At 65.4% G+C, this 115,343-nt stretch carries 101 protein-coding genes and 1 pseudogene (1 of these 102 running past the window's edge); 45 read left to right on the top strand and 57 right to left on the bottom strand.

Annotated elements, in window-relative coordinates:
• The 3 genes from IPM18_15760 to IPM18_15750 all read right to left on the bottom strand — a co-directional run.
• Positions 1 to 711, bottom strand: the 5' portion of a protein-coding gene (locus IPM18_15760; protein MBK9121037.1) for an RHS repeat-associated core domain-containing protein. It extends 441 nt beyond the left edge of the window; only the first 711 of its 1,152 coding nucleotides appear in the window; it begins with the start codon at positions 709 to 711; the stop codon falls past the left edge of the window.
• Between the two features lie 28 nt (positions 712 to 739).
• A complete protein-coding gene (locus IPM18_15755) occupies positions 740 to 1,276 on the bottom strand; it encodes a hypothetical protein (protein MBK9121036.1) in 537 nt (178 codons plus the stop codon).
• 240 nt (positions 1,277 to 1,516) lie between these two features.
• A complete protein-coding gene (locus IPM18_15750; GenBank protein MBK9121035.1) occupies positions 1,517 to 2,992 on the bottom strand; it encodes an alpha/beta hydrolase in 1,476 nt (491 codons plus the stop codon).
• A 346-nt stretch (positions 2,993 to 3,338) separates the two neighbouring features.
• Between IPM18_15750 and IPM18_15745 the strand changes: the two genes are divergently transcribed.
• Positions 3,339 to 4,142: a cytochrome c gene (locus IPM18_15745; protein MBK9121034.1), complete on the top strand. Its 804-nt coding sequence runs from the start codon at positions 3,339 to 3,341 to the stop codon at positions 4,140 to 4,142.
• 76 nt (positions 4,143 to 4,218) lie between these two features.
• Here IPM18_15745 and IPM18_15740 read toward each other — a convergent pair whose 3' ends face one another.
• Positions 4,219 to 4,770 (bottom strand): gamma carbonic anhydrase family protein, encoded by a 552-nt coding sequence (locus tag IPM18_15740; protein ID MBK9121033.1) that lies wholly within the window; start codon positions 4,768 to 4,770, stop codon positions 4,219 to 4,221.
• Positions 4,771 to 4,949: 179 nt separating this feature from the next.
• Between IPM18_15740 and IPM18_15735 the strand changes: the two genes are divergently transcribed.
• The 4 genes from IPM18_15735 (at position 4,950) to IPM18_15720 (ending at position 8,037) form a co-directional block, all read left to right on the top strand.
• Positions 4,950 to 5,924, top strand: a complete 975-nt coding sequence (locus IPM18_15735; GenBank protein MBK9121032.1) for a carboxypeptidase regulatory-like domain-containing protein — start codon at positions 4,950 to 4,952, stop codon at positions 5,922 to 5,924.
• Between the two features lie 36 nt (positions 5,925 to 5,960).
• On the top strand, positions 5,961 to 6,488 hold the full coding sequence (locus IPM18_15730) for a TlpA family protein disulfide reductase (GenBank protein ID MBK9121031.1): 528 nt from the start codon (positions 5,961 to 5,963) through the stop codon (positions 6,486 to 6,488).
• Positions 6,489 to 6,651: 163 nt separating this feature from the next.
• Complete coding sequence (locus IPM18_15725) at positions 6,652 to 7,152, top strand: hypothetical protein (GenBank protein MBK9121030.1); 501 nt, start codon at positions 6,652 to 6,654, stop codon at positions 7,150 to 7,152.
• Positions 7,153 to 7,272: 120 nt separating this feature from the next.
• Positions 7,273 to 8,037, top strand: a complete 765-nt coding sequence (locus IPM18_15720; GenBank protein ID MBK9121029.1) for a hypothetical protein — start codon at positions 7,273 to 7,275, stop codon at positions 8,035 to 8,037.
• Positions 8,038 to 8,340: 303 nt separating this feature from the next.
• Here the strand turns inward: IPM18_15720 and IPM18_15715 are convergent, their stop codons facing one another.
• On the bottom strand, positions 8,341 to 8,529 hold the full coding sequence (locus IPM18_15715; GenBank protein MBK9121028.1) for a hypothetical protein: 189 nt from the start codon (positions 8,527 to 8,529) through the stop codon (positions 8,341 to 8,343).
• A gap of 47 nt (positions 8,530 to 8,576) precedes the next feature.
• The gene (gene smc, locus IPM18_15710) at positions 8,577 to 12,146 is read right to left on the bottom strand and encodes a chromosome segregation protein SMC (protein MBK9121027.1); all 3,570 of its coding nucleotides are present in this window, start codon (positions 12,144 to 12,146) and stop codon (positions 8,577 to 8,579) included.
• Positions 12,147 to 12,673: 527 nt separating this feature from the next.
• On the opposite strand from smc, the gene IPM18_15705 reads away from it, so the two are divergent.
• Positions 12,674 to 13,420 (top strand): PEP-CTERM sorting domain-containing protein, encoded by a 747-nt coding sequence (locus IPM18_15705; protein MBK9121026.1) that lies wholly within the window; start codon positions 12,674 to 12,676, stop codon positions 13,418 to 13,420.
• A gap of 174 nt (positions 13,421 to 13,594) precedes the next feature.
• Here IPM18_15705 and ribF read toward each other — a convergent pair whose 3' ends face one another.
• The 3 genes from ribF to IPM18_15690 all read right to left on the bottom strand — a co-directional run bounded on the left by ribF (position 13,595) and on the right by IPM18_15690 (position 16,699).
• Positions 13,595 to 14,587, bottom strand: coding sequence for a riboflavin biosynthesis protein RibF (gene ribF / locus IPM18_15700; protein ID MBK9121025.1), 993 nt, complete (start codon positions 14,585 to 14,587; stop codon positions 13,595 to 13,597).
• 128 nt (positions 14,588 to 14,715) lie between these two features.
• Positions 14,716 to 15,993, bottom strand: a complete 1,278-nt coding sequence (lysA, locus tag IPM18_15695) for a diaminopimelate decarboxylase (GenBank protein MBK9121024.1) — start codon at positions 15,991 to 15,993, stop codon at positions 14,716 to 14,718.
• Positions 15,994 to 16,180: 187 nt separating this feature from the next.
• Positions 16,181 to 16,699 carry a hypothetical protein gene (locus tag IPM18_15690; protein MBK9121023.1) on the bottom strand — a complete coding sequence of 173 codons (519 nt, stop codon included), beginning with the start codon at positions 16,697 to 16,699 and terminating at the stop codon, positions 16,181 to 16,183.
• 254 nt (positions 16,700 to 16,953) lie between these two features.
• Between IPM18_15690 and IPM18_15685 the strand changes: the two genes are divergently transcribed.
• The 11 genes from IPM18_15685 to IPM18_15635 all read left to right on the top strand — a co-directional run bounded on the left by IPM18_15685 (position 16,954) and on the right by IPM18_15635 (position 24,097).
• Positions 16,954 to 18,246, top strand: coding sequence for a DUF935 family protein (locus tag IPM18_15685; GenBank protein MBK9121022.1), 1,293 nt, complete (start codon positions 16,954 to 16,956; stop codon positions 18,244 to 18,246).
• On the top strand, positions 18,243 to 18,743 hold the full coding sequence (locus IPM18_15680) for a GNAT family N-acetyltransferase (GenBank protein MBK9121021.1): 501 nt from the start codon (positions 18,243 to 18,245) through the stop codon (positions 18,741 to 18,743). Before IPM18_15685 ends, IPM18_15680 begins: the two co-directional genes overlap by 4 nt.
• 16 nt (positions 18,744 to 18,759) lie before the next feature.
• A complete protein-coding gene (locus tag IPM18_15675) occupies positions 18,760 to 19,926 on the top strand; it encodes a hypothetical protein (GenBank protein MBK9121020.1) in 1,167 nt (388 codons plus the stop codon).
• Positions 19,927 to 19,984: 58 nt separating this feature from the next.
• Positions 19,985 to 20,722 (top strand): hypothetical protein, encoded by a 738-nt coding sequence (locus tag IPM18_15670; protein MBK9121019.1) that lies wholly within the window; start codon positions 19,985 to 19,987, stop codon positions 20,720 to 20,722.
• Positions 20,723 to 20,773: 51 nt separating this feature from the next.
• A complete protein-coding gene (locus IPM18_15665; GenBank protein MBK9121018.1) occupies positions 20,774 to 21,703 on the top strand; it encodes a Mu-like prophage major head subunit gpT family protein in 930 nt (309 codons plus the stop codon).
• 32 nt (positions 21,704 to 21,735) lie between these two features.
• The gene (locus tag IPM18_15660) at positions 21,736 to 22,188 is read left to right on the top strand and encodes a DUF1320 family protein (GenBank protein MBK9121017.1); all 453 of its coding nucleotides are present in this window, start codon (positions 21,736 to 21,738) and stop codon (positions 22,186 to 22,188) included.
• 25 nt (positions 22,189 to 22,213) lie between these two features.
• Complete coding sequence (locus IPM18_15655) at positions 22,214 to 22,537, top strand: hypothetical protein (protein ID MBK9121016.1); 324 nt, start codon at positions 22,214 to 22,216, stop codon at positions 22,535 to 22,537.
• Positions 22,534 to 22,824 carry a hypothetical protein gene (locus IPM18_15650; GenBank protein MBK9121015.1) on the top strand — a complete coding sequence of 97 codons (291 nt, stop codon included), beginning with the start codon at positions 22,534 to 22,536 and terminating at the stop codon, positions 22,822 to 22,824. The genes IPM18_15655 and IPM18_15650 overlap by 4 nt, the downstream gene beginning before the upstream one ends.
• 115 nt (positions 22,825 to 22,939) lie before the next feature.
• A complete protein-coding gene (locus IPM18_15645) occupies positions 22,940 to 23,245 on the top strand; it encodes a hypothetical protein (GenBank protein ID MBK9121014.1) in 306 nt (101 codons plus the stop codon).
• A 178-nt stretch (positions 23,246 to 23,423) separates the two neighbouring features.
• On the top strand, positions 23,424 to 23,897 hold the full coding sequence (locus IPM18_15640) for a hypothetical protein (protein MBK9121013.1): 474 nt from the start codon (positions 23,424 to 23,426) through the stop codon (positions 23,895 to 23,897).
• Positions 23,894 to 24,097 carry a hypothetical protein gene (locus IPM18_15635; GenBank protein ID MBK9121012.1) on the top strand — a complete coding sequence of 68 codons (204 nt, stop codon included), beginning with the start codon at positions 23,894 to 23,896 and terminating at the stop codon, positions 24,095 to 24,097. Before IPM18_15640 ends, IPM18_15635 begins: the two co-directional genes overlap by 4 nt.
• Positions 24,098 to 24,297: 200 nt before the next feature.
• Here IPM18_15635 and IPM18_15630 read toward each other — a convergent pair whose 3' ends face one another.
• The 10 genes from IPM18_15630 to msrA form a co-directional block, all read right to left on the bottom strand.
• Positions 24,298 to 25,239 (bottom strand): DUF4365 domain-containing protein, encoded by a 942-nt coding sequence (locus tag IPM18_15630; GenBank protein MBK9121011.1) that lies wholly within the window; start codon positions 25,237 to 25,239, stop codon positions 24,298 to 24,300.
• Positions 25,240 to 25,511: 272 nt separating this feature from the next.
• Complete coding sequence (locus IPM18_15625) at positions 25,512 to 26,876, bottom strand: ABC transporter permease (protein ID MBK9121010.1); 1,365 nt, start codon at positions 26,874 to 26,876, stop codon at positions 25,512 to 25,514.
• Positions 26,873 to 27,766 (bottom strand): ABC transporter ATP-binding protein, encoded by an 894-nt coding sequence (locus IPM18_15620; GenBank protein MBK9121009.1) that lies wholly within the window; start codon positions 27,764 to 27,766, stop codon positions 26,873 to 26,875. The genes IPM18_15625 and IPM18_15620 overlap by 4 nt, the downstream gene beginning before the upstream one ends.
• A gap of 198 nt (positions 27,767 to 27,964) precedes the next feature.
• The gene (locus IPM18_15615; protein ID MBK9121008.1) at positions 27,965 to 28,366 is read right to left on the bottom strand and encodes a zinc ribbon domain-containing protein; all 402 of its coding nucleotides are present in this window, start codon (positions 28,364 to 28,366) and stop codon (positions 27,965 to 27,967) included.
• Positions 28,367 to 28,382: 16 nt separating this feature from the next.
• Entirely contained in the window at positions 28,383 to 28,991 is a 609-nt protein-coding gene (locus tag IPM18_15610) for a nucleotide exchange factor GrpE (protein ID MBK9121007.1), read from the bottom strand.
• Positions 28,988 to 30,136 (bottom strand): molecular chaperone DnaJ, encoded by a 1,149-nt coding sequence (gene dnaJ, locus IPM18_15605; GenBank protein MBK9121006.1) that lies wholly within the window; start codon positions 30,134 to 30,136, stop codon positions 28,988 to 28,990. The genes IPM18_15610 and dnaJ overlap by 4 nt, the downstream gene beginning before the upstream one ends.
• 254 nt (positions 30,137 to 30,390) lie before the next feature.
• Positions 30,391 to 32,007 (bottom strand): chaperonin GroEL, encoded by a 1,617-nt coding sequence (gene groL / locus IPM18_15600; GenBank protein MBK9121005.1) that lies wholly within the window; start codon positions 32,005 to 32,007, stop codon positions 30,391 to 30,393.
• Positions 32,008 to 32,097: 90 nt separating this feature from the next.
• Complete coding sequence (gene groES, locus IPM18_15595) at positions 32,098 to 32,412, bottom strand: co-chaperone GroES (GenBank protein MBK9121004.1); 315 nt, start codon at positions 32,410 to 32,412, stop codon at positions 32,098 to 32,100.
• 115 nt (positions 32,413 to 32,527) lie between these two features.
• A complete protein-coding gene (gene groL, locus IPM18_15590) occupies positions 32,528 to 34,249 on the bottom strand; it encodes a chaperonin GroEL (protein ID MBK9121003.1) in 1,722 nt (573 codons plus the stop codon).
• 363 nt (positions 34,250 to 34,612) lie between these two features.
• Positions 34,613 to 35,101: a peptide-methionine (S)-S-oxide reductase MsrA gene (msrA, locus tag IPM18_15585; protein ID MBK9121002.1), complete on the bottom strand. Its 489-nt coding sequence runs from the start codon at positions 35,099 to 35,101 to the stop codon at positions 34,613 to 34,615.
• 339 nt (positions 35,102 to 35,440) lie between these two features.
• Between msrA and cls the strand changes: the two genes are divergently transcribed.
• Entirely contained in the window at positions 35,441 to 36,898 is a 1,458-nt protein-coding gene (cls, locus tag IPM18_15580) for a cardiolipin synthase (GenBank protein ID MBK9121001.1), read from the top strand.
• Between the two features lie 11 nt (positions 36,899 to 36,909).
• Here cls and IPM18_15575 read toward each other — a convergent pair whose 3' ends face one another.
• Together IPM18_15575 and IPM18_15570 are read right to left on the bottom strand one after the other, a co-directional pair.
• The gene (locus tag IPM18_15575) at positions 36,910 to 37,710 is read right to left on the bottom strand and encodes a DUF2817 domain-containing protein (protein ID MBK9121000.1); all 801 of its coding nucleotides are present in this window, start codon (positions 37,708 to 37,710) and stop codon (positions 36,910 to 36,912) included.
• Positions 37,711 to 37,806: 96 nt separating this feature from the next.
• The gene (locus IPM18_15570) at positions 37,807 to 39,477 is read right to left on the bottom strand and encodes a diguanylate cyclase (protein ID MBK9120999.1); all 1,671 of its coding nucleotides are present in this window, start codon (positions 39,475 to 39,477) and stop codon (positions 37,807 to 37,809) included.
• 408 nt (positions 39,478 to 39,885) lie between these two features.
• Here IPM18_15570 and panB point away from each other — a divergent pair, with 408 nt between their 5' ends.
• Together panB and IPM18_15560 are read left to right on the top strand one after the other, a co-directional pair.
• Positions 39,886 to 40,734 carry a 3-methyl-2-oxobutanoate hydroxymethyltransferase gene (gene panB / locus IPM18_15565; protein ID MBK9120998.1) on the top strand — a complete coding sequence of 283 codons (849 nt, stop codon included), beginning with the start codon at positions 39,886 to 39,888 and terminating at the stop codon, positions 40,732 to 40,734.
• Between the two features lie 2 nt (positions 40,735 to 40,736).
• Positions 40,737 to 41,630 (top strand): class I SAM-dependent methyltransferase, encoded by an 894-nt coding sequence (locus IPM18_15560; GenBank protein ID MBK9120997.1) that lies wholly within the window; start codon positions 40,737 to 40,739, stop codon positions 41,628 to 41,630.
• Positions 41,631 to 41,667: 37 nt separating this feature from the next.
• Here IPM18_15560 and IPM18_15555 read toward each other — a convergent pair whose 3' ends face one another.
• The gene (locus IPM18_15555; GenBank protein MBK9120996.1) at positions 41,668 to 43,152 is read right to left on the bottom strand and encodes a hypothetical protein; all 1,485 of its coding nucleotides are present in this window, start codon (positions 43,150 to 43,152) and stop codon (positions 41,668 to 41,670) included.
• A 79-nt stretch (positions 43,153 to 43,231) separates the two neighbouring features.
• On the opposite strand from IPM18_15555, the gene IPM18_15550 reads away from it, so the two are divergent.
• Together IPM18_15550 and lexA are read left to right on the top strand one after the other, a co-directional pair.
• A complete protein-coding gene (locus IPM18_15550; GenBank protein MBK9120995.1) occupies positions 43,232 to 44,422 on the top strand; it encodes a glycosyltransferase in 1,191 nt (396 codons plus the stop codon).
• A gap of 714 nt (positions 44,423 to 45,136) precedes the next feature.
• Positions 45,137 to 45,763 (top strand): transcriptional repressor LexA, encoded by a 627-nt coding sequence (lexA, locus tag IPM18_15545; GenBank protein MBK9120994.1) that lies wholly within the window; start codon positions 45,137 to 45,139, stop codon positions 45,761 to 45,763.
• Positions 45,764 to 45,962: 199 nt separating this feature from the next.
• Here the strand turns inward: lexA and IPM18_15540 are convergent, their stop codons facing one another.
• Positions 45,963 to 46,610 (bottom strand): suppressor of fused domain protein, encoded by a 648-nt coding sequence (locus IPM18_15540; protein MBK9120993.1) that lies wholly within the window; start codon positions 46,608 to 46,610, stop codon positions 45,963 to 45,965.
• 215 nt (positions 46,611 to 46,825) lie between these two features.
• Here IPM18_15540 and IPM18_15535 point away from each other — a divergent pair, with 215 nt between their 5' ends.
• Both IPM18_15535 and IPM18_15530 read left to right on the top strand, forming a co-directional pair.
• Positions 46,826 to 51,133 carry a discoidin domain-containing protein gene (locus IPM18_15535; protein ID MBK9120992.1) on the top strand — a complete coding sequence of 1,436 codons (4,308 nt, stop codon included), beginning with the start codon at positions 46,826 to 46,828 and terminating at the stop codon, positions 51,131 to 51,133.
• A 264-nt stretch (positions 51,134 to 51,397) separates the two neighbouring features.
• On the top strand, positions 51,398 to 52,858 hold the full coding sequence (locus tag IPM18_15530) for a HAMP domain-containing histidine kinase (GenBank protein ID MBK9120991.1): 1,461 nt from the start codon (positions 51,398 to 51,400) through the stop codon (positions 52,856 to 52,858).
• Positions 52,859 to 52,873: 15 nt separating this feature from the next.
• Here the strand turns inward: IPM18_15530 and atpD are convergent, their stop codons facing one another.
• The 9 genes from atpD to IPM18_15485 form a co-directional block, all read right to left on the bottom strand.
• A complete protein-coding gene (atpD, locus tag IPM18_15525; protein ID MBK9120990.1) occupies positions 52,874 to 54,331 on the bottom strand; it encodes a F0F1 ATP synthase subunit beta in 1,458 nt (485 codons plus the stop codon).
• Between the two features lie 329 nt (positions 54,332 to 54,660).
• Complete coding sequence (atpG, locus tag IPM18_15520) at positions 54,661 to 55,533, bottom strand: ATP synthase F1 subunit gamma (GenBank protein MBK9120989.1); 873 nt, start codon at positions 55,531 to 55,533, stop codon at positions 54,661 to 54,663.
• Between the two features lie 110 nt (positions 55,534 to 55,643).
• Entirely contained in the window at positions 55,644 to 57,317 is a 1,674-nt protein-coding gene (locus tag IPM18_15515) for a F0F1 ATP synthase subunit alpha (GenBank protein ID MBK9120988.1), read from the bottom strand.
• Between the two features lie 119 nt (positions 57,318 to 57,436).
• Positions 57,437 to 58,024 carry an ATP synthase F1 subunit delta gene (atpH, locus tag IPM18_15510; protein ID MBK9120987.1) on the bottom strand — a complete coding sequence of 196 codons (588 nt, stop codon included), beginning with the start codon at positions 58,022 to 58,024 and terminating at the stop codon, positions 57,437 to 57,439.
• Positions 58,025 to 58,057: 33 nt separating this feature from the next.
• Positions 58,058 to 58,645, bottom strand: coding sequence for a F0F1 ATP synthase subunit B (gene atpF, locus IPM18_15505; protein MBK9120986.1), 588 nt, complete (start codon positions 58,643 to 58,645; stop codon positions 58,058 to 58,060).
• A 77-nt stretch (positions 58,646 to 58,722) separates the two neighbouring features.
• On the bottom strand, positions 58,723 to 58,941 hold the full coding sequence (locus tag IPM18_15500) for an ATP synthase F0 subunit C (GenBank protein ID MBK9120985.1): 219 nt from the start codon (positions 58,939 to 58,941) through the stop codon (positions 58,723 to 58,725).
• Positions 58,942 to 59,224: 283 nt separating this feature from the next.
• A complete protein-coding gene (gene atpB / locus IPM18_15495) occupies positions 59,225 to 60,151 on the bottom strand; it encodes a F0F1 ATP synthase subunit A (GenBank protein MBK9120984.1) in 927 nt (308 codons plus the stop codon).
• A gap of 2 nt (positions 60,152 to 60,153) precedes the next feature.
• On the bottom strand, positions 60,154 to 60,603 hold the full coding sequence (locus IPM18_15490) for a hypothetical protein (protein MBK9120983.1): 450 nt from the start codon (positions 60,601 to 60,603) through the stop codon (positions 60,154 to 60,156).
• Positions 60,557 to 61,099 carry an AtpZ/AtpI family protein gene (locus IPM18_15485; protein ID MBK9120982.1) on the bottom strand — a complete coding sequence of 181 codons (543 nt, stop codon included), beginning with the start codon at positions 61,097 to 61,099 and terminating at the stop codon, positions 60,557 to 60,559. The genes IPM18_15490 and IPM18_15485 overlap by 47 nt, the downstream gene beginning before the upstream one ends.
• A 120-nt stretch (positions 61,100 to 61,219) precedes the next feature.
• Between IPM18_15485 and IPM18_15480 the strand changes: the two genes are divergently transcribed.
• A complete protein-coding gene (locus IPM18_15480; GenBank protein MBK9120981.1) occupies positions 61,220 to 62,893 on the top strand; it encodes a response regulator in 1,674 nt (557 codons plus the stop codon).
• A 19-nt stretch (positions 62,894 to 62,912) separates the two neighbouring features.
• Positions 62,913 to 65,048 carry a glycogen debranching enzyme family protein gene (locus IPM18_15475; GenBank protein MBK9120980.1) on the top strand — a complete coding sequence of 712 codons (2,136 nt, stop codon included), beginning with the start codon at positions 62,913 to 62,915 and terminating at the stop codon, positions 65,046 to 65,048.
• On the opposite strand, the gene IPM18_15470 is transcribed toward IPM18_15475, so the two are convergent.
• Positions 65,008 to 65,613, bottom strand: a complete 606-nt coding sequence (locus tag IPM18_15470) for a PAS domain-containing protein (protein MBK9120979.1) — start codon at positions 65,611 to 65,613, stop codon at positions 65,008 to 65,010. The genes IPM18_15475 and IPM18_15470 overlap by 41 nt on opposite strands.
• 168 nt (positions 65,614 to 65,781) lie before the next feature.
• Here IPM18_15470 and IPM18_15465 point away from each other — a divergent pair, with 168 nt between their 5' ends.
• The gene (locus IPM18_15465) at positions 65,782 to 67,713 is read left to right on the top strand and encodes a thioredoxin domain-containing protein (protein ID MBK9120978.1); all 1,932 of its coding nucleotides are present in this window, start codon (positions 65,782 to 65,784) and stop codon (positions 67,711 to 67,713) included.
• A gap of 66 nt (positions 67,714 to 67,779) precedes the next feature.
• Here the strand turns inward: IPM18_15465 and IPM18_15460 are convergent, their stop codons facing one another.
• Together IPM18_15460 and IPM18_15455 are read right to left on the bottom strand one after the other, a co-directional pair.
• Entirely contained in the window at positions 67,780 to 68,004 is a 225-nt protein-coding gene (locus IPM18_15460; GenBank protein MBK9120977.1) for a hypothetical protein, read from the bottom strand.
• An 83-nt stretch (positions 68,005 to 68,087) separates the two neighbouring features.
• Positions 68,088 to 68,741: a phosphoribosylanthranilate isomerase gene (locus IPM18_15455; protein ID MBK9120976.1), complete on the bottom strand. Its 654-nt coding sequence runs from the start codon at positions 68,739 to 68,741 to the stop codon at positions 68,088 to 68,090.
• 51 nt (positions 68,742 to 68,792) lie between these two features.
• Here IPM18_15455 and IPM18_15450 point away from each other — a divergent pair, with 51 nt between their 5' ends.
• The 3 genes from IPM18_15450 (at position 68,793) to IPM18_15440 (ending at position 71,867) form a co-directional block, all read left to right on the top strand.
• Complete coding sequence (locus IPM18_15450) at positions 68,793 to 70,310, top strand: M48 family metalloprotease (protein ID MBK9120975.1); 1,518 nt, start codon at positions 68,793 to 68,795, stop codon at positions 70,308 to 70,310.
• 196 nt (positions 70,311 to 70,506) lie between these two features.
• Positions 70,507 to 71,253, top strand: a complete 747-nt coding sequence (locus IPM18_15445; GenBank protein ID MBK9120974.1) for a hypothetical protein — start codon at positions 70,507 to 70,509, stop codon at positions 71,251 to 71,253.
• 38 nt (positions 71,254 to 71,291) lie between these two features.
• Positions 71,292 to 71,867: a hypothetical protein gene (locus tag IPM18_15440; GenBank protein MBK9120973.1), complete on the top strand. Its 576-nt coding sequence runs from the start codon at positions 71,292 to 71,294 to the stop codon at positions 71,865 to 71,867.
• 14 nt (positions 71,868 to 71,881) lie between these two features.
• Here the strand turns inward: IPM18_15440 and IPM18_15435 are convergent, their stop codons facing one another.
• Positions 71,882 to 73,663, bottom strand: a complete 1,782-nt coding sequence (locus IPM18_15435; protein MBK9120972.1) for a hypothetical protein — start codon at positions 73,661 to 73,663, stop codon at positions 71,882 to 71,884.
• A gap of 264 nt (positions 73,664 to 73,927) precedes the next feature.
• On the opposite strand from IPM18_15435, the gene IPM18_15430 reads away from it, so the two are divergent.
• Positions 73,928 to 74,587, top strand: a complete 660-nt coding sequence (locus tag IPM18_15430) for a hypothetical protein (GenBank protein MBK9120971.1) — start codon at positions 73,928 to 73,930, stop codon at positions 74,585 to 74,587.
• A 26-nt stretch (positions 74,588 to 74,613) separates the two neighbouring features.
• On the opposite strand, the gene IPM18_15425 is transcribed toward IPM18_15430, so the two are convergent.
• Positions 74,614 to 75,294, bottom strand: coding sequence for an LON peptidase substrate-binding domain-containing protein (locus tag IPM18_15425; protein ID MBK9120970.1), 681 nt, complete (start codon positions 75,292 to 75,294; stop codon positions 74,614 to 74,616).
• A 54-nt stretch (positions 75,295 to 75,348) separates the two neighbouring features.
• On the bottom strand, positions 75,349 to 76,086 hold the full coding sequence (recO, locus tag IPM18_15420; GenBank protein MBK9120969.1) for a DNA repair protein RecO: 738 nt from the start codon (positions 76,084 to 76,086) through the stop codon (positions 75,349 to 75,351).
• Positions 76,087 to 76,202: 116 nt separating this feature from the next.
• Between recO and IPM18_15415 the strand changes: the two genes are divergently transcribed.
• The 5 genes from IPM18_15415 to IPM18_15395 all read left to right on the top strand — a co-directional run bounded on the left by IPM18_15415 (position 76,203) and on the right by IPM18_15395 (position 84,499).
• Positions 76,203 to 76,517, top strand: coding sequence for a hypothetical protein (locus IPM18_15415; GenBank protein MBK9120968.1), 315 nt, complete (start codon positions 76,203 to 76,205; stop codon positions 76,515 to 76,517).
• A complete protein-coding gene (locus tag IPM18_15410; GenBank protein MBK9120967.1) occupies positions 76,514 to 77,536 on the top strand; it encodes a dipeptide epimerase in 1,023 nt (340 codons plus the stop codon). Before IPM18_15415 ends, IPM18_15410 begins: the two co-directional genes overlap by 4 nt.
• Before the next feature lie 132 nt (positions 77,537 to 77,668).
• Positions 77,669 to 78,769: a metallophosphoesterase gene (locus IPM18_15405; protein ID MBK9120966.1), complete on the top strand. Its 1,101-nt coding sequence runs from the start codon at positions 77,669 to 77,671 to the stop codon at positions 78,767 to 78,769.
• 360 nt (positions 78,770 to 79,129) lie between these two features.
• Entirely contained in the window at positions 79,130 to 79,882 is a 753-nt protein-coding gene (locus IPM18_15400; protein ID MBK9120965.1) for a PEP-CTERM sorting domain-containing protein, read from the top strand.
• 300 nt (positions 79,883 to 80,182) lie between these two features.
• Positions 80,183 to 84,499, top strand: a complete 4,317-nt coding sequence (locus IPM18_15395; protein MBK9120964.1) for a dockerin type I repeat-containing protein — start codon at positions 80,183 to 80,185, stop codon at positions 84,497 to 84,499.
• A 180-nt stretch (positions 84,500 to 84,679) separates the two neighbouring features.
• Here IPM18_15395 and IPM18_15390 read toward each other — a convergent pair whose 3' ends face one another.
• A complete protein-coding gene (locus IPM18_15390; GenBank protein ID MBK9120963.1) occupies positions 84,680 to 86,386 on the bottom strand; it encodes an AbgT family transporter in 1,707 nt (568 codons plus the stop codon).
• Positions 86,387 to 86,626: 240 nt separating this feature from the next.
• On the opposite strand from IPM18_15390, the gene glgP (IPM18_15385) reads away from it, so the two are divergent.
• On the top strand, positions 86,627 to 87,712 hold the full coding sequence (glgP, locus tag IPM18_15385) for an alpha-glucan family phosphorylase (GenBank protein MBK9120962.1): 1,086 nt from the start codon (positions 86,627 to 86,629) through the stop codon (positions 87,710 to 87,712).
• Positions 87,616 to 88,752 carry an alpha-glucan family phosphorylase gene (glgP, locus tag IPM18_15380; GenBank protein MBK9120961.1) on the top strand — a complete coding sequence of 379 codons (1,137 nt, stop codon included), beginning with the start codon at positions 87,616 to 87,618 and terminating at the stop codon, positions 88,750 to 88,752. The genes glgP (IPM18_15385) and glgP (IPM18_15380) overlap by 97 nt, the downstream gene beginning before the upstream one ends.
• A 168-nt stretch (positions 88,753 to 88,920) precedes the next feature.
• On the opposite strand, the gene IPM18_15375 is transcribed toward glgP (IPM18_15380), so the two are convergent.
• The 4 genes from IPM18_15375 to IPM18_15360 form a co-directional block, all read right to left on the bottom strand.
• Complete coding sequence (locus IPM18_15375) at positions 88,921 to 89,358, bottom strand: CBS domain-containing protein (GenBank protein MBK9120960.1); 438 nt, start codon at positions 89,356 to 89,358, stop codon at positions 88,921 to 88,923.
• 165 nt (positions 89,359 to 89,523) lie between these two features.
• Positions 89,524 to 90,384, bottom strand: coding sequence for an Mrp/NBP35 family ATP-binding protein (locus IPM18_15370; protein ID MBK9120959.1), 861 nt, complete (start codon positions 90,382 to 90,384; stop codon positions 89,524 to 89,526).
• A 199-nt stretch (positions 90,385 to 90,583) separates the two neighbouring features.
• On the bottom strand, positions 90,584 to 90,832 hold the full coding sequence (locus tag IPM18_15365) for a hypothetical protein (GenBank protein ID MBK9120958.1): 249 nt from the start codon (positions 90,830 to 90,832) through the stop codon (positions 90,584 to 90,586).
• Between the two features lie 111 nt (positions 90,833 to 90,943).
• On the bottom strand, positions 90,944 to 92,071 hold the full coding sequence (locus IPM18_15360; GenBank protein ID MBK9120957.1) for an aminotransferase class V-fold PLP-dependent enzyme: 1,128 nt from the start codon (positions 92,069 to 92,071) through the stop codon (positions 90,944 to 90,946).
• Between the two features lie 185 nt (positions 92,072 to 92,256).
• Between IPM18_15360 and hslU the strand changes: the two genes are divergently transcribed.
• The gene (hslU, locus tag IPM18_15355; GenBank protein MBK9120956.1) at positions 92,257 to 93,597 is read left to right on the top strand and encodes an ATP-dependent protease ATPase subunit HslU; all 1,341 of its coding nucleotides are present in this window, start codon (positions 92,257 to 92,259) and stop codon (positions 93,595 to 93,597) included.
• A 30-nt stretch (positions 93,598 to 93,627) separates the two neighbouring features.
• Here hslU and IPM18_15350 read toward each other — a convergent pair whose 3' ends face one another.
• Together IPM18_15350 and IPM18_15345 are read right to left on the bottom strand one after the other, a co-directional pair.
• Positions 93,628 to 94,626, bottom strand: a complete 999-nt coding sequence (locus IPM18_15350) for a M50 family metallopeptidase (GenBank protein ID MBK9120955.1) — start codon at positions 94,624 to 94,626, stop codon at positions 93,628 to 93,630.
• Between the two features lie 2 nt (positions 94,627 to 94,628).
• On the bottom strand, positions 94,629 to 95,156 hold the full coding sequence (locus tag IPM18_15345) for an NUDIX hydrolase (GenBank protein ID MBK9120954.1): 528 nt from the start codon (positions 95,154 to 95,156) through the stop codon (positions 94,629 to 94,631).
• A gap of 213 nt (positions 95,157 to 95,369) precedes the next feature.
• Between IPM18_15345 and IPM18_15340 the strand changes: the two genes are divergently transcribed.
• Together IPM18_15340 and IPM18_15335 are read left to right on the top strand one after the other, a co-directional pair.
• Positions 95,370 to 97,124: a glutamine--tRNA ligase/YqeY domain fusion protein gene (locus IPM18_15340; protein ID MBK9120953.1), complete on the top strand. Its 1,755-nt coding sequence runs from the start codon at positions 95,370 to 95,372 to the stop codon at positions 97,122 to 97,124.
• A 334-nt stretch (positions 97,125 to 97,458) separates the two neighbouring features.
• A complete protein-coding gene (locus IPM18_15335) occupies positions 97,459 to 98,139 on the top strand; it encodes a hypothetical protein (protein ID MBK9120952.1) in 681 nt (226 codons plus the stop codon).
• A gap of 184 nt (positions 98,140 to 98,323) precedes the next feature.
• Here the strand turns inward: IPM18_15335 and IPM18_15330 are convergent, their stop codons facing one another.
• On the bottom strand, positions 98,324 to 98,761 hold the full coding sequence (locus tag IPM18_15330; protein ID MBK9120951.1) for a DUF202 domain-containing protein: 438 nt from the start codon (positions 98,759 to 98,761) through the stop codon (positions 98,324 to 98,326).
• A 117-nt stretch (positions 98,762 to 98,878) separates the two neighbouring features.
• Between IPM18_15330 and IPM18_15325 the strand changes: the two genes are divergently transcribed.
• Entirely contained in the window at positions 98,879 to 100,663 is a 1,785-nt protein-coding gene (locus IPM18_15325) for an SLC13 family permease (protein ID MBK9120950.1), read from the top strand.
• Positions 100,664 to 100,796: 133 nt separating this feature from the next.
• Positions 100,797 to 101,897 (top strand): DUF444 family protein, encoded by a 1,101-nt coding sequence (locus IPM18_15320; protein MBK9120949.1) that lies wholly within the window; start codon positions 100,797 to 100,799, stop codon positions 101,895 to 101,897.
• Positions 101,898 to 101,972: 75 nt separating this feature from the next.
• On the opposite strand, the pseudogene IPM18_15315 reads toward IPM18_15320, so the two are convergent.
• The 7 genes and pseudogenes from IPM18_15315 to IPM18_15285 all read right to left on the bottom strand — a co-directional run bounded on the left by IPM18_15315 (position 101,973) and on the right by IPM18_15285 (position 109,809).
• Positions 101,973 to 103,025 (bottom strand): annotated as a pseudogene (locus tag IPM18_15315) (protein arginine kinase).
• Positions 103,022 to 103,522, bottom strand: a complete 501-nt coding sequence (locus IPM18_15310) for a UvrB/UvrC motif-containing protein (protein ID MBK9120948.1) — start codon at positions 103,520 to 103,522, stop codon at positions 103,022 to 103,024. The pseudogene IPM18_15315 and the gene IPM18_15310 overlap by 4 nt, the downstream one beginning before the upstream one ends.
• 226 nt (positions 103,523 to 103,748) lie before the next feature.
• Positions 103,749 to 106,295, bottom strand: a complete 2,547-nt coding sequence (gene gyrA, locus IPM18_15305; GenBank protein MBK9120947.1) for a DNA gyrase subunit A — start codon at positions 106,293 to 106,295, stop codon at positions 103,749 to 103,751.
• A gap of 142 nt (positions 106,296 to 106,437) precedes the next feature.
• Positions 106,438 to 106,980, bottom strand: a complete 543-nt coding sequence (locus tag IPM18_15300) for a DinB family protein (protein ID MBK9120946.1) — start codon at positions 106,978 to 106,980, stop codon at positions 106,438 to 106,440.
• Positions 106,977 to 107,615, bottom strand: a complete 639-nt coding sequence (locus IPM18_15295; GenBank protein ID MBK9120945.1) for a DNA-3-methyladenine glycosylase I — start codon at positions 107,613 to 107,615, stop codon at positions 106,977 to 106,979. The genes IPM18_15300 and IPM18_15295 overlap by 4 nt, the downstream gene beginning before the upstream one ends.
• Positions 107,616 to 107,811: 196 nt before the next feature.
• Positions 107,812 to 108,438 carry a hypothetical protein gene (locus IPM18_15290; protein MBK9120944.1) on the bottom strand — a complete coding sequence of 209 codons (627 nt, stop codon included), beginning with the start codon at positions 108,436 to 108,438 and terminating at the stop codon, positions 107,812 to 107,814.
• Between the two features lie 393 nt (positions 108,439 to 108,831).
• The gene (locus IPM18_15285) at positions 108,832 to 109,809 is read right to left on the bottom strand and encodes an alpha/beta hydrolase (GenBank protein MBK9120943.1); all 978 of its coding nucleotides are present in this window, start codon (positions 109,807 to 109,809) and stop codon (positions 108,832 to 108,834) included.
• Between the two features lie 223 nt (positions 109,810 to 110,032).
• Here IPM18_15285 and IPM18_15280 point away from each other — a divergent pair, with 223 nt between their 5' ends.
• On the top strand, positions 110,033 to 110,821 hold the full coding sequence (locus IPM18_15280) for a phytanoyl-CoA dioxygenase family protein (protein ID MBK9120942.1): 789 nt from the start codon (positions 110,033 to 110,035) through the stop codon (positions 110,819 to 110,821).
• Positions 110,822 to 110,836: 15 nt separating this feature from the next.
• Here the strand turns inward: IPM18_15280 and IPM18_15275 are convergent, their stop codons facing one another.
• Entirely contained in the window at positions 110,837 to 112,108 is a 1,272-nt protein-coding gene (locus IPM18_15275) for an imidazolonepropionase (protein ID MBK9120941.1), read from the bottom strand.
• Positions 112,109 to 112,272: 164 nt separating this feature from the next.
• Between IPM18_15275 and IPM18_15270 the strand changes: the two genes are divergently transcribed.
• Positions 112,273 to 112,791: a hypothetical protein gene (locus IPM18_15270; protein ID MBK9120940.1), complete on the top strand. Its 519-nt coding sequence runs from the start codon at positions 112,273 to 112,275 to the stop codon at positions 112,789 to 112,791.
• 39 nt (positions 112,792 to 112,830) lie between these two features.
• Here IPM18_15270 and metG read toward each other — a convergent pair whose 3' ends face one another.
• The 3 genes from metG to IPM18_15255 are packed head-to-tail and all read right to left on the bottom strand — an operon-like array spanning position 112,831 to position 115,191.
• The gene (metG, locus tag IPM18_15265) at positions 112,831 to 113,175 is read right to left on the bottom strand and encodes a methionine--tRNA ligase subunit beta (GenBank protein MBK9120939.1); all 345 of its coding nucleotides are present in this window, start codon (positions 113,173 to 113,175) and stop codon (positions 112,831 to 112,833) included.
• 31 nt (positions 113,176 to 113,206) lie between these two features.
• A complete protein-coding gene (locus IPM18_15260) occupies positions 113,207 to 114,187 on the bottom strand; it encodes a hypothetical protein (GenBank protein MBK9120938.1) in 981 nt (326 codons plus the stop codon).
• Positions 114,187 to 115,191 carry a phosphoribosylformylglycinamidine cyclo-ligase gene (locus IPM18_15255; protein ID MBK9120937.1) on the bottom strand — a complete coding sequence of 335 codons (1,005 nt, stop codon included), beginning with the start codon at positions 115,189 to 115,191 and terminating at the stop codon, positions 114,187 to 114,189. Before IPM18_15255 ends, IPM18_15260 begins: the two co-directional genes overlap by 1 nt.
• Between the last annotated feature and the right edge of the window lie 152 nt (positions 115,192 to 115,343).

Genomic DNA, 115,343 nt, shown 5'->3' with positions numbered 1-115,343 from the left:
AAACGCACGCACGTTAGCAAGACCCTGTTCGAGTCGATCGACGATCGGGGCGATTGCCGAAGAGTAGTAGCAGGTGTTGCGATGCCGGCTCCGTATGCGCGCTAGCCTCGCCTGAAACTCTTGCCGTCTGCTCACCCGACTGTCTACCCCCCCGGAGGGCCCGCCAGTTGTGTCGTAGAGCGATCCTAAGCCCTTCGTACCGAGCACGCGAGCGCCGTCACGGCGATCAGTGAGCCCTATCGCAACTACATAATCCAGAGGAGCGTTTCGCGCGAACGCGTAGAGGTTCAATCCGCCTCGTTCCCCAATTGGGTCCCACGACATCCACCTCCCAATCAAGCCGTCGTAGTACCGCTTCCCCCACCACCCCAGCCCGGTCTCGTCGTCCCACTGCTTCGTGCTGAAGCGCCAGGCGTTGTGGGCCGCGTAGTCGCCGTCGGCCTTCGTCACGCCGCCGTAGGGGTCGTACTCGTAGCGGGCGGCGAGAGCGGCGCCGGGCTGCTGGGCATCGTGCGACCAGTCCACCACCTGGCCGACGTTGCCCAGCGCGTCATACAGGTAGACGTAATCCACCGGGTCGTCGGGCTCGGGAGCGCCGCTCACGTCGCACACGCGCACGGCCAGCAGCCCGCCGATCGTCCCGGCCTGCTCGAAGAGCGCAGCCGATACCCGGCACCCCCCGCATGTCGAACTTCGGCGCAGCCAGCCCATCTCCACAAAGCACCCTAACCCATCTCACTCAGTGGTCGCCCGCCGTATCCGCCGGTTTCCCTGCCGCTGCAGGTAGATCGACAAAGCGAAGAAACTCGCGGAGCACAAATCCCGAGCCTGCATCGCTCAGGATAACACGCGCGCCAATGATGAACACGCGCCCACGGTACGAGCCAGACTCAATTCTCAACTTCACGCGGTAGCCCTCCCCCCAAAATTCCGATGAATGTCGCTCGAGTGCCATGATCCGAAATCGCTCGTCGGGTGCCAATGCGGCAACCACTGAGAATGGCCACCTTCCGGGATCTGCGTTGTACTTTTCCAAAAACTCACCTGCGTCAGCATACGTCAGGCCGAACCACACCAGCTCCGATCCCTCTTCATCGATGATGAATGCTGGGCAGGCAGCAACGATGTCGCGTCCTAGGAGGTGCACAACCCTATACGTGTGATCCTCGACAACTGTCCTCTGGACGTACCATGTACCATACATGAGAAGCGCGGCGCATACAGCCAACCCGATCGTACCGATGATCAGCAGCCTTGAGTCTGGATGATATGACATTGCGTACGCTCTCAACCAGTGTTGCTATCCCGCATGAATACAAGTACGACGCATCACGACTGCACCGATGCACGGCCGTACCGCCTAGCCGCAGCTACCGGGTCGCTCACGCTCACTGTCGGGCATTAGTGGAGCACCCGATTACAGAAACGGGTGCACCGCCGCTCTCTGACGCGCACTTCGATCTGAAATCCCATTCCTGCTTCAGTAGTAAATCTCCTTCCATTACCGCAGGCAGCGTTATTTGATTCGGGGCGCGACGTGGCGCCAAAAATGGGCATTCTGCGGCGATTTGTAAACCCCGCCGTGGTGAGTTTGCCATTCCCTCGTGACGTCGAACTCAGCCAGCCTGCTTGCATGCGGGACGCGATCGGCAGCCCTTACACTCGTCTGTCCGAGTGCAGCATGAAGTTGGCTGAGTTGATAAGGGGTGCGGAGCACCTCGTCCATCCTGTTGAACGCGATGATGGTCTTATTGGCACTCAGCGGCGCGTCTTCGAACTCGCCGCCACTCTCGAACACGGAATTCGATACCGCGGCGGATGTGAGAATGACTTGGTCAATTCCCGACACGCCGTCCTGAAGCGCTCCCAACACCACTCTCGCTCCTAGGCTGTGGGACGCGATGTGAAGTCGCGTACTAGGGCAGGCATTCTGCAGATCCTTGATGAATCTCGCAAAGGCGCCAGTGGCGGTGATGTCGGCGGACCGCATGGAGCGCCTAAACTGAATTGGCGAGAAATCCCCGCGCCACGCAAACCCATATACCTTGCATTTGCCGCGAGCGCCCTGATAGGCGGACTCGGCACTTGCAAAACTATCTCGCGCCTGCTCAAGATTGGTATTATACCCATGCACCCAAACGAGGACGCAGTCGCAGCACTCGAAGCTCTCTACTAAATCCTCTCCATCGCTCATCGAGTAGTCATCATTGGCATGGGCAACCCATGACACGTGTACCCACTCAAGATCTAGGGAGACAACCTTCACCGAGTCACGCGCATTGACGAGAATATACAGACCCAGGCCATCGATATAGGCGCTGGGGTTGCCCGCGCCATACAGATAGAAATTCAGTCCTCCGCGTTCGCCGATCGGATCCCTCGACATCCACCTCCCGATCACGGCGTCGTAGTACCGGAATCCCCAGTACCCCAGTCCCGTCTCGTCGTCCCACTGCTTCGTGCTGAAGCGCCAGGCGTTGTCGGCGGCGTAGTCGCCCTGGGCCTTGGTCACGCCGCCGTAGGGGTCGTACTCGTAGTGGGCCACGATGGCGCCTTCCGGGTCGGATGGCGTATGCGACCAGTCCACCACCTGCCCGACGTTGCCCAGCGAGTCGTACAGGTAGACGTAATCGGCCGGATCGTCGGGCTGGGGCGCGCCGCTCACGTCGTACTCCCGCACGGCCAGCAGCCCGCCGATCGTCCCCGCCGATTCGAGCGAGTTCACGGCGCCATTCAGGCCCGCGAGGTCCAGGCCCCAGGTGAACTTGCGAATCACGTCTTCCGGCCCGCCGGCCGGCATGTCGAACTCCAGCAGCATGCGCCACCCCGACCAGAGGAACCGGCGATCCAGCGACGGGGCACCCGCCCAGCCGCTCGCCTGTTCGTCCCACGGCGTCACGGTCTTCCGCACCCGCCGCCAACCCGAATCATACCCGAAATCCACCCGGCTCATCCCGGCCGCCTCGGTCCCCGCGACCGGCCGCACCGTCACCAGGCGTTTCGCAGAATGTGCCGGCAGGACGCCGCCGCTCCCCAACCACGGCCGACCCGCGGGAACTGGACTGGGCCGGGAAAGGAGCTTCCCCGGGCGCTATCGTGTTACACTCCGCAAACGTAGCGCGGTTAGCGCGGGATGAGAGAGGTCTGTCATGTCCATGCGATACCCAAGAAACCCCGCTCTATTCTGGTTTGTACCGCTTTCCCCTTGCATCCTCACGCTTACGCTCTTGCTCACGGCATGCAGTGACGGAGCGCGTGCCCCGGTTGCCTCAGCCAGTCACACCCCATCACGGGAGCCCGTACCCACGCCGGTCACGGGGCCCGCGGCCGAAGGCCCGGTGCATAATCTGTTCGTCGTCACGCCGGTTCTCTACAGCGGCAGCGGGCCGACCGGCGACGCCGCCTTTGACCAACTTGCGCAACTTGGTATTCGCACGATCATTTCCGTAGACGGCGCGGTGCCCGACATCGAACGCGCCACCGCCCACGGCATGCGCTACGTGCATGTACCGGTCGGCTACAACGGTCTTGCTCCCGAGCAGCAGCGAACCCTTGCGCGGGCTTTACGCGATCTGCCCGGGCCGGTCTTTGTGCATTGTCACCACGGCGTACACCGCGGTCCGACGGCGGCGGCCGTGGCCTCGGTACTGCTCGGCACGCTTGACAACGAGACGGCCACCGCGTTCCTGCGAGCCGCGGGTACGGCCCCGAGCTACACCGGTCTCTACGCATGCGTGGCAGAAGCACGGCCTGCGCCGCCTGAGGTACTGGATGCTGCGCCAGCGGACTTTCCGGCCATCGCGATTGTCTCGGGCATGGTGCGCACGATGGTGGCGATCGATCTCGCCTATGACCACCTCAAGACGATCCGCGCGGCGGGTTGGCGTGTGCCCGCGGACCACCCGGACCTGGTCCCCGTCGCCGAAGCGGGCCGGCTCGCGGACCTGCTGAGGGTCTTTCTCGACGACCCCGATGCGAAGGGACAGTCAACCGAGTTTCTGGAGATGCTGCGCGCTTCCGCCGCGGCTGCGACCACACTCGAACGGGAATTGCTGGGAAACGCCCAAGTGGACGTGCTGAATGCTGCCTTCACCCGGGTCGCCGACTCGTGCAGGAATTGTCACGCGGTTTATCGAGACTAGCCCATGGCACAGCACCGGTCGTGAGCAGGTACCTTCCTCAAAGCGGCCGGTGGTTCGAGGAACCGGCGCCCGAGTACTAATCCGATGGGGGCTCCGAGCTACCTTCGCGCCGTTCGTACGCCGCGAACTCCCCGGCCGCGTGTCGACCGGCAAGATCGAGGTATCGCGCGGTTACGAATTGAAGATACTCCCGCTCCGCCGCGCTCAGCTCGCGCCGCACACGTCCGGGCATGCCGACCACGAGCACACCGGACGGCACCCGCGTACCGGGTGGAACGAGCGCCCCGGCCGCAATGATGCTCCCGGGGCCGATCTCCGCATCGTCGAGTACGATCGCGCCGATGCCGATCAGGGTTCCGGCTCCGACGCGGCGGCAGTGGACCACAGCGCGATGACCGATGGAGACATCATCCTCGATTTCGAGCGGGACACCGGTCTTGGTATGGATGACGGTGCCGTCCTGGATGTTGACGCGTTGCCCGATCCGGATGGGCGCGACGTCGCCGCGAATCGTGACGTGGTGCCAGACGGAAGATGCGGCCCCGATCGTGACGTTACCGCCGACCCACGCCGTGGGCGCGATGAACACGTCGGGAGCTACGCAGGGCCGGGAAGCTTCAGGCGTCATACGCGCATTGTAGGGTCAGTCTTCACGGGCGCCGCGCCCGGTGCAAAGGTGGATTCCAGCCGTCGACACGGAAAATTACTTGCGGTCGGGCGCCGGAGCTACGTAGGATCTCGGGACACGCGTGGCGCCGCGCGGGCGCTCGCAGCGTGTGCACCGCCCCACAATCGGAGGTCGGGGTTATGCCGTTCGTCGCGTACGTGCTCGCCACTTTCTACGCGCTGCTGCCGAGCGCAGGCGGAGCTACCCCTGAAGTACCCCCTGCCGCCGACGCTGCGATGGAGCGCGGTACAGTGGTCGGGATCGTCATCGACGCGGAGAGTGGCCACCCCGTGCCACACGCCCGCATCGGCATTGCCGGCGGTGAAGGGCTGCTCAACCTCGGTCCCGACGGACGACTCACGGTTCCCGGTGGCGGCCTCCTGCGTGCCGATGATGTGAAGCCGCTGGGCCGCACCGCGATTGCCACCCGCACCGACCGCAACGGACGCTTTCGCCTGGAGGACCTCGCGCACCCAGAAGAGCAGCATGTATTGATCGCGCTTGGGCGTTCGCAATACGCGGCTCTGTACACGGATGTCGTGCCGACGCGGTTGGGCTCCGAGACGTTGCGGGTCGAACTGCGCCCGAGCGCGGCGTTGCGCGTGAAGCTGCCGCGTACACTGGCTCCACCAGAGTGGCGACCCGGCGGCACGCTGCGCCTGGGCTTGGGCACGGCTGAATCGGTGGTTGCGGACTCCGCCGCACCCCGAGCCGGGGGCAGCATCTGGTTCGAGCAGGTGGACGATGACCGCTGGTTCGAATACCCGCTCGTTCCGGCCGGACAGACCTACCGGTTTGTCGGGCGCGGCACCCCACCGGAATTCTCGTACGCGCCACTGCTGTATGCGGAGCTTCTGACGCCGCAACCGGGCGAGAAGATCGAGCGGCTCTTCCCGGATGGGGTTACTGGCACGAAGCTTTCCGGCCGGGTACTCGGCACCGACGGTATGGGCATGGCGCAGGTGAATGTGACGGTGACGATCGACGGCGAGCAGGGCACGACGACCTACGGCACTTTGACGGATCGTGAAGGTCGCTACACATTCGCGGGTCTGCCCGCCGGCAGGCACCGCGTGGAATTGCGGCGGCATCGGGCGCGCACTGCGCCGGGGTGAGGCCCCGGGCCCAAGGATGTCTCCTGGTCAGGAGACGTGGAGCTGGTTACGGGTGAGCCGCAGGTACACGACATTCGGGCCGTGAAGATCCAGGGCTTCTACGTCGGGATGGAGGTGCCGGACTTCGAGTTTACACGCAGCGACGGAACGTCCGGCCACCTGTCCGACTTTCGCGGCCAGGTTGTGCTGCTGGATTTCTGGGCCACATGGTGCGCACCGTGCCTCGCGGCGATGCCGAAGCTGGCGGAGGCGCAGGAGCGCTATGAGGCCGAAGGGTTTGTGCTGTTGCTCGCGAGCGTGGATGCGCAGGCGGAGACGCTGGAGCGATTTCTCAAGCAGCGCAGCGTCCCCGGGACGGTGTTCCACGCGCCCGGGGGCTTGCAGGGGGAACTTGCGCGGCTCTTCAACGTGGAAGGCGTGCCGACGAATTTCCTGATCGGCCGCGATGGGAAGGTGCGGGCTAACGATCTCGATCCGCGAGCGCTCGATTCCGCGATCCGGCAGGCCCTGCGCGACGTACCGGCCGACGGAGGCGATCCTCCGATCGTGGCGCAGCGAGGGTGAACGGGCCGTCGGCCGCTGCACGGGTCGGGCCCACACAGGCGGAAATCCTGCGGGCGTGTTTTCGTACCCCTCCCGTTCCCGCGTGCTAATGTCTTCGGCCGCAGTGGACCGCCGGACAGTGGCGCGCGATACTGCGTATTGCGCCACGGCTCGAGGAAGTTTGATGGACCAGGCCCAAACCCACCCGTTGCCCCCGGACGTAGTCCGCGCGAACCTCGTGCGTACCGCCCTCTTCCTGACCTCGTACCAGTTGCTGCGCAACGCGGTCGTCGACGGCGTGCGCAACTGCTTTCTGCAAGTGGACTGGAACTACCCGGAGTACGATCAACAGGTCCTGACGCTCGCGCGCAGCCGCTTTCAGGCCTCACTGCGCTGGCTGGTAGCACAGGGCGTGCTGGAGCCCCTGCACGTCGACGAAATCTACGAGATCCGCCGCCACCGCAACAAAATTGCCTACGACCTGCCGCGACTGCTTATCGAGCCACACGTCACCTTCGACACGAAGCTCCTTGACCGCATCGGGTTCTACCTGCAACGACTCGAGGCCTTTTTCGCCACGCTGAATACCTCGGCACCCGCCCCCCCGATAGCGGTCGGTCCCACGATCACCACGGCCAGCAGCCGGCTCCTGGAACAACTTCGCACTACGCTGGTGGCGGAATAGTCGAGGGGCGGGGGCTGCCGATTGGATTCCCGCGCAGCCGCGGTCATAATTACGCCACGGGACGATGGGCGGCCAGGGACGGCCAGCCCCCCGCACCGGCCGCTGAGCGAGGTGGAACGGATGGATCTTTATGCGGCGCTGACCTTCTGGCTGCTGGTCATCGTGTTTACTGCGTGGGGGGTGCATCATCTCTGGAGCGGGCTGATCAAGCCGCGGGTGGTCAACTCGGTGCTGTTGCCGGGCACGCTGGTGGCGCAATTGGGCTATGTGTTGGGTTTGCTACTCAGCGGCAATTCCGTCCAGAACGCAAAACTCATGGGTGACGACGAGCGCGGCGCGCCCGAGGCGGATACCCCCGAGCAGCCGCGGCTACCGATCATCGGGCCGATCCTGGTGGGCCTATTGCCGCTCGTAGCGTGCGCGGGCTGCCTCTACCTGGTAGCACATTTCTGGGGCGCGGGCGTGCTCGGCCCGCGTGGACCACAGGATCCCTTGCTGAGTGTCACCCAGACACTGCCCATGTCGGGCCCGGGGTTCTGGAATCTGCTGCGGCACTCGATCACGCTGGTGGAAGGCGTAGTGACCGCGATCCTGCAAAGCGATCTGCCGAACTGGCCGACGGCGCTGTTTTTGTATCTCGCGGTCTGCCTGACGGTGCGGATGGCGCCCTTTGCCGACAATCGCCGTGGCACGATCGGGGCCATCTTCCTTGCAGCACTGATCATCGCGATTGTCGCGTCGCTCGTGCCAGCGGCGCGCGACGTGGTGCTCTCGAGCTGGCCGATCCTGAGCTTCGCAGTCGGTATGCTGCTCTTCCTGCTGCTCGTGAGTCTGGTGGTAGCCGGCACGGTCGGGTTGATCCGGATTCTGGCAACGAATCGGTAAACCGCGCCTGACGGGCCGGCCGTGCCCGCGATGGGGGCTGGAACGGGTTCCCCCCAACCAGGACCTGCCAAGTGCAACGGTGTGGAATTCCCGCGACCACCTGCCCCGGGGAAAATGCACGAAGCGTACGCCGAACCTGACACGGGGTCGCCCGATTTCACGATCGGGTCAACCGCCGGTCGCGGTCCAGCGTACGCTCCGAGAAAGCCGGGCGGGCTTGAGAACTGCGCGGATCAGGCGGCCGGGCGTGATTTCGCTCCCGGCCGCGAGGTCCACTGCGCGAGCCCGCCAGCCGTGAAGGCCCTACAGCCCGAGCGGGGCAGCCGCCTTCTTCACTGTGCGCTTCTTGGCGGTCTTCTTGGCGGCCTTCTTCTTGGCCGTCTTCTTGGCGGCCTTCTTCTTCGCCGTCTTCTTTACGGCCTTCTTCTTCGCGGTCTTCTTGGCGGCCTTCTTCTTGGCCACCTTCTTCTTGGCTGCTTTCTTCTTTGCCATGGCGCTTTTCCTCACAAAAGAAGAAACAGGAACGGAAACAGTAACACTCACGCCACCGAGGGCGCTCGTACGCGATCTTCAAACCGGACGCTCACGCGCTTGCTGACGCCCGGCTCTTCCATCGTAACTCCGTACAGCACATCCGCACTGGCCATCGTCTGCTTGCTGTGCGTGATGATGACGAACTGCGAGTACGACAGGAACTCCTGCAAGATCCCATTGAAGCGTTCTGTGTTCGCTTCATCAAGGGCTGCGTCCACTTCATCCAGAATTGCGAACGGCGACGGCCGGCTGCGAAAGACGGCCATGACCAATGCGACGGCCGTCATCGTCTTCTCGCCACCACTCAGCAGCGAGATCGTCTGCGACGTCTTGCCCGGTGGTCGTGCAACGATCTCGATACCGCACTCCAGGGGCTGCGTCGGATCCTCGAGAATGATATCGGCTTTTCCGCCGCCGAAAAGTTTGCGGAACATCTCTTCGAAGTGCGTTCGGATCTCCTCAAAGGTCGTCGTGAAGCGCGTCCGCGATTCGTCGTCGAGATCCGTGATGAGCTGCTCGAGCTGCGCGATGGAATACGTGAGATCGTCACGCTGAGCGACGAGCTGCTCGTAACGCGGCGTGAGTTCCTCCAGCTCGGTCAGCGCGTCGAGGTTCACGTTGCCCAGCCGTGCGATCTTCCCCCGCAAATCGTCGATTTCCGCCTTGATCGCGGCCCAATCGTGCTCGGTGTGCTCGTAGCCCTCATACTGCTTCGCGAGGTCGATCTCGAGCTCCTCCCGGATGCGCGTGGTCAGGGCCTCCTTCCGCACCTCGCACTCACGCAACTGCACGCGCTCGCCACCGAGCGCCGCGTCCAGTTCCTCCACCCGCGCATAGCGCCCGCGCACTGCGGTCACCTGGGACTCGAGCGCCAGTCGAATCGTCTCACGCTCGGACCGTAGCGCCCCGACCCGTTCGGACCGCACGACACATTCCGCTTCCTGCTTCTGGTGGGCCGCCTGCGTCGTTTCTCGCTCGGATTCTGCCGCGCTGATCTGCCAAGCCGCTTCATCGGCCTCGCGCCGGGCCGCCCCCTGCGCCTGCACCAGGTTGTCCGCCTGCGCCTCCAATTCGGCCAGCGCTTCGGCCGCAGCCGACCGCTTTTCCCCGGCCCGGCCGCGCGCCACCAGCGCTTCGGTACACTGTTGTTGCAGGCCGGCTACCTCCCCCTCCAAGGTCTGTACAGCGGCCAGCAGTTCCGCCGTGCGGGCTTCGTGCTGCTGCTGGGCCTTGGCGGTCGTCGCGGTTTCCGCGGCGAGCTCGGTGAGGCGCTGCCGCAATTCCTGCGCCGAGCGCTGCACCCCGCCCATCTCATCCGCCAGCAGCCGGGCCTCCCGCTCATGGCGCTCGCGGGCCTCGTGGACCCGGCCCAGCGCGCCCCGCGACTCGGCGTGCTCACGTTGCAGCCGCGCGATTTGTTCAAGCCGCTCACTCTTGCGCAGTTGCAGGTCCGAGACGGCCGCGTCGAGTTCCATGCGACGCCGGGTTTGGTGTACGAGGCGCGTTTCGAGTGACTCGAGCTCCTCCTGCAGTTGGCGAATCTCGGCCTTGCGGCTGATCAGCCCCAGCGTACCACGGGAGGTGCCGAAGCTCAGCCGACCATCGGCTCCCACGGTCTCGCCGGCGAGGGTAACGAAGATGCTGCCGACCGGCGCTTCCGGCGCCAGCCGCAGCGCGTCTTCGGGTGTTTCCACGACAAAGACACGCCCCAGCAGCCGCTCCGCCAGCGGGCGATACAACGCTTCGCAGTCCACCCAATCAGCGGCTCGTCCGATGTAGCCGGGGGCGTGGTCGTAGGCGATGCGCGCGGGTTCCCGGCCCAGTCGATCCAGCGCGACGACACGCACCGGACCCGGGGCCCCCCCGTGCCGCTCCAGCGCGGCCAGAAACGCGGCGGTCTCCCGCACGACAATGTGGTTCTCGATCGTCGCAAGGACCGCCTGCAAGGCGCCGACGCGCGGGCCATCGATACGCAGGACGTCCGCGACGAGCCCGGCCACGGTGCCGTTGTGATCCACATGCCCGCGCCAGCCGAGGACAGCGCGTGTGCCCTGATCGACGCCTTCCAGCCGCCGCTCCATGTCTTCCAACAGTTTCAGCCGAGACAGGGTGGCACTCCGCCCCTCTTTCAGACTGGTGATCTCCTCGTCGAGCTGCTCGGCTTCGGCATGCAGTGCGGCGAGCTCACCCTCCTCGCTGTTGAGCACACGCCGCACCCCGTCGATTTCGGTGTCGAGTCGCGCCGTGCGCTCCTCCAGCTCGGCCAGGCGCCCGGCCAGTACACCGCGCTCCTGCTCGATATCCCGGGCGCGCGCCCCCAAGCGTTCGAGTTGTGCTTCGAAACGCGCCCGCTGCTGCGTTGCGTTGACCTGCTCATTTTGCAGCAGCGCGCCGCGCCGCGCCGCTTCGAACGCAGCTTCACGCTCCTGCTCATATTCACTGCGCCGCTCCCCCGCCCGCCGTTCAGCCGCCGCCCGCTCTCCCTGGAGCGCAGTGACGCGCGCGGACGCCTGTTCCTCGACCACCTCGAGTTGACGAAAGTTCGCCTGCTCTGTCGCGATGCGCTCGCGCTGCTGGGCGAGACGCGCGGCCGCATCCTCGGCCTGTCTTTGCCGGCGTTCCCTCAGGGTCGCCAGTTCCGGCAACCGCTTCTCGATCTGCGCCAGTCGCTCCGCGAGCGTGCTGAGCGCGTTCTGAGCCGCGCGCAAGTCGGCTTCTTCCGCTTCGATCCGATGTGTAAGGGCATCGCGCTCGGACTCGACGCGCACCACGGCGGCCTCTTCGGCCACAAGCGCCGCGCGTTCGGAGTGCAACTCCTGCGCGCGGGTCGCAACGGTATCCGCTAGTTGCGCGCGGGCCTGCTCCAGCTCATGGAACTCGGCCAGCGCGTACGACGACCGGAGTTCCCGCAGTTGCCGATCGTATTCCTGGAAGTTACGCGCTTTGCCGGCGGCGAGACGCACACTGCGCAACCGCTTCTCAAGCTCCTCGACGATGTCCTGCAGCCGCAGCAGGTTGTTCTGGGTGCGTTCCAGCTTGCGCTGCGCCTCGACCCGGCGGACCTTGTAACGGCTGATGCCAGCGGCCTCTTCGAAGATTTCGCGCCGCTCGACAGGATTGGACTGGAGCAGCAGGTCCACTTTGCCCTGGGCAATCACGCTATAAGCATCGACCCCCACACCCGTATCCAGCAGCAGTTCCCGGACATCACGCAGGCGCGCGCCCTTGCCGTTGATGCGATACTCGCTCTCGCCGCTACGGTAGAGCGTGCGCGCCACCGCCACTTCTTCCGCGTCGTGGCGAAGGATGTGGCCACGGTTGTCGAAGACGAGTTCAACCTCGGCAAAGTTAGCCGGCTTGCGGGAGCGTGAACCGCTGAAGATGATGTCCTGCATCTTGCCGCCGCGGAGGGTCCGGGCGGACTGCTCGCCGAGCCCCCAGCGGACGGCATCGAGCACGTTACTCTTACCGCAGCCGTTCGGGCCTACAACCGCGGTAATCCCCTCGCCGAACTCGAACTCGGTTCGGTCTGCGAAGCTTTTGAAGCCGTTCAGGACAATTCGCTTCAGAAACACCGGCACTACCTGTCGGTCCTACCGCACGCCAACCGTCCGAAGGGTCGGTCAGCGACCACTATATATTGCGGCTGATCGGCGACTATACGCCAACCACTGGGACGCTGCAAGCTTTTCTCGTAGCATACTGCGGACCTGCCGAGGGTTAAGAGGATGCGTATAGCTCGCGCTCCGCAGAAGCGCGTTTCCGGACTGACGCTGTGAACATGAATGAGATGCAGCTTGATTAGCGGCCACTCCTGAAGTCGGCGCGCTTGGACGCTCCGTACACCGGTCGCAATCTTGAGTTGGCCCAAAGTCGGATAATGCGTGCCCTATCGAGCGTAAACCATGCACTGAAAGAGGTTTGCAGGCCACCGAAGGTCCGAGTCGTAGCGCAAAATTCGCAATGCTGAAGCTTGCAATCGGATATGGGCCGGGGTATAACTAACAGCGTGAGAGGAAAGGGTGAAGCCCACCCACGTCACCATCTGGATCTCGGAGGCTGGAAAGAAACCTCCACTGGCACTTTTTGGGAGAATGGGATTATGAAGAAGGTACTTGGACTTATTGCAGTGCTCGGCATCGTGACTGCCGCAACGGCGCAGCCGAGCGTGTCGTTCTACGCCACCAGCAGCGCGCAGCCCTACGGTCTGTCCGACGCGACGAACGCCGCTCTTCCGACCCAGGGCGAGCAGACCGACAGTCTTTACTACTCGGTCTCGGATTGGGCGCATGGCCCGATCGCCGGCGACATCGTGAACCAGGGCGAGTGGGCGTACATCTGGGCGAAGGTAACGGGTATTGTCCCCGCGGCCTTTAAGATTCAGGGTCTGGGCGTTTCGGTCCGTCTCAATGGCGGCACCGACGGCATCACCGGCATCTGGTACGCCGGCGACGATCTGGCCGAGTCCGGCACGATCCGCTGGGACTATGACGTCAACCAGCCCTTCCCGACCAACGACTTCGTCACGCACGACTTCGTCGGCGTCGGTGTCGAAGGTGCGGGCCTCAGTGGTGGTGCGACCGCTGCCGCCGCCCCGTCGATGCGTCAGCGCGTCGGTGCCGCGAATGCCGGCGCCGCCCGTGAGTTCTACTTCCTGCTCGGCGCCGTGACGTTCGACTTCGGTCGCAGTGTCGGTGGCGAGCTGAGCGTCGGCCCGTTCCAGGATGGCGCCGCGTTCAACATCGACGTCCCGGGCCTCGTGGTTTCGGGCGCGACGCTGGAAGTGGTTCCTGAGCCGGCCAGCTTCCTGCTGATCGCCCTCGGTGCCCTGGCCCTGCGTCGTCGCTAAGCGACAACTCCGCTAGCAGGTGACACCAGCCTTTTCATGAGGAGTCGGTCGCAAGACCGGCTCCTCTTTCATTATTCCCTAAGACTCACCCCTTCCTTGACAGTCACCCCGCAGGCAGTGTGCCCGAGTGCCGGGGGTATCCGCCCCGGTGCATACCGACAGCACCCGCTCAGCTCAATCCATTGGCAGTCCGGTCACCAGCAGCCCCTGCCGGATCACAGGAATATCCAGCACCTGCCCCGCAGCCGCCGCTGTTTCCGCCACATCCTGCTCGATCTGTGCTACCAGCTCCTTGGTGCCCGCGAACTTCTGCTGACCACGCAGACGTCGCAGGAAATGCAGCGCGACCCGTTGACCACGCAGGTCGCCGTTGTAGTCAAGCAGGTGGGCCTCCACGCGCAGCGCCGGCTGGTCAAAGGTGGGCTGTGGCCCGACATTGACCGCCGCCGCGCTGCACAGCCCGTCCGCCAGTTCCGCAATGCAGGCATACACGGCCTCCTGCGGCAGCATCTGTGGAATCGCGCTGAGATTGGCCGTGGCGAAACCTAGGTGACGGCCGCGACCGGCCCCACCTACCGTTTCGCCGACTACGCGATGAAAACGGCCCAGCAGCGCGGTGGCGTCTTCGATCCGCCCCTCCCAAAGCGCTTGTCGCACGGCCGAGCTGTGAATACGCGGTTGTGTCGGCAGTTGCTCGCAATGTACCGGCGGGAGCACCTCCACTCGGTAGCCCCAGCGTGCCGCACAGGCCTTCAGGGTCGCCACGCTTCCGCCGCGACCACGGCCGAAACTGAAATCGGGGCCCTCCACGAAAACCCGCGGACGGGCCCGGGCAACCAGCCCAGCGAGGAAGTCCTCGGCGGAAAGAGCGAGCAGGTCGGGCTCGGCACGAAGGATGAGCACATCGGCGACGTCATTGCGCGCCAGCAGGGCGAGCTTGTCGGACAGCGTGGTCAACGTCGGTGGCACGCGCTCCGGCGACAGCACTGCCAGGGGGTGGCGGTCGAATGTCACCACGAGCGGCTGCGCGCCCGTGTCCGCCCCCAGTCGCTGTGCGGCTGCGAGCAGGGCCGCGTGGCCGCGATGCACACCGTCGAAATTACCAATCGTGAGGACGGTTCCCACCGCCGGGGCGCTGAACAGTTCGAGGCCGTCGTGGATGGTCATGGGTCAGGTCCGCGACAACAGGAGTTCGCGCTCCGAGTGATCAAGCTGGACGTGCACAGGCGACGAGAATCCCGCACTTCTGCCCGCATCCATTCAGGCCCGCAGACCCCGCCTATAGTCGAACCCTTCTACACCAACTCTGGCGCAATCAGGTCCTCGTACGTCTCACGCCGGCGAATCAGCCGCGCTTCGGTTCCATCCACAAGCACCTCGGGGGCACGCGGGCGCGTGTTGTACTGGCTCGCCATGGTCATTGCATAGGCACCGGCAGTGAAGACCGCGAGCAGGTCGCCACGTCGCACGGGCGGCAGAGCGCGGTCCTTCGCGAGGAAGTCGCCGCTCTCGCAGACCGGTCCAACCACGTCGCACACCGTGAGTCCCTCAAACGGCTGTTCGGGCGCGTAGTTTGCCGGGACGTGCTCGCCGACGGCCACGGGCCAGATGAAATGGTAGGCACCGTAGAGCGCCGGCCGGATCAACTCGGTCATGGATGCATCGGTGATCACGAAGCGGCGGCTGCCGGTGTCTTTCACGTGCAGCACGCGCGTCACAACGATCCCGGCGTTGGCCGCAATCGCACGCCCGGGCTCCAGGACGACCTTCAACCCGGATCCCTGCAACAACGGGAGGATGGCCGCCGCATAAGCAGCAGCATCGGGCGACTCGCCGCCCTTGTACTCGGCGCCGTAGCCGCCACCGATATCGAGGGTGTCCACAGCATGCCCGGCCCGCGCGAGTGCGTCGCGTAGCGCGAGGGTGCGCTCGATCGCGGCCACGTAGGATTGCGGATCGTAAACCGGGGAGCCGATGTGGATGTGCAGACCACAGAGCGTGAGCTGCCGATGGCGGCCGAAACGCTCGAAAAGCGTCCGCGTCTCCTCGATGGTAACGCCGAACTTGTTCTGCCGCGTACCGGTGGTCGTGTAGGAATGGGTCTTGGCATCGACCTCGGGAACGATCCGGATCGCGACGCGGAGCGGCAGTCCGAGGCGGGTCGCGACGTCGGCCAGTTGTTCAAGCTCTGAGGCCGACTCGACATTGAGCATGCCGACCCCGGCGCGCAGGGCCTCCTCGAGCTCGTCGGTACTCTTACCAACGCCGGCGAACACGATCTTCTCCGCAGGCGCACCTGCGCGGAGGGCCCGGAACAGCTCGCCGCCGCTGACCACATCAAAGCCGCTGCCGCAGGCGGCGAGCAGCTTCAGAATGTGCAGGTTCGAGCAGCACTTCACCGAGTAACAGATCAATGGTTCGAGCGGACGAAACGCCGTCGCGAGGCGCTCGTAATGAGTCCGTAGCGTTCCCGCCGAGTACAGGTATGCCGGCGTTCCAAAACGGACCGCCAAGTCCGCTACGGGCAGGCCCTCCACCTGCAGGTTCCCACCGCGGTAGGTAAACAAGTTCATCAGGGCTAGCTCCCACGCCGCCGCCATCTCCGGTCAGGCGTCGTGCTGGTTGTCGAGTCGCTTCGGTGCGGGTACGGCCCGCGGCCGGTGCCGGTCAGGGCCGGCAACTGCGTCATTGTTGGGGCGGACCGACGCCGTGGCAACGTCCGAAGGAGAGTAGAGTCGGGTCGGCGGCAGACCAGTAGGATCAGGGGTTCGCGGCCACTTCGAACCCGAACGTGCTCCCGCGTTCACGAAATTCGCTCTCGCTCAGGGTCACGATCCGATACGTTCGGGAGCGGCTCTCATAAATGAGGACGTGCCGCAAGGAGGGTCCGAAGAGCCCGATGTGGCCATTGCAGGCCGCCGCCCAGGATGTGCCCGCGGAGATCGCCTGGCTGTCGTAGCGCCAGTTCCCCACAATCTCGCGGGCCCACCAGTTGAGGTAATCCTCGCCCAGTACGCCCAGGTCCGACGGCTCAGCCAGCGGGCGGTCAGGCAGCGCCGCAATCTCGGCATAGATCTGCTGGGCTTCACGCAACCGGCTCTCGCAGGTGACAATCGCTTCCTGCTCGCGATTGATCAGCGCCATGGTGAGCATCGCCGCCGAAAGCACGCAGAACACCAGCACTCCGCGCACCACGCGCCACCGGCGCCTTGATAACTGCTGCTGGACAACGCGTTCGCGCGTCTCGCGTTGCCGCTCATCCATGGGAACGGTGCTCATGGCTGCACTCTACCGCCTGGGTTGGATGCCACGCACGTCTGTCGGTATCGACATCATACCCCTTTCATCGGCGTTTCGGCGGGCAGGGCTGGGGCCGAACGCGGCCGGGACAGAATCCGTCCGTGAACGGGCGTAGCCGCTCCGTACCACCCACCCGCCGCCACGCAGGCGACTTTCTAGCATACCTAACAAATTACGAATATTCTTACTGTGGGTACGCGGCCCCGAACGCCGGACCCCCAGGAGAATTTCGCGTGTCGCCTGCACCGCCCACCTCCCGCGTCGCCGCCGTCCTCCGCTCCCTCGGGTCCCTCCTCCCCGAGGTCCGGCGGCGGCGCGTCTCAACTTCCGGCCGGCCACTGCGGGCCGACTTCAACCGCCAGTATCCCACGATCGGCCTGGCGCCCGCACAACTTCGGGCCATCCTCCAGGGTGCCGACGCCGGCCAGCCCCGGGCCCAGTTTGAGCTCTTCGCCGAAATGCTTCAGAAGTGGCCCCGGCTCGCAGCGGTAGAACGTACACGACGTCTCGCCCTGACCGGGCTCGACTGGGACATGGCCCCGGATGAGGACGCCACCCCGGTACGTAACCGGTCGCAGGCCACCGCCGCCGCGGACTACTGTCGCACGGTACTGCGACAGCTCACCAACCTGCCAGCGGTCCTGGACCACCTGGCAACCGCGACGGGCTACGGCCTCGCACTGGCGGAACTGGTGTGGGAGCGTGGTCGGCTCATGGACATCGTTCCCGTACCCGCCACGCGACTACTGTCGGATCACGCCGCGCCGTGGCGTCTGCGCGTTCTCACGGACGAACATCCGCTGGACGGTGTGGCTCTCGACCGTCACCCGTCGAAATGGATCGTTCATCAGCCGCAGCAGATGCCCGGACGGCGCTTCGACAATGGCTTGTTGCGGGTGTCGGCGCTGCTGTTCCTGGCGCAGAATCTCAGCTTCAAGGACTGGCTGATCTACTCGCAGATCGCCGGCATGCCGGTGCGCATCGCACAGTTCGACCAGGGTACGTCGGAAGCAGAACAGCAGCGCCTGCTCCAGATGCTCCAGGCCCTCAACAGCGACGCGGTCGCCGTGGTCAACAAGGGGGTCGAACTCAAGTTTGTTGAAGCCGCCCGCGGCGCGGATCGACCCTACGCCCCATTGCAGGAATACTGCAACACCGAGGTCACAATCCTGTGGCTTGGGCAGCACCTCACCACCGATCTGCGCGCTATCGGTTCACGAGCGACCGCCGAAGTGCATGACCGTGTGCGCGAGGATCTGCTCGCGGCCGACCTGGCAGACGAAGCGGCCACGTTGCGGCGTGACTTGCTGGCACCCCTGGTGCGGGCACGCTTCGGTGATGGCACGCCGGTTCCACACTTCCGCCGGGCGCTGGTACAGACGATCGACACGCGCCAATTGTGCGAAACGCTTGCAACAGCCGTCGAACGGCTTGGTCTGCCGGTACCGCAGCGCTGGGCCTACCAGGCGCTGGGCATTCCGGCACCGCAAGTCGGTGAAGCCACCATCCCGGGGAGAGAACCATGAAACGCAACTTGCCATCCACGGCGCGCTACCCGGCATCGCCGTACACCACCCCCGAGGCGGAACGGGAGCTGCGTATCCGCTCCGCCACACCCCGCGACGCCGAGGCACTTGGCTTCTTCTTCGATACGCTGCTGCGCCGCGACTACTTCCTGCGCCGCGGACAACTCCGCGACATGCTGTGCAGTCGGCGGCACACCCTCCTCCTCGCCACTTTGGCCGACGTGCTGGTCGGGGTCGCCATCCTGACGCGCGGTTCGCGCCTCGTGAACGCCCTGGTGCACCCGGCGTATCGTGGGCTCGGTATCGGGCGGGCGCTGGTCAACGGCAGCGGCGCAGCCGAAGCCCGCGCGAAGCTCGATATCTCCAGCGGCGATCCCAGCGGCTTCTATCGGCGGCTTGGGTTCCACCCGACCGGCGAACGCAACCGCAAAGGCAACATCGTCATTTTCCGGCGGCCGCAGGCCACAGGCATACCTTTCCACACACAAACCCATTGATTCAGGGAGGACCCCGATGAAGGTGCCACGCCCCCCCCATCACGATTCCGCACCACTTCCGCTCGGTCCTTACGTGGAAGCCCGGATCATCGACCAGCTACGCCAGGCGCTGGCGCTCGCGAGCGCGAACCTCGCCGGCCGGCTCGACCGCCTGCGCGATCTCCTGCAAGACGTGACAACCCGCCTCGACGCGGTGATGCTCGTCCGTGCTGCGCTGCCGCCCCGCTCGCGCCTGGTCGCGACGGCGCTCGCAACCGCCGGCGGCGAACCGGCCCGCGAGTTCCTGCTGATCCCCTTTGGCGAAGTGACGGTCGAGCGCCCCATCGCCGGGGAGAGCTTCGTCTTCACCCCCAACCATGCCGCGAGCGCACACCGCTGGTTCGAACGCATGGGTCGCAAGCTCGCCATCGACTACGAGCACCAGACCTTCGACCGCTGCAATACCCGGTCGGATGGGCTGCGACCCGCGGCGGGCTGGATCGGCGGGCTCGAGGTGCGGGCTGATGGACTGTGGGCCGTGGAGGTCACATGGACAGCACGCGCCGGCGAATTACTCCGTAGCGGTGAGTACCGCTACTACTCACCTGTCATATTCTGGACGGATGAAGACCACACCGATGTCGCGGCACTGGGACCGGTCGCGCTGACCAACGACCCGGCGATGCACGGCGTGCAGCCACTGGCGGCGGGCAGCGCCGCGGCTCTCCGCACACACACCGACGAGAGTTCCCCGGACAGACACACCGACACGGCACCCACTGAGGAGGCGCTGCCCCTGGAGCCAACAACCACTCCGGAAGCAGTGGCCCCCAGTGCGCTTACCGCAGTGGAACTCAACGCCGCGCAGTCCGAAATTCAGCGCCTGCAGGCACAACTCGCCGCCCAGGAAGCCGACACTTTCGTCGAGCGAGGCCTGCGCCTGGGCAAGATCACGGAAGGTACGAGCATGGACTGGCGGGCCGACTTCCTGCGTGATCCTGCCGATACCGAGGCGCGCCTGTCGCGTGCCCCGGTGATCCTGCCGCCCGGCCGGGTTCTGGCCGTGGACGAACACGGACGGGTCACGCCGCGCGTGCCACAGGCCGAAGCCCGGATTGGGAATTTCCACGACCTGACCGACGAAGACCTCGCCGCCTTTGAGCGCGCCGCTGCCGCGGGCCGGGTAGCCGGTTCCGCATTCTGATCTGCGCCCGTCGAACTGGCATCGTGGTGCCCAGGTCGACCCAGTTGGAGAAATCGTTATGCCACTTACCGCGAATCGTGACGTGCCAAGTTACGCCTCACAGGAACTTCCGGAGTTACCCGTCGCCGACAACGTACACATTCACAAGGGCGCCTTCGTCGGCCGTACCGGCGAGACCGGACTGGCGCGCCCGCTGGTCGCGGGCGACATCTTCGTCGGAATCGCTTACGCGGAAGTCGACAACACGGGCCCAGGGCACGCCGCCGGGGCGCTGCGCGTCCGGCTGCACCAGGCGATCGACATCGTGCACGCGCTCGCCGGAGCCGTCGCCACCCATGTCGGCAGCACCGTCTACGCGAGTGCCGATGACACGCTGACCCTCACACCAACGGGCCATTCACGCATCGGACGCATCGTCGCATACGAAGGGGGTGATCTCCTGCGGGTGCGTTGCCAGCCCCACGCCCTGCTCGGAGGCCTCTTTGAAAACGCACCCGTGGTCGCGATTGGCGATGAACACGCCACCCTCACGCGCGATCACCTCAACCGCACCCTGCTCGTGAGCAATACGACCGCCCGCACGCTCACGCTGCCGCCGGTCGCCACCGCCCTGCCCGGTGCGTGGATCCGCGTGGTGAAGCTCACGGCGAACGCAAACGCCGTGACACTCGACGGGCACCTGTCGGAAACCATCAACGGCGCTGCGACCTTTGCCGGCGTGGATGCCGCCCATGACGCGGTCGTTCTGATGTGTACTGGGACGGGCTGGTCCATCATCGGTCGCGACCTGTCGTAGTGCGCTGCCAGCGCGCGGCGTACGCAGACTCGCTACTCAAGGAGTATTTGCATGAGTGTTTTGAATTCCACCGGTCTCACCTCCCGCGCCGTCGTCGGACGGTTCTATCGTCGACTCGAGGAGTTCGCCACCAGCGCCTGGTGGACGAAACTGGCCCTGCACTTCGCCAGCAACCAGGCCAGCGAGACCTACCGCTGGCTCGGTATGGTACCGCAGGTCCGCGAATGGGTCGGCGGCCGGCAGGTGCGCCCGCTGCGCAGTCGCGGCGTCACCATCGTCAACAAGACTTGGGAAGCGACGATTCGCGTCGACGCCGATGAGCTGCGCCGCGACAAGACCGGCCAACTGCTCATCCGCATCAACGATCTCGCACGGCGCGTCGCCACGCACCCCAACCGCCTGCTCACGCAACTCATCGCCGAGGGGACCGGGGCAGCGGGTTACGACGGCCGGCCGTTCTTCGACGGCCAGCACGCCGAGGGCGACTCGGGCAACCAGAGCAACCTGCTCACCGCGCAGGCCACCGCACCGACGGCCCCCACCGACCAGGAGTTGTACGAAGCGATCGTGGCAGGCATCGCCCGGATTCTGAGCTTCCGCGATGACCAGGGTGAACCGCTGCACGACGGCGCACGCGAATTCCTCGTCATGGTGCCGATGCCGTTCCTCTCGCCGACACTCGTCGCGTTGTCGGGCCGGACCGTCGCCGCAACCAGCAATCCACTCGCCCAGGGGGAACCGTTCCGTGTCACCTGGGTGGCGAACCCGCGGCTCACCTGGACCGACCGTTTCGTCATTTTCCGCACGGATGGTTCTTCACGTCCGTTCATCTTCCAGGAAGAACTGCCCGTGCAGGTGCAGGTGCTGGCCGAGGGCAGCGAACTCGAAGTCAACGAAAACCAGCACCAGTACGGCGTGAAGGCCATTCACGCGGCGGGCTATGGCTTCTGGCAGGACGCGTGCCTCGTCACGTTCGCCTGACCCTCTTACCCGGCGTACAGGTGAGGTCCACCATGAGCTACATCACCACTGACCAGCTTGCTGGACGTCTTGGCTCCACGCTCTACGCCCGGCTGACGGATCGCGTCAACGGTGCCGTTCCGGATCACGGCGTAGCCGCCGCAATCATCGCCGGCGCCGCCGCGGTCGCCGACGGTTATTTTGCACAGCGCTACGCTGTGCCGCTCCCCCTGGCCACGAGTCCGGAGCTAGCGTTCATCGTCACCACGCGCGTGCTCGACCTTGCAGAGTACCACGCGTGGCAGTCCTCCCCTTTCGTCAGCAGTCCGCCCCAACGCATCACGGCTAACTACGCGGCCGCGATACGCTGGTTCGAAGACATCGCCAGTGGACGCTTGCCCCTGCCGGCGGCAAGCACCACGGCCCCACCCGCCGCAAATCGGACGGCGCCCCGACACCACGCGCCGCCGCGCACGCTGACCGCCGAGGAATTGTCCGGCCTGTAGATGGGCTCCGCATGCGAGAATCACCATGAAGACTGTCCATGCTACCTTTGCCACCACCGACGATCACTTCGAGCTGGCACCACCGCAGCCCGGCCGCGCCGTGCGGGCGCTGGGCCTGCTGGTTTCCACCCACGACCAGGCCAGCGTGCAGTTGCTTGCAGATCCCGGCGGTGAACCCCGGGTACTGATGCCCGCCGTGTACGTCGACGGGATGCGCAGCTTCTTACTGACACTCGGCCGCCGGCACGCTTTCGTCACCGGTCCGGGGGAGGCACTGGTCGCGCGCGTCGTTTCCGGCGGACCCACGCTGCAGTTGTCACTGCTGGTCTGGTACGAGTACGCATCATGATCCCGGCCGACCTGCTCGCGCAGCTCCCCTCGCTCGGGATTGCCGGCTTGCTGTTCATCATGTGGTGGCTGGAGCGGCAGGACCGGGTCCGTACGGTTGACGGCCTCCACGATGCACTGCAATACGCCCGGCAACTCGCCGACCTCAACCGCAACCTGCTCGACATCGTGCAGACCAATACAGCCGCCCTCACGACGCTGCGCGACGAGTTACAGGCCCACCGCACGATTGAACGCGAATGGTGGGAACGCATCGCCCGCGAGTTGGGCGAATTGCAGGTGGATTGAAGCCGTAGCGCCGGCCCATCCTCCCCCAACCCCTCCCTGAAAGGGCGGGGAGTGTGGGCATCCCACCCGCATGACCCGTCCCGCTGGCCACCTCTTTCCCCCCAAGGAGAATCCCATGAATCTCGCCTCGCTCCTGCCGCAGATCGACGCGCAGTCTGCCCGCGCGTTCGTGTCGGCGGCCCGCCACATCATCGACGCCCTGCTGATCGAGGCCGAGCGTGTCGAAGCCACGCAAACACCGGCGCCACGCGATTACACCGCGGCAGCCCTCGACCGCACCGCGCCGGCCGGCGGCTGGATCGGCATCGGCGAACTGCGCGCCACCAGCCGGCAGTTGAACGAAGCGATCGCTGCGGAGAAATGGACCGACGGCCTGCTGTGCGCGCTCAAGCTGATGGCCTTGCTGGGAGGTGGACTGTGATGCAAACACTGAAAGCAGCCGTCCCCCCGCTCACCACCACCGTCCCCCCGCGCACCACGACCGTCCCCCGCGCACCACCACCGTCCCCCCGCGCACCACGACCGTCCCCCCGCGCACCACCACCGTCCCCCCGCGCACCACCACCGTCCCCCCTCACAGGGGGGACCACAGGGGGGTCTTGGCCCATCAGCAACTCACCGCCCTGGCCGCCGTCCTCGGCCTCCTCGCCACGCTCCCCGCCTGTACACGCGAGTCGGTGCGCATCGCGCTCGACACGCAGCGCCGCGCGGATGACATCCAGCACGCCGTCTTCGAGCGCCAGCACGACGGGCTGCGCATCCTGCTGTTCCGCGACCTCGCGCGGCGGCTCGAAGCGGGCGGGGAGCGGCTCTCGCCCGAGCAGTTCGCGGCGCTGAATGACGCCTGGAACGAGCGCGACCTCGTCGAGTTCTGGGCGCTTCAGCACGAGCGGGCCCAGGCGCTGCGCATCGCCGGTGTCGACGCTCAGCTCGCCGCGCAGCAATCCATCGTCGACCTCCTGTGGAAGAACCTGATGGCCAAGGTCGACCGCGCCCGCGCCGCCGCCGCGGCGTACGCCGGCCGGTCACTCGTCACGGCCCCCGACGCTGAGAACGAAAGGATCATGCCATGAACACGCAGACTCCGACCGGTTGGCGCCGCTGGCTCTGGCCGCTGCAAAGCCGCAAGGTGCAGGTCGCGGTGGCGACGGTGGTCGTCGCCTACGCGATGCAGGCGGGGCTCATCCTGAGCGAGGAGACGATCACGACCGTACTCGGTGTGGGGGTGGCGCTGATCCTGGGGATCGCGCACGAAGATGCGGGACGGAAATAGCGCCAGATTTGTGCGAATTGGTGCGGGCATCGTGCCAACGTTGCGTCGGCCCCCCGTGGTCGACGCAGGTCGCCGGGCGACCCCGCGCTCCCCGAGACTCTTCCGAAACAGCACGGGGGAGTGCGAGCGTCCCCGCCCGCGCGACCGCTACGTGTGCACAATGCGGGACTCAACTCGAACTGCCTGTCCACAGGGCTGCTTTACCGGCCGCCGCGCTGCTGGTCCGCCGCATTATTGAGCGAGATGGTAAGATCGTCATGGGCTCGCGCGGACTCCTCCAGGCGTTGAATCCACGACACCTCGTCCTTCCAATCCGGATTGTCGCGGACGGCGTCATCCTCGTTGATGTGACGCCGTGCCTCGCTGTAGTAACGCTCCGCATTGCAGTAGTCTGTTTCGACGTGAGCTGCCAAGCCGAGTGCCAGGGAGTTCTCGTAATGCGGATCGTCGCTGAACTGCTCGACAATCCCAGCCAATCGCCGGACAAAGTTCTTCTCTTCATCGCCGATGTTGTTGGATAGAAGCGCGAATCGTATGGAAAGTGCCGCAGTAACACGCAACTGATCGATGATTTGGTTATTGAATCGCAAGACCGGAACATGGGGCGCCTCTCGAACATACTGCCGAGCCAAGGTTGGAACGTGCGCTACGACACCTTGTTTGCAGTGCAGGCGCGCCGTGGCCGCGGGAACGTCTGCCTGCAGAAACTCTCGCACCTGCGCACTGTTACCTGGATCCCAGACTTTGTGCGTCTTCAAGGTTGCTGAATTCGTGGGAAGCTCATTCAGTAACAACCATTCGCCAACATCAACGATGCCGATGATGGGTTCGTCCTCAACTGGCCACTTGGTCGCCATGAGCGCAGCGAATACCGGAACGGGCTGTCGGTTCCAGTATTCGAGGTTATCTCGCTTGAATTTACAGCAGAGCGTCCCGTTCTTGGAATTGCATTGTCCACCAGTTTTCACCTGAACCCAAAAGTGAAGGAACGGACGCTGCGTATCGACCGTCTCGCAGTACAAGTCCACGCCCACATCCGTGCCGCTTGCCACCGGACGAACAAGGCAGTGCGCACTGAGGCGTGTTGCGACGAGCGACTCTCCGTAGTTTCCCTTCAGGTGGTCTTCTTTAACGATCGGCATCGTCACCTACTCTCCCAACTCGCACACGGTATGAGCCGCAGTCGAGTCATGTGTATAGAATGCCCAGGGACGGCCGGAGCGTCAATGCATGTGCTGGAGCATCGACATGCTGTCGCGTGCGCTGCTCCTGGATTCCCGCCTGCGCGGGAATGACGGACGGGGGCGCGATGATGAGGTGTGCGCGGCGGACGCGGGTTGGTGTGCTACGTCGGCCACGGGGGGCCGACGCTACGGGGCCACGGGCCGAGCCCGCCTTGCGACAGGGGCCGACGCTAGGCGCGGGAGAGGCGCCGGTTGAAGATCGCCGTGCCGATCAGCAGGCCGGCCGCGCCGATCGCGAGTAGTACGCCGCAGATCGGCAGCATCTCCGCGAGTGTCGAGCCGCGCCAGATCGCCCCCTCGAGCGCGAGAATTCCCCACTTCACCGGGCTGAGGTTGCTCAGTGTCTGCAGAAACGCCGGCATGAAGAGCAGCGGGATCATGCCGCCGCCGAACATCGCCATCACCACGTTCGCCCCCCACGCCGCACCGCCCACCGCCTCCTCGCTCGTGCCCAGCACCGCCATCAGCATCATGATGCCCACGAAACAGAACGCCACGCACACCATCGCCAGCACAAGCAGCGCGTAGTTGCCCGGCCGCAACCCCAGCAGCAGGCCCAGCACCAGCATGAACACGTTCACCGCCAGCACCGCGAGCAGGCACGCCAGCCCTTTGCCCGCGACAATCTGGGCGCGGGACACGGGCGAAAGTTGCAGCCGCAGCAGCGTCCCCTGTGTCCGCTCACGCACCAGCGTCACCGCAAACCCGGCCGCACAAGCCAAGGCCCCCCACAGCATCGCCGAGGGGAAGCTCAGGTCCCAGGCCGATGCGCCGGGTCGCTGCACGAGGCGATCGAGCGTTTCGTTGCCGGTCGGCGACGCCGTCACGTCGATACGCTCGATGCGCGCGAACTGCATGGCTGGACCGCGGTCGGCGGGCGCATCCGCGAGGACTTCCGCTTCGCCGGCCTGCGTCGTGGCCGCATCGTCCGCATCGACTTCTTCGAGCGCGCCCATGAAGCGATCGAGGTCGCCCAGGAAACCGCCGAGAATAGCGCGTACCGCCGGCGGCATCGCTTCGTCGCTCAGCATACGCTCGCGCGACTGGTCGAGCAGCGGACGCAGCGCGGCCGGGTCGCGGAAGCGGGCAAACGTCAGCTCGCCCATCGCCTGCATGATGAGGCCCTCGATCATGCCGGCCTCGGCCCGGCGGGTCGGGTCGACACCGACCTCGAGAGCGGGCCCCTCCTCCCAGAACATGCCGGCCGTCCGGCCGAAGCCCGCAGGCACGATGATGACCCCGGCGAACCGGCCGCGGCGCACGCTGCGGAGCGCAGCTTCGCGCGCGAGGTCGGTGGACAGATCGACGCTTCCGCCGTCGCGAAGGTTCTGGACAAACTGCGCGGAGGCGGCCGAGCCGTCCTCGTCGCACACCGCCAGGCGAATGGGGCCGGAGCCACCACCGCTCATGGAGACGCCGATCAGCCCGAACAGCACGCCCATCAGCACCGGCATGCCGACGATGAAGAACATGCCCATCGTGTCGCGCGACATGAGGCGCAGGTCTTTCGCGGCGAGGTTCAGCAGCACGTTCATGCGTCGCGTAAGCTCCGGCCGGTGAGGTTCAGAAACACCGATTCGAGGTCCGGACGCGTCACGTTCAGCGTGCGCAGCGCCGCCCCGCCGCCGGCGAGCCGGCCGACGTCCTCGAGTGGCCGCTCGCTCTCCATGCGCCAGTGCAGCCCGTCGAGCCGGCCGGGCAGCGTGCCGAGGTCAGTCGGCGGGCGCTCGAACTCGGCGAGGATCAGCGAGCGGCCGCCGTGCGCGGTGATCAGGCCGTCGACCGTGTCGATCGCGAGCAGCTTGCCGTGGTCGATGATCGCGACGCGATCACACAGCCGCTGGGCCTCTTCCATGTAGTGGGTGGTGTAGAGGATGGTGCGGCCTTCGGCACGGAGCTGCTCGATGCGCTGGAAGAGGTGGTTGCGCGACTGCGGATCGACACCGACGGTGGGCTCGTCGAGCAGAATCACGCGCGGGTCGTGGACGAGGGCACAGGCGAGGTTCAACCGGCGCTTCATGCCGCCGGAGAAGGTGCGCACGCGGCTGCGGCGGCGGTCGGTCAACTCGACGAATTCGAGGGCGTGGTCGACGCGCTGCCGCAGCGTGGCCCCGGCGAGGCCGTAGAGCCGGCCGAAGAAGCGCAGGTTCTCTTCGGCGGTGAGCTGGTCGTAGAGCGAGAGCGACTGCGGAGCGATGCCGATGCGGGCACGGACGTCGGAGCGGGTGGGGTCGGATTGGCCGGCGACGGTGATGGTGCCGGCGTCGGGCCGCAGCAGGCCGCAGAGCATGTGGATCGTGGTGGACTTGCCAGCGCCGTTGGGTCCGAGCAGGCCGAAGATCTCGCCGGCGTGGACGTCGAAGGAAACGTCGGCGACGGCGACGAGCTGACCAAAGGACTTCCGCAGGCCCGCGGCGTGGATCATGGGGGTGAAGTGTAACGCGGGTTTGGGGCGGTGCCAGTTGTCGGCTGCTGGGAACGTGGCCGCAGGGTCACGACACGGCCGACAGGCCGGTGATTTCAGCGCCGCAGGATTCGCACGAGCGCCACGACATCCATCGTGCTGATCCTCGCTTGCTGAGTTCCCCGTGAGCGAAGCACAAATCACGGCATTCCGCTAGCGCTAGGCGCTTTTCGCCGGCCGCTGCTCGGACGCACCCTTGCCCTTCGTCGCACCTCGACTCGCCTTCTCCGCGACGGGCTTGCTCGACGCTTCGGCGGCGGTGGAGCTGCCCTGCGGGGCCGGTTCGGACTTCGCCGGCGTCTCGGACTTCGGCGTCTCAGACTTTGCCGGGGCGTCGGTCTTGGGCTTCTCCGCCTCAGCGGCCTTACGGTAGGACTCGCTGCGGTAATCGGTCTGGTAGAAGCCGTTACCCTTGAAGAGCACGCCGGCCCCGGTGCCGATCAGCCGGACGAGCGCACCCTTTCCGCAGGCGGGGCACTTTTTCAGCGCCTTGGCCGTGATCGACTGGAACTGTTCGAACTCGTGTCGGCACGTGCCGCAACGGTATTCGTAGGTGGGCACAAGAGGTCCTCGCTGGTCAGGATTCCTTGTCAGCGGCCGCGTCGCGGGGAGCGGTTGCACCCGCCTCCGCCGCCGGTCCGCTCGAGACAATCACGCGGCTCGGGCGCAGCACCCGCTCGTGCATGGTGTAGCCGCGGGCTAGCTCCTGCAGCACGCTGCCCGCGGGGTGGTCCGCGCTCGGTTGTTGCAGCAGGGCCTCATGAATCGACGGGTCGAACGGCTGCCCGGCAGCTTCAATCGGCTGGATCCCGAACTGCCGCAGGACTTTCAGAAAATGCTCGTGCACGATGCGCACGCCATCGGCTACCGCGGCCACGGCGACGGCGTTCTGCGCCGCCTCCTGCGTCCGCTCCAGATCGTCGAGGATGATCAGCAGTTCCCGGGCAAACTCCGCCTCTGCGTAACGCAACGCCTCCTGCTTCTCGCGCTGGGCGCGCTTCTGCTGATTCTGCTGTTCCGCGACGAGCCGCAGGTTGCGGTCGCGCAGCGCGGCCACTTCCGCGCGCAATTGCGTCAGCTCATCCACCACGGGCTGGGCAGCGGGCGCGGTGCTCTGCTCCTCCGCGTCGAGGACGCCTTCCGTATCCGTACTCGCGCTCTTCGGCTGATCTTGATCGGTCATCATTCGCGCTTCTCACCAAACTCGCGCCGCAGGTAGGCGGCGACGCGATCAAAGAATCCCTTGGACTGCGGCAGCACGCTCTGATCCTCGGTCGCTGCGAATTTCCGCAGGAGGTCCTCCTGCTCGCGGCTGAGCTTCTGCGGAATCTCAACCAACACCTGCACGATCTGGTTGCCACGCCGGCTGGTCCGCAGATCCGGCAGGCCTTTGCCGGCGAGCTGGAACACCGCCCCGTGCTGCGTGCCCGGTGGTATGCGCAGCGGGGCCGAACCGGTCAGCGTCGGCACGTCGATCTGGGCACCGAGCGCCGCTTGTGTGAAGCCAATCGGCAGCATGCAGATCAGGTGGTCTTCTTCCCGGCGGAAGAACTCGTGTTCGCGTACACGGATCACGCAGCGCAGATCACCGCGCTGGCCGCTCCGCCCCGGCTCACCCTCTCCCCGGACGCGGATGCTCTGTCCGTCGTGTACACCGGCCGGAATCTTGACCTTGATCTCAACCTCGCGCTCCGCCCGGCCGCTGCCCTGGCAGGTGCGGCAGGGCTTCTCCGGGTGCGAGCCGCGCCCCCGGCAGGCGGGGCACTCCACCACGGTGCGCGTCGTGAAGAATCCCATCGAAGTCTGGCGTTCAACCTGGCCGTAGCCGCCGCAGGTGGGGCAGTTGCGCCGCCGGGTACCGGGTTCGCAGCCGTCGCCTTGACAGCGTTCGCAGTGATCTGCCCGCTCGAATCGCAGCGTCTTCTCAACACCGGTCAACACTTCCGGCAGGCCGATTTCAATGACCGTGCGGATGTCCACACCACGGTCAACCGTCCCCCTTCCAAAACCACCGAAGCCGCCCCCACCACCGCCGCCGAAGAGGTCGGAGAAAATGCTGAAAATGTCATCAACGGCCATGCCCTGGAAGTCGTGCATGCCGACGCCCTGGAGACCGGCGTGGCCGTAGCGGTCATAGCGCTCACGCTTGGTCTCATCGGCGAGCACCTCGTACGCCTCGGCGGCTTCCTTGAAGCGCTCCTCCGCACCGGGCTCGCGATTACGGTCGGGATGGTACTTCAGCGCAGCTTGGCGGTACGCCTTCTTGATCTCGTCGGGCGTCGCTGTGCGACTGATACCGAGAATTTCGTAGTAATCTCGCTTGGTCGCCACCATGACGCCTCAACCGCGGCCACCGTCGCCACGGCCCGAGCCGGGTTACCGATCACCGCGTCGCCCGGCTGGGCGGTAACTCCGGCCTGGTCCAAACACACCGCAGGGGCGGCCGCACTGCTGGCGAACGCCCCTGCGGCGTAGTTTACGTGCGCGGGTGGCGCGGCGCCACCCGCCATGTCGCGCGCATCCTGTTTAGTCCAAACTAAATCGCCGTATGTGGTGCCGCGGCGCCACCTGCCGGATCGCACGCATCAGTGCGTCGCACCCACGGTCTGCGCGTGCTTCTCTTCCTTGAACTCGGTGCAGAGCACGTCGGTCGTCAGCATCAGGCCGGCGACGCTGGCCGCATTCTGCAGCGCCACGCGCGCCACCTTGGCCGGATCGATGATGCCCGCTTCGATCATGTCGACATACTCGCCGCGAGCCGCGTCGAAGCCGAAGTTCTTGCCGCGGGTGAGGACCTCGTCGACCACGACGCCGCCGTCCTCGCCCGCATTCTCGGCGATCTGGCGAGCGGGGGCTTCGAGTGCCTTGGCGATAATTTCGTAGCCGATGGCCTCGTCGCCCGTGACCTTCTTGGCCGCCTCGCGAACGGGCTTGATGGCCCGCAGGAAAGACACCCCGCCACCGGGGACAACGCCCTCTTCCGCAGCCGCCTTGGTCGCGTGGAAGGCATCATCGACGAGGTCCTTGCGCTCCTTGACCTCGATTTCGGTCGCTCCGCCGACCGACAGCACCGCGACACCGCCGGTGAGCTTCGCCAGGCGCTCCTGGAGCTTCTCCCGGTCGTAATCACTGGTGGTCTTTTCGATCTGGGCGCGGATCTGGGCGATGCGGGCCTCGATGTCCTTCTTCTTGCCGACACCTTCGACGATCGTCGTCTCGTCCTTGGTGATCGTGACGCGCTTGGCGCGACCGAGCATGCTCAGCTCAACGTTCTCGAGCTTCAGGCCGCGATCCTCACTGATGAACTCACCGCCGGTGAGCGTCGCAATGTCGCCCAGCAGGGCCTTGCGGCGGTCGCCGAAGCCGGGGGCCTTCACCGCGGCCACGTTGAGCGTTCCGCGAAGCTTGTTCACGACCAGGGCTGCGAGGGCTTCGCCCTCCACATCCTCGGCGATGATCAGCAGCGGCTTGCTGACGTTGAGAATCTTCTCGAGCAGTGGGATCAGGTCCCGGATGGAGCTGATCTTCTTCTCGTAGATCAGGATGTAGGGGTCGTCGAGCAGGGCCTCGAGCGCAGTCGGGTTGGTGATGAAGTAGGGTGAGACAAAGCCCTTGTCGAACTGCATGCCTTCGACGTGCTCCCACGTCGTCTCCATGCCCTTGCCTTCCTCGATCTCCACCACGCCGTCCTTGCCGACCTTGTCGAAGGCGTCGGAAAGGATCTTGCCGATCGCGCGATCGCCGTTCGCGCTGATCGTCGCGACCTTGGCGATATCATCCTTGCCACCAACCTTCGCGGCCTGCTTGCGGATGGCTTCCACCGCGACCTGCACGGCACCGTCGATCCCGCGTTTCAGCAGCATCGGATTTGCGCCGGCCGTTACATTCTTGAGCCCCTCGGCGAAGATCGCCTCGGCCAGCACCGTGGCGGTGGTCGTTCCATCGCCTGCGAGGTCACTGGTCTTGGAAGCCACCTCGTTCACGAGCTTGGCGCCCATGTTCTGGAACGGCTCCGACAGCTCGATTTCCTTGCTGACGGTCACACCGTCCTTGGTGATGCGCGGGGCACCCCAGGACTTCTGCAGCAGCACGTTGTGACCGACCGGGCCCAGGGTCGACTTGACCGCCCGGGCGAGGCGCCGCACACCCGCCAGCATCTCGCTGCGGGCCAATTCGGCGTACATCAGTTGCTTGGCAGGCATATGCGAAATCTCCGAAGAATCAGAATGTTGAAGTCAGAAGCCGGGAGCACCACACCTCGTGTCACGGTTGCCGAGTAAGCTACCCGGCGGCTACTCCTGAACCGCCAGGACGTCCGACTCGCGCAGGATCACGTAGGTGTCGCCGTCGATCTCGACCTCGGTGCCCGAGTACTTTCCGTAGAACACCGTGTCGCCCACCTTCAATGACATCTTGCCGCGCTCGCCGCTCTTCTCCAGCAGCTTGCCGGGACCCGTCGCGATCACCCGCCCCGTCTGGGGCTTCTCACGGGCGCTGTCGGGCAGCACGATCCCGCCGGCGGTACGTTCCTCGGCCTCAAACCGCTCCACCACCACACGGTCATCGAGCGGACGAATCTTCAGCTTCTTCGCAGTTGCCGTTGCCATATTGCATCTCCAAAGCAAGTCAGAGCTTGTTCGATTCCTAACTCACCAACTCCATCACACCCCGGCCCGGCGTCTGCCCACGGGCACTGCGAACAGGGGCGGATGCACCAGTGACTTACATCATTCCCATGCCGCCCATGCCGCCCATGCCACCCATCCCGCCCATGCCGCCCATGCCGCCCATGTCGTCGTCATCCATACCGCCATGGTCGTGACCGTGGCCATGACCACCCTTGCCCTTCTTCTTCGGGGCTTCGGCGATCAGGCAGACACTGGAAAGCAAGATCCGGGCAACACTGCTGCCGTTTTCGAGCGACGAACGCACGACCTTCACAGGGTCAATCACGCCCGCCTTCATAAGATCCTGGTACTCGCCGGTAAGGGCATTGAAGCCGAAGTTGGCGTTGCTGTTCGTTTCAACCTTCTTCTGTACGACTGCCGCTTCGTAACCGGCATTCCGCGCGATCTGGCGAATCGGGGCCGTCATTACGTCGCGGATGATCCGCACGCCGACCTTCTCGTCGTCACCCTTGACGCGCACGTTGTCCAGTGCGGTCCGCACCCGCAGCAGCGCTACGCCGCCACCGGGCACGACACCCTCCTCGATGGCCGCGCGGGTCGCGTGCAGGGCGTCTTCGACGCGGGCCTTCTTCTCCTTCAGCTCCGCCTCGGACGCGGCGCCGACGTTGATCTGCGCCACACCGCCGGCGAGCTTGGCCAGCCGCTCCTGGAGCTTCTCACGGTCATAGTCGCTGGTGGTCTGCTCGATCTCGCGACGAATCTGGGCGATGCGGCCCTGGATCGCGCCGCTCTGGCCGGCCCCCTCGATGACCGTCGTATTGTCATTGTCGATGCGGATCTTCTTCGCCTGTCCAAGGTCGGCGATCTCGACATGATCCAACTCGATCCCCAGATCCTTGAAGATCGGCTTGGCGCCCGTCAGAATCGCAATGTCCTCGAGCATCGCCTTGCGGCGGTCGCCGTAGCCCGGCGCCTTCACCGCGGCAATCTGGAGAATCCCGCGCAGCTTGTTCACCACGAGCGTCGCGAGCGCCTCGCCCTCGACATCCTCGGCGATGATCAGCAGCGGCTTCTTGGCTTTCGCCACCTTCTCCAGCAAGGGGACCAGCTTGGTCACGCTACTGATCTTGTCTTCGTAAACCAGTACAAACGCCTTGTCGAGATGAACCTCCATCTCGTCCGGGTGCGTGATGAAGTGCGGACTCAGGTAGCCGCGGTCGAACTGCATACCCTCGACCACGTCCACGGTCGTTTCGAGACTCTTACCTTCCTCGACCGTAATCACCCCGTCCTTCCCCACCTTCGAGAAGCAATCGGCCAGGATCTCGCCGATCGTACGGTCGTTATTCGCCGAGATCGACGCGATATTGATCACGTCTGCGTTGTCCTTCGAGTCGAGCTTCACCGGCCGGGCCAGCTTCTTCAACTCCTCCACCACGGCCCGCACGGCCTTCTCAATGCCGCGATTGATCCCGTTCGAGTCGTAGCCGGCGGTCACCGCCCGCAATCCCTCCCGGTAAATCGCCTCCGCCAGTACGGTGGCCGCCGTCGTGCCATCCCCGGCTACATCGCTCGTTTTGCTGGCCGCCTCTTTCACGAGCTGGGCGCCCATGTTCTCAAACTTGTTGTGCAGCTCGATCTCTTCGGCCACCGTGACGCCATCCTTCGTCACCGTCGGGCCACCCCACCCCTTGTCGAGCACGGCATTGCGGCCACGGGGGCCATACGTGCTCTTGACCGCCGAGGCGAGCTTCTCCACACCAGCCAGAATGGCCTTGTGTGCCTCCTGCTCGAACGCGAGTGTCTTGACCGCCATGCGGACGTCTCCTTCTTCCTGCGAGCGCCTTGCCAAGGTGGCAGGGGGTATTGCTTCTCCGAACCTTCGAGGCGCGGGAGGACCGCGACCCCACCATGAATCAATATGCAATCGCGGTGCCAGAGCATCGCCGCTGACCAAGGAATTGTAACCAATTGCTATTCAAGTGGTTTACGAACTCCACTGGGCCTTTCGGTACCGAGCCGCCCCCGGTTCGGCTGTCGTGCTGGCAGTGTCAACTTGGCAGCCGCCTACCCCGCCCGGGACCGGGCCCGAACTCGAACCGACACCAACCCCCGTGAATTCCGCCCGCTCGCCGCTTCCCGGGGTGGCGGAACAGCTCCCCCGTTTGACTTCAGCGCCTCAGTGCCCACCAGACGACGGACAGGCCGCCACGCCGCGCTTCTCAAGGTATTGCTGGTGGTAGTCCTCGGCCGGGTAAAAGTTCGCCGTCGGTACCAACTCGGTCACGATCGGGCGGCTGAACCGGCCGGACCCGGCCAGCCGCTCCTTGGCCTCCATTGCTGCCGCCTGCTGGGCGGGCGAATGATAGAACACAGCCGAACGGTACTGGGAACCGATGTCGGGCCCCTGCCGATTGCGCTGGGTTGGATCGTGCAGCGTGAAGAAGAGGTCCACCAATTCGGCGTAAGTTACCTTTCCGGGATCGAATACGATCTCCACGGCCTCGGCGTGGCCGGTGGTATCACTGCAAACCTGCTTGTACGTTGGGTTCTCGACGTGGCCGCCGATATACCCCACCCGTGTGGCAAGAACGCCCGGAACCTGTCGGAAGCGGTGCTCAACCCCCCAGAAGCACCCCGCTGCAAATGTCGCCGTTTCCGTCTGCATGTCAGATTCCCTGGATGGTTCGGTCGCTGAGCGGGTCGTCGTGGCAGCGCCGGCGACGCGACCAGCGCCTGTGGTCACGGTACTGTTGTCCGATGGCTGGCCCGGCTCACGCGGGGTACACCCGGACAGCAGGCATGCTCCAGCCAGCAGACAACCCACTCGGGCCGCACGGATGATTCTCACGACAGCGGTCCTCCGACGCGGGCCAGTCGCGGCGTGGGCCCGTCCGTCGCCTCCGGCTCACCTTGGCCGCGAAGGGGGCCCGTCGATTGTAGCGTCAGGCACACAACCCTCCGGTGGCCGCGGAAATTCCCGGCGATTGCTATACTGCGGCCCACCATGGGGACATTCGGCTGGCTGACCGAATTCACGTTCCTGACGCACTGGGCGCTGGTGCTGATCCTGACGGTCCGCATTGTCGCGAAGCGTCACCCCGTTAGCGTCTCGCTGGCGTGGTTCCTGATCCTCTTCTTCGTTCCCTACATCGGTGCCATCGCCTATCTCGTCATCGGCGAACACCGCCTGGGCGCCCGCCGCGCGGCCCGGGCCCAGGCACTCGCCGAACGGTCTTCCGAGCGGATCCGGCACCTCGACGATGCCGCCCCGCTCGATCCGGCCACGCTCGGCCCCACCCAGGCCGCTTTACAGAACCAGGGGCGCATCGCCGTCGGGTTCCCGGCTGTGGGGGGGAACGCGCTGGAATTGATCGGCGATTGCGAGAAGACGCTGCACAGCATCATCGCCGACATCGATGCCGCCCGGCACACCTGTCACATCGTGATGTACATCTGGAGCGAGGGCGGTCTGGCCGATGACGTGGCTGAAGCGCTGCTGCGCGCCGCGACCCGGGGAGTGGCCTGCCGCCTTCTGCTCGACGACGTTGGCAGCAACGCATTTCTGAACAGCGCCCGAGCCGACCGACTGCGCGCCGGCGGGGTGCAGATCGTCGCCGCACTACCCGTAGGCGTCATCCGCGCACTCTTCGTCCGGGTCGACCTGCGGGTGCACCGCAAGATCATCGTGATCGACGGCCGTGTCGCCTACACCGGCAGCATGAACATCGCCGACGCTCGTTTTTTCAAGGTGCATGCGGGTGTCGGACCCTGGGTCGACGCCATGGTCCGCATCGAGGGGCCCGCGGTCATGGCGCTCGGACTGGCTTTCCTGCTCGACTGGGAACTGGAAACCGGCGAGAGCGTTGAGACCCTGGTCGCACAGGGTGTCATGCCGACGTGCACACCCTGCGGTTCTTCCATCGTGCAGGTCGTCCCCTCAGGCCCCGGACCCGCGCCGGACGCAATCCATGAAATGCTCATGACTACCCTCTACGCCGCACGCCGTGAGCTGGTCATGACCACCCCCTATTTCGTACCCGACGAGTCCACCCTCACCGCGATGGCCTCCGCCGCCCACCGTGGTGTCGAAGTCACGATCGTCGTTCCCGCGCGCATCGACAGCCGACTTGCGCAATACGCCGGCTGTTCACACTACGACACACTGCTCTCCGCAGGCGTGCGGATCTGCCAGTATCGCAGCGGCCTGTTGCACGCGAAGACCATCTCGGTCGACGGCGAGATCGGCCTGATCGGCTCCATGAACCTGGATATGCGCAGTCTCTGGCTCGACTTTGAGGTCACGCTCTTCGTCTACGACCATGACTTCACGACCCGGTTGCGGCTGCTGCAGGCCCAGTACATCGCGGAAGGCGATCCGCTGGACCTCGCGGCCTGGCGCCGCCGCCTGCTCCGTCAGAAATGCGCCGAAAACGTCGCCCGCCTCGCCAGCCCGCTCCTCTGACCCCCCCGGGGCTACGCCTCCTCCTCTTCGCCCCGGATGAACGCGATCAACGCATCACGGTTCGCCGGCCACACCTCCTCGTGCGTAGCCGCGCGCGGCAGTTCGAGCGTCACCGTGGGAATCCCGCGATCGACGCCCGCCCACGTCCCGAAGCTCCCGGGAGTCGGATAGCCGATGCTCGCTGCCGGCGGATAGCCATTCAGGCGACTCATGCGCCGCGCCAGACCCACCGCCGGTCCGTCGTAGTTATTGCACTCACGACCACCCACGATCGAGTGCAGGGAGACGATGCGCTGCGGCTCCAGGCGCGCGACCGCCGCAAGAACGGCCTGCGTCTCCGGCTCCGAGCCCGGGGTGCCGCCGGCGCGTTCCCCGCGACCCACCCGCCAGTTGCGGGCCGGAAAGTTGCGGTTGAGATCGACGCCTCGAGCATTCCACCGCGAACGCCGCGCCAGACCGTCGGGATTCGCTTCGGCCAGGATGCCCACCGTCGCGACTTCCCACAGGTCAGGCCTATGCCGGAGGTGTTCCGCCAGCGCTACCGCAACGGTCGCGCTCGTCGGTTCGTTGCCATGAATACCACCCAAAATCAAGATCCGCGCGGGGCCATCCCCGATGATCTCCAGTACGATCGGCGTGCCCGCGTGCGAACGGCCGACCTCAACAACCGAGTTGGGCGGGGCCACCACCGTCGGCGGGCGGGTTGGCGCCACGGGTGGAGGGCGACGCTCAGCCGGCTGGGGCGTCACGCAGCCCGGCAGGACAACCAGCCATGACAAAAGCACGAGTGGTGCGTGGCACCGGACCTTCAAGCGAACCTGCAACGAATACGAGCACATGCCCGCCTTGGTAGCCCCCCAGCGTCCGACTGGCAACCCCCCCGCCATCCCTCCGCCTCACCGCACCGGTCAGTTCCAGTCGTGCGTCCGCCGCGCGGCCGCAGCGCTGTGCGTGTCCAATACCGGCTGGAATTCCCCCTGGACGGCACTCAGGGCAACGCGTGCCTGCTCGATGCGCTCGCGCCAGGACTCGTGATGGTCCGCGAGCACCTGCGCCAACAGGGTGGTGTACTCGGGGTCGAACTGCCGCCCGGCTTCGGCCTGGATGACCCGCAGCGCGGCGCGCATGCTGCGGCTCGGCCGGTGGGCCCGCGCGCTGGTGAGGGCATCGAAAGTCTCGGCCACAGCGAGCAGCCGTGACCCGATCGGGATCGCACGACCGGCCAGCCCGTTCGGATAACCACTGCCATCGAATCGCTCACGGAGATGGCGCACAATCACCGTCTCCGTCTCGAAGACCCGCAGCGGCTCGATGATGCGGCACGTGAGTTGCGGGACCTGGCGGATGATCGTGGTCTGGGCCTCGGTCAGCGGCGCCACACTCTGGAGAATCTGGTCGGGGACCCCGATCTTGCCGAGATCGTGCAGCATCGCGGCGTTCGCGATCGCCTCCTGCATGTTCTTCGAAAGCCCGGCCGCCACGGCCATGTCCTGAGCGTACGCCATCGTGTTGCGTGAGTGCCACGCCGTGAACGGGTCACGGGCCTCAAGCGCCTGCACCAGGGCCCAGATGCTCTGCAAGCACAACTCCTTCGCCTGCATGCTCAGACTGTGAATCTGCTTGCGAAGCCGATCGACTTCATTGCAGTCCACCACCTCCGCGGCGGGTGTTTCCTTCAACTCATCACACCGTACGACCCGGTTGCGCCCGCCATGCTTGCCGACGTACAGCGCGCTATCCGCGAGGTTGATCAGGTCCGTGACCGTCTGTGCCTGTGGGTCCGTCGTGGCGGCCACGCCAATGGAGGCCGTGAGCCGGAGCTGCTCGCACCCCCGTACGCGCACCTGGTCCGGCAGCGTCACGCGGATGCGTTCAGCCAGTTGGCTCGCGTCCTCGAGCGACGTCGCGGGGCAGACCACCGCGAATTCCTCCCCACCGTAGCGTGCGACGATGTCGGTCTCGCGCACCATCTGCCGCAGGTGCCGAGCCGTGGCTTCGATGACACGATTCCCCACCTCGTGACCGAAGCTGTCATTCACCGACTTGAACAAGTCGAGATCCAGCATCAGCAACGAGGCCGCCCCGCCATACCGGCGCGTACGCGAGAATTCGCGGTCCAGCAATTCACGAAACTGGGCGTGGTTCCAGAGTCCTGTCAAGGCATCCGTCAGTGCGGCCCGCCGGAGTCGCTCCTGCAGGTGGCTGATGCGCAGTCCGTTCCGCAGCCGCGCCAGCAACTCGCTCGGATCGTACGGCTTGAGCAGGTAGTCATCGGCCCCCGCGTTGAGCGCCTCGTGCTTCGCATCGACAATCTCGCACATGGTCAGCACGATGATGTAGGTGCCGTCAAGTGCCGGGTCCGACCGGACCTCCCGGCACAGCCCGGTGCCGCTCATCCCCGGCAGCAGCAGGTCACAGAGCACGACCCGCGGGTGATGCTGGCGAATCTGCCGCAACCCGGACTCGGCGTCTTCCGCCTCGACGACGCTGAACTGCTGTTCGATCAGCCGCCGAAACAGCAGCGCGCGCTGCGCTGTGTCGTCTTCGATGATGCAGACATCAGCAGGATTCGCGCGCATGCCGGTTCCCTTCTATGCGGCCCTTCGCACCACCTGCACCGTTACGGAGACCCGGTCCGCTGGTGTCGGATACAGGTTCATGGCACCTAGCTCCATTCCGGCGCGCCCTGGGGCTGCGCGCGGTCTCACCCTGTCGTGCTGCGCTGGGCGTACACGGAAGCCCGGCAACCCGGCTGTGTCCGGCGAGTACGGACTTGCAGCAACGCACACGACCTGGGTCGCCTGCGCTCAGGAAAAGCATGTCAATGATTTGACGTGCCGGGCAACTCGTGCGGGGAAAACAGGGCGAGGGGTGCATCCCGGCTACCGGCCTTATAATGCCGTGGCGCTCTCGGCGATCGGTGTGGCGTCCCCCGGTCGCAGTTGCTGCGCTCGTCGGTCCTCATTCAAAGTCCGAAAACGCCCCGCATGAATACCGCTCTCACAAACCGCACACCGATCACCCTCGCGACACTGCGGGCCCGCAAGGCCGCAGGCGAGAAGTTCGCCATGCTCACCGCGTACGACTATCCCACAGCGGTACTGGCGGAGCGGGCGGGCGTGGATAGTTTGCTCGTCGGGGACTCGCTGGCCACCGTCCTGCTCGGTGAACCCAACACGCGGGCTGCTCCGCTCGCGTTGATGGTGCCGCTGGCGGCGGCCGTGCGTCGTGGCGCCCCCCACGTCTTCCTCGTCGGGGATTTGCCTTATGAGACTCTCGCGGGCTCCATGGAGGTAACCTGTGACGCCGCTCGCGACTTCGTGGCGGTGGGCTGCGACGCCGTGAAGCTCGAGGCCGGACCCGACGACACGAATCGCGTCGCGGCACTCGCCACGGCCGGTATTGCAACCATTGCGCACCTGGGCCTCAGGCCCCAGCAGGTGCTGACACCTGATGGATACCGCGCGCAGGCGCGCGATGCCCCCGGCATCGCCGCACTCGTCGCCGCAGCACAGCGTATGGTTACAGCAGGAGCCACCATGATTCTGTTGGAAGCGGTGCCGGACGAAGCGGCGGCCGCTGTCGTCGCCGGCGTACCGGTGCCCGTGATCGGCTGCGGTGCCGGTGCGGCCTGCGACGGGCACGTGGTCGTCACCCAGGACCTGCTCGGGCTGAGTCTCGCTCGCCCACCCCGCTTCGTACCGGTGCTCGCACAGCTCGCCGACACGATCGAGCAGGCCCTGCGACAATATGTAGGTGACATCGCCGCCGGGCGTTACCCCGGACCGCAACACATGTACTCGCTGAGACGCGACGGCGCGCGGGGCACCCAGTGAGCATGTTGCCAGCTCCCCCGGAACGCTGCCTCGCCTGCGACCTGCCCCCGGTCGGCCGCTATACCCTGCGCAACGGTGCGCTGCTGCTGCAATGCCCCGCGTGCGGGCTGGCGTGGTGGCAATGGCCGTCTTTTGATCCGGTCGCCTTTTACGATGAGGACTACTTCCAATGCGCCACTGCGGAGCGCGGCTACAACGACTACGCCGCCCTTGAGGTCGGGGTACGGCGCACGGCGCGGGTGCGCCTGCGGCGCATCATGCGGCTCACCACCGGCCGGCGGCTCTTCGAGTTCGGCGCCGGCACGGGCGTGTTCCTCGATGAAGCCCGTCGGCATGGTTGGAACGTGGCCGGAGCCGAGATCAGCACTTACGCCGCCGGAAAGGCGCGCGCCCGCGATCTGGAAGTCGCAAACGCTTCCGCCGAGGACCTGCGGCTCGAACCTGCCGCCTATGACTGTGTTTGCCTGTGGGACGTGGTCGAACACCTACCCACGCCGCACCACACGCTTGCCATCGCGGCACGAGCGTTGCGGCCGGGAGGCGTGCTCGCGCTCTCCACAGGTGACATTACTTCCCTGTGCGCACGCTGGAGCGGAGCGAACTGGCACCTGTTCAACCTGCCCGAACATCTCTTTTTCTTCTCGCCACGCGCCTTGACGCACCTGCTCACCGGGGCTGGTTGCCGCACGGTGCACATCACTCGCGAGGTGAACTGGGTGCCGGTGCGTTACGTGGTTGAGCGGCTCCGCAAGCGTGGCGGTCCGTTCAACAGTCTGCTGCGATTCGCGGTCCAACCCTTGCTCTGGTTCGGGGAGCAGCACGTGGTGCCGGCCACACTGTTCGACGTGCTGGGGGTCTATGCCGTGCGCGAGGACCGCGACACCGGATCCGGCTAGTCCCGGCCGCACCCGAGTTCGCGGCGCTGTACCGGTTTCAATCCCGCGGCACTCCGCCCCGTTCACGCGCAGCTTCGCGCTGTGGCCCGTAGGTCTTCTCGATGTAATCCACCGACACCTTGCGGAGCAGCACAGGACCGGTTTCCGCCCGCACCAGCAGACCACGATCGTCCGTGTACAGTCGCGTCGGCAGATCGACGAAACCCTCGCGGACCTCGAACACCCACACCGGTTCGCTGTAGCCGTCGATGCGGGTCTCTCCCTTCGGCGTGATGACGTGCACGAGCAGCGCGCGAACTTCCCGGTTAAACACGGCGACGGCGTGCTGCTCCTCGGAATACCCAAGTAGCAGCCCGGGCAACAGCCGGGCCCAGGCCTGGTCGAGGTACACCGGTCCCACGGAGCGCGGCTTCGGTGTCGGCGTCGAAAGCGGATCGCCTTCCTCACCAATGCGCGTCCAAAAACTCGCCAGCAACACATCCGCCTCCCGGGTGACCTGCTGGACCCGCAGCAGCGCCCGCGGATCGGCGGCCCCGGGGGGCGGGACCTGGCGTTGCCAGTCCTCGACGTGCTCGCTCCGACGATCGAAGGAAGAGAATAGATCGAGCCGCGTATGCCAAGCCGTACCATCGGCACCGAAACGCCAGGAACGCTCGCGGACGCGGAGACCCTCCCGGGCAGCACGGGCTCGCGGATTACGCTCCCCAAAGGAAAACTCTTCCCGCAGGTACTGCCGGCTCAGGTAACCCACCGGCTTACCCTGCTCACTGATCTCGTAGTAGTGTATCTGTCCGTCGAGCTGGATGCCGGATCCCTGGTCCCGGATACGCTCAAGCAGCGCCCGCCCACGGTCGTACGCCGGTGTGAGTCGCTCGATCTGTTGCGGGTCGTACAGCACCCTGAGCGAATCGGTGATCTGTTCAAACTCGTGATAGAGCACCTGCGATTCAGCATCGTCCGCCACGGTTCCCGAGTAGACCAGCACCCAGATCGTGGTCGGGTCGAAGGGCACGCAGAGGTAGTGCGTCCGCACCAGCGAGGCCCCGAGCTGCGTGGTGTACGTAAGTACGATCGCTTCGCGTGGGGGTACCCGCCGGGTCACCCATTCACCACTCTGCGTACGCAGACTCGTGGCGATCGCATTGCCGAATGAGACCGCCCAGTCGGAGAACTCTTTCAGCGCGAAATTCCGGAACACGTTGATCTGCAGCGCGCGGTGGCCGTCCGGCGAACGCCCCTGGAGAATCCCGACCGTATCCTTGAAATCGCGGAAGTAGTCCCGGCCACGGTACGTCCGCCCCTCCGTGAAACGCGTGTGATCGTACACCCAGCCGGCAGGGATCTGCAGCTCAAACCCGAAGGCCGGATCAATGTAGGGGGTGAGCGGTGCGGCACCGGCCGCGGGCTGCGAAGCCGGCGGGAGCGCCGGCGGCACAGCGCCGCTCTGAGCGTGTATCTTCCCGGTACCCGCGAGGAGCACCCCGGCCCAGGCCAACCCGCAATGCCAACTCCGCCTGTTCATTGTCAATTCCTCAGCACCCCGTGGCAGCCAGCGTGCAGTTTCGATACCCTGCCGAGTCTGTCAATCTCGGAGATGCAATTTGCCACAGCTCGATCTGAGTTTCGTGCTGGAACTCAGCAGCGCGGCCTTCTGGTTCTGGGCCCTGTTGCTCATCGCCGCCGTCTGGCTCCGCCGCCATTTGCACGTCAACGCGGCGGAAAACGACCCGGCGCTCTGCCCGGCCGATGCCGATCGCAACACCGGCCCCCTGCCGAAACTGACAGTTCTGGTTGCCGGCAAAGATGAAGAGGAAAATATCGGCACCTGCCTCGCCGGCCTGCTCGCCCAGGATTATCCCGACTTCAACATCATCGCGATCAACGATCGTAGCGGCGATCGGACCGCGGCAATCCTTGACGAGTGTGCCGCCCACAATCCGCGGCTTCGTGTCATGCACGTGCGCGAACTGCCAGCCGGCTGGGGTGGCAAGAACCACGCCATGCATACAGGCGTACAGCATGCCGAAGGCGAGTATCTCTGCCTGACGGACGCCGACTGCCGCTTTCCCGATCGTCGCCTGCTCCGTGCGGCGATGCGCGTCGCCCAGCAGAAACAGGTGGACCTGCTCTCCGTCCTGCCCCAACTCGAAGCGAAATCCTTCTGGGAATGGATCGTGCAACCGCCTGCGGGCGCCATCATGGTCTACTGGTTCCCCCCCAAGGCCGTAAACGACCCCGCCAGCCGCACCGCGTACGCCAATGGCGCCTTCATGCTGATCAAACGCGCTGCCTATGCCCGTATCGGCGGCCACGCCGATCACAAGCTGGCTCTCAACGAAGACATGCACTTTGCCCGGCGTATCAAGGCCGAAGGCCTGCGACTCTACGTCCTGCGTGGTGGCGGCATGTACACGGTGCGGATGTACACGGGTCTGCGACAGATCTGGAACGGGTGGACGCGAATCTTCTACGCCTGCTTCGGCACCTGGCTGCGGCTCATCGTGAGCGTGCTGTTTCTCTCCATCTTCAGCTTGCTGCCGTGGATTTCACTGCTCGCCGCACCTTTCCTGCCCGAAATCGGCCTTGAAATCGGGCTCGCCGCGGGAGCTGCGGCCGTCGCCCAGCAAACCGTTCTCTGGCGCTTCTACAAGCTCTGTGCGTTGCCGTCGCCGATGGCACTGACATACCCGCTCGGCGCCGCTCTCTGCCTGGCGATCACCTTCAACGCCATGCGGCGTCTCACCGGAACCCGCACGACCTGGCGCGGCACCACTTACCAGGGCGGCGTGTAGCCCGCCCGGAGTCGGCGGCGGATGACGGAACGAGCATTCCCAGGCACAGCTCATCCTTGTCCTGCCTGAAGATCTCGCGCGCTTATCCTGGTGCAATCCACTCGTTTCCACCCGTGCATCTCGAACGTATATCATTACCATTTATGGACTTACGTTAATTCAAACCCCTATGCACACCGGCTTCCTGCTGCGGATTTTGGCGCATTCTGTGTCGGGTCCCTTTGCCATCGAAGCAAAACACAAGGTATAGTTGTAGAAGTGGTCTGGTATCCCACCATGTTGATGCGGCGGAGCCGCCAACAGAAAAATGGGAGCAGCGCTTGCCTTGTGTCCGTTGTTAGGGTATTATTCGTACGACCATACCGCTAACAGAGGTACGAGAGCGGCGCGGCACGAACGCGAAGGAGTGCGTTGTGGCCACCAGTTTTCGCTCGCAAGGAAGAATGCTCTGTGTGCTCGGGCCGGGCGGCGACTTCCGCGAGGAGGTTCGCACCGCGGGAGTTGGCCTGCTCAATGTGGAGGTCAGCCCCCTCACCCCCGAGGCGTATCGCGATCTGAGTGCCTGTCTGCTGGGTGCCTTGCAGGATCTTCCCCGCGCGGAGGAAGGTGCTCGTATCGCGCAGGCGCACGACCGTCGCATCTGGGCATCCGCCGATCGACCTCTGCCACCTGTGCTGTTTGGCTCGCTGAGCGCCTATCTGGCGGAGGAATACGATGCCACGGAAACCGGATCTCCCATTACCATCCCTGACCCCGAAACAGCTGCGCGTCCTCACCTTCATTCGAGACTACTCGAATGCCCGCGGGTACGCCCCCACCATGCAGGAGTTGGCGGACGAGTTCGGCGTCAGCAAAGTCACGGTCTTCGAGTACCTCGCCGCGCTTCAGCGGAAGGGCTACGTCAAGCGCTCCCGGCACAGGGCACGCTCTTTGCGACTTAACGCGGCGATCCAGTTTCCGGACGAGCGCCCGACCCTGTTGCCGCTTGCTGGAACGATCGCGGCCGGACGCCCCATCGAAGCCATAGAAGAACGCGAGTTTCTCGATCTCGAAGGGCTTTTCGTCTCCGCACACGAGACCTTCGTGCTGCGCGTCCGGGGCGACAGCATGATTGACGACCAGATCGCCGATGGCGATTTCGTCGTCGTAGAAAAACGCGACACCGCCCAGGATGGTGAGACGATCGTGGCCCTCCTCGAAGATGGTGAAGCCACGTTAAAGCGCTTCTTTCGCGACAAGAACGGCATTCGCCTTCAGCCGGCCAACCCGAAATATAAGCCCCTCATCACACAGGACGTTCGCATCCAAGGGGTTGTGGTCGGCGTGATTCGCAAGCTTTGACGCACACACAGCGCCGGGCGTGCACTGACAAGCCGTGATCGCCGGCGCTGATTTCGCCACGGTTCCTTTGTGGCTTTGATCCATGGACCACGGGCCGGAACTTCGCCCGCGCGAAATTGCATGCGCACCTGGAACACAGCACTTAGAGTGAATCCATTCTTCCGTTCCCCGGTACGCTTCGGCGGTTCCCCAATTCCGCTTACCGACATACGTTCGGCCGCTGCGGATCGACGACGTCCAGCAGGTCCGCCGCGTCAAACCGCGCCAGCAGCGCCTCCGCACCCTGTTCGATTTTGTACGCCAACTCCTCCGCGTAGATCGGCATCACGGCAAAGATCTGGACGATCTTTCCCGGCCGGGCCTCCACACGCCACAAGTCCGACGGAACGCTGACCGACGGCACGACCAGTGCAGCGCACAGCTTGGTGTCTGCGGCGAAGGGCTCAGTCTCATGACCGAACTGCAACGAGTGCCCGTACCCGATCCATGTCTCGCACCAATGCGCAAATCGCGCCGCGTTCTTCAGTAGCCGAATCGGCCAGTAATGCCGTTCGTCCCGCCAGGCCTCCTCATCACACGGCCAATCGGGCGGAAGTGAAATCATCAATTCGGCGTAGGGCGAGACCTCCTCCTCCGGCGGGACTTTCATGGGCAGATCGCTCATTCCGGTCGTCACAAAAGTGATGCACGGACGGGCATCCGTCGGGGGAATGCGATGCACGTCGAGGTGAATCAACTCGGACTGCACCTCATGGAGCACAATATCGGGCGTACCCAGGTATTGCGCGATGTGCGCTTCGATTGCCGTGAGTGCCTCTTCATCACGCGGAGCGTGGTCAAGTTCCATGCACAGGCACTCCCAGGCGCGGACCCCAATTGCGGAAATCAGGCCAAGTGAACCGCTTTATCCTTGACGAAAACAGCCCGCATTCTATCCTCGGTTTGGTCGATAGCAATTGCAGGTGATCCCCGGGACCGTGCGTACACCTTCCCGGCGGTTGGCACCCGGCAGCCCCCGTCGCCCAGTGCAGCGGGCGGACGCACGACCAAACGGAGGTTCCCTTGCTGTTTCACCCCCGCTTTGCCACGACCGTGCTCTTGTTTACGTTCGGTCTCACACCTCCCGCTCTGACTGCCACCCTCACGCTGCAAAACGGCCGCGAGGTAACACCTTACCCCGCCCCCTGGGGCAATGACCGCTACGGCTATTACGGAACGCTCGACACCTTGATCTCGCCCGATGCTCCCGACGCCAACTTCGGCCGCGCGCTTGAGATCGGGCTCGTCGGTGGCTCGCAGCAGCGCGTGCTGATCCAGTTCCGCGAGCTCAACCGTGCCATCGGCCCCAACAAGCAAGTCACCACCGCCACGTTGCGCCTGCATACCGTTCCGGGCGCGTGGAATCCGTCCACCGCCGAGGTGCGTGTCTTCCGCGTCCTGCATCCCTGGCGCCAGGGCGGCGCCAACGGCGCGCCGCAGTACTGGACTGCAACGTGGAACGCCCGCATGGCGAGCGACGATCCGGACCGCGCTCTGAGCTGGATCGTCCCGGGCGCCGCCGGGGTCGGTACGGACCGCGCCGCCACGGCGACCGCCGTAACCACCACCACTGCGAACTACAACGCAGCGCAGGGCACCTGGCTGATCACTGGTCTTGGCCCCGATGTGCAGGATTTCTACACGGATGTGAACGCCAATTTCGGCTGGATCATCGAGTTCGTTGAACCCGCCAACGCCACGGGTGAAAACCGCTTCTACGCGAGCGAGCATCCGATCCGCGCGTTGCGCCCGGAACTCATCATTACCTACTTCGACGCACCACCGGCCGCCCGTGACCTCGACCTCGATGTCGGCTATATCGAGCATACCCCGGAATATCTGCGTTACAACCCGGCCTACGAGTCCAAACAGTTCCACAACGAAGGCGTGGGGCTGATGAAGAACCCTGGCTTCGCGAACGTGCAGAAGTGGCCCGCGAACGGCGCGACGGTGACCTTCACCGCCCACGTCTTCAACAAGGGACTGTCACAAGCCAGCGGTCCGTTCGGCTATCGCTGGCTGATCGACGGCCAGGTTGTGGCCACGGGCACCGAACCTGTCGGTCTGGTGCCCGGCGCGCGTACCACCTACGCGCTGAACTGGATCTGGGACTGCGACGACTTCCATGGTGATCTGCACCGGCTCTCGGCGGATAATCGCGACCGCACGGTGACATTCGAGGTCGACTACGAGCAGGTTCTGGTAGAACAGAGTCGGCACAACAACGCACTGACCGACTACATGAAAGCGCCCGGCCTGGGATTCTACGTGGAGCAGTCGATGTACGACATGTTCCACGCCACGCAGAACCAGATGGGCAGCTACTCGTTCGAGGCCTGGCTGCAGTGGAAGATCCGCGTCTGGAACGAGTCGTATTTCGAGATGTCGCGCTTCCCGGACTTCGGTGAGGATGGCGCTCTCGAGCGCGTGCGCATCCAGCGGATCGAGGTGTGGCCGGATGGGACACTCGATCCCGGCGGCAACCACATCCCGATGGCAACCGGCACGAATTATCTTCTCGACGGGGAGTGGGGCTTCCGCCCGGATCAGGGCTACGTCAACAAGTGGTCGAAGATGATCGAGTGGGCGCTCCTGCACGAGTGCATGCACCAGCTCGGCAAGATCGACCTCTACACGATGAATATGGATGCCGGCACACCGAGCAACCCGCTGAAAGTTCAGGTGAAAGACGGCCGCCCGCACTATCTCACGCGCGGCTACTTCCCACCCTGGGGCGGCCTGATGGGCGGTGGCGACACCCGCTATGCCTCCAATTACGAAGGCACCGGCCTGCTCGCGGGCTGGGACGTCGGCGCCATCAGCGCCAACGTCGGCTACCGCCGTGGCTTCTATGGCGAGCAGATTTATGACCTGCCGGAAACAGTCAAGTTACGCGCGCTCGACGCGGGTGGCGCCCCGATTCCATTCGCAAGCTTCAAGATCTGGCAAAGCCGCTCGGGCTTGACTCCAGACGAGTCGCTCTACTCCTGGCAGCCGATCTTCGCGGGCCAGGCGGATGCCGACGGCGTTGTCACTCTGCCCAATGTCGGCACACTCGACGACGGCTTTACGACGCTCACCGGACATACGCTGCGACCCAACCCCTGGGGGCGCGTCCACGTCGTCGGCCTGAACGGCAGTTTCCTCGTGCGCGTCGACGGCTACGGCCAGCAGGACTACACCTTCGTGCGTGTAATCGAAGCGAATGTGCGCTACTGGGCCGGAGAGACGGACGAAACGACGCTGGACCTCCCGGTTCAGATTGCTCCGACCACCAATCTTGGACTCCAGAATCTCGCACTCGGCCGGCCGGCGAGCTCTAATGTCGGCGGCACACCCTCGTTCGCAACGGACGGCAACCTCAATACCCGTTGGGACCCGGGGAATACCGGCATCGGCGCCTATTTACAGGTCGATCTCGGCGCCGTCCACGATATCGCGAAGATCGTGCTGGTTCACAACGGCTTCGGTGGTGATTTCTTCCAGCGCTTCCGCGTCGAGCTCTCACACACCGGCACCTTCAACGGCGAACAGTCGCTCTTTGCCCGCGAGGATGTGAGCTGGGGCATCGCCATCGGCACGCGCCGCGACATCGACCCCGTCAACGAACAACTCACCCAGGTCGCGTACGCCGGCGTGCCCACACCCGGCCGCTACCTGCGCATCACCTGCGAGGCAGCCCACTGGACCAAGCTCTCGGAGCTCCAGGTCTATCCTGCGCTTCCCGGCGAGGACATCACGCCCCCGGCAACCATCACCGACCTCTCCGTGCAGGATGTCGGTGCCACGGCGGCTGTCTTGACTTGGACCACCCCCGGCGATGACGGCATGCTCGGCACCGCAAGCGGCTTTGATCCGCGCTACGCCACCGCCCCCATCACTTCAGCGAACTTCGCGCAGGCCACGGCGGTCCCGAACCCACCCACACCGGTCACGGTCGGTGCACCGGTGACGTACTTCCTGTCGGACCTCACGCCGCACACGACCTACTGGTTCGCGGTCCGCGCGGTTGACGATGTCGGCAACTGGTCTGAATTGTCGAACGTGGTCCTGTTTACGACCACTTCGCTCGAGCCCGACGTCGCCTTGACCACCCGTGTAACACCGCACAACAGCTCCTGGGCATCGAGTCTGGCCTCCGACGGCCAGACCCTCTACTTCCTGCGGCGCGATTCGCTCAGCTTCTACGGCTCACCCGACGGCGGCCAGAGCTGGAGCCCGTTGCCGGGTCCGCAGTCCGCACTGGGCGGCAGCCACGGCGACTGGGCCAGTGGGGTGCTTGCGCATCACACTGGTAGCGGCGAAGCCGGTTCGCTCTACCTCAGCCACCGCGACAGTGGCGGTACCCAGCGTCTGGCCCGCTACGACCTCGCCTCGGACTCCTGGCTGTGGACCGATCGGTGGGTCGTGTTCTCACACGGCCTGGCGATCACGGGCAACCACCTGTTTGGCATCGCGCGGGCGTGGGGCTGGAACACGGGGGGCGCGGTGCAGCGGCACAACCTCGCCGACCCGTTCCAGGTTTTCTCCGAACGCTCCAACATGGCCAACATCCAGGGCGAAGCACACGACTGGTTCAGCCGCGCCACGCAACTCGCCGCTCGTGACGGCTGGGTCTACGCAATCAAGAACGACTGGACCTCCCCGCAAGGCACTGGCGACCGCGTCTTTGGCTTCGCTACAGCCGAGTTCAACCCGTCCATCCTCACCGGCACGCTGCCAGCCGACCTTACGAACTGGGGTGCGTGGCAAGGCCGCAGCACCCCGGCCGTCGACTTCGGACAGCTCCCCTTCGAGATCGGCTACGGCGCCGCGCTGGTTGCCCTGCCGCCACACTGGTCGGCGGATGTCGGCTCTCAGGGCGGGCTGTTCATCCTGGCCGGCTCGTCCCCCGCGAACAACGAGGGCTGGGGCAACCCCAGCGCCCTGGCGGCCGTCTTCGATCTTGCGACTCGCAGCTTCAAGCTGGTCGCACTGCCCGGCACCAGTGGCACCGGTGGGTCGGCCGTTTTCCACGACGGCGCGGTGTACGTCAAGCGCGGTGAGAGCAATGGCAACTACAACAACGACCTGTGGATCCTGGCACCGTCGCAATCCTTCTGCCCGGGCGACATGAACTGCGACACGCTGGTGAATTTCGCGGACATCTCGCTGTTCATTGCGGCCATCAAAGCGGGCTCACCCGCAAACTGGACCTACGATCCGGCCGGCGGCGTCTGTGCCTATGAGAACGGTGATCTGAACGGTGACGGCCTGGTGAACTTCGCGGACATCAGCGGGTTCATCGCGGCGATCAAGGCCGCCCCGCCCCCCTGCGCGACCCGACCATAACACTTGGTCAGGTAGTGCGCGGAGCAGTACCACGCGCTCCGCGCACGAACTCTGCGGGTTGTCGACGGTGCCGCCGGGGCAACGCCTCCCAATGCCCCGCGCCTGATCGCAGCTTTGCGGCCGGCACGGCATTGCAGAGCTTCCAGCAACTCGGTATGGTCAGGTTTGGCAGGCGCGCGTCGCTTCTGGGGGGCGAGTCGCGCGGCGACGCGGCCGGATGCTCCCACGCCGCACCAAGTGTGCGGCCGACCTTGGGTGACCTCCATGCCGCAGGTGCTGCCCACATCACACACTGGCCCGGGCCCCTCCGTCACGCCGCCCACCCTGCCAGCAACTCCAGCCCTTCACGCTCACGATCAACTGCCGACCCTGACGTTGCACGAGCTTTCCGAGCGCCTGGGCTGGTTCGTCAAAATCCGTTGGTACGCGGGCGCCGCTGCGCTGACCCTCGTCCTGATCGGACGGTACGGCTTCGGCGTCGCGTTCCCCCTGGCCCCGGTCGTGCTCATCGTTACTGCACTCCTGGTCTACAACGCCATTTTCCATGTGCTTGTGCGGCGCGCGTACCAACAAGCGCGGATCAGCGTAACCTTCGTGCATCACTGTGCCAACGCCCAGATCATCTGTGACATGCTCACGCTGGCCGTGCTGATGCACTTTACCGGCGGCGTGGAGAATCCCTTCATCGTGTTCTTCGCCTGCCCGCTCGTGATCGCAGCGGAGCTGCTGCCGAACCGCGTGGCCTACCTGCACGCCCTGCTTGGCGCCGTACTCATCAACTTGATCGCCTGGCTGGAGTTCAGCGGCTGGCTGCCGCACATCGCGGTGGAACGTGTCCCGCCTGCCGATGCATATCACGACGTGCTCAGCGTGATGAAGTTCAGCGTAGCTGTGAGTCTCCTGCCCCTGGCGGTGGTATTCCTCGGTGGCAGCATCTCCCGGCGGCTCCGCCAGCGCGAGGCCGAACTGGAGGTCGCTCATGCGGACCTCGGTGACCTGGAGCGTTCCAAGAGCTTCCTGATGCGGCAGACGAGCCACGACCTCCGCGCCCCCCTGGACACGCTGGTCAGCATGCTACGGGCGGCCGTTCCGGAGGTGCACGGACACGTCGCGCCGCGCGTGGCACAACTGTTGGACCGGGCCGAGCAGCGCGCCACCGGCCTGATGCATTTTGTGGAGGAGTTGCACCGCTACGCCACACTGCGCGAAGTCATGCCCACGGTGCCGAAGGCCGTGGTGCCACTGCACGAGGTGGTGGACGAAAGTCTGGATTTCCACGAGACCCAGGCGGTGCAGCACGGCTTGCGTCTGCACCGCGCCGTGCATGCCGAACTGTACGTATGGGGCAATCGCGAGACGTTAAGCGAGGTGGTCGGCAACCTGCTGAGCAACGCCATCCGCTACACCCCGCCGGAAGGTGAAATCTACGTAACGGCAGCCCGGTACGGCGACGAAATCCGCATCGCGGTGCGCGATACGGGGATCGGCATTCCGGTCGCCGCCCAGGCGCGCATCTTCGAAGAGTTCTACCGGGCTCCCAATGCGAAGGAGCACGCCCGTGACGGCACGGGCATGGGACTTGCCATCGTGCAGCGCATCGTCACGGCCCATGCAGGTCGCATCTGCGTACGCAGCACGCTCGGCCAGGGGACGACCTTTGAGGTGGTATTGCCGGCCGCACACCACGGGGAGCCGCCGTCTGCCCGCGTTCCGGAACACGCGTAGCACGGCCGCAGCCGCCTATCCCTGCTTCTTCAACCGCTCGTCCTTCTCCGCCGCCATTTCGATCGAGCCGACATACATGAAGGCCTGCTCCGACAGGTGGTCCCACTTGCCGGCGCAGAGTTCCTCGAAGCTGCGCAGCGTCTCCTCGGTCTTGGTGTAGTTGCCCGGGAAGCCGGTGAACTGCTCCGCGACAAAGAACGGCTGCGACAGGAAGCGCTCGATCTTGCGCGCCCGCGCGACGATCAGCTTGTCCTCTTCGCTGAGCTCCTCCACGCCGAGGATCGCGATGATGTCCTGCAGACTGCGGTAGCGCTGCAGGATCTCCTGCACCCGGCGGGCGATGGCATAGTGCCGCTCACCGACCACGCCCGGATCGAGCGCGCGGCTCGAGCTGCCCAGCGGGTCGATCGCGGGGTAGATGCCCTTTTCGGCAATCGCCCGCTCCAGCACGACGAACGCGTCAAGGTGGGTAAAGGTCGTGGCCGGCGCGGGGTCCGTCAGGTCATCCGCCGGGACGTACACCGCCTGCACGGAAGTAACCGCGCCCTTCGCGGTCGACGTGATGCGCTCTTGAAGCTCACCCATCTCCGTTCCCAGCGTCGGCTGGTATCCCACCGCTGAAGGCATGCGACCGAGGAGCGCGGATACCTCGGAGCCCGCCTGCGAGAAGCGGAAGATGTTGTCCACGAAGAGCAGCGTGTCCGCGCCGGTTTCGTCACGGAAGTACTCGGCCATGGTCAGCGCGCTCAGCGCCGCCCGCAGGCGCGAGCCCGGCGGCTCGTTCATCTGGCCAAAGACCATCGCGGTCTGGTCGATGACGGACTTGCCGGTGTTGCCGATCTTGGCCTCCTGCATTTCGAGCCAGAGATCATTGCCTTCGCGGGTGCGCTCACCGACCCCCGCAAAAACCGAGTAACCGCCGTGCTGCGTGGCGATGCGGGCGATCAGCTCCTGAATCACGACCGTCTTCCCGAGGCCGGCCCCGCCGAATAAGCCGATCTTGCCACCGCGTACGAACGGCACAAGCAGGTCGATCACTTTGATACCGGTCTCGAACTGCTCGGTCTTGGGCGTGAGGTCCGCGAACTCGGGCGGCTGGCGGTGAATCGGCTCGTAGCGGACCGCGTTCACCGGGCCGCGCCCGTCGATCGGCTCGCCCACGAGGTTGAAGACCCGGCCCAGGGTGACCTCACCTACGGGTACGGTGATGGGGCGGCCGGTATCGGCGATCGGCATGCCACGCACAAGGCCGTCGGTCGAGCCGAGGGCAATGGCGCGGACCTTGCTGCCGCCGAGATGCTGGGCAACTTCGCACCAGAGCGTGTGCTCAGTGGTTTCGCCAGAGAGCGTGGTTTTGACCTGGGCACGCAGACCGCTGTAGATCGCGGGCAAATGGTCAGCCGGAAACTCCGCGTCGAGGGTTGAGCCAATGATCTGGGTGATGCGTCCGGTGCTTTCAGTGGTCGCTGCCATGGGAACCTCCGCGCGGGGCGCGTGAGAATATCAGGATCGGGCAAGTCAGAACTAGGATGTCCGTGGTCGAACCTCACCGCTCGTCGGCCGGACGGTGCCGTGTCCGAACGAATCCGGGCCATTTTCACCGGGATCCGGCGGGCGCCGCACCCCGGCGGCCCACCGCAAGCGTGCCGGCACCATGCTCAACGCGCGCGCTGCAACCTGCAACGAGTGTTCCGCAGAACTCCACGGCACCCCACATGCCATTCTGCACTCCTCAGGTCCGCGACCGTTGCTGAGCTCATCGCAGCAGCGCCGGTACGCCTCTTACCGCCAGCCCCGGCGCTCTAGCGCACCGCGTTCGCGCCACCGACGATGTCTGCCAGCTCCATCGTGATCTGGCTTTGCCGGGCTCGGTTGTACTGCTGTGTCAGGAAACGCGTCATGTCACCGGCCGCATCCGTGGCCGCCTTCATGGCAACCATGCGGGCGACCTGTTCACTGACGATCGAGTCGTTGAAGCACTGGAACAACCGCAGCCGCACCGCCTCGGGGATCAGCTTGCGCAACAACTCCCCCGGTGCGGGCGAAAACTCGAACTCCACTCGGGACGCCGGGACGCCACCCGCAGGCACCTCCGGTGGTTCGATCGGCAGCAGTTGGGCCACTTGCGGCCGCTGCGTGCTGACGCTCACGAAGTGGGTATAGACGACATCCACCCGGGCGACGGCTCCGGATTGATAGGCCTGCATGTAGCGTTCGGCCATCTCCGCCACGCGCGCGAACGCGATGCTGTCCTCCATATTCGTAATCGTCGGTCCAAAAGGAATCCGCAGAAAGCGCAGGTAGTTGATGCCCTTCTTGCCCACCACCTCGAGGTCGGCCTGCTGACCGCGGGCCTGCAGCGCCCGGCGGTGCTCCATCAGGCAGCGCAGCACGGCTGCATTGTAAGCCCCGCACAATCCGCGGTTGGACGTGATGACGAGGACGAGCGCATGCGTCTCGTTCGAACTGGGACGCAGCAGGGGGTGGTCACCGGCCTGCTGACCGCCCAGTGTCTGAATCATCTCGGTGATTTTGCGCGTATACGGCTGGGAAGCAACGGCGCGTTGCAGGCACTTCTGGTAGCGCGCCGTCGCGATAAGCTGCATGGTCTGAGTAATCTTGCGAATGTTCCGCACCGCCTTGCGGCGCTTCACGATCGCCCGTGCTTTGGCCATCGGGGCTCAACTCCCTGTCGATCCCGCCGCGGTCTGCGGCCGCGCGGACACCGCTCTCGCTGCCAATCCCGGGCGTCCGCCGCCGTGGCTGGCGGCCGCCCCGCGACACGCTACTGCGCTTTCGCCTGCTCCGTGAACTGCCGCTTGAAGTTCCGCACCACCGTCTTCATCTTCTCGTCCAGCTCGTCCGTCAATTTGCGCCCGTGGGTGAGCTCCGCCAGCAGGTCGGAATGCTCGTCGTGATAGTGCTTCAGCAGCGCCTGCTCAAAGGCGTGCACCTGGTTCAACGGCACATCATCGAGAAAGCCGCGGGCCCCGGCGTGCACGGCCAGCACCTGGTCCCACACCCCCAGCGGCTCGTACTGCGGTTGCTTGAGCAGCTCGACCATGCGGCGCCCGCGATCGAGTTGCCGCTGCGTCGCGGGATCCAGCTCCGTCCCGAGCTGCGCGAACGCCTCGAGCTCGCGGAAGGCCGCGAGATCCAGCCGCAACGAGCCCGCAATCTTCTTCATCGCGGGCACCTGCGCGTTGCCGCCGACACGGCTGACCGAAATGCCGACGTTCACCGCCGGTCGGACACCCGCAAAGAACAGGTCCGGCTCGAGGTAGATCTGCCCGTCGGTAATCGAAATCACGTTGGTCGGAATGTAGGCCGAGACTTCGCCTTCGAGTGTCTCGATCACCGGCAGGGCTGTCAGACTGCCGCCCGACTTCTTCAGCTTGCGGACCTCGTGCTGCTCCTTGTCCGGCAGCGCGTCGAGATCGTGCGCCAGGGCATGCTCATCCTGCACACCGATGTAGACCTTGCCGTTGACGCCCTGTTCGACACCGGCCGGTGCGCCCTTCTTCACAATGATGCGCTGCTCGGCCATCTTGCAGGCCCGCTCCAGCAGGCGACTGTGCAGATAGAACACGTCACCCGGATACGCCTCGCGGCCGGGCGGCCGGCGCAGCAGCAGTGACATCTGGCGATACGCCTGGGCCTGCTTGGACAGGTCGTCGTAGACGCACAGCGTATGGCCGCCCTGCTCGTACATGAAGTACTCGGCCATCGTGCAGCCTGCGTAGGGCGCGATGTACTGGAGCGGAGCCGGGTCCGATGCGCCGGCCACCACGACAATGGAGTAGTCCATCGCGTCGTAACTGCGCAGCGTCTCCACAATACCCGCAACCGTCGACTCCTTCTGCCCGATTGCGACGTAGACACAGATGACGTCGCCCCCCTTCTGGTTGAGGATCGTATCGAGCGCGATCGCCGTCTTGCCGGTCTTGCGGTCGCCGATGATCAACTCGCGCTGCCCGCGCCCGATCGGGATCATGCTGTCGATCGCCTTGATCCCGGTCTGCAACGGCTCCTTCACCGGCTGCCGTGCCGCAATTCCCGGCGCGATGATCTCGAGCGGGCGACGGAATTCCGACTGTACCGGTCCCTTGCCGTCGAGCGGCCGTCCCAACGGGTCCACCACCCGCCCCACCAGCGCGGGGCCCACCGGCACGCTCAGCAGCCGACCCGTCGTGCGCACCTCGTCACCTTCGCGGATGCCGAGGTAGTCGCCCAGCACGACGCAGCCGATGGTCGTTTCTTCCAGGTTGAACACCAGCCCCACCGCACCGTTCTGGAATTCGAGCATTTCGCCGGCCATCGCACCCGCCAGCCCGAAGACCCGCGCGACGCCGTCACCGATTTCCAGCACCCGCCCGATCTCCGCCACGTCGAGCGCCGACTGGAAGCGGCTGATTTCCTCTTTGATGACACTGACGATTTCGTCTGCCTTGAACTTCATGCTGCCCGTCTCCGGCCGCCCCGGCCGTCCTGATCGACCGCCGAAACGAATTGCCGCGCTGTCCACTTCCTCAAAGCTGCCGGCCGGCATGGCACCTTGCCGCCGACCCGGATCGCCACTTACCCAGCGGCGTCCGATGACGCCCCCCGCACCGTTCGCTCCTGCAACTGCTGCCGCGCGACGTGCAGGTGCCGCCGGATCGAATGGTCGTAGCGAAAATCTCCCACCGTCAGGATCAGGCCACCCAACACTTCCGGATCGACTTCAAACTTCAGCAGCGGCCGCTTGCCCGACAACTGCTCCGCCAGCCGGACAATCTCCGCCTGCTGCCCGGAATCGAGCGGCACTGCCGAGGTCGCCGTCACCTCGACCTGCCCACGGGCGTCTTCCGTCCGCTGGATGAATCGGCTGCGCAGTGCGTGCAGCAGGCCCGCGCGCCCGTGCTGATTCATGACCTGCACGGTGTTGACGACGGTATCGCTCAGCCGGCCCCGGAACATGCGTTCCAGACTCTCTCCCCGCGCTTCCGCGTCGATCACGGCCGACTCGAGCAGGGCCAGCAGTTCCGGCTGGTCTGCCACCAATTCGTTCAACGCATCCAGTTCCGCCCGCACCTCGTCGACGCGCCCGGCCTCGTCCGCCAGCGCATACAACGCCGCGGCATACACATCCGCAACGTCCAGTCCCTTCTCGAATCCATGGGCCATGCACTTCGCCTCGTCGCGTCCGGACGCGCCCTCTCAGTTCAGCTTGCCGCCCGTCGCCGCGATTTCGCGGAGGGCCTCAGCCACGAGTTCCTTGTGGTCGGCCGGCGCGAGTTCCTTCCGGACTACGCGCCGCGCGACTTGCACCGCCAGCTCGGCGGCCTCATCGTGCAGTTCCTTGCGGGCGGTGTCGGTCGCCAGTTGGATTTCACGCCGTGCCCGGGCGATAGTCTCTTCCGACTCGCGCCGCGCCTCATCCTGGATCCGCCGTGAGGTGGTTTCCGCATCACGACGCCCCTCGGCCACGATCGCTGAGGCCTCTTCCCGGGCCTTGTCGAGCTGTGCCTGGTAGTCGGACAATAGCTTCGTGGCGGCCTCGCGTTCCGCCTTCGCTTCTTCGAGCTGGCGGCGAATCGTCGCCTCCCGGTCATTCAGCGCCTGCAGCACCGGCGGCCAGGCAAACTTACCCAGCACCCACACCACCAGCAGGAAGATCACCAGCGTGATGATCGCGTTCGCGATCGAGCCGGCAAAGATGTTCGACTGCTCGTCGGCGGCCAGCACGCTGCCGACGGCCAGCAGATGCACGCCAAGCGCTGCCGCGCGCGGAACCCAAGTCGTCATACGATCGCCACTCCGACCCGGCCGCCGCGCCCGCCCAGGGCGGGCGCCACGACCGGGCTCATTCCTGCACGCCCGAGTTACGTCAGGAGGCACACCAGCACGCCGAACAGCGTGGCACCTTCGACCATCGCCGCCGTGATCAACATGGCCGTGTTAATCCGATTCGCCGCCTCCGGCTGCCGCGCCATCGACTCCACCGCGCTGCCGCCGATCCGCCCTACGCCGGCCGCACCGCCCATCACCACCAGCCCCGCACCGATCCCGCGACCCAGACCACGCAGGCCCTGGTCACCCATCAGCACCGTCTGGCTCCCGGCCGCGGCGACCTTCTCCTCACCCTCCGCCGCAAACGCCACGTCCGCACCGATCAGGCCGAAGCCGACCACGATGAGGGCGAGCGCCAGCATTGCCTGCACTTTCGCCATGACTACCTGCCTTTCTGCACTACTGGTCCGCCGGCGAGGTCGGCCGACGTCGGGTTAGTTCTCGCCATCGCGTATTCCAGCCTCATGGCCCGTTACCTCGCTTACCGGGCATGGCGATTGAACGCGGACTGCGGCGGCGCTGTGGCGCTGCCGTTCAATGGCCGGCTCCCGCCGGCGCAGGCACGGCGTGATCATGCGCTGTTTCATGCGCAGCACCGTGCTCATGTTCATGTTCGTGCTCATGCTCGATGTTGACCGCCTGCCCGATGAACATCGCGCTCAGAAACGTGAAGATGAAGGCCTGCAGGAACGAAACGAACAACTCCAGGAAGAACAGGGCTGTGCCGCCCAGAATCACCGGGATGGCGATGCCGATCGCGGGCACCACGCCCAGCACGGCCACTGCGCCGGCCACGAAGCCCACGATCACCGCCAGCATCACGTGCCCAGCGAGCATGTTCACGAAGAGACGCACGCTGAGCGCGAAGATCTTCGCCGCCAGTCCGACCACCTCCAGAAAGGCAATCAGCAGGTTCAAACCCGGTGGACCCATGAAAAAATGCTTGATGTAGCCCATCCCGTGCAGCCGCAAACCGTTGTACACGATCATGAACAACGTGCAGCAGGCCAGCGTCGCGGTCACCCAGATATTGCCCGTCGCCGTCCCGCCCAGGACATAACCCTTGAAATTCGGCGCGACCAGCAACTGCACCGGCTTGGTCCAATCCATCAGTGGGATCATGCCCAGCATGTTGCAGGTGAGCACGAAGAAGAAAACGGACCAGATATAGGGCACGAAGCGATCGGTATGCGGCCCCAGCGCCGGACGAGCCACATGATCCCGGAGCCCGACGCAAATCACCTCAATCACATTGCCCCACCCTGTCGGCACCAGCCGCCCCACTTCGTCCTGCCCCGCCCTCTTCAGCACGAAACGCGGCAGAAAGTACAGCAACAGCAGCGCGGCCACGACCTGCATGATGATCTGATTACTCAGCAGCACGACACCCCCCGGCGCCAGGATGTTGTGCTGCACCACATGCTCGAGCGGGTCCGCGGCCGCCAACATGCTCATCCGCATTCTTACGCTCCCGCCTCGCCCGCCCGCCGCAGCAGACGCGTCAAGCCCACGACATCCACAAGTAGCAGTACCAGGTGCGCCAATCCGGCCCAGAGCAGCAAGGGCCGCTCGGGCAGTGCACCGGTGAGCCAGACCGCCACAGCCAGGCCCGCCGTCACGCCGAACCGGGCCGCCAGTCCCATCAAGATGCCCACCGGTTGATCCTCCGGCGGGTTCCGCAGCCAGAGAACCGGAGGAATCAGGCCCACCCATGCGCCCGCTAACCCGATACCAATACCGACCAGCATGGGCGCTACCGCGGCCGCCCCCGCCAGTGCCACCGTGGGCCAGTAACCCACCAGCACCAACCCGACCGCAGCGCCGGTCGAAACAGCCGCCAGCCGCAGTAGCAGCCGCCCGCTGCGGTCATCCGCGGTCTTGGTCATCGCCATGGCCCTGGCCAGTTTGCTCACCTTTGGCCCGACGCTCCTCCGCCCGGAAGGCGGCCAGCGCCTGGCGAATCAGGTTGTACATGCCGCCGACAATGCCCGCAAACGCACCGACGATCGTCCATGCCGGCTGAGTCCCGAACCGCGCGTCCAGCCAGACACCCGCAAGCGTCAGCCCGATGATCGCCGCCGCCAACTCGATCCCCAGCGAGGCATACCGGAAGGTACCGCCGCCACCCTGACCGGGCGGCCGGGAATCGCCGGAATCGGGCGAGGTCACACTGCACTCACGCCGGGGGGTACGGGGTCCGGAACCGTCCACCACCGGTAGAAGGCGACCACTGTACCACCCCGCTCCATACAGGAACGAACGGGGCGCGGAATGTAGCGGCGGGCGGAGCGGATCGTCAAGAGCACGACATCTGAACAGATTACTCCGGCGAGCGAAGACACAACTCTCCGAGCACACCGCCCTGGTCCCGCTACGGCCCGTCCCGGGTGCGGTCGCTGCTGCCGGCATGCCCTCACAACCGCTCACGAAGCTGTGCGAGCCGATCCGAATTCACTTGGCTTTCCCCGCGTATTGGGTTATACCGGAGCGCAGCCTAGCCCGGTTGCCCAGGAGCCAGACGGACACCGCATGCCGATTGAGCCGAAGGCGAAGGAACAACAACGTGTGCTGCTGTTCGCCGATCCGGAGGGCGCAGTGTGCGCTTGGCGGGCGCTGTTTGAGCAGTACGGCTCCGTACACCAGGTGGAGTCGATCTCCGACGCCCGCGCGGCTCTGGAAGCGGAACACTTCGATGTCGCCCTTGTCGCCAGCGAGGAATTGCTCCCGCTGACCTCGAACGCCGGACGCGACCAGGCCCGCCTGATCCTTGACGGCATCTCTCACGCCGTGTGCAGCGTGGATCGCACCGCACAGCTTGTCTGGTCCAACGCCGCCTTCCGCCAGTACCCCCCCGACGTCGCCGACCGCCTTCGGGCAGCTTGTTTCGAGATTCTCCAGCAGTTCGAGCGCGACGACAGTCTGCGAACCCGGCGCCGCGCGCTCGAGTTGGATACGGCCTACTACTTCGACATCAGCGCAACCGCCCTGCCCGCGCCCGGTCCCGAGATCGACCGTGTGGTCGCCCTTGTGTTCGATACAACCGCCATGTCGCGCATGCGGCAGAAACTCGACGCCATCGAATCCGCCGGCCGCGAGTTGGTCACGCTGGATTCAGACGTGACCGCACGCATGGAGGTCAGCGAGCGGCTCGCCCGGCTCGAAGACATGGTGATCCGCTACTGCCGCGACCTGCTCCAATTCACCCATTTCGCCGTGTTCGTGCTGGATCCGGGCACCAAGCGGATGGACGCGGTGCTGAGCGGCGGTTTTGGCGAACCCGAAAAGGTGTACACGATCTATGCGGAGCCCGAGGGCAATGGGATCAGCGGGTGGGTCGCCTCGACCGGGCAATCCTACCTCTGCCCGGACATCTCGCAGGATCCCCTGTACCTCTCCGGCTTCCAGAAAGCCCGTTCGTCGCTGACCGTACCGCTCCGGCTCAAAGACCAGATCGTCGGCGTGTTGAATGTCGAATCGGACAAGCTCGCCGCTTTCACCGACGAAGATCGCCTCTTTGCCGAGATTTTCAGCCATTATCTTGCGGTTGCACTCCAGACCCTCAAGCTGCTGGTGGTCGAACGCAGCGAGACCACCGGTCAACTCGCCGCGGAGGTGCGCGCCGAACTGGCCGAACCGCTGAATGAAATAGTCTCCGAGGCGACCTCCGTGCTCCAGCGTGTCGCGGAGCAGAACGCGGAGGCCGCTGCCCGCCTGCGCCGCATCATCGAGCAGGTGGACCGCGCGCGCGAAGTGCTCCAGCAGGTCACCGAGGTGCAGGGCATCCGCGGCCTCATGCCACCGACCGCGGAAATCGATCCGGCATTTCGCAGCAAGCGCGTCCTCGTGGCAGATGACGAAGACATCATCCGCGAAGCGATCGCCGACGTAATGTCCAAGGCCGGCGCACTACCCGTCATGGCCCGGGACGGGCAGGAAGCCGTTGCCATGATTGCCCAGCAGCGCTTTGATCTCGTGCTCTCCGACATCAAGATGCCCCTGCGGAACGGGTACGAAGTCTTCGCCGCCGCGAAGGCGCAGAACCCGCACTGCCCAGTCATCCTGATCACCGGCTTCGGCTACGACCCGGAGCACTCCATCGTCAAGGCCAGCCGGGAGGGGCTGGCGGGCGTTCTGTTCAAACCGTTCAAGGTCGATCAACTCATGGAGCTCGTGACGAAGGCGCTCACGGCGCCCACCGCCTGAGTCTCCGCAGGTCACCGGCATGACGTCCAACCGCAGGCACGCCCACCCCGATGAGCCGCCCCGCCCTCATGCGCCACGCCCGCCTGGCACCGCGGTCCGTGGCGACCCGGGTACCCTCGACGGCCCCCACTTGCACCTGCCCGTGGCCCTTTGCCAGGATCCACGCCGGGCACTCGCACGCGAATGGCTCATCACGAATGGTATCGGCGGGTTTGCCGCCGGCACGATCGGCGACGCCCTGACGCGCCGTTATCACGGCCTTCTCATTGCCGCGATCGAACCCCCCGCGAGCAGGCGCCTGCTCGTTGCCAAGCTCGATACAACGATCACCAGCGGTGGCCTTTCGTACCCGCTCTACACGAACATCTGGCCCGGCGGGGTTGAAACGCCCAACGGCTGTCTATGGCTTCAGCGCTTCGATCTGGCCTGGGGCCTGCCGAGTTGGACATATGCCTGTGGCCCCGCCCAGGTTGTACGTCGCGTCTGGATGGAGCGCGGCTACAACGTCACTTTCGTGCGGTACGAGTTGAGTCCCGACAGCCCCCCGGCCGAGTTGACTACCCGTGTCCTCGTGAATGATCGCCACTACCACTTCCTGCGCCGTGGTGATCAGGCCATCTTCCAGGTACGCGCGGCCGGCGCCGAAATCGAAGTGCGGCCGCCCGCCGGGCGCGCCCCGTACTTCCTGCGCGCCGGCGGCGCAGGTGAACCGAACCCCCACTGGACCCTTGGCTACGATTGGTGTTGGAACTTCGAACTCCCGGAAGAAACGGCTCGCGGGTTCGACCACCGTGAGGACCATCTGTGTGTGGCCACCGCACGCGCAGAGCTGCGCCCGGGCGACACTCTCACATTCACCCTCGCCGCCACCGATGGACGCGACATCACATCCGTCGGTGCGCTCGAGCGCGCCACCACCTCCGCCCGCCAACTGCTCGACCGCCGCCGCACCGTGCTCCCCGTAGGTCACACCGACCCGCCGGCTGTGCAGCAGCTTATACTCGCGGCGGATCAGTTTCTCGTCCGACGACCGGCGACCAGCGCCGACACCGGCGCAGTCGACGGCCATACCGTCATTGCCGGCTACCCGTGGTTTACCGACTGGGGCCGGGACACGATGGTTGCGTTGCCTGGCCTGACGCTCGCCACCGGCCGGCCGGAGCTTGCACGCGAGGTCCTACGGACCTGGGCACGTTACGTCGACCAGGGGATGGTGCCCAACCGCTTCGCCGATGATGCTACCGCCCCGGAATACCACTCCGCCGACGCCACGCTCTGGTACCTGTGGGCAATTGATCGCTACGTCCGCGCCACCGGAGACGTGCGAACCCTCGCCGAGTTGTTCCCGGTCATGGCAGACATCGTGGCGTGGCACCGCCGGGGGACACGGCACCATATCCACGTCGGCGACGACGGCCTCGTCTACGCCGGCGAATCGGACGTCAACCTGACCTGGATGGATGCGAAAGTGGGCGGTCGGGTCATCACCCCTCGCACGGGAAAACCGGTCGAACTCAGCGCTCTCTGGTATGACGCCCTCTGCAACATGGCACGGCTCGCCGATCTGCTCGACCTTCCCAGCGACGAGTATGCCCGCCTCGCACTCCGCACCCGTGGCTCTTTCGCCCGCTTCTGGCACCATGGCCGGGCCTGCTGCTACGACGTCCTGGACGGCCCCCACGGCCCGGACGGTGCCCTGCGACCCAACCAGATCCTCGCGGTGGCGCTCACGCACTCCCCGCTCAGCGCTCATCACCAGCGTGAAGTGGTGGCCGCGTGCGAAGAATACCTGTTGACCTGGTTCGGCCTGCGGACTCTCGGGCATCGGGAGGCCGGTTATCGTGGGCGCTATGACGGTGGTCCGGCCGAGCGCGACGAAGCATATCATCAGGGCACGGCTTGGGGTTGGCTGCTCGGGCTCTTCGTCCTCGCGCATTATCGCGTGCACCGGGACGCGCATCGTTGCCAGGAGTTGCTCGCCCCCCTGCTGTCCCAGGTGTGGACCGCGGGCGTCGGGTCGCTCAGCGAGATCTACGATGGGAATGAGCCCTTCCGGCCCAACGGCTGCACAGCGCAGGCGTGGACCGTGGCCATGGCACTCTGGGCGTGGGATACTACGCAGTGGGTGCCGGAGCGCGGGGCGGTCGCGGGCTGATGCCGAGCTTGCGCATCTTCCGCCAAAGGGTGGTGCGACTGAGGCCCAACTCCTGACAAGCACTCGATCGATTCCAGCGATGCCGCTGCAGCACGACTTCGATCGCGCGCTTCTCAGTTGCCTCCAGAATCGGCAACGCGCCCGTCGGCAGCGAAGGCGCGGCAGGCAACTCATTTCCCCAAGTGGAACCACCGACGGTAATGGCCTCAACCCCACCGACGATGCGACCGTCGGACGACCTCAGGGTTTCGAAGGTTACGCGCAGCTTGCGGGCCGTGTCGCCATCTACCACCGTCAGCTCGCGGCGGCCGTTACCTCCGCCGTTTGCCAGGGCTTCGGCCAGTGGGCAATCCGTGGCGTTGACGCACAGGCGGTTGTGAACGATCTCAAAACAGGGACGGCCCACGGCTTCTTCCCTGCGAAAACCGGTCAACTGCTCCGCCGCGCGGTTGAAGCCCGTAATGAGAAAGTCACGATCAACCGTCAGAACGGCCTCGGATAGGCAGTCGAGAACCGTCTGAAAGTGCTGATATTGAAGCGGCGTGTCCGAAGTGCGCGCGTTCATACTAGGTTCTAGTTTAGCACCGGATAGTCGGATTTGCAAACAAATCGGTCCGAATCTGCATCAAGTACTCTGGATCAGACCGCCAACCGGGTAGAGTGCGTACGACGACCCAGTTAGACTCCTTGGTGCGGCTCTCGGAAACCCAGGCAATCACCCGCAGGACGACGCATGCCCCGGAAGCGCAACCGCCCGACGCGGAATTCGACCGCCCCCACCGCCGGCGCACCCGGCACCACTCCACACCCGGTCACGCAACTCACCCACCGCCTGCTCCTGCTGGCGGGTTTGGTACTGCTCATCGCAGCCATCGTGCCAAGTTACTACCTCGTACGCCAGCAGCTCCATGGTTACGAGCTGCCCGGCTGCGGGCCGGACAGCCCATGCGCAAAGGTCACCGGCGGCTTTTGGGGCAGTGTGCGGTTCGGCTCCGCCCTCGCCTGGCCGGTGTCGTTTCTCGGTCTGGCCTACTTTTGCGCCGCAGCCGGCGCGTGGCTGACCTCCGGTGGGTTTCCGGCGGCACTGGTGCGCTGGGTCTTCCGTTGCGGAGGGTTCGTATCCCTGTTCTTCATCGGCCTCATGCTGTGGAGCGCGGAACTGTGCGCCTGGTGTCTTTCTGCACATGTTCCAAACCTCTTGTTCGTCGCCCTCGTCGAGGGCATGGTCTATTGGCCCCGCCGTCCCCCAGCACTGCGCCGCGCCGCCGTTCCCCTCGGAACTTTCGCCCTGCTCGGTGTGCTCGTCTCTCTCGCGTTAGGCATCGCGCAGGCCCAGGTCCGCGCTGCCGCTGAGCGCACCGCCGAGGCCAGCCACGCGGAATCCGTGGCCGCCATGGTGGACCGCACCCGCCAGCCCACGCAGGCGGACCCTGCGGCACCGTCCACCCAGCCGACCACTGCCCCCACAGCGCGCACCGCCTTCACTGGCCGATTTCGTTGGGGACCGGAGAACGCCCCCATTCGCATCGTGCTTTTCACCGGCTACCAGTGCAACGGCTGTGCGTGGCTGGAGAATCAAGTACTGCAACTCAAACGCACGCGGAGTGACATCTCGCTCTCGATCAAGCACTTTCCGCTCAACCGTGCTTGCAACGAATTCGTAACGACCAGTCCGCAGACCAACGGCTGCTGGGCGGCCCGGGCCGCCGAAACCGCCGGCCTGCTGCGCGGCGTGGAGGGCTTCTGGCAGATGCACGAATGGCTGTTCGCGCGCCAGGGCGGCTTTACCGACCGTGAGCTCAACACCCAACTCCAACAGTTCGGTTACGACATCGCCGAGTTCAATCGCGTCATGCAGAGCAACCTTACCCTCGAGCGTGTGCGGGCCGACACCGTCGAGGCCATCGGTCTCGGCCTCCACCAGACGCCGATGGTGTTCATCAACGGCGTCGAGTTGAAGGGTTGGAACGCGCCGAATTCGCTGATCCGCGCCGTGGAAGCCCTCGCCGCCACCGAGCCACCACCGGGCTCCCCATTCGACGATCAGCCGCTCGCAGCGCGCGACAAGTTCGTCTCCGACTGGCTCGAAACCCGCCCCCGCGTGATGATCCCCCTGCCACAGGCGCCGGCCTACGGCGCCACGGCCCCACGTTTCCACATCATCGTCTTCGGCGACTTCCAGGAACGCTGGACCGTGGTGGCCGACCAGGTGCTCCGCGCCTTCACCGATGCCCGTGATGACGTGCGCTACGAGTTCCGCCTGTACCCCTTCAACGTCGACTGTAATCCCCACCTGCCCGCCGGCGACCGGCGCCACCCCGAGGCCTGCCGCGCGGGGCGCGCGGCGCTCGCGGCCTTGCGCCTGGGAGGTCCGGAGACCTACTGGCGCGTCCACGCCTGGCTGAGCGCGAATCGCGAGGCCGTCTCCGAAGCTACGCTCCGGGCCGCTGCGCCGCAGTTCGGTCTGGATGCCGACGCGTTCTTCGCGGCCATGAACAGCACGGAAACCGAGTCCGAGCTCGCCGCGCATGTCGCTAACGCCAAGCAGCACAACGTGACCGGCGTACCGTGGATCTTCATCAACGGACGCCGTGTGACGACCTGGCAGCACCAGGAGATCATCTACCTGCAGGACATCCTCGCCGCAGCGGTCGCTGAGGAGTGAGGCGTGTCGCGGCACCCGGCACGGCCGCAGGCACGCTGGTTCGCAATGCACGTTCGTACCCCGGAACTACGACGCGCGAAACATGCGCGTCGCGACCCCGTCCCGCCCGACCCGCACGCGCACCTGGGCCAGGCACCGCGGACAACGCCCCTCATAGGAGCGCTCCTCGGGTCGCCGGTAGATGCGCGCGTACACCCCGCAACATTCGAAGTGCACCCCGATAAACGGACGCGCGCCGCCCCGTGCCGGACCCGCTGCTTCCTCCTGGGTGTCGTAGACATCGAACGGCATACGGCCCCTTCCGAGCGCACCGTCCCCCAGCGGACCATCGGCAGCCCTCCCCGCTGTCTTGACCCCCCGCCGCGCCTGCCGGGCTACCTGCCTCGTGCCGCGCGCACGAATGCTGCGACCCGCGCCGCATCTTTCCGACCCGGCGCTGCCTCCACCCCACTTGCGACATCAACCCCATCAAATCCTCCCAGCTTCGCGACCGCCGAGACGTTCTCGGGGGTCAAGCCGCCGGCGCACCATACCCGCGGCGGACGCACCGCCACACGACGCGCCACCTCGGCCAGCAACGGGTAACCCGGATGCACGCCCCCTTTCTGCACGTCCACTATGACTACTTCGATCGCTACGTTCGCGCTACGGGCCTCGTCCAAGTACGCGCGCAGGCCCGCATCGGTTTCCGCCACTCCCTCGTTGGCTGACACTTCCCACGCCCGGATGAGACGTACACCGGGCTGCGCCGCGGCCACCGCAGCGAGCACGCTAACCGGCTCCGATCCGTGGAATTGCACCCACCGCGCCCGCGTCTCCGCCAACGCCACCACCACCTCATCCACCGGCGCATTGCGAAACAGCAGAACTGCCCGCTCCGCTCCGGCCACTCCCACCAATTCCCGCGCCGCGGCAACCGTCACCCGCCGCGGGCTGGCGGCCAGAATGAGTCCGATGCAATCCGCCCCGCACTCCACAGCGAACCGCACATCCTCGGCCGTTGTCAGGCCACAGATTTTGACCTCCACGCGCGGACCCTTCCTAAGGCCACCCCCGGTGCTTTGCCGTATCATCGTAGCATGTTTCTGGTCGTCATCCTGATTCTTGCGCTGGTGCTGACCGTCCAGCGTCCGCTCTATCCGCTGCTGGACGGGGCGCTGCATACCACCACCGCCGTTGCGGTCGCCACGCTCCTGCCCGCAGTCGTGGCTTGGTTCGGCGCTCGCCGCGCGCTGCAGCTCATGGAGCGCTATCCGGCCCGACCCAGTCTCGGGCAGGCCCACTTCGGCTGGGGGCTGATCGCCGCCCAGACCGCCCTTGCACTGGCCCATGCGGCCGTATTCCTCTGCACCGACTGGGCCGTGCTCTGCCGCCAAGTGCCCAAGGTCGGCGGCTGGATCCTCCTGCCCGGCCTACTGTCGCTCGTGCCCTTCCTGCTCTCCGTCCTGCTGGTCTGGATCGTGAGTTATCCCGCCGACCGCGCCGTGCGGCACATCGCGGTCGAACTGTACCTGCTACGCGGCCGGCCGCTGCGGCCCGTCTGGCCCCTGCGTGAGTACGTGGTCTTCAACCTGCGGCACAGCGTCCTTTTCGTGCTGCTGCCCATGCTGCTGATCCTCGCGGCGCACGACGCCATCGTGCTCTACGCCCGGCCGATCCGCGCGTGGACCGGACTGGCCTACGCCCCCGACCTGCTCATCGGTGTCGCCGCGATCCTCGTCGCCGTGGTGGCGCCGGAGATTCTGCGGCACGTCTGGGTTACGCAACGCCTGCCGGACGGACCGCTCCGCGACCGGCTCGAACGCCTCGCCACCAAGCTGCGTCTGCGGTACCGGGAGATTCTCGTCTGGCGCAGTGGCGGCATGCTCGTCAACGCCGCCGTGATGGGCGTGGTGCCCCCCCTGCGCTATGTGCTGATCACCGACGGCATGCTCGAACAGATGGACGACACGAAGATCGAGGCGGTCTTCGGGCACGAAGCCGGTCACGTGAAGCGCAGTCACATCCTCTACTTCCTGCTGTTCGCTTTCATCAGCGGCTGCGCGGTGACCATCTTCGCGGCACAGACGCAGGGCATGTCGGTCAGTTCGGACCCCGCGGTGTTTCAGCGCTACCAGATCCTGGTGACCATTGCGGGCGCGCTGCTACTGCTGAAATGGGTGTTTTTCGGCTGGATTTCGCGGCGGTTCGAACGCCATGCCGACATCTACGGTGCCCGTACGCTCGCCGTCGGTGGCCTGCCCTGTGGGCAGCCGTGCCATCTGCACACGTCGGCGCTCCCGGGCCAGTGCCCACCGGGCGACCCCTTGTGCGCCACGGCCGCGCATATCTTCAGTGATGCGCTGCACGAAGTGGCGGTATTGAATAGCATTCCGCCCGAATCTCCGAGCTTTCGCCACGGTTCCATCGCCTCGCGGGCACGCTTTCTCGTGCACCTGGCGCAGGATCCGCTTGCCACCCAGAGCTTTGAGCGCCTCATCCTGGTGATCAAGGCGGGCATCCTCGCGGCCGCCCTCGTGGGGGGGGTCTGGGCCGCCCACGAACTCGACATCTGGCGCTCCCTGGCGGAGCGCTTCGCACCGCAGTGGCTGGGTTGAGCACGGCTTTCCACGGCTTGACCCCCGCACGGGCTTGCCGAACAATTCGCCCGAGGGCGCGCCGGTCAGGCGCACCCTCACAGTCCACCGGGCAGCCCGGAACCCTCCAGCGAGGGGGCCGCGACCGCCGATGGACTGCTCGGGTGCACGGCACGTGGGCCGCCCCGGACCGCCGGCGTTGAAAGGCAGGCAGATCATGCGCATGGGTGTGCTGTTGCTGGTGGGCATCGGATGGGCTCTGCTCGGTCTGAGTTGCCTGCCACTGGTCGACGAGACCGACCGCGAGCCCAATCACGGACGACAACTCGCCATCGCCCTGACCTCGCAGGATGTGGATCAGACCATCTCCGCAGGCCGTCCCGTTCGGATCGAGTGGGCCGCCGCCAACCTGACCACCAGCCCGGCCCGCATCACGATCCTGCTCGAATCCCGCACCGATCTCTCGCGTCGAACACTCTCCGGACCCTTCGATTTCACGACCCAGGGCGGTAGCGGCAACATCAGTTGGGATACGACGGCCGACCGCGGCCCCTACCGCATCCTGGCCCGTATTACGGCCGGCGCCGAAGTGCATGAATTCACGAGCACGGGCCTGATTACGATCGATGGTCCCGCAACCTTCGACTTCACCGCCCCGGGCGGCGAAATCACCTTCCAGCCCGATCTCGACCCGCCGCTCACGATTGCCTGGTTCGGCGGCGACATCGACGCCCAGGTCCGCATCGGTCTCGATCCCGACACGAATCACGACAGTGGCAACGAAATCTTCATTCGCAACGTGACGCTGACTTTCCCCCCTGCGGCCGGCAGCTTCGGCTGGAACGGCCGTAATCTGGCCGGCACTGTCGTGCCGTCCGGGACATACAACCTCTTCGCGGTAATCGCCGAGGACGACGCGGAGGACCAGTTCGTCCTCGGACTCGCGGTCATTACGATTCCATAATGCATGCAACACGGCACCCTGCTGGAGGCGTAGCGGCGATGACGGCAAACCGGCAACTTCTGCGCGTGGGACTCGCGGGCCTGGGAGCCATCGTGCTCACGAGCGCGGCCGGCTGTTTCCCCTCCACGATCTGGGCGAACCAGACCAAGGAGCGAACCGGCAACATCACGCTGCTTTTCATCAACAACACGCCTTACCGGGCCGTGTTTACCTGCGGTACCTGGGATGAGTGGGACCGCTCCCCCGGGCCCATCAACCTTGAGCAGCGCAACCTGGACGGCAACACGACATTGGCCCCCCTGACGCTGCCCTGCCGGCGTAACACCGCGATCGGCTCCGATCTGCTCGTGCGCCGTGTCATCGCCCTGGAGCGTGACCTCGAAGACTCCTTTCGGCCGGAGTTCTTCGATACCGTCGTACGCTTTTCCCGCGCCCCCGGAGGTAGTGATGCAGCCCCCCTGCCTACCGAAGGCACGGCCGAAGGCATCGGCAAGTTGCTCGGCGTGGATTACAGTTGCGGCGACCAGCTCGTCTTCACGTTCGAGGTTGATCCGGATGCCCCCGGCGGCTTCCGCATCGACTTCGAGGTCATCCTCGACAACACACGGGACTGATCCGCGCAGTCAAACTAGAACGGCGGATCAGCCGCCGTACCGGTCACCTTGGCCGCTGCTTCGCTGATGGCTTTCAACGGAGTCGAAGGCACGAAGGCCTCGAGTCGCACGACATCCTGCTCCATGTAGAAGCCATAGCCAGCGAGCGGCTGTTCATCCGCGCTCAACTCCAGCGTCGGTGCCGGCAACCCGAGCATACTTAGCATGCCCAGCACCTCGCGCGCCAGCAACCCGAGATCAGCCACCAGGAGGGACTGTGCGCCCGGCGTCAGGCGCTGTCGCAGCGCCTGGACCCGCGGATCTTCCGCCATCGACGGCAGATCTCGCGCCAACAGCCGCGCAAGCTGCTCCCGGGCAGCCACCTGCGGCCCGAATGCGTACGCCAGGCCTTCCGCGTGCTTCGCGATATATAAGGTGGGATCCTCCCCGTAGAACGAACCCATCATCGGCTGAAACTGCAGTTCGCTTTCGTCGATGTCAAACGCGAACGACTCCACCTGCTCCCCGGCCATTTCAAACGCTGGTTGCGGCCGCATCGCCGCCGGAAACGTCCCCCAGGCCGTAAGAAACTCCGGTGCCAGCTCTGTGATCGCCTTGAACTCACGCAGCGTGTCACTCGGTCGCTCTGTGAGGTACAGCCCCCAGTACAGCATGCCGGTCTTCGGCCGTAGACTGAACGCCGCGCTCACACCCGGCACCATGCGATTCAGCTCGGTGCAGCGTTGTTGCAGCCGGTCGGCCGCTTCGGCGCCAATCTGCCGGCGGACCACCTCCGAACCGAACATCGCCTTCATCATCGCGTCGTTGAGCGACACCGTATCCGGACCGGCCGCCCACTCGTACGACACTGCGAAACTGGCCGGACCGGCCGGCAGGCCGCGGAAGAGATCCCGCTGTGACGGCCGCACCTGCCGCAGATATTTCGCGATCGAGCCGTCCGGCGTGAACCGCGCGCGGGCCTCCATGAAGACCCCCTCGCGGTCCAGATGCAACCCGACAACACACGTCCGGGCTTCGGACAACGTGGTGCGGGCCTGCTCGATCAGGAAATTCCAGACCAGTCCCGCAATCTCAACGTCGGTGCCGCTGGTCGCCATGCCCAGATAAAGCGTCTGCAGGATGAGGTTGAGACGCTCATTCCACTCGGCGTGTACGGCCGCCACATCGATGTAGGCGATCAGGTGCCGGCGCTCCAGGTCATTGCCGACCGCTTCGCGGAACTGCTGCAGGAAACGCCGATTTCCGCCGGTGGCCGTACGCAGGTCCGCACTGTCGCGCGCGAAGATGACAACGTCTCCCTCCGTAGCGCCGACGAAGCTTTGCGGGCCAAGCTCGTAAATCGTCAGTCCGTCCGCGAGCCGCTTTGCTTCGGTGCAGCCCGCCCACGTGGTCTGGCAGCCGATCGTGGTGATGAGGACCGGGTCACCATAATCACGTGGCAACGCAAACACGAGCGGTCCCCGCAACTCCACCGCCTGGACCGCAGCCCCAATCGCCGCCCCCAACAGCCGCTCCGCATCCACCTCCGCCAGCAGCGGCGCACCGATGGCTGTGCCGAACGTCGTGAGGCCGTTGAGCAGCGCTTCGATGTCCGGGACCACAATCACGATGTGGGCGTCCGACGGCACATACGCCAACGCGCGGCCCAGGCGGGCGTCGAACAGATTGACCGAGGCGGGTTGCGTGGTCGTGGGCTCGGCCGGAGCGGCCGTCGGTTGCGGGGGCGTAACTTCGTCCAGTGCCGGTTCACCCCAACCGGCAGCGCCCCACACCACCATCAGCATCACGATCCACATCACTTGTACTCCTGGTCGCGCACCCCCTCTTCGTTCACACGCAACCGCGAAGGCGCGGAGCGGCGCCCGCTCGCAGAATTAAATCGCCGACCACGCGCTCTGTCGATGAACGCGGGACAACTTCCGACAGCGGCAACTTCGGCACACCTCCCCGCCACGCCTGGATCTCAGGCTTCCACGCAGCCCACTGCCGGCAAGGCAGCCCACGCAGCATAGGCGGAGTCGTGCGCAATCTACACGACTCGCCGTCGGCCGCGCTGCGCCGTGGTTATCGGCCATGCCCCTGCTCTGCTACACGCCCTTCCACCGCCGGCCGATACCAACCGTAGCGGACAGCCCGGCCAGCACCGGGTCGCAGCACTGCCGCAGGAGGTCTCCGTACTCGATATGCCGACTCCACCTCCAATCGTCAGCGACGCTGAGATCGACGCCGCTCTCGCCGAGGCGGAGCGCCAGGTGGACCAGATTCCTAGTCTGGAAGACGAGGCCCGCCTGCCGCCCGGACTCGTGCCCGTCGAAACCCGGGCGGCTACCCTGCTGAACAGTGCTTCCGCACCTCCAACAACGCAATCCCCAGCCGCGGCCACGATGGCAACACCCGCCGCGCCTTCCACCGACACGGGTGCAGCCACACCGGAAATCGAATCCGTAGCTGCCACCACGGCACCGAACCGGACATCGCTGCTCGATCTCATCCTGTTGGCGCTTGATTTCCTGCTGCACATGCTCAACTGGCCACTTCGTCGCCTTGCCCCGGAGGCGCGCAACCTGGTCGGCGTCGTGGCAATCATCACGCTGGTCATGGCGCTGGGCGCAAGTTTTCTGCCCCTGCTGTGGCCCCCGGAGAATGCCGCGTCCGCGCTCCAGCGGCAGGCCGACGCCCAGCGTGCCCGGCAGGCCCAGCTCGAGCTCCCATCGCCCTGAATGCAGACAGGTCGCGGGCCGGCGGTTCAGTTCAGATTGATGGCGTCAGGATCGGCGATCCGCCGGTAGGTGCGGGCGATGGCCGCAAGCGTATCCAGGTGCTCCAGCACACTGCGCGCCCGCACGAAAGCATCCGCCTCCCCCAGCAGCGACTGGCGCAGTTCGGCCTCGACCGGCAACTGGGCAGCCATCACGTCGCTCACGATGTCGAGATCTAGGTCTTCGGTCGCCAACCGCAGCCAGCCGGACCGCAAGTCCGGGTCCAACGCCGGGTTGCTTCGCACAGATGCGAACAGCGCCGTCCGCAGTTCCCCCTGCTCGTGGTCATCGGCCGTGCAGAACGTGTCCACCATTTCGATGCGGGCCTGCCGATAGTCCTCCTCGCCGACCTCCTGCACGATCCGGGCGCGACCAACGCCGCGCAGCAGCACGTTGTAGTCCCCGTCATCGACCTCTTCAGACTGCACGATCTGCCCAAGCCCGACCAGCGGGTGAATCGGCGCCCTGCGCGTGTGGTACAGCGGCTCGAAGCCGGGCTTCAGCAGCGCGATTGACAAAATCCGCGGACCCGCCAGCGAGGCCTGTGTCATCACGCGATAGCGCGGCTCAAAAATGCGCAACGGCAGCAGTGTGCGCGGAAACAGCACCACGCCCGGCAGCGGAAACACCGGCACGACTTCGGGTAGATAAAGGAAATCTTCGCTCATGCCACGTCTCGCTGCGAAGGTGGGCACGGGAAAAATCCCGGCCCCCGCACATCATTATAGGCCCGGCACGCGCGGTTCCCGTAGCAGACGTTCGATCTCCGGCGCCGTCTGAAAGCGGCGGCCAGCCACGTGCGTGAGATGATAGTCGAAGAGCGCGAACCAGCCCGGCAGCGGCCCGTCCGTCGGCGTGCTGCCCAGCACCCCCGGCAGCACGCGCAATTTCTCCACCAGGTGCGGTTCGCAGTCGCGGCAGATCAGCCCCCCACTGCCCGAACTGAAGAAGTACGGCTGGCTTGAAGTCCAGCCCCGATTGCACGACACACAGCGGTCGAGCACCGGTGCGTATCCGATCGTCCGCAACAGCGTCTCCTGGAAGCCCGTGATCGCCGGCCCAGCCGGCGGCTCCCCCGCCAGCGTCGCCAGCGTCGTGTACAGCCCACGGTACAACTCCGGCGCTGGGTCGCCCGGTTCGGTCAGCCCCGCGACCAGCTCGGTCGCGTACAGCGCCCCGTACAGCCGCAGTAGCGCTCGCCGCACGCCGCCGAACGCTTCCCGCTGGCGCCATTCAGTGAGCGTACCCAATTGCGCATCCCCACGCGCCGGAACATACTGCACCCCCCCGCATTCCAGCAGATCCAGCCCCGGCGCAAAACGCTGCCTCGTACTGCGCCGCACACCTTTCGCAATCAGACGGAGCTGCCCGGCCTCGGCCGCGAACAGCGTCGCGATCTGCGAGGACTCCGAATACTCCGTGAGCCGGAGCACGATGGCTTCATCGCGAAGGGTGGCCATAACGCGCAGGAAATCCGGGGGCTGTGCCGGGCTTGGTGGCGCTCCGCCCAGGCCCTTACAATCCGCACGGGACTGTGGCGCCGTCCGGCATTGTAGCCAGGAGCCAGCAGGTGGAAATGCCCTCACTTTCTGCGTTCGTCGGCCACTGCGTGGTGCTCGATACCGCCAGCCCCCTGGTCTACATCGGCCACCTTGCGGCCCTCGACGACCGCGGCTACTGGCTGCGCGAGGCCGACGTCCACGACCGCGACGAAGGGCACAGCACCAAGGAAAAGTACGTCAACGATGCCTCGCTGCTCGAAGCCGACGGCCTGCGCCCCAAAAATCGCCGGCAGGTTTTCGTCGAACGTACCGCGGTCGTCAGCATCTCGCTGCTTGCTGACGTGCTCGCTGAAGGCGCCGAGAGCGACAACCTGCGGTGGCCCACATGAAACTCACCTGGCAACGTCTCACCGTCCGCCCCCGTCACCGCTTCGCCACCTCCGGCTGGGCGACCGAGGTCAAGGAAAACCTCGTCGTCTGCCTCACCCACGACGGCGTCACCGGCCAGGGTGAGATCGTACCTTCCGCTCTCTATGGGCAAACCCTCGCGGCCAGTGAACAGGCCCTGGCCGCCATCGCCCGCGAGGAACTGCTGGGGGATGATCCGTACTGCATCGAGCCCATCCTCACCCGTTTACTGGCGCGCTTCGACGATCAGCGTGCCATGATCGACGGACTCGACGCCGCCTTGCACGACTGGTGCGGCCGGAAACTCGGCGTCCCCGTCTGGCGGCTGCTCGGGCTCGCACCCGCCCGCAAACAAACCACCTTCACGATCGGCGTCGCCGACCCGGAACTGACCCGCATCAAGGTGGATGAGGCCCTCGCCGCCGGGTTCGACGCGCTCAAAATCAAGGTGGGCACCGACACCGACGAAGACACCCTCGACTATATCCGCAGCCGTTTCGACGGCCCTCTGTTCCTCGACGCTAACCAGGCCTGGACTCCCGCCACCGCCCCCCAGCGTATCCGCGCCCTGGCACGCTACCGGCCGACGATCATCGAACAACCACTACCGCCCGCGGACTGGGAACATCTGTCCGCCCTTCGCACGCTCGGTGTTGCTCCCATTTTTGCGGACGAAAGCTGCGAGCGACCGGCCGACGTGGTGCGTCTGCGAGACAGCGTCGACGGCGTGAACATCAAGTTCACCAAGTGTGGCGGCATCCGCGAAGCGCTCCGCATGATCGCGCTTGCCCGCGGCTTCGGACTCCAGACCATGCTCGGCTGCTTTGTGTGCAGCAGTCTGGCGATCGCCCCCGCACTCAGCATCGCCACCCTCGTGGATTACGCCGATCTCGACGGCGCGCTGCTGCTCGCTGACGATCCTTACACAGGCATCACGCGCACCCGCGGTGTCATTGCCCTTGGCGATGCACCCGGTCTCGGCGTCAGCGCACGGCCATAAGCACACGACGAGTGTACGACCTCGTCACAACCACGACACAGGGGCGCGGGGAGCATCGCGTCCCGCTGACGGCCCGGCGGTTACGATGCACGCCATCGCCTCCGTCAGAGTGGCTGGACCAGGAGTGCTCCCATGTCACTGACCCGTCGCAAGTTTGTCACCACCACGCTCGCCGCCGGCGCCGCCGCCCTGCTGCCCACCGCGCGGTACACCGCCTACGCCGCACCGGCGACCCCACGGCCGGCCGCACCCGACCCCCCGGATGCCAAGGACTTCACCTTCGTCCACCTCACCGACATGCACGTCACGCCACGCCGCAAAGGCGATCGCGGCTACGCGGCCTGCATCGAAAGCGTCCGCGCGCTGCAGCCCCGTCCGGCTTTCGCCCTGCTGGGCGGCGACCTCGCCTTCGACGGCCTCTACACCCCCAAGGCCGAATTCGAAGAGCAGATCCGGCTGTTCAAGGAAATCACCGCCGCACTTGGCATCCCGACCTACCCCTGCCTGGGCAACCATGACGTGCTCGGCTGGTCCGCGCGCCGCAAGGTCGACCGCAACGACCCCGCGCTCGGCAAACGCTTCATCATGGATCGCCTTGACTGGGAACACAGTCATTACAGCTTCGACCACGCCGGCTGGCACTTCAGCATTCTCGACTGCATCCACCCCGTGCAGACTGAACAGGGTCCAAGCTACGAACCGCGCATCGGACCAGAACAGCTTGAATGGCTCGCCGGCGACCTCGGCAGTGCCGGTGACCGCCCCAAAATCTGCCTCACGCACATCGCGGCATTCTGTGCCATGGCGCAATGGAACGGCGACCCCACCCGCAAGGCCCTCGATGGCAGCATGGTCCTCTGGGACACCAAGGAACTGCGCCTGGTGCTCGAACGCCACGGCGTAAAGGCCCTGCTCCAGGGCCATTGCCACAATCGTGAAGACTACCGCTTTCGCGATGTCTGGTACCTCACCAGCGCTGCCGTCAGCGGCGCCTGGTGGGCCGGGAGCTGGATCGGCAACCCCCCCGGCTACACCGTCTTCCGCTGTCGCGGCGACGAACTCACCTGGACTGCACACACCTTCGCATGGGAGCCGCAGCTCGAACCCGAGGATGAACTCGAGCGCGCCAGGATCGCCGAACAGCGCGCCTTCGAGGCGGAACAGCACCGTCTCCGTGAGCACGAACGCCGTGCCGCACCCCAAACTACGACGCGCGTGTTTTCGGACCTGTGAAGATTCATGGTTCTGGTCTCGCCCTCCCGTGCAAGTCGGTTATCCGACTCGCACAATAATCGTGGCCGCGCGACTGCGCCTTGCCAGTCTTGCTGCCCGGCTCACCTGTCAGGGTGTCGCGAAGGTGCGGCTCCCGGCGCACCGCCTGCTACGTCGCCCGCAACCGCTCCCGACTCTACCCATAGCGCGCTTATAGTTTGAAAGAGCGGGGCTGCGCTGGGTGTCCGTGCAAGCGGAGCGCCGTGCGCCCCCACATCGCCTGGATAGCGCGGACCCAATGGGGTCCTGCTCCTGTGATCACAAGACGGAGGCGCCTGTTGCGCCTGTGTGGTACATGCAGCTCCTTTGGAGGATCGAAAGATGCGGAAATTAGCAGTCATGACGTTGTGCCTGGTCCTGGGCAGCACCCCGGCCTGGGCCGGTTTCTTCGACAACTTTGAGTCCTATGCGGATACCGCGGCAATGCTGGCGCCCACGGCCTGGGGGGCCATGTCCAGCACCGACGCCCCCGCTACTCTCATGGCCGCTGGCGGCAACCCCGGCCAATATATGAATCACCCCGGAGGTAAGACTGCCAAGCGCCTGTTTGATGCCCTCAGTCCCGATGCGAACGCCCTCGTCTGGCACGGTGACATCATCGACGATGGCGTCGGCAACAAGCGCGTCACCATGGGTCTGCGTACCGACGGTGGTGGGGCACCTTTGTCCGCCCTGCTCGAGATGGGCCGCTATAACGCCTTCCCCACCGGCTCCGGCTATGGCGTGCGTACGGTCTTTCTACCTGGATCAACCGGCTGGGTGCAGTTCCAGGACGGCAACGGCGTCAATATCCCCGTGGTAGCCGGCATACACCGCATCCAGGCGCTCATCACGACCACCGACATCACCTTTACATTGGACATGAACGCCGACGGCACCATCGACTCCACGCTGGTTGTGCCAGCGGCTTCGGCTGGTATCAATTACAACGTCTACCGTCTTGGTGGCCCATCCGACTTGTCATCCGCCGGCGGAGCCCTAGGGTTCGATAATGTCGGCATTTACCAGGTTCCTGAGCCGGCCGGCCTTGCACTGCTCGCGCTCGGTGGCCTCACGCTCCTGCGAAGGCGCTAGTCGTTCGCAAGATTGCCGCCCGGTGGGTGGACCAGGTGGCGGCAACGGTCGATAAAACCTACGGGCGTACGCGCGCCCGAATCGTAGGCCCAAGACCGCTTGCGAAGGAACTCGAGATGAAACACACGCTTCACTTCGTCGTCACACGACGGGGTGGGGCGTGTGCGCATTTCCAAGGCCGATTCTGGTAGAATGAACACAACAGGTTCACGCGAAAGCGCTGCGGCCGCTCCACGCACACTTCGCCACAGGTGTGGCGCAGGGCAAGGCCGGTTGCAGCCCGTGTTGAGGAGAGGTCTGATGGTACGACAGCTACGTCTGACCGCTTGGGTCACCGCCGCGGCGATGTGGATTCCGCTAGCGGCCTATGGGCAATTTCCGTCGGAGGTCGTGGGCTTCAACGGCCCGCCGATCGACGATCCTGGCACCTCGCAGGAAATGTTCCGAACTCCCCAGCTTTCCGGCACCACCAGCACCTACATCCTCGCCAACGTCGGCGCGTTCGACAACAACGCCGCGTTTCGCGCGAGCGGTCTGCAGACCGAAGGTCCGGCCGCGCTGCAAGTTTTCTTCCGCTGGGTTGCGCCCAACGACCCTTACGCCTGGGTTCGGCTCACGACCTCGGGCGGGGCCTTGCGACCCAACCCCGCACTGCACACCGGCGGCAAGGTCCGCTTCAAGTTCACCAATAAGAGTGAACTATTCCTTGGCAACATCGGCTTGTGTCTCGGAATTCGTGAAACGGGTGTTGTCGTCCCGCAGCTCGCGGACGCCGGCGGCACCGGCGAGATCGAATGGGTCGGAACCACGGGCGTGCGAGAAGCCCTTGCGGCCGGCCCCGACGGCATCGTCAACACGACGGCGCAGGGCGATGACGTGCAGGTCTATCCGGTCGGCACAAACATCACCACGCTCGGCCTGCCGGCTTCGACGATTGTCGTCGGCCCCGGTCCGAACGGCTTGCTCGACACCACCCCCCAGGGAGATGATGCTGTCATCCGCACCCCGATCCCGGCTGCGACACTCGCGCCATCGCCCGTGCCTTACACGATCGAATTCAACCTCGCTACGGGCACCGTCAGCGTCAACGGCGTGAACCAGGGCGGAGGCATCCGCGGCTTTACCGGTGACGGCGTCTTCCAGCTCACCCGGGGCACGCTGGAACATATCGCGCTCGTCAACGTCGCCGGCGATTCCGCCGTGCTGATCGACGTGGCCATCGACGAACTGCAATTCGAAGCCCCCGAACCCGACCCGGTCATCGCGCCGCGCGTCGTCGCTCCCATTATTGCCGGCGATACCCAGGTCACGGTTACCGACCTGCTGTTGAACGTCAACCAGGTCAATCTGCTCCGCAACGGCAACGTCCTGCTCACCCAGAACGTCGGCAACAATGACGACGTTATTTTCACACTGCCCGCACCCGCGGTCACCGGAGACGTCTACAGCGCCACCCAGCGCGACGGCGTGACCGGCATCACCAGCGTGCCATCGCTCGGCGTAGTGGTCTTCCCCGAGCCCTCACCCTATTCCTTCTCCATTGTGATCGATGAAATCGGCAGCGGCAGTTGTTTGCTCGGTCCCTGGGAACACGTTGGCGTCACCGCCGTGGACAGTGGCCCCGTGCCCTATGGGATCGACCTCTTCCCCGACAGCGCCGTGTGGCAGACCATCGACTTCGCCCTGGATTCAGACGAGCTTGTGCTGCCCTGGTTCGGCGGCAACGGTGTCCTGAATCCCTCGCCCAGTGGCCTCTGGTCGATGGACAGTATCTGGCTGACCCGCGCAGCGGGCGCCGCCGACGGCCCCTATGAGTTCTTCCTCGACACCGTCGAAATACTCGACGCGGACGGCAACCGGATCGAAACCGTCCACGACATGGAGAGCGGCGTCAATTACCTGCTCCAGTCCCGCGGACAAAGCCCGACGTTGCCCACCTCCTCGGCCCTTTCGACCCTCGCCAGCTTCGACGGCCAGACCAGTCACCGCATGCTCTGGACCTTCACCGGTGCCACGCTCGGCCAGTACCACAACATTGGCTTTGCCTGCAACACGGCACCGAAGTTCACCGACGCCGGCGCAACCATGCGGTTCCGCGTCCTCGTCCGTGGTACGCCGCTGAACGACGTGGCACTGCCCACCGTCCTTGCCCCGGTCGTCGGTGCCCAGACTTCCGTCCGCGTCGGCACGAATGCAGCCGCGACCGCGGTGCAGCTCTTCATCAACGGCGAACCGGTCGGCGCCCCCGTCGCCCCGACGGGGACCGAGACCATCTTCGGCAACCTCACGCTCGCACTGGGCGACTCCGTCTCGGCGACCCAGGTGATCGGTGGTGTCGAAAGCGACTTCGCCTACCCGCGCGGCGTCGCCCCGCCGGCTCCGCCGGCTCTGCCGAGTTCCCTGGCACCGGGCGCGACCAGTGTCACGGTCAGCAACCTGCTCACCGCCCAGTTCGCGACGACGTCCTTCGCGACCGTCTATGTCAACGACATCGCGCGCGGCACGGCCGTTCCCGCCGGCGCGTCAGTCGTCGTCAACATCTCCGGTTCGCTGGTGGGTGGCGACGTGGTCACAGCCACGCAAACCGTCAACGGTGCCGAAAGCCGCCCCTCAACGGCAGTCGTCGTCGGCTTCCCCGCCCCGATCATCTTCAAGGCCCCGTCGCCCGGTAACGTGAACGTTCGCGTGCAGGGTCTCCCGCCGCAGGCCACGCAGGTCACGGTCCGGGTCAACGACGCCACCAATTTCAACGCCGCCGTGCCGGCCGGTGCAACCTTCGTTGAGGTCCCCGTCACGAATCTGCAGACGGGCAACACGATCAAGGCGTTTTACACGGCCAACGGCATCCTCAGTTCCGAGTCGATTTCCGAGACCGTCACCGTCGGTACGACCACGACGATCGTCTGCGACAGCTTCGAATACGATGAAGCCACCTACACGGCCCAGTGGGTCACCTCCACCGGTACGCGGCTCGAGCTCTCCACCGAGCAGAACGCCACGACCGTCGGCGAGGGCGGCGGCACCAAGTCGCTCAAGAATGCCGGCAACAGCGGCCGCGTGCACAAGCTCATCGCGGAACTGGTGCCGACCCCCACAAACCCGGTCGTCTGGAACGTCGACATCTACGACTCGGTCGGTCCGGGCGCGGGCGGCAACAACTTCGCCCAGCTCAATGATCAGACCGGCGGCTTCACGTTCATCCACATCGGCGTCTCGACGCTGGGTGCGCAGAACAACAACAACTATTACCAGTTGCGCGCCCTCGGTAACGGCGGACCCGACTGGACCAACCTCGACCAGTACGACGCCCCGCAGCGGTCGATCGGCTGGCACAACTTCACGTTCGTCCACAAGGGTCTGTATCTTGACGTGTACGTCGACGGACGCCTGGCGCGGAAGAATATTCCGCTGACCAGCACACCTTCGTTCGACATCGCCCGCATCGGACCGGGTGTCGCCAACACCACCGTCGGCTACTACGACGATTACTGCCTCGAGGTCGGACCTGTGCGTTTCGGGGCCGTGCCCCCGCCGCCGCCGGTGCCGCCGGCCCTCCTGTCGCCGATTCAGGCCGGAGACACCGCCGCCACCGTGACGGGCGTACAGGCCGACGTCACGCAGGTGCGCATCCTCGACGCGGCCAACAACACGATCGGGACGTACGCCGGGGCCATTCCCCCGGACGGTATCGTGAACGTGCCGCTGACCCGCACCCTCGTGCATCTCGAGCGCATCCGCGCCCAGGCCGTCAATGCCTCCGGTGCGTCGCTCTCGACCCCGCTCGAGGCCGGTGTCGGCAACGGTGACATCCGCATCGCCCTCGGCCTCCGTGAAACCGGCGACGCCGGTGCGGTCGGCTCCCCGGGCAGCACGACCGGCTCGATCGAGTGGCTCGGCGTCACCAGTGTGATCAGCAGTGCCCCGCAAGGGGTGGCCATCAGCCCTGCCAATGCGTGGCAGACGCTGGTGTTCAACCCCGCCACGGATCCGGTCGCAAACTTCCTCGGCAACGGCATCCTCGAAGGCACGCGCGGCGTGCTCGAGCACATCGTGGTGTCGGTCAACGGCACGTCGCCGAATCGAAGTTCCGGCCCGTATCGGCTCTTCATCGACAACGTCATGAACGTCGATGCCGGCGGCAATCTGCTCATCACCGACTTCGAAAGCGTCCCGCTCGGCGCCCAGGGCCTCCTGCGGCAGCCGAGTTTCTCCGGCTCGACGGCGGCCAACCTCGCCGCGCCGCCCAACATCAGCGCCGTGGTCAACTCCTACGGCAACCCCGGGCGCGCCCTCGAACTCAACTGGTTCTGGCGGGATACAGAGCCCAGCCGGTGGCTGCGGCTCACCACGTTCAACACGCCGAACATCCCGAACCCGATCGTCGATTTCACGAAACCGATCCGGGTTGACGTGCTCCTGCTCGCCGGTTGCCCGACGATTCTCGGCGACCTGAATGGCGACTTCGCCGTCAACTTTGCCGACTTCGGACCGTTTGCGAATTGCCTCGGCGGTCCCACCCCGCAGCCCAACCTCGGCTGCATCTGTGCGGATTTCAACGGTGATGGCCGGGTGGATCTCGCAGACTTCGCGGAGTTCCAGCTCGACTTCACACCGTAAGCCCGGAGCGCTGCAACTCCAGCGGCGGGTATGGGACTAGCGGTCTCGTACCCGCCGCTTCCTTTGCGCCCCCCCCGCTGTGTGCATGCCGGGGATGTCCGCAGCCCCCCGCGACTCATGACCATCCGGCCCCCAACTGTCCTGCCCGTGCCCGCGCTGTGCTCCTCCGCCGCACGGCCTTTACGGCCCCGTTGGCAGATACGTTGGTGAGCCCGGGCCAACCGGCAACCCCAGCAGAAACACCCATAGGTAAAACAACGCAATCCACCCCACCAGGAACAACAGCGAATATGGCAGCATCGTCGAGACCAGCGTGCCTATGCCGATCCGGCGGTCATACCGCGCCGCAAATGCCAGGATCAGGCCGAAATAGCTCATCATCGGCGTGATGATGTTCGTCGTGGAATCGCCGATGCGGTACGCCGCCTGCACGACTTCAGGGCTGTACCCCACCGTCATCAGCATCGGCACGAAGATCGGCGCCGTGACCGCCCATTGCGCCGAGGCACTGCCGAGCATCAGGTTCACCAGGCAACACATCAGGATGAAGGGTACGAAGACCGCCGCATTGTCGAGCCCCGTCTGCCTCAGGAGCACCGCCCCCTCCACTGCGATGATCAGCCCCAGATTCGTCCAGTCAAAGTACTTCACGAACTGCGCCGCGAAGAACACCAGAACGAGATACAGCCCCAGCCGGCTGAGCGCGTCGGCCATCGCATCGATCACGTCACGATCGTTACGGATCGTGCCCACGATCGCCCCGTACACAATTCCCGGCACGATGAAGAACAGCAGGATGAACGCAACAATCCCCTTGAACAGCGCCGACTCATAGATGCTCGGCAGCCGGATCCCCTCTTCCGCCGACAGCTCAGCTTCCAAGGCCGCTGCTGCACGCGGCTCTGTTTTCGCTTCCGGCTCCTGGACGGCAGCCCCCACCGTCTCCACCGGTGCCCGCAGCACACCTCGCTCTGGTACCACGCCCAGCGCCACGATCCCTGCCAGCACCACGACCGCCACGCCCGCCCACAGCAAGCCGCGCCGTTCCTCCGGCCGCAGCCGATCAAGTCCGCCCAGCGTGCTGAGATCCACCGCCGCCGCGGTACGGTCGTAGGTCCCCAGCCGCGGCGCCACGATCTTCTCGGTCACGAAGGTCCCGATGCCGGTGATCATGAACACGCTGGCCTGCATGAAGTACCAATTCGCGGCGGGGTTCACTTCGTAAGTCGGATCCAGGAAGCGCGCCGCCTCGGTGGTGATGCCGGCCAGCAGCGGATCGATGGTGCCCAGCAGCAGGTTCGCGCTGTACCCGCCGGACACCCCGGCGAAGGCCGCCGCCAGCCCCACCAGCGGGTGCCGCCCGAGCGCCAAGTAGATCGCGGCGGCCAACGGAATCAGTACGACGTACCCCATCTCGGAAGCGGTGTTCGAGAGCACACCCGCGAACACGATCGCCGCAGTCACGAGCGGCCGCGGTGCGCTCAGCACCAGCGCGCGAATCGCCGCACTCAGGAGGCCTGACTTCTCCGCAACCCCTACGCCGAGCATCGCGACCAGCACTGTTCCGAGCGGTGCAAACTCGACAAAGTTCCGTACGACCTCCCGGATCATCCGCCGCAGCCCCTCTCCGTTGAGCAGACTGACGGCGCGAATGACCGCGCCCGGGTTGCGCGGATCCTGCACCTGAACGCCGAACGCCGCCGCCACGCCACTCACCAGCACGATCAGCACACAGATGCCTGCGAACAACGTCACCGGATGCGGCAACAGGTTCCCGAGCCACTCCACCGCATTCAGGAAACGGGCGAACCAGCCGCGCGGCTTGTCCCCGGACACAGTCGACGCCGGTGGACGCGGCAAAACCGGAGGGGCACTCTTGGGAGACATGGATGTTGCGCCGAACTGAGGCGCCGTCCGTGGCGCGGATCATGAATCATCTTGTCGTCGAGGCAGAACCTACCCGCCCAGCCGGTCTCTGACAACCATGCGGAACAGCGCTCACGCGACCGATCCCTGCCCGGCAACACAATGTCCACACGAGCACCCGCCGGCGCCGCAGCCGCCCCCGCATCACGGTATACTCCCGCCCGCATGAGAAACGATACCAGGCGCCACCGGAGGATGACGATGACCACGCGGCAGACGCGGCAGGCCGGTCCCGCACGGCGGGGAAGCACAGTGGGAGATTGGACCACGCGGATCCGCGCGCTCATGCAGAACCTCTGGTGGAGCTGGAATCCCGACCCGCAGCGCCTCTTCGCCGCGCTCGATCCCCCGGCCTGGGAGGCCACCCAGCACAACCCGCTCAAAACGCTCGCCGGGCTTACCCCGGCGCGCCGCACCGCGCTCGCCGCGCACCGCGAGTTCCAGCAACTCCTGACCACCTGCGAGCGACAGCTTCGGGACTACCTGCGCGCCCGCACCTGGTTCCAGCGTACGGCCGATCCGCGTACCCGGCGCCTCCGCATCGCTTATTTCTGCGCCGAGTTCGCCATTCACGAATCCATGCAGCAATACGCCGGTGGCCTCGGCGTGCTCGCGGGCGATCACCTGAAATCCGCCTCCGACCTCGGCGTCCCCTTGGTCGCGGTCGGCCTCCTGTACCGCAGCGGCTACTATCGCCAGGCGCTTCGTCCCGACGGCACCACCGACGCCCATTTCCCTCATTACGATTTTGCCGACTGGCCGGTACAGGACACCGGCCGGCGCATCCGTGTGCCCCTCGGCCGGCGCGCGGTGCTGGTTCGCATCTGGCAGCTCCAGGTCGGCCGTGTACCCGTCTACCTCCTCGACACCGACCTGCCGGACAACCGCCCCGCTGACCGCACCATCACCGCGCGGCTCTACGGTGGGGACAACGAGACCCGCATACAGCAGGAGCTGATCCTCGGCGTCGGTGGGACGCGCGCGCTCCAGGCGGGGTACCCGTCAACGTCTTCCACCTTAACGAAGGTCACGCCGCCTTCTGCGCCCTGGAACGCCTCCGGGCGCTCTGCGCCACCGGTCAGGCGTACGACCGCGCCCTCCGGACCGTCGCCGCTTCCACCGTGTTCACCACACACACGCCGGTCCCCGCCGGACACGACCGCTTCGCCCCCGTCCTCGTCCGCAAGTACGTGGGCTGGCTGCTCGACGGCAAGGGGCTCGATCGCGAAACGCTGCTGCGCCTCGGCCGCGAGGATGTCAACGATCGGCGCGCCCCCTTTTGCATGACCGCCCTGGCCCTGCGCACAAGCGCCCGCTGCAACGGCGTCTCTGCTCTCCACGGACAGGTCTCGCGCGAAATGTGGCAGTCGCTCTTCGGTGCAGCCACACCCGCTGAGGTGCCGATTGGCCACATCACCAACGGAATCCATCCCGAAACGTGGCTGGCGCCCGAGATGCGGCCGCTCTATGAGCGCTACCTGCGGCCGCGCTGGGTCGGCGCCGGGCCCGAGCACGACTGGTGGCGCCGCGCGCCGGAGATTCCGGCCGAGGAATTGTGGCGCATCCGCGGCTTGCTGCGGCGTCGGCTCGTACAGTTCATCCGCATGCGGCTCCAGATGCAGGCCCAGCGCCGCCTTGGCGATACCCGGTCCATCCTCGCCGTTCTCGACACATTCGACGAGCAGGCCCTCACCATCGGATTCGCGCGCCGCTTCGCGACCTACAAACGCGCCCCGTTGATCTTCCATCAGGCCCGCCGCCTCGCATCCATCCTCAACGCGCCGCAGCGCCCCGTACAACTCGTCTTCGCCGGCAAGGCCCACCCGGCCGACCACGGCGGACAGGCCTTTGCCCGCAAGATCTACCAGTTCGCTGAGAAGGCCGGTTTCCGCGGACGCGTCGCCCTGCTCGAAGACTACGACATGGACATCGGCCGCGCCCTTACCAGCGGCTGCGATGTGTGGCTCAACAACCCCCTTAGACCACAGGAGGCCTCGGGCACCAGCGGCATGAAGCCCCCACTGCATGGCGGCCTGAACTGCTCCATTCTCGACGGCTGGTGGCCGGAGGCCTACGACGGGCACAACGGCTGGGCCATCGGCGACGGCGTCCCCGCCCGAACACCCGCCGCGCAGGATCGCCGCGATGCCGAAGCGATTTACACACTGCTCGAACGGGAGATTGTGCCGGAATTCTACACGCGGGATCGGGACGGGTTGCCGCGCAAGTGGCTCGCACGCATGGTCCGCTCGATGCAGACCGTCTGTGCCCAATTCAGTACCCACCGCATGGTTGCCGACTACGTGCGGCTCTATGCGGGGTACTGAGCCGCCTGGAAGGCAGAAAAGCGTTCTCGACTGCCTGCCCGCCAAGGAGCCAGGCGTTCGTCACCGTGACTTTCGCCCGGGCCTGCAAGGGCCACCTGCGGCACCACGCCGCGATTCTTCCTTGGTTTCGGCAAGGGAGAAGCACGCACGCGGCAGGCGGCGCCGTTCTCAGTGCCAGCCGTGCATGTAGTCCTGCAGGTACTCGACGAGTTGCTTGTCTTTGTCCGCGTGCCACGCCGCGACATCGCCGATCGAGAGCAGCCCCGCCAGTTCACGCTCGCCCACCACCGGCAGGTGCCGAATCCGCTGCTGCTTCATGATCGCCTCGATCTCCTCGATCGAACGATCCGGCTTCACCACGATCACCTCGCGCGTCATCACGTCACCGACAATCGTCGCTGCCGGGTCACGCGCTTCCGCCACGACGCGATTGATCACGTCACGCTCCGTGAAGATCCCGGCGACGGCTTTGCCCGTCGTCACGACGAGGCAGCCGACGCGCTCCTGCCGCATCAGGCGGCAAGCATCCTGCACCGTTGCCTCCGGTGTCGTCGTCAGCACACCGCCGCGTACCTTCGCCCCCAGCAGATCCATTGCGGTTGGCATGGCGGGCCCTTTCTGCTCAGCAGAGGAAATGCATGCCTTGCGACACCCGGTGCGGCCGCCCGCACCGTCCGAATCACCGCGGGATTTGTAGACCGCGCCCCACGCCAAGTCAATCCACCCCCCTTGCCACGCCCCCGGCGCCGATCCGCTGCACGGCCCCGCGGCTCACCCCTTCATCTTCAACACCGGCAGCGGCGTACGCTTCCTCGAGCGCTCCTGCACCACCTGCGCAAGCTGGTCAACGAAGTGCTCCAGCGACGCCACCACCTGCGGCTCCACGTCGGTGAAGTAGGCGGCGGGCCGCCCTTCGTCGCCGTGACTCCGAATCGCGATGTTCAGCGGGATCTCGCCCAGGAACGGCATCTGCAGTTCCTCCGCCGCCCGCCGGGCACCGCCATGGCTGAAAATCTCGTCCCGGTGGCCACAGTGCGGACACAGGTAGTAGCTCATATTCTCCACGAGGCCGAGCGCGGGGACACCAAGCCGCTCGTACATGTGATGCGCGCGCACGGCATCCAGCAGGGCCACGTCCTGCGGCGTGCAGACCAGCACCGCGCCCGTCAGCGGGATGCTCTGTGCCAGCGTCAGGGGGATGTCGCCCGTCCCCGGCGGCAGGTCGACGATCAGGTAATCGATGTCGCCCCAGTTCGTGCGGTCAATGAACTCTTTCACATACTTCTGCGCCATCGGCCCACGCCAGATCACCGCCTGGTTCGGGCTGATGAGGTGTCCGATGCTTACGACCTTCAGTCCGTCCGCATCCGCCGGCTGAATCCGCCCCGCGCTGTCCAACTCGAGCTCACGCCCTTCCGTCCCCGTCAGCTTCGCGAGGGACGGGCCGTACACGTCTGCGTCCAGCAGTGCCGTCTTGAAGCCCTTGCGTTGCAGGCCGGCGGCTGCGATCAGCGCCACCGTGCTCTTGCCCACCCCCCCTTTGCCGGCCCCGATGGCGATGACGTGCTTCACCTGCGGCAGCGGCGGGGGGGAAGGCGGCGGGTTGTGTTCCGGAGTGGGGGTCTCGCTCATGGCGCTCGGTTCTCCACGCTTACGGGTCGATCCGGCATGGGCAACGCCGGCGGCGCACCCTGCGCTGCGCAAACCCGAACGGCGCGCGGATCGTCTCTGGCGAATAGTAGCGGCCCCGCGACCGCGCGGCAGCAGGTCACCCGCACGGTCCACCCTGTGCGGAGAACCACCGGTTGGCATGTCAGCCCAGTGGAAGCGACTAGAAGAGGGGCGTACCCCAGGCGTGCTCGTAGGCCTCGTCATTGATGATGGCGTACGGGCCATCATGATCGAAGTCCACTGCGTACACCGCTTCGCTGATGCCCCGGACCGCGAAGAAAAGCGTCAGGGCCTCGCGTACCACCTCGACATCCGCGTGCGGCGTCAGGTCGAGATCGACCATCCGCACCTCGGTGTGATCGAAGCCGCAACGCGGCAGGCAACGCAACATGTACGCGGTCTTCTTCATGACATTCCATCCACGGCCCAAACTGAGGGCGGGCCGCTACCGGAATTATACGGAACGTCGCCGTGCTTTGTTCAAGGGCAGGCCGGGCCGGCCGTAGGAATTCGTTGCGCCTCAATGAGCAGGAAGCGCCTCGACAAGTTGCTGAACCTCTTCATCCGTGTTGTAGAAGTGCGGACTCGCACGCAGCCGCCCCAGCCGCCGCGCCACGACAATCTTGAACTCGTCACGCAGGTGCCGCTTGAGGGCCAGCAGATCATGTTTATCAGACCCGAAGCTCACGATGCCACTCCACTCGCTCGACGTTCGCGGGCTGGCCACCGTCCAGCCCTTGCGCCGCAGACCTTCTACCAGTTGATCGGTAAGATGTTTTACACGCCGCTGAATTTCCTCGACTCCTACCGCCAGCAGCAGATGCAGTGACGCCGTCAGTGCCGTGATTCCGGCGAGGTTGTACGCCCCGCTGTCGAAGCGCCGCGCATCATCCCGCAGGTCGATCTTGCGCTCCGTCGTATCGAAATCATGCTTCATGCAGAAATAGCCGAGTTCCGTCGGTCGCAGGTGCCCGATCAACTCCCGTCGGCAGTAGAAAATGCCGGCGCCGTCCGGTCCGCACAGCCATTTGTGGCCGTCGGCGGCCAGGCAGTCGATCCGCATCGCCCGCACATCGATCGGATGCACCCCCAGCGCCTGGATCGCATCGACACACAGGAGAACACCTTTCTCCTGGCATAAGTCCCCCAGCCGGGCCAGGTCCATGCGGAAACCATTACTCCACTGCACGGCCGACACTGCGACGACCCGCGTCCGCCGGTCGATCGCCCGCGCGAGCCGGTCAAACGGGATGCGGCCGTCCTCGTCCTGCACGACGCGCACCTCCACACCGCGCGGCTCCAGGTTGAGCCACGGGTAGAAGTTGGAAGGAAATTCCATCGTGTTGGAGATGACATTGTCTCCGGTCAGCCACTGGATGCCGTTGGCCACATAGCTGATCCCCTCCGACGTATTCTTCACACACGTGATCTCGTCCGCGTGCGCGTTCAGCAACCGCGCCGCCGCCTGTCGAAAATGGTCCACCGCCCGATAGTACGTCCCCCGTAGGTACGCCGCGGTCGACAGCTCCTGCGCATAGGCCGTGAGGGCCTCCGCCGCCGGCGCTGAAAGCGGTGCCACGCCCGCATGGTCCTGAAAATTGTAGCTCTTCGTAATCGGAAACTTTGCGCGGTATTCGTCGACGTTCATCGCGGGCGGCGCTCCACCCCCGGGCACCCTCGGATCTCGCCCGCAATTCTACGCCACCGGTACCTCGCTGTCGTGCAAAAGGCCTGTCCACCGACGCTTTTTGACGAACATGCCCCTGCCCCGCCCGCATGCTATCATCCGCTTTGGCGCTGCATCCGGCCGCGCTACCCAACCGCCGAGAACCCATGAACGACCTCACCCCACGCCAGATCGTCGCCGCGCTCGACCGCTACATCATCGGCCAGGACGAGGCCAAGCGCGCCGTCGCCGTCGCGATCCGCAATCGCTGGCGCCGCTTGCAACTGCCGCGCGGCCTGCGCAACGATGTCTCCCCCAAGAACATCCTCATGATGGGACCCACCGGCGTTGGCAAGACCGAAATTGCGCGCCGGCTCGCGCAGCTCGTGGACGCCCCCTTCATCAAGGTCGAAGCCACCAAGTTCACCGAGGTCGGCTACGTCGGCCGTGATGTGGACGGCATCATCCGTGATCTCGTCGAGCGCTCCATCGCGCTCGAACGTCAGCGGGCCGCCGTCAACGTCCGCGCGCATGCCATTCGTGCGGCGGAGGATCGCATCCTGGACCAGTTGCTCCCGGGCGTGGACACCGCCGAGGGCGGCGAGACCGACCTCGCCGAGCGCCGCACGCGCACGCGCGAAAAACTCCGCCAGCAACTCCACGCCGGCGCTTTGCAGGAGCGGCTCGTGGATGTCACCGTGGACGAGCGCTCCGTGCCCGTCCACGTCATGTCCAACATGGGGCTCGACCAGATGGGTCCGGAATTCGAGCAGTTCGTCGAGCGCATCATGCCACCCCGCAGCCGCCGCCGGCGGCTGCCTCTGCCCGAGGCCCTCGAACTGCTTACCCAGCAGGAGAGTGACCGGCTCGTCGACCAGGATTCTCTCCAGCAGCAGGCCCTCCGCAACTGCGAGGAAGGCGGCATCGTTTTCCTCGATGAGATCGACAAAATCTGCGGCGCTCCGCTCGCCGAGAGCAGCGGCCCCGAAGTCTCGCGCAGCGGAGTGCAGCGCGACCTGCTGCCCCTCGTCGAAGGCACCAGTGTCAGCACGCGCTACGGCATGGTCCGCACCGACCATATCCTCTTCATCGCGGCCGGCGCCTTCACGCAGTCACGCCCGAGTGATCTGATGCCGGAACTCCAGGGGCGCTTCCCGCTGCGCGTCGAACTCGGCGACCTGACCGGTGAGGATTACCACCGCATCCTCACCGAACCGGAGAACGCCCTCATCAAGCAGCAGATTGCCCTGCTCGGGACCGAGGGTGTGCAACTCGAGTTCACCCCCGACGCACTCGTCGAAATGGCCGAGATGGCCGGCCGCGCCAACGAGATGCTCGAAAACATCGGTGCCCGCCGGCTCTACACCATCGTTGAAAAGGTCGTCGAGGAGATCGCTTTCAACGCCTCCGACGCCGTCAACAAGCACGTGGTCGTCGACATTGACTATGTCCGCATGCGGCTCGCCGACATCCTCGAAGACGAAGAACGTAGCCAGTACGAGCTGTAGCGGCTCCGCCTCGCAGGCGACACGGCGAGGTCAGGGCTCACGGCGTCGGGCGCGGGTGATGCGTTCGAGCCGCTGCTGCTCGATGTAGGTGAGACTGCTGATGCCGTGGCTTGAGACCTTCTTCAGGATGCGATCGAGTTCCGCCTCGTCTTCATGAAAGCGCTCCTCGACGGCGACCGCTGCCTGGGCAGGCACTGTTGCCCGTTGCGTGGCGGACCCCGGCGCCACGGTGGTGCGGCGCGGGCGACGGATACGGAACATCTTCCGCCACCACGTATCGTAAGCGGGATTCTGACCTAACCGATCGTAGACACTGTCCTCGCGGAGCATGCCGGCCTGGGCAAAGCGCAAGTGCTGAAAACTGGAGAAGGCGCCGAAAGCGGCAATCATGACGAGCAGGATGTTGCCCCACTGGATTCCGACGTAGGCCAGTACGATGGCCCCGACGAGGCCGACCTGGGTGGCCAGGATGGTCGCACGCTGCAATCCGAGCCACGGCCAGAGAATGGCGCGGAAAAGCTGGCCACCGTCCATGGGGAAGATGGGCAGCAGGTTGAAGTACAGCAGGATGAGGTTGAGTTTATAAAAGAGCCACACGTAGAATTGCCAGGTTTCCGTAATGCCTATGGGGCCGCGGAAGGGATCGAGCGTGAAGAAGCCCCAGTGGCCGGTGGCGGCCACGAGGACGCTCGCACTCACCACACACAGGATCGGATGCACCACGGGACCCGCCGCGATGGTGACGAATTGCGGCCAGGGGCGCATGGGGGCCTCGGCGTAGGCCAGACCACCCAGCGGCCAGAGCATGATGTTCTCGGCGTCGCCGCCAACCAGCCGCGCGCCGAAACAGTGGCCGAACTCGTGAATCAGCACGATTAGAAAGATCATGCCCAGGAAGGTAAGCGTTTGGGGCCAGGCGTCGCCGGCCTGCACGAGGTTAAAAGCCATCCACACGACGAAGAGCATATGAATCCGGATGTGGATGCCGAACAGCCGGCCGACCGGCAGGGAACCACCGAGCAGGTTCATGTTCAGCCCCCCCTGACGGCGCCGAAGCGCTCGAAGAACAGGACGGTTGCGATGGTCTTGGCGTCGACGATACGACCGTCCGCGATGCCGGCGAGCACCTCGGCCCGGCTAGAAGGCACGACGCGGATTTCCTCGGTCTCCTCCGGGGCAGCGTCCCCGGGCACAAGTTCGGTGGCGACGAAGGCGCGCATTCGTTCATCCGTCATGCCGGGCGTGGTGTAGAATTCCAGCAGGGGTGTCAGTCGGCCGGCGCGGTAGCCGGTTTCCTCGGCCAACTCGCGGGCGGCGCAGACCGCCGGGGCTTCGCCAGGGTCGAGGGTGCCGGCAGGCAGCTCGAGCAACTCCCGTCCGACGGCCGGGCGGCGGTTGTGGATCAAGACGATGCGCCCGTCCGAGAGCAGCGGCAGGATGACCACCGCGCCAGGGTGAAGGATCACGTCGTAGGGGTGCGTGGCTTCGCCGCGGGTCACGAAGCGTCGGGCCACGGAGAATTTTCGGCTGCGGAGCAGGACTTCATCGGGCACGGGCAGCGGGCCTCATCAGACGTTCGGTGGACCGGCGGTGCCGGAGCGTCGCGCGCGGGCGCGTGAACCCCGTCCGGACCCGGGATTATAGAAGCCGGGGGTGCCGGGGGCGACTTGGTGCGTGCATCGAGCGCACGATATGATGGAACACCCGGGTCGGCGTTGCGCCGGACCCACAGACCCAATGCACAGGATCCGCACCGCTCCGCGAAAACAACCATGCCGAAACCCGCAGACGACCGCACTCCTCCCCCGGACCACGATGGACCGGCGGCCGAACCGACACCGCGTGATTTCATTCGCGAAATCATCGACGAGCACAATCGGACCGGACGCTTCGGCGGCCGGGTGCATACGCGGTTTCCACCCGAACCGAACGGCTACCTCCACATCGGGCACGCCAAGAGCATCTGCCTAAACTACGGGATAGCGCGGGATTACGGCGGGCACTTCAACCTGCGCTTCGACGATACGAATCCGGAAAAAGAGGAGCAGGAGTACGTCGACTCGATCATCGCCGACGTGCGCTGGCTGGGTGCGCGGTGGGCCGGGCAGCACGCGGATGATCCGCACGCAGGTGTCCTGTACGCGTCGGACTACTTCGAGCAGATGTACGCGTGGGCGGAGGACCTGATCCGCGCCGGCAAGGCCTATGTGTGCGACCTCGGACCTGAGGAAGTCAGCCGGCGGCGCGGCACACTCACGTCACCGGGACAGGACAGTCCGCACCGGACCCGGTCGGCGGCGGAGAATCTCGACCTGTTCCGCCGCATGCGGGCGGGCGAGTTTCCGGACGGCACACGGACACTGCGGGCGAAGATCAACATGGCGCACCCGAACCTGAACATGCGCGACCCGGTTCTGTACCGGATCATGCATGCGCACCATCACCGCCAGGGAGATGCCTGGTGCATCTACCCGATGTACGACTGGGCGCACGGGTTCGAGGACTCGATCGAAGGCATCACACACTCGATCTGCACGCTGGAATTCGAGAATCACCGGCCCTTGTACGACTGGTTCCTGGACCAGCTGGCCCTGTATCACCCGCAGCAGATCGAGTTTGCGCGGTTGAATCTCACTTACACGGTGATGAGCAAACGGCGGCTGCTCGAGCTGGTGAAGGCCGGTGACGTGCGGGGCTGGGACGATCCGCGCATGCCGACGCTGTCAGGGCTGCGCCGGCGGGGGTACACGGCGGAAGCAATCTGGAACTTCTGCCGGCGAATCGGGGTGTCGAAAACCGAGAGCATCGTCGATCTCGCGCTGCTCGAGCACTGCGTGCGCGAGCACCTGAACAAGTCGGCCCCGCGGGCCATGGCCGTGCTGCGGCCCCTGAAGGTGGTCATCACGAACTACCCGGAGGATCAGTTCGAGGAGATGACCGCGGTGAACAACCCGGAAGATCCGGCGGCAGGGACGCGGGCGGTGCCGTTTGCACGGGTGCTGTACATCGAGCAGGACGATTTTCGCGAAGAACCACCCCCGAAATACTGGCGCTTGTACCCGGGCAACGAGGTGCGACTGCGGTATGCGTACCTGATCCGCTGTACGGGCTGCATCAAGAACGAGCACGGAGAGGTGGTCGAAGTGCACTGTGAGTATGACCCGGCAACCCGCGGCGGCGATGCCCCCGACGGGCGCAAGGTGAAAAGTACCCTGCACTGGGTCTCGGCGGCGCACGCACTGCCGGCCGAGGTGCGACTCTACGACAACCTCTTCACCAAGGCGGACCCGAACGATGTGGATGGGGAGGGGCAGGACTGGAAGAGCAACCTCAACCCGGCTTCGCTGGAGATCCTCAAACCCGTGTGGGTGGAACAGAGCTTGGGCGGCGCGCGCCCCGGTGACCGCTTGCAATTCGAGCGGCACGGATACTTCTGCGTCGATCCGGACGCGCGGCCGGGCGGTTTGGTGTTCAATCGCACGGTGACGCTGAAGGATTCCTGGGCCAAGGTGGAGAAGCAGCGGTAGCTGTTTCCCGGGGGAGCACACGAGACAGCCGCCCGCGCGGCACCCTAGGTCCCCATATATTCAAGTTGTAGAATGACTGCATTTACTGCAATTGTGGTGTTTATCGTGCCATCGTACGCAGGCGAGACTAAGGGTAGATAGCCAGTTACAGCCATAATCGCGCTGAAGTGCGGATTGGGTAGGATTATGCTGACGTGAACACACGCGGGCGCCGGGGCTTTTTTCATACTTGCAAATCACACGAACCCGATATAGACTGAATATGGTGTGGTTTCGGGCTTGAAAGAAGCAATCAACTTTTGAAGATTATATTCAGGAAGGGAAAGGTGCATTCGTGAAGAGATTTCAGGCAGTGCTCGCTCTCGTTGTCGTCACGGTCGGGCTGTCCAGTCCGGCCTGGGCTGCCTATGACTTCGGGTTCTTCCGGATCAGCAACAACTCGTCGCAGGACATCGCCGCGCAACTCAACGTGTCGGTGGCTTCGCCCGGCGCTGGCCTGGCGACATTTGCGTTCACCAACAGTGTCGGGATCGCTTCGACGGTGGCGCAGATCTATGTCGACGATGCGGCCGGCGTGCTCAGCAGCATGACAAGCGTCAGCAGCGTTCAGGCGGCGGTCTCCGCGAGCACTTTGGCGTTCGCGGCGAACGGGAGTCCCACCAACCTCCCAAGCGGTAGCAATGTAACGCCGAACTTTGCATCGGATTTTCACGCGAGCGCGAACAGCCCTGCTCCGCACCGCGGCATCAACGAAACCGGGGAAGCGGTCGTGCTGACGTTCAGTCTCACCGGCAGCAACGTCCTGAGCGACGTGGTCGACGCGATTCAGGCGAACACGCTCCGCTTCGGCCTGCACGCGATCAGCATCGGCACGGACGGCCAGAGTGACGCCTACATGAGCTACGGGACAACGACCAGCAATTCGGTACCGGTCATCCCGGCGCCGGCGGCGGTGCTGCTCGGTGGAATCGGATTGCTCGGTGTCAGCATGTGGCGTCGGGTCACCTCGGCCTGATGAACTTCTTCGTATCGCGCCTGCGGCAAGCCAGTGCCGGAGGTCCATGCTATCCGCAGCATCCGCCCGCCCCGCGATTGGGAGTGGGCGGATGCTTCTGTTTGCAACACCTGGAATCACACCTTCAACGTATCGGCCGGTCGGAATGTCCAGCCCGTCCGCGCCGCCAGCGCCTTGGTCGTATTCACGGGGTCCGCGCCTGATCCGGTGCGGAAGGCGATACCTGCGGAGCGGGCTTTGAGAGGGGTGGGGGTTCGGCGGGTGGCTTCTTCTCCTGCGCGGGTCTTGTTTCCTGCTGCGGTTCCGGCGGCGACGGCAGTTCTTTCCCGCCCACCGCCTCGCGGATTCGCCCGCGCATTTCGCGCACGCGTGCAATTCCAAACACGAGCGTCAGAACACCCGCTACTAGGAATCCCCAACCGAAACCCTGCAGCACACGCGAGTCGAACACTTTGATGGCCGACGCCCCCAGCGCCACCAATGCCAGCGCCGCATGCAGGTAGGCCAGCATGGTCCGATCGATGGACAGGACCGTCCGGTCGATCGCCAGGTAGTCGCGCAGTTCCAGCTTCTCTTTCGGAAACCGCGCGTACGGCGACATCAAGACCTTGCGCTTCGACATGCGGCTACGTGTCCTCCACGCTGATACGGTAGTGCGGCCAGTCGTTCCCGTCGTACCGGCCATTCGCTACACTGCGGCCGCACCCTCCGCTTCCAAGGCACTATACGGTTCCTCGCGATGTGGCAGCAAGTTGTCGTCTTCGCCGTCCTCACACTGACTCTCGCGCTCTTCCTCTGGGGTCGCTGGCGTTACGACCTCGTAGCTTTGCTCGCACTCCTGATCCTTGCGCTGCTCGGAATTGTGCCGCCACGCGAGGCGTTCACCGGCTTCACCCAGCCAGCGGTCGTCACGGTCGCGGCCGTTCTCGTGCTCAGCCGAGCCCTCACCAACGCCGGCGTTGTCGATCTATTCAGTCGCTGGGCACAGCGCATCCACGGGGGCATCACCGTGCAACTGTTGGCGCTGACGGGTCTCGTCACCCTCCTTTCCGGGTTCATTAACAACGTTGGCGCACTCTCACTGCTCATGCCCGTGGCGATTCGCATGGCCCGTAGCCGCGGCGTCTCGGCTTCGCTCTTTCTGATGCCCCTGGCTTTCGGCTCGCTGCTCGGCGGTATGACCACTTTGATCGGCACCCCGCCGAACCTGCTCGTATCCAACTTTCGACTGCAGGCCACCGGTGCTTCCTACCGCATGTTTGACTTCGCTGTTGTCGGCGGTGCCGTGGCGCTCACGGGAGTACTCTTTATCGCCCTGCTTGGCTGGCGACTTGTCCCGAAGCGCACCAGCCCCAAATCCGCCGAGGACCTTTTTGAAATCGGCCGCTACTTCACCGAACTCCGTGTCTCCGACGAATCCCGCAGCATCGGCCGCCGTATCCGCGACATCGTCCGCGCGTCTGAGACCCAGATCCTGGTCACGGGGCTTGTCCGCGGTAAGCGGCGCATCGACTTGCCCATGGGCCTCGAAACCCTCAGCGCCGGCGAGCGCCTGATTGTCGAGGGCGCCCCCGAGGACATCGACCGCTTCGTCACTTCTGCGCAGCTCGAGCTCGTTGCCGGCGAGCAACGCACCAGTGATCCGCTGAAATCGGAGGACACCACTGCGACGGAAGTCATCGTCCTCGCCGACGGCTACCTCGTGAACCGTTCCCCACGCACCGCCAACCTGCGCTGGCGTTTCGGCGTCAACGTCCTCGCGGTCGCCCGTCAGAATGCGCGCCTCAAGGCGCGCCTCGCCGACATCCGTTTCCGGCCCGGTGACATCCTGCTGCTCCAGGGTCCCACTGACACGCTGCCCGACACCATCGGCGAACTCGGTTGCCTCCCGCTCGCCGAACGCTCTCTGCGTGTCGGCCAACCGCGCCGCATCCTTCAGGCCGTGCTCATCTTCGGTCTGGCGGTCATCCTGACCAGCACCGGTCAGGTTCGTCCGGAACTCGCCTTTGTCGGTGCGGCCCTCGCCTGTACCTGGATCGGCCTCGTGCCCGTGCGCGGCGTATACGACAGCATCGACTGGTCGGTCATCGTCCTCCTTGGTGCGATGATCCCCGTCGGGGTTGCGCTGGAGACCACGGGGGCGGCCGCGCTCGCCGCCGATGGCCTGCTGTACCTCGGTGCACTCCTGCCGCCGTCGGCCATGGTCGTCGCCGTGCTGTTGATCGCGATGTTCCTCTCCGACATCCTCAACAACGCCGCTGCGGTCGTCCTGCTGGCCCCGATCGCGCTGCGCATCGCCAGTGCCCTGGAATGTTCTCCGGACCCGTTCCTGATGGCACTGGCCATCGGCGCCTCGTGCGCGTTCCTGACGCCTATCGGTCACCAGTCGAATACGCTCGTGTTGAGCCCCGGCGGCTACCGCTTCGGCGACTATTGGCGGCTTGGGCTGCCGCTCCAGGTCGTGATCCTGTTGGTTGCTGTGCCACTCCTGCTATTCGTGTGGCCGCTGCGGCCGGGGGGTTAGCGGCACGCTGGCAGTGTCAGCCGGGCGGCGAGTATGATCCTACACGCAGCGCGCTACAGTCCTTTGAGGCGTGTCCCGATAAAGTCGTGGTAACGGCCCGTGTAAACCGCGGGCACGGCGGACAGCGAAACCCATGACCCTGAAGATCGAGAAGGATCACCAACGTTTCCGCCAGATCGTCAAGGGGCGTATCCGTAAGGACTTGCGCAAGTTTCTGACGCGCGGGGAGCTGCTCGGGAAAGAGGGCAAGCACATCGTCAGTATCCCCGTGCCGGGGATCGAGCTGCCGCACTTCCGTTACGGTGATAACAACAACAACGGCGTCGGTCAGGGGGAAGGCGAGGCCGGCCAGGCGGTCGATGGCGATGAAGCCGGAGTGGGTCCCGGCGGAACCGATCCCGGCAAGCATATCCTCGAAGTGGAGGTCTCGCTGGAGGAACTGGCAGACATCCTCGGCGAGGAGTTGCAGCTCCCGCGCATCGAGCCGAAGGGGCGCCACAACATCACCAGCGTCAAGGATCGCTACAGCAGCATCCGCCAGACCGGTCCGGAGAGTCTACGCCATTTCAAGCGCACTTTCCGCCGTGCCCTGCGCCGCATGATCATGTCGGGGGCCTACGACCCGAACAATCCGCGGATCGTCTTCGAGCGTACCGACAAGCTCTACCGGAGTTGGAAGCCCGTCAAGAAGCCGCAGTCCAACGCCGTGATTGTCTACATGATGGATGTCTCCGGCTCCATGGGCCACGAACAGAAGGAGCTGGTCCGCCTCGAGGCCTTCTGGATCGACGCCTGGCTCCGCCGGAATTATGAAGGCATCGAGAGTCGCTACATCGTACACGACGTGCAGGCGTCCGAAGTGGATCGCGAAACGTTCTTCCATCTTCGCGAGGACGGCGGTACGAAGATCAGCAGCGCCTTCAAGACCTGCCGCGCGCTGCTCGACAAGCACTATGCCCCCGACGAGTGGAACATCTACCTCTTTCACTTCTCCGACGGTGACAACTCCTCAGAGGCCGACTCCCGTGAGTGCTGCCAGATCCTGCGCGAGCATTTGCTCCCGCAGGCCAACCAGTTCGGCTATTGCCAGGTCGCCAGTGCGTACGGCAGCGGGCACTTCATCAACGTCCTGCGCGAACACCTCGCCGAAGCCGAGAACCTCGTGACCAGCCGGGTCAACACCAAGGACGACATCTACGACAGTATCCGGGAGTTCTTCTCCACCGGACGCTGAGCACCTGGCCAGCTCCAGTGCGCCGGGGCGCCTGGCGCGCGGCCTCCGGGCCCCCCCACCCACCCTCAGTTCGCGGCTCAGGCGGGTGCGGATGAACGCGGCCCGCTCGATGCTGCGCTGCTCCCCGGTCAGCCGCTCACCGTACAGCTTCTGCAGGTGTGCCGGCTGGATCTGCAGAAACAGCTCATTGAGCGTCTGCAGTTCGATCGCCGTGAGCCGGCCGATGTGCAGCCCCATCCGCACATGCGACAGATACTGCATCGCCTCGCTCGAACTGATCAACCGGGCACTGCGCAGCAACCCCAGCGCCCGCCAGACCTTGTCGTCCAGCGCTTGCAGCCGGTTCCGTAGCAGCACCTCCCGGGCCGCCTTTTCGTACTCGACGATCTTGGGAATCACGACCCGGCTGAAGTCCTCGATGATGTCCAGCTCGGTCCGCCCGAGCGTCGTCTGGTTTGAGATCTGGAAGAAGTCGCCCAGCGCCTCGGTTCCTTCGCCATGCACACCGCGCACCGCCAGCTTGAGATCGCGGGCCGCCTGCCCCACCTTCTCCAGTTCGTTCGTCAGCCGCAGCGCCGGCAGGTGCAGCATCACGGAGACGCGGATACCCGTTCCCACGTTCGTCGGGCAGGCGGTCAGGTAGCCGTACTGTGCGTGGAACTCGTACTCCAGGTGCTCTTCGAGCGCATCATCGACCGCGTTGATCTGTTCCCAGGCCGCTTCGATCTGCAGCCCGCTCCGCATCACCTGGAGTCGCAGGTGGTCCTCCTCATTCACCATGATCGAAGCCGCCTCGTCCGGCTGAAACGCAACCTGCCGGGCACCACTTCCCTCGGCATGTTGCCGGCTGATCAGGTGCCGCTCGACCAGGAGCGTGCGGTCCAGCTCATCGAGTCGCTCCACGTCGATCTGGATCAGGTCTTTCAGCAGCGGCGCCCGTCGCACCGCCGCCGCCACGGTGTCCGCGATCTCGCGTTTCGTCTCCGTCGCCGCGCGTGGCAGAAACGGAAAACCACGCAGGTTCCGCGCCAGCCGCACGCGCGATGAAATGACGATCTCATGCAGCGGCCCATCCCCCCGCAGCCACTGGCTCGCTCGTCGGGCCACGTCGTCCAGCGCGGTGCTCATGGCCCCTCCAGGGCGCGCATGCGATCGCGCAGCTCCGCCGCCCGTTCGTAATCTTCGGCCGCGACCGCCTCCTCGAGTTGCCGGCGCAACCGGCGGAGATCCTGCTGCGGCTTGCGCGCCGCGCCCTGGCTGCGCGGTGCTTTGCCGATATGGTGCGTCGCCCCGTCGTGTGTCCGCTCCAGCAGCTTCGTGATCTGCTCCTTGAACACGTCATAGTCGTGCGCGCAGCCCAGCAAACCCTGGTTGCGGAACTCCACATAGCTGATGCCGCAGTGCTCGCACACGAGGTTGCTCACCTCGGCCGTGGTGGCCTTGCCACCGGCGATGAAGCTCTCCAGCACTTCGTTCAGGTCGATCGTGCTTTTCGGAGTTTGCAGCAACCCCTCCTCACCGGCGCAGCGGTCGCACAGGTTGCGCGTGACCTTCGTGCCCGAACGATCGATGTTCGTCAGGTGAAAGGTGGCCTTGGCTTTCTTGCAGCGTTCACACAGCCCCATCGGGTCAGTCTCCACAGTCTGCGACCACCGGAATCGATCCTACGATCCGCGCCGAACAGCGTCAAGGCGACGTGCCTCTCGTCGGCGGTGGCAGGCCGTTGGCAATTCGGAGGCGTGGGTCATGCTCAAGGGACATGCGCACGGCTGCGACCACCCCCACTGGCGAAACGCCCCCGGCCTCCGTCGCCGGACCGCACCACCGCCGGACGGCCCAGGGTCCGCGCCCTTATTCCGGCTCGCCCTCTACCGCTTCCGAGCTGCTCCGGTCCGTCGCGACCCGCGCCACCGCGACCACCTGGTCATCTTCCTCCACGCGAATCAAACGCACCCCCTGCGTCGCCCGGCCGATCTCACGCAGCTCGTCCAGCGGCATGCGCATCAGGATCCCGCGGCCGGTGATCAGGATCAGCTCGTCCTCATCGGTGACGGCGCGTACGCCGACGACCGCACCGTTGCGCTCCGTCGCGCGTATGTTGATCACACCCTTACCGCCGCGCCGCGTCAGCCGGTAGTCCTCCAATGCCGTGCGCTTCCCGAAGCCGTTCTCGCAGACCGTCAGGATACTCATGCCGGGCTGCGCGACGACCATGTCCACGACGATGTCGTCCGCGGCAAGCGTGATCCCCCGCACGCCGCGTGCTGTCCGGCCCATCGCCCGCACATCGCCCTCGCCGAACCGGCACGCCATGCCCTGCCGCGTGCCGAGGACGATCTGGTCCTCCCCGCTCGTCAGCGCGACGCCGATCAGCGAATCCCCGTCGTCCAGGGTCAGCGCCTGGATCCCGCTCGGGCGCGGATTCGAAAATGCCGACAACGGCGTTTTCTTCACCACCCCGCGCTCCGTCGCGAAGAACACGAACCGCTCTTCAAAGCCACTCACCGGCAGCACCGCCATGTGCCGTTCGTTGTCCTGCATCGTCAGCACGTTCGCCAGCGACCGGCCGCGGCTCGTCCGCGACATGCTCGGCACGTCGTACGCCTTGAGCCAGTAGATCCGTCCGCGGTTGGTGAAGACCAGCAGGTAATCATGGGTCGAGCAGACCCGCAGGTGCTCGATGAAGTCGCCGTCCTTGTTGTCCGTCCCGCGGATGCCCTTGCCGCCGCGGCCCTGGGCACGGAACGTATCCGCGGGCACACGCTTGATGTAGCCCTCGTGCGAGATCGTCAGTACGACGTCCTCCCGCGCTACGAGCTGCTCCATGTTCATCTCGCCGACCGGCCCGGTGATTTGCGTCCGTCGCGGCTGACCGTATTTCTCTTTCAGCTCGCGCAAATCCTCGGCGATGATGTCGCGCACACGGCGATCGTCCGAAAGTATCAGCTCGTAATCGGTGATCTCCTCCACGAGCCCGCTGTACTCCTTCGCAAGCTGCTCGATCTCGAGGCCCGTCAGGCGCCGCAACTGCATGGCCAGGATCGCGTCCGCCTGCGTCCGCGTCAGCCGCTGCGGTGCCGCCCGGGTGCGCGCCACGAACGATTCCGGCAGCAGCTTCCGCACCGTGGCGGCCTCACTCAGCCGCAGTTCGCGGTCCATCAACCGCTGCCGCGCCGTGTCCGCATCGGGCGAATGCCGGATCAGCGCGATGATTTCGTCGATGTCCGCGATCGCGAGGATCAACCCCTCCAGCACGTGGGCCCGCTGCCGCGCCTTGCGCAGCCGGAACATGGTCCGCCGCCGGATTACGTTCACCCGGTGTGCGAGGAAGTGCTCGATCAACTGCTTGAGCGACAGCGTTTTCGGTACCCGGTTGACCAGCACGATGTTCAGCGCGTGCACGGTGCTCTGCAGCGGCGTGTACTTCCAAAGCTGGTTCATCACGACGTTCGCATTGGCATCCTTCCGCAGGATGATCACCAGTCGGACCATCTGGTCGCGGCCGGACTCGTCGCGGATGTCCTCGATGCCTTTCAGCGTGCCGTTCTGCACCGCATCGTGAATGCGATCCTTGATCGTCGGCAGCAGCACCCCGTACGGAATCTCGTCGACCACGATATGGACCCGGCCCCCGCTGGCGTCCTCCACCCGCATTTTGCCGCGCAGCACCAGCGCCCCGCGCCCCGTCTCGAACGCGTCCCGGATCCCGGCCGTACCGCATACCTGCCCGCCCGTCGGAAAATCCGGTCCCGGCACGATCCGCAGCAGCTCATCGACCGTCAGCTCCGGCCGGTCGAGCAGCGCGATCATCGCGTCACAGATCTCCGCCAGGTTGTGCGGCAGGAGCCGCGTCGCCATCCCGACGGCGATGCCCTCCGAACCGTTGACCAGCAGGTTCGGGAAACGGCTTGGTAGTACTACCGGCTCTTCCCGCGTGCTGTCGTAGTTCTCGACAAAGTCGACCGTGTCCTCATCGATGTGGGCGAGCATCTCTTCGGCCGGCCCCGTCAGCCGTGCCTCGGTGTACCGCATCGCCGCCGGCGGATCGCCGTCGATGCTGCCGAAGTTGCCCTGCGGATCCACCAGCAGGTGCCGCATGCTCCATTCCTGGCCCATGCGCACCAGGGTCGGGTAGATCACGCCCTCCCCGTGCGGGTGGTAGTTGCCGCTGGTGTCGCCGCAAATCTTGGCACACTTGCGGTGCGCCCCGTTTGCCCGCAGGTTCAGATCGTGCATCGCCACCAGGATGCGCCGCTGCGAAGGTTTCAGCCCGTCACGCACATCCGGCAGCGCGCGGGCCATGATCACGCTCATCGCATAGGTGAGATACGACTCCTGCATCTCCTGCGCGATGGGCGTCGGCAGATGCGAACTCGGGGGCATGGTCGATGCGGTCAAACCAATCTCCTGCACGGCCGGGACCAGCTACGGGCCGAATTATACTCGGAAACCCCCCGCTCTGAACCCCGCAGCGGATCGGCGACCACGCCGGGCAAGCGGCCTCCGTGAATGCTCGCGCGGGTCGGTGCCACCCGCGGACTCAACGCTCCGCGGTATCCGGCGGAATTGATATCTGTCCCGTGCGAACACACTCCCACTCGACCACGTCAAGATCCAGCCCCAGCGGCGGCAGCCCCAGCCGGCGGCGGATATTCAGCGCCTGGGCCCGGTGGTGCATCCCGTGGGTCAATACGTGCAGCAGCGCCGCCCGCCGCGTGAACCGGTACGTCGGCCCCTCCGGCACGGGAAAAACCATCCATTCCTCCCAGCGCTGGGTGGCCTCCACGCGCGCCACCACCCCCCGCAACTCCTCCGTCGCACCTGCCAGCAGCCGTCGCAGTGCATCCGGTGGCAGCGTCTCCGGATCGTCCTCGATCGAGGGCCGCAACGGTTGCGCGCCGATGCGGTCCGCCCAGCGCCACATGGCACCCACGATATGCCGCAACGTGTCGTGCAGACTGCCCGGCCCGATGTCGAACCGCAGGCAGAACTGCGCCGCAGTCAATCGCGCCGCATCGTCGATCAGCACGGCTGTAGCCCAGGCGTTGTGCTCCAGCAGCACATGAAATGTGGCGTTCGTCATGCCGGCTCCTCCGGTCTTCGGCTGTCTACCGAGCGAAACCGATCTCGACCGGGCGCGGGATCCCCAGCCGACTGCACCTCCGCGTGGCGGAAGCACTCGACCAGGTGGTCATTCACCATCCCGACCGCCTGCATGAACGCGTAGCAGATCGTCGAGCCCACGAACTTGAACCCCCGCCGCTTCAGATCCTTGCTCAGCGCATCCGATACCGCACTCCGGGTGGGCACCTCGGCCGGCATACGACAGCGGTTCGTGACCGGCCGGCCATCCACGAACTGCCACAGGTATCCTGCCAGTCCACCCCGCCCGGCATACTCCGCCTGCACGCGGAGACAGGCCTGGGCGTTGGCAATCGTCGCCGCGATCTTCAGCCGGTTCCGCACGATACCGGGATTCCCAAGCAGGCGCTCGCTATCCCGAGACGTGTATCGGGCAATGCTTACAGGGTCGAAGCCGTGCAGAGCACTGCGGTAGTTCTCACGCTTGGCGAGAATGGTGGCCCAGCTCAAGCCGGCCTGGGCGCCCTCGAGAATGAGAAACTCGAACAGCACCCGGTCGTCGTAGCACGGTACACCCCACTCGGTATCGTGGTAACGCTGGTCGAGTTCGTTGCGGACCCAGGGGCAGCGGCGCATCGTGGTTTCCCCTTCGAAAGACGGGAATCGGCGGTTAGAGGGTACCTGATCCTTACGGATGCAGCAAAGAGTTGCAGACGGTAATCGTGACTATAGGACAGTAAAAGCTTCGCGGCCGACATCCCCAGGGGGAGACGTCGGCCGCTGAACGCGCTACTGACATCAGACCGTCATCGGCCCGAGACTGTTCTGCCGGCTACCCGAGCTTGCGGCGGAGGGCGCTGGCACCGCCGAGACCCATCAGGCCGAGCAGAATAGCCGCAGGGGCTGGGACGTTGATGAATGCGTCGCTGTTTCCACTCGTTCCAATGGACTGCACATGCAGTCCGAAGCGGAGTCCGCCGGTGTTGATGGCTTGCAGGATCTGGGGGAGACCCCACCCGGCGTTCGCCAGGTTGAAGTTAAACTGGACCCACTCCGCGGCCGCGTTGACCCCGTTTGCGGAAATCGGGGTGTCAGAGTCCGCACTGTAATGCGTAGTCCAGTTGTGATTCGCGCCACCCGGCAAACTCGGGGGACTCGCCGGTGACGAGAAGCTCACCCCGGCGCTCTGCGAAATCACGGACGATGTGTGATTCAGCACACCACCGGAATTGTCAAAGTAGATGTCCGTGATGGACGAGGCAATGCCGACATTGTTCGTAAATCGGAACGAGCCAACGCCCAACGCCGGCGAGTCCACTTCGACCCAGAGCTGTTGCGCAACTTGCGCCGCCTGCCCCGAATTGTTACTGATGTGGAAGAACCCGTAGGTGACTCCGGCCTGGGCAGTAGCCGCCAGGCCCGCTGCGACGACCATCGCAGCACAAATTCGCACTCTCATAACCTTCTCCTGATTCCCTTCGAACTGAACACACTCCCGAACACGCTTGGTAAGCTTGCTCATGGTCTTGGCAGCGCGACCGGCTTGCACAGTTTGAACTTGCCACCGACGATCCGCCGCCCGCGCAGCTCCTTGGTACCGGCAGCCGCGGAGACTATTGCACTGCAAGCTGATTCATTGCTGAGAGTACCCGTTCAGTACCCGGTAAACGCTTCTCTCCTATTCTCTCCGCATCCAAACACACCGCGAAGGATGGAAAACTCCGAAATGCAGCGCGTGTTTCTTCGACCTTGATTCAAGTTTACTCCCCCTGGTCGAGTACGCAAACAAAAAAGGGGTTTTTACTCATCTATGTGTATGCCAACTAGTACGACCGAATAAAATGGGACCTATTCATGGTGGTGGGGCGTTCTCAAACAGCTTCGTCACCCGCTCGATCAACTCCCCCCGCACCATGCCCACAATCTCCAGGTGGCGCGCCCCCGGCACCAACCACCACGCCTTCGGTTCCCCGGCCGCAGCGTACAGCCGCTCCGCCAGTTCCGGAAAACACGTCTCGTCCCGTTCAGCCGCGATAATCAGGACTGGCCGTGGCGCCAGCCGGTGGACCACATCAATCGGGTCGTAGCCGCCTCCGACGATGAGCCACGCCAATACATCCGAAACCCCCGGCACCGGGAGCACCCGCCGCGCATGCGCCCGCGCGATGGCCCCGTATCCGCTGAACGTCGACTCCGCAACGATGGCGCGCAACTCCAGCCGCTCCGCCGCCACCACGATACCCACCGCGCCCCCCAGCGACTGACCGTAGCCGAACAGTGGCAATTCGCCGGCCTCCGGCCGCTGGGCGGCGAACGTCACGGCCGCGTGCCCATCACGGATCGTACCGCGCCGTGAAACGGTCCCCTCCGACCGGCCGAAGCCGCGGTAATCGAAAAGTAGCACATGGTAACCGGCGTGCGGCAGCCACTCGATCAGCCCCACATGGGCGGTGACGTTGGCCGCGTTTCCATGAAAGTGCACGACGATGCCGCGCGGCGGTCCCTGGGCAAACAGCCACCAGCCGTGCAACCGCACGCCGTCGTCGGTCTCGAAGAACACGTCCTCGTGCCGCAGGCCGAAGTCGGTGGGATGGTCGTACTGCTCGCGGCTGGGGTAGTAGAAGAGGTGCCGGTCGAATCCCACGGTACGACTGTAGAGCAGAACCAGCAGGAGGACCACTCCGCGCACCAGCCAGCGGCGCAGGGACCTTTGCCGCAATCGGCGGCGGCGCGCAGCCCGTGATTCCGCCGGCGCTTCACCCGGTACGCCACCCCCGCCAGCTTCGCCGGACAGGCGGTCCCGCCAGGTTGGCCAACGCAAGCTCCCCATGGCCGCACTCCCACAGGACTCCCGGACGCGGAAGACACCTTGGCATGGTAACATACACGCGCTGGGCCGGCGGGCGGCACGCCGCATGGGTAGGCGCGCGTTCGAACAAGCAGGGCTGACAGCCCCGGTTGTACCGCCGCTACCCGTGCAACCGCCAGGTACCCAGCGCTACGATGTCCCCGCAAGGGTCCACAGGACAAACTATCCCCACAGTGAGCTATCCATGCCCCATGAACTCTCGGAACCGCAGATCGCCCATTATCACGAGCACGGCTATGTCATGACCGGCGGCCTCTTCCGCTCGGCCGAGCTTGACGAGATGGAACGCGAGCTCGATGCCCTCGTAGAACGGCGCCTCCGCAACGCCGCGAACATCGATGCCACCTGGGCCGGCGACTGGAAAGCCGGGCAGCCGAAAACCGAGATTCTGCACACCCACGACGTCCAGACTTACTCCGCCGCGTGGGCGCGTTTTCTCCTCCACGAACGCCTCACCGGCGCCCTCGCGGACCTGCTCGGCCCCAATGTCGCTTTGCATCACTCGAAGGCCTTCATCAAGCCGCCGGAGCGCGGCTCCGCCTTCCCGATGCATCAGGACTATCCGTACTTCCCCCATACCCTCGGCACGATGATGGCCGCGATTCTGCACCTCTCCGACGCCACCGAGGAGATGGGTTGCTTCCGCGTCTACCCCGGCACACACAAGCTCGGCCCGCTGCCGATCATGGACGAGCGCCAGGCCTACGTCGATCCCGCCCAGTGGCCGATCGCCGGTGCGACTCCCCTGCCCGCCCGACGCGGCGACGTGGTTTTCTTCAACTACCTGCTGGTTCACGGTTCGGATATCAACCGCTCCCCCCGCACCCGCAAGACGGCACTCATTCAGGTCCGTGACCCGGCCGACCAGATGACCGTGCAGCGCCACGATAACTCGCACGCGCTCGGCCTCATGTTGCGCGGCGTGAACCCCTTGGCCCATGGCGAAGCCCTCGCCACCGGCTCCGGCCTGTAGCCCCCGCCTCGGCGGCTACTCCGCGTGCGGGTCGCGGTGCACAATCTGCCCGCTCTTGATGACCGCCCGCACCCGCGGTCGTCCGGCGGTGTAGAACCACTGCGCCAAGGTTGGCGCTGCGAGGACCACCACGTCCGCATCGTAGCCGGGGACTAGTGCGCCGGTGCGCCAGTGGACATCCAGCGCTGCGGCCGCGTTGGCCGTGCAGGCCACCAGCACCTCGAGCGGTTGCATCCGGAGCTGGCAGCAGGCGATGGTCATGATCCAGGGAAGCGACTCCAGCATGCACGAGCCGGGGTTGAAGTCCGTGGCCAACGCAACCGCCAGCCCGGCATCCATGAGTCGACGTGCGTCGCAGTGCGGAATGCCGAGGAAGAATGATGTGCCCGGCAGCACCACCGCAATGGTGCCGGCTGTCCGCAGCGCCGCGATGCCATCCTCGTCGATGCACTCCAGGTGATCGGCGGAGATTGCGCCAACCTCGCCGGCCAGGCGCGTAGCGCCGATTGGGGCGAGCTCGTCAGCATGAAGCTTGGGGCGCAGCCCAGCCTGCGCAGCACGGATCAGGTAGCGGCGGGACTGGGAAACATCGAACGCGCCGCGGTCACAGAACACATCGCAGAAGCGGGCCAGACTGCGGCCGGCGATTTCGGCGAGCAGCTCGGGGGCACTCATGCGCTCGATGTATTCGTCAGCCCGGCCATCGAACTCAGCAGGGACGGCGTGGGCGCCGAGGTACGTGGCGTCGAGATCCTGCGGGGTCTGCTGATCGAGCAGACGAATGGCCTCGAGCTGCTTCAGCTCATCCTCCGGCGTAAGCCCGTAGCCGCTCTTGCACTCCACCCGCGTGACACCGCAAGCGAGCATACGGCGCAGCCGCGGCTGATTTTCCGCAACCAGATCGGCCACGCTTGCGCGCCGCACCGCCTGCGTGGTCGTGCGAATGCCGCCGCCGGCCTGCATGATCTGCAGGTAGCTCTCGCCGGCAACGCGCCGGACAAACTCGCCACTGCGTTCGCCCGCAAAGGGAATGTGGGTGTGGGGGTCGATCAGTCCCGGGATGACGCAGCCGCCCTCTGCCGAGAGAGTCGCCACACCCTCGTCGAGTGGGGCGTCCGTTTGTGCGCCGAGCCACGCGATCTTGCCGTCGCGGATCAACAGCGCAGCGTTCCGCAGGAGGGGGACCGCGCCCATGGCCGCGCCCATGAGCGGCCCCGGCGGGACGGCGACCAATTCGCCGATGTCGGTGATCAACAGACTGCGGTCTACCGGCTTGACGATGGACATGCGGATCTCCCGGTACCCGGGTCCAGCGGCACGCGCGCAGTTGGCGCGCCGTACTCACCCGGTATGATACCATCCGGAGCTTGAGATACGGTGTCGGGCGGAGACCCGCTCGGCTGCCGCACGCATCTCCGGACCTTTGCCAACACCTCATTTCGGAGCCAGCCATGCGAAGCGATCACCCGCGCGGCGTCGGAATTGCAGTACTCCTCTCGACCGTGGCCCTGCTCGGCTCGGGTTGCATCTGGTACGGCGTAGATGATGTTCGGCCCGGTGACACGGATCCGCCGCCGCCACCACCACCGGTCAACCTCATCCTCGTGAACAGTACGGCATTTCCGCTCGATCCGGAGGTGTTCTCGGCGGCCGCAACCATCGGCCCCGGCGGCTTATTCAACGCCGCAAACAAACTGACGGAATTCGGCGTCGGATTGCGCGGTGTCCTGCTCGCGAATACCACGGCGGAGATCGCAGTGGACTGCGGGAGCGTGCTGATCGGTACCGTCGGCGGCGCCTATGGAAACGACCTCAATGACCCCGACGGCACCGGGCAGCCCTACATCCTGCAGCAGGGTGTGAACTTCGCCTGTGGCGACACGATCGTGCTGACGTTCACCACGCGCACCGACGGCTCACTGGTCACGACACTGACGGTCGTACCCGCGGAGCCGGCCGCGGCAGAATAAGCCCGGCGCACTGCACGAGGTTGAGGTTGTGGCGTGGGCTCAGGAAACCTTCGCCCCGGGCGCTATCGGGCGCTCGGGCGCAAGCAGAATGACTTCGCGGTGATCCGGACCGGAAGCGGCCAGCAGCATGCCTTGACTCTCGAGGCCGCGCATGGTGCGCGGAGCGAGGTTGGCGACCACGACAATCTGACGGCCGACGAGTTGTTCCGGGGGGTAATGCGCGCGAATGCCGGCCAGGATCTGGCGCTTCTCACTGCCGAGGTTGACCTGCAACACGAGCAACTTGTCGGCAGCCGGATGGGGTTCGGCCTGCTCGATGGTCGCAATACGCAGGTCGAGTTTTGCAAAATCGTCATAGGCAATCTGGGCGGGGGCGTCGGCCATGGGGCAGCTCCGTGAGGAGTGTGCGGCGAACTCAGGGAAACCGCAAGACGCGGCTGCGGGCATAGAAAGTGCGCAGATACTCCTCGTATTCCTGCGCGACGGTATCGAGATCTTCGCTGATGAAACTGCGAAACAGGGCTTCACCATAACCGAACTGCGGTCGGTCGGACCAGATGTGCGCGGTGCGCGCGCGCCGCTCGAGATCGGGTTCGCCGAGCGCCGCCAGCAGCGCCAGGAAGCGGTCAGCGTACTTTCCATCCATCCCTTCCTGGAGGAACATCACGAGCGCCCAAACCTGCGCGTAGTAGGCCCGTACATCCTTGGAGTCCCCCTGCACCACGACGCCCGGGTTGGTCTCGAGCAGGTAACGCAATGGGTGGAGTTGCTGCGCGGAGACCGCTTCGAGCAAGGCATTGCGCCGCGCGGGATTGAAGCGTGGGTCAAAGGCCTTGAGCCGAGTGCGCGTCCAGCGCTGCCCTTCGCAATAGACGGCGAGTCCTTCATTCAGCCAGGCCGGCACCCGTGGCTGCACGTGCAGGTGCAGATACTGGTGCCAGCCCTCGTGCGACAGCAGCGGAAAGGTGGTGGCGTGCGTGGTGTACTCGATGACGGTAACCCCGTTCTCCGAGAAGCCGCCATTCCGCACGTTGAGGTAGATCCGGGCCCGCTCACCGGTCAGCCGGCGCGTGAAGGTCTCCCACTCATCGCGCGCCGCAAACAGGAATACCGGCATCCGCCGGGTGTGGTCACGCCCCGGTGGCACGATGCTCTGATACTGCGCATACGCGGCCTCGACGAAGTCCGGAATCGCGGCCAGCAGCGTTTCGTCGCGCAGCGTCGTGTAGACCTCGTAATGCTCCGTCACCAGCTTGGTCCCGGCGCGGCCACCGAAGTTCCACTCGCTCTGGGTGTATTGCACCGCCGGCCGCTGCCCGCCAACACACCCCGCCAAGCCCAGCACCAGGCCGCCGAGGACGCTGGCCGCTCGTGTCCGCAGTCGCAGCATTCGCATCACGTCAACTCCACCTGTCCGCGCCCGCGCCGTACACGCCCGATCAGGTACGGTGTTTCACCCGCTCGCTCGAGCCGCCGCAGCACCGCCGCCGCCGACCCGGGCCGCACAGCCAGCACCAGCCCGATCCCCATGTTGAAGACCCGATACATCTCTTCTTCGGCCACCCCGCGGTGTTGCAATAAGCCGAAGATCGGTGGCACCGGCCAGGCGCCCCGCCGCAGGATTGCATCACAGTCGTCCGGCAGCATGCGCGGCACATTGCCCGGCAAGCCCCCACCGGTGATATGCGCCAGCCCCACGATCTTCGGCCGGTTGCGATACGCCCGCAACGCCGCAAGCACGGGCTGTACGTAGATCCGCGTCGGGCGCAGGAGTGCTTCGAGGATACTCTCACCCAGGGCGCGGTTGGGCTTCTGCCACTCTGCGGCCGGGCCATGCAGCAGGAGTTTGCGCGCCAAGGCATAACCGTTGGAATGCAAACCGCTCGACGGCAAACCGATGAGTTGATCACCGGGGTGAACATCGGCGCGGCTCAGCATGCGGGCCCGCTCGACCACGCCCACCGCGAAGCCGGCGAGGTCGAAATGCCCGCGGCGGTACAGGTCCGGCATTTCGGCGGTTTCTCCCCCGAGCAATGCACAGCGGGCCTGCTCGCAGCCGGTGGCTACGCCTTCGATGAGCATGGCGACTTGCGCAGGCACCAACCGGTGGATCGCGATGTAGTCGAGAAAGAAAAGCGGCTCCGCCCCGCAGCACAGCAGGTCGTTGACACTCATCGCAACCAGGTCGATGCCCACCGTGTCCAGTCGCTTGGCCTTCTGAGCGACCAGCACCTTGCTACCCACCCCATCGGTACAACCCACCAACACCGGCTCGCGATAATTCCGGGCAAACAGCTTCTCGTCGTAATCGAGGCGGAACAAGCCGGCGAATGCCCCGTGGCTCGGCAGTACGCGCGGGCTGTACGTCCGCCGTACGGCTGGGCCGATCCGGTCTTCCATGGCGTCGGCAGCGTCGAGACTGACGCCGGCTTGAGCGTAGGTCACAGGAGGGGTCTTTTGACGTCGGGGTCGCTGGCTCACGCTGAAATCGCCCAATCGTACCGCGGGCTCTCCACAATGACGGCGTACATGCCGTGCACCGCCCACTTGCC

This window comes from Phycisphaerales bacterium (assembly GCA_016716475.1).
In the GTDB taxonomy this organism is placed as follows: domain Bacteria; phylum Planctomycetota; class Phycisphaerae; order UBA1845; family Fen-1342; genus JADJWG01.
This window is presented reverse-complemented; position numbering and strand designations above follow the sequence as displayed.

Excerpts from the sequence above, each read along its gene's own strand:
- IPM18_15725 (MBK9121030.1), top strand. The coding sequence starts at position 6,652 with ATGGACCAGGCCCAAACCCACCCGTTGCCCCCGGACGTAGTCCGCGCG.
- IPM18_15260 (MBK9120938.1), bottom strand. The coding sequence starts at position 114,187 with ATGCGAATGCTGCGACTGCGGACACGAGCGGCCAGCGTCCTCGGCGGC.
- IPM18_15655 (MBK9121016.1), top strand. The coding sequence starts at position 22,214 with ATGAAGACTGTCCATGCTACCTTTGCCACCACCGACGATCACTTCGAG.
- IPM18_15470 (MBK9120979.1), bottom strand. The coding sequence starts at position 65,613 with ATGAACGCGCGCACTTCGGACACGCCGCTTCAATATCAGCACTTTCAG.
- IPM18_15425 (MBK9120970.1), bottom strand. The coding sequence starts at position 75,294 with ATGAGCGAAGATTTCCTTTATCTACCCGAAGTCGTGCCGGTGTTTCCG.
- IPM18_15310 (MBK9120948.1), bottom strand. The coding sequence starts at position 103,522 with ATGGGGCTGTGTGAACGCTGCAAGAAAGCCAAGGCCACCTTTCACCTG.
- ribF (MBK9121025.1), bottom strand. The coding sequence starts at position 14,587 with ATGACCATCCACGACGGCCTCGAACTGTTCAGCGCCCCGGCGGTGGGA.
- groL (MBK9121005.1), bottom strand. The coding sequence starts at position 32,007 with ATGCCTGCCAAGCAACTGATGTACGCCGAATTGGCCCGCAGCGAGATG.
- IPM18_15255 (MBK9120937.1), bottom strand. The coding sequence starts at position 115,191 with ATGGAAGACCGGATCGGCCCAGCCGTACGGCGGACGTACAGCCCGCGC.
- IPM18_15625 (MBK9121010.1), bottom strand. The coding sequence starts at position 26,876 with ATGAACGTGCTGCTGAACCTCGCCGCGAAAGACCTGCGCCTCATGTCG.
- IPM18_15650 (MBK9121015.1), top strand. The coding sequence starts at position 22,534 with ATGATCCCGGCCGACCTGCTCGCGCAGCTCCCCTCGCTCGGGATTGCC.
- lysA (MBK9121024.1), bottom strand. The coding sequence starts at position 15,993 with ATGAACTTGTTTACCTACCGCGGTGGGAACCTGCAGGTGGAGGGCCTG.
- IPM18_15480 (MBK9120981.1), top strand. The coding sequence starts at position 61,220 with ATGCCGATTGAGCCGAAGGCGAAGGAACAACAACGTGTGCTGCTGTTC.
- IPM18_15635 (MBK9121012.1), top strand. The coding sequence starts at position 23,894 with ATGAACACGCAGACTCCGACCGGTTGGCGCCGCTGGCTCTGGCCGCTG.
- IPM18_15320 (MBK9120949.1), top strand. The coding sequence starts at position 100,797 with ATGACCCTGAAGATCGAGAAGGATCACCAACGTTTCCGCCAGATCGTC.
- IPM18_15290 (MBK9120944.1), bottom strand. The coding sequence starts at position 108,438 with ATGAGAGTGCGAATTTGTGCTGCGATGGTCGTCGCAGCGGGCCTGGCG.
- metG (MBK9120939.1), bottom strand. The coding sequence starts at position 113,175 with ATGGCCGACGCCCCCGCCCAGATTGCCTATGACGATTTTGCAAAACTC.
- IPM18_15630 (MBK9121011.1), bottom strand. The coding sequence starts at position 25,239 with ATGCCGATCGTTAAAGAAGACCACCTGAAGGGAAACTACGGAGAGTCG.
- IPM18_15740 (MBK9121033.1), bottom strand. The coding sequence starts at position 4,770 with ATGACGCCTGAAGCTTCCCGGCCCTGCGTAGCTCCCGACGTGTTCATC.
- glgP (MBK9120962.1), top strand. The coding sequence starts at position 86,627 with ATGACCACGCGGCAGACGCGGCAGGCCGGTCCCGCACGGCGGGGAAGC.
- cls (MBK9121001.1), top strand. The coding sequence starts at position 35,441 with ATGGGGACATTCGGCTGGCTGACCGAATTCACGTTCCTGACGCACTGG.
- IPM18_15620 (MBK9121009.1), bottom strand. The coding sequence starts at position 27,766 with ATGATCCACGCCGCGGGCCTGCGGAAGTCCTTTGGTCAGCTCGTCGCC.
- IPM18_15365 (MBK9120958.1), bottom strand. The coding sequence starts at position 90,832 with ATGAAGAAGACCGCGTACATGTTGCGTTGCCTGCCGCGTTGCGGCTTC.
- IPM18_15680 (MBK9121021.1), top strand. The coding sequence starts at position 18,243 with ATGAAACGCAACTTGCCATCCACGGCGCGCTACCCGGCATCGCCGTAC.
- groES (MBK9121004.1), bottom strand. The coding sequence starts at position 32,412 with ATGGCAACGGCAACTGCGAAGAAGCTGAAGATTCGTCCGCTCGATGAC.
- IPM18_15560 (MBK9120997.1), top strand. The coding sequence starts at position 40,737 with ATGTTGCCAGCTCCCCCGGAACGCTGCCTCGCCTGCGACCTGCCCCCG.
- IPM18_15410 (MBK9120967.1), top strand. The coding sequence starts at position 76,514 with ATGAAACTCACCTGGCAACGTCTCACCGTCCGCCCCCGTCACCGCTTC.
- IPM18_15530 (MBK9120991.1), top strand. The coding sequence starts at position 51,398 with ATGCCGCAGGTGCTGCCCACATCACACACTGGCCCGGGCCCCTCCGTC.
- IPM18_15515 (MBK9120988.1), bottom strand. The coding sequence starts at position 57,317 with ATGAAGTTCAAGGCAGACGAAATCGTCAGTGTCATCAAAGAGGAAATC.
- IPM18_15460 (MBK9120977.1), bottom strand. The coding sequence starts at position 68,004 with ATGCCGTTCGATGTCTACGACACCCAGGAGGAAGCAGCGGGTCCGGCA.
- IPM18_15555 (MBK9120996.1), bottom strand. The coding sequence starts at position 43,152 with ATGAACAGGCGGAGTTGGCATTGCGGGTTGGCCTGGGCCGGGGTGCTC.
- IPM18_15390 (MBK9120963.1), bottom strand. The coding sequence starts at position 86,386 with ATGTCTCCCAAGAGTGCCCCTCCGGTTTTGCCGCGTCCACCGGCGTCG.
- atpH (MBK9120987.1), bottom strand. The coding sequence starts at position 58,024 with ATGGCCCATGGATTCGAGAAGGGACTGGACGTTGCGGATGTGTATGCC.
- IPM18_15400 (MBK9120965.1), top strand. The coding sequence starts at position 79,130 with ATGCGGAAATTAGCAGTCATGACGTTGTGCCTGGTCCTGGGCAGCACC.
- atpF (MBK9120986.1), bottom strand. The coding sequence starts at position 58,645 with ATGACGACTTGGGTTCCGCGCGCGGCAGCGCTTGGCGTGCATCTGCTG.
- IPM18_15665 (MBK9121018.1), top strand. The coding sequence starts at position 20,774 with ATGAGTGTTTTGAATTCCACCGGTCTCACCTCCCGCGCCGTCGTCGGA.
- IPM18_15395 (MBK9120964.1), top strand. The coding sequence starts at position 80,183 with ATGGTACGACAGCTACGTCTGACCGCTTGGGTCACCGCCGCGGCGATG.
- IPM18_15285 (MBK9120943.1), bottom strand. The coding sequence starts at position 109,809 with ATGGGGAGCTTGCGTTGGCCAACCTGGCGGGACCGCCTGTCCGGCGAA.
- IPM18_15610 (MBK9121007.1), bottom strand. The coding sequence starts at position 28,991 with ATGATGACCGATCAAGATCAGCCGAAGAGCGCGAGTACGGATACGGAA.
- recO (MBK9120969.1), bottom strand. The coding sequence starts at position 76,086 with ATGGCCACCCTTCGCGATGAAGCCATCGTGCTCCGGCTCACGGAGTAT.
- IPM18_15540 (MBK9120993.1), bottom strand. The coding sequence starts at position 46,610 with ATGGAACTTGACCACGCTCCGCGTGATGAAGAGGCACTCACGGCAATC.
- IPM18_15440 (MBK9120973.1), top strand. The coding sequence starts at position 71,292 with ATGACGGCAAACCGGCAACTTCTGCGCGTGGGACTCGCGGGCCTGGGA.
- IPM18_15375 (MBK9120960.1), bottom strand. The coding sequence starts at position 89,358 with ATGCCAACCGCAATGGATCTGCTGGGGGCGAAGGTACGCGGCGGTGTG.
- IPM18_15690 (MBK9121023.1), bottom strand. The coding sequence starts at position 16,699 with ATGAGCACCGTTCCCATGGATGAGCGGCAACGCGAGACGCGCGAACGC.
- IPM18_15670 (MBK9121019.1), top strand. The coding sequence starts at position 19,985 with ATGCCACTTACCGCGAATCGTGACGTGCCAAGTTACGCCTCACAGGAA.
- hslU (MBK9120956.1), top strand. The coding sequence starts at position 92,257 with ATGAACGACCTCACCCCACGCCAGATCGTCGCCGCGCTCGACCGCTAC.
- atpG (MBK9120989.1), bottom strand. The coding sequence starts at position 55,533 with ATGGCCAAAGCACGGGCGATCGTGAAGCGCCGCAAGGCGGTGCGGAAC.
- IPM18_15675 (MBK9121020.1), top strand. The coding sequence starts at position 18,760 with ATGAAGGTGCCACGCCCCCCCCATCACGATTCCGCACCACTTCCGCTC.
- groL (MBK9121003.1), bottom strand. The coding sequence starts at position 34,249 with ATGGCGGTCAAGACACTCGCGTTCGAGCAGGAGGCACACAAGGCCATT.
- IPM18_15500 (MBK9120985.1), bottom strand. The coding sequence starts at position 58,941 with ATGGGTGACCAGGGCCTGCGTGGTCTGGGTCGCGGGATCGGTGCGGGG.
- IPM18_15450 (MBK9120975.1), top strand. The coding sequence starts at position 68,793 with ATGTTTCTGGTCGTCATCCTGATTCTTGCGCTGGTGCTGACCGTCCAG.
- IPM18_15475 (MBK9120980.1), top strand. The coding sequence starts at position 62,913 with ATGACGTCCAACCGCAGGCACGCCCACCCCGATGAGCCGCCCCGCCCT.
- atpD (MBK9120990.1), bottom strand. The coding sequence starts at position 54,331 with ATGGCAGCGACCACTGAAAGCACCGGACGCATCACCCAGATCATTGGC.
- panB (MBK9120998.1), top strand. The coding sequence starts at position 39,886 with ATGAATACCGCTCTCACAAACCGCACACCGATCACCCTCGCGACACTG.
- IPM18_15485 (MBK9120982.1), bottom strand. The coding sequence starts at position 61,099 with ATGCCGGCAGCAGCGACCGCACCCGGGACGGGCCGTAGCGGGACCAGG.
- IPM18_15295 (MBK9120945.1), bottom strand. The coding sequence starts at position 107,615 with ATGCGCCGCTGCCCCTGGGTCCGCAACGAACTCGACCAGCGTTACCAC.
- lexA (MBK9120994.1), top strand. The coding sequence starts at position 45,137 with ATGCCACGGAAACCGGATCTCCCATTACCATCCCTGACCCCGAAACAG.
- IPM18_15735 (MBK9121032.1), top strand. The coding sequence starts at position 4,950 with ATGCCGTTCGTCGCGTACGTGCTCGCCACTTTCTACGCGCTGCTGCCG.
- IPM18_15350 (MBK9120955.1), bottom strand. The coding sequence starts at position 94,626 with ATGAACCTGCTCGGTGGTTCCCTGCCGGTCGGCCGGCTGTTCGGCATC.
- IPM18_15300 (MBK9120946.1), bottom strand. The coding sequence starts at position 106,980 with ATGACGAACGCCACATTTCATGTGCTGCTGGAGCACAACGCCTGGGCT.
- IPM18_15360 (MBK9120957.1), bottom strand. The coding sequence starts at position 92,071 with ATGAACGTCGACGAATACCGCGCAAAGTTTCCGATTACGAAGAGCTAC.
- IPM18_15645 (MBK9121014.1), top strand. The coding sequence starts at position 22,940 with ATGAATCTCGCCTCGCTCCTGCCGCAGATCGACGCGCAGTCTGCCCGC.
- IPM18_15275 (MBK9120941.1), bottom strand. The coding sequence starts at position 112,108 with ATGTCCATCGTCAAGCCGGTAGACCGCAGTCTGTTGATCACCGACATC.
- IPM18_15280 (MBK9120942.1), top strand. The coding sequence starts at position 110,033 with ATGCCCCATGAACTCTCGGAACCGCAGATCGCCCATTATCACGAGCAC.
- IPM18_15325 (MBK9120950.1), top strand. The coding sequence starts at position 98,879 with ATGTGGCAGCAAGTTGTCGTCTTCGCCGTCCTCACACTGACTCTCGCG.
- IPM18_15330 (MBK9120951.1), bottom strand. The coding sequence starts at position 98,761 with ATGTCGAAGCGCAAGGTCTTGATGTCGCCGTACGCGCGGTTTCCGAAA.
- atpB (MBK9120984.1), bottom strand. The coding sequence starts at position 60,151 with ATGCGGATGAGCATGTTGGCGGCCGCGGACCCGCTCGAGCATGTGGTG.
- IPM18_15445 (MBK9120974.1), top strand. The coding sequence starts at position 70,507 with ATGCGCATGGGTGTGCTGTTGCTGGTGGGCATCGGATGGGCTCTGCTC.
- IPM18_15465 (MBK9120978.1), top strand. The coding sequence starts at position 65,782 with ATGCCCCGGAAGCGCAACCGCCCGACGCGGAATTCGACCGCCCCCACC.
- IPM18_15435 (MBK9120972.1), bottom strand. The coding sequence starts at position 73,663 with ATGTGGATCGTGATGCTGATGGTGGTGTGGGGCGCTGCCGGTTGGGGT.
- msrA (MBK9121002.1), bottom strand. The coding sequence starts at position 35,101 with ATGCAGACGGAAACGGCGACATTTGCAGCGGGGTGCTTCTGGGGGGTT.
- IPM18_15715 (MBK9121028.1), bottom strand. The coding sequence starts at position 8,529 with ATGGCAAAGAAGAAAGCAGCCAAGAAGAAGGTGGCCAAGAAGAAGGCC.
- IPM18_15415 (MBK9120968.1), top strand. The coding sequence starts at position 76,203 with ATGCCCTCACTTTCTGCGTTCGTCGGCCACTGCGTGGTGCTCGATACC.
- IPM18_15570 (MBK9120999.1), bottom strand. The coding sequence starts at position 39,477 with ATGCGCGCGAATCCTGCTGATGTCTGCATCATCGAAGACGACACAGCG.
- IPM18_15660 (MBK9121017.1), top strand. The coding sequence starts at position 21,736 with ATGAGCTACATCACCACTGACCAGCTTGCTGGACGTCTTGGCTCCACG.
- IPM18_15370 (MBK9120959.1), bottom strand. The coding sequence starts at position 90,384 with ATGAGCGAGACCCCCACTCCGGAACACAACCCGCCGCCTTCCCCCCCG.
- IPM18_15270 (MBK9120940.1), top strand. The coding sequence starts at position 112,273 with ATGCGAAGCGATCACCCGCGCGGCGTCGGAATTGCAGTACTCCTCTCG.
- IPM18_15340 (MBK9120953.1), top strand. The coding sequence starts at position 95,370 with ATGCCGAAACCCGCAGACGACCGCACTCCTCCCCCGGACCACGATGGA.
- IPM18_15720 (MBK9121029.1), top strand. The coding sequence starts at position 7,273 with ATGGATCTTTATGCGGCGCTGACCTTCTGGCTGCTGGTCATCGTGTTT.
- IPM18_15705 (MBK9121026.1), top strand. The coding sequence starts at position 12,674 with ATGAAGAAGGTACTTGGACTTATTGCAGTGCTCGGCATCGTGACTGCC.
- IPM18_15755 (MBK9121036.1), bottom strand. The coding sequence starts at position 1,276 with ATGTCATATCATCCAGACTCAAGGCTGCTGATCATCGGTACGATCGGG.
- IPM18_15405 (MBK9120966.1), top strand. The coding sequence starts at position 77,669 with ATGTCACTGACCCGTCGCAAGTTTGTCACCACCACGCTCGCCGCCGGC.